The organism is Candidatus Pelagibacter sp., assembly GCF_052049935.1.
Classification (GTDB): Bacteria; Pseudomonadota; Alphaproteobacteria; order Pelagibacterales; family Pelagibacteraceae; genus Pelagibacter.
Window position 1 is genome coordinate 1 of the sequence record NZ_JBNGZA010000002.1, and the last position, 111,401, is coordinate 111,401.

General features: G+C 29.4%; 134 protein-coding genes, 5 tRNA genes and 1 riboswitch (1 of these 140 running past the window's edge). Of the genes, 32 read left to right on the plus strand and 107 right to left on the minus strand.

The window, feature by feature from the left end; all coding sequences use genetic code 11:
* Positions 1-36: 36 nt before the first annotated feature.
* Genes ACTT90_RS01080 through rplM form a run of 7 tightly spaced genes read right to left on the minus strand, consistent with a single transcriptional unit; the run spans position 37 to position 5,227 of the window.
* Positions 37-894 carry a DMT family transporter gene (locus ACTT90_RS01080; RefSeq protein ID WP_440937045.1) on the minus strand — a complete coding sequence of 286 codons (858 nt, stop codon included), beginning with the start codon at positions 892-894 and terminating at the stop codon, positions 37-39.
* Between the two features lie 17 nt (positions 895-911).
* Positions 912-1,814, minus strand: a complete 903-nt coding sequence (locus tag ACTT90_RS01085; protein WP_440937046.1) for an AEC family transporter — start codon at positions 1,812-1,814, stop codon at positions 912-914.
* Entirely contained in the window at positions 1,814-3,106 is a 1,293-nt protein-coding gene (locus tag ACTT90_RS01090; RefSeq protein WP_440937047.1) for a homoserine dehydrogenase, read from the minus strand. Before ACTT90_RS01090 ends, ACTT90_RS01085 begins: the two co-directional genes overlap by 1 nt.
* 2 nt (positions 3,107-3,108) lie before the next feature.
* Entirely contained in the window at positions 3,109-3,282 is a 174-nt protein-coding gene (locus ACTT90_RS01095; RefSeq protein WP_440937048.1) for a hypothetical protein, read from the minus strand.
* Positions 3,279-4,304, minus strand: a complete 1,026-nt coding sequence (gene argC, locus ACTT90_RS01100; RefSeq protein ID WP_440937049.1) for an N-acetyl-gamma-glutamyl-phosphate reductase — start codon at positions 4,302-4,304, stop codon at positions 3,279-3,281. The genes ACTT90_RS01095 and argC overlap by 4 nt, the downstream gene beginning before the upstream one ends.
* A 25-nt stretch (positions 4,305-4,329) precedes the next feature.
* Entirely contained in the window at positions 4,330-4,767 is a 438-nt protein-coding gene (gene rpsI / locus ACTT90_RS01105; RefSeq protein ID WP_440937050.1) for a 30S ribosomal protein S9, read from the minus strand.
* Between the two features lies 1 nt (position 4,768).
* Positions 4,769-5,227: a 50S ribosomal protein L13 gene (gene rplM, locus ACTT90_RS01110; protein ID WP_440937051.1), complete on the minus strand. Its 459-nt coding sequence runs from the start codon at positions 5,225-5,227 to the stop codon at positions 4,769-4,771.
* Between the two features lie 137 nt (positions 5,228-5,364).
* Positions 5,365-5,431: riboswitch (SAM riboswitch) on the plus strand.
* A 2-nt stretch (positions 5,432-5,433) separates the two neighbouring features.
* On the opposite strand from rplM, the gene ACTT90_RS01115 reads away from it, so the two are divergent.
* On the plus strand, positions 5,434-6,762 hold the full coding sequence (locus ACTT90_RS01115) for an O-acetylhomoserine aminocarboxypropyltransferase/cysteine synthase family protein (protein ID WP_440937052.1): 1,329 nt from the start codon (positions 5,434-5,436) through the stop codon (positions 6,760-6,762).
* Here ACTT90_RS01115 and ACTT90_RS01120 read toward each other — a convergent pair.
* Entirely contained in the window at positions 6,755-7,765 is a 1,011-nt protein-coding gene (locus ACTT90_RS01120) for a COX15/CtaA family protein (protein ID WP_440937053.1), read from the minus strand. The genes ACTT90_RS01115 and ACTT90_RS01120 overlap by 8 nt on opposite strands.
* 42 nt (positions 7,766-7,807) lie before the next feature.
* Between ACTT90_RS01120 and ACTT90_RS01125 the strand changes: the two genes are divergently transcribed.
* A complete protein-coding gene (locus ACTT90_RS01125; protein WP_440937054.1) occupies positions 7,808-8,098 on the plus strand; it encodes a chorismate mutase in 291 nt (96 codons plus the stop codon).
* On the opposite strand, the gene ACTT90_RS01130 is transcribed toward ACTT90_RS01125, so the two are convergent.
* The 6 genes from ACTT90_RS01130 to ACTT90_RS01155 are packed head-to-tail and all read right to left on the minus strand — an operon-like array spanning position 8,099 to position 10,627.
* Positions 8,099-8,290: a 50S ribosomal protein L33 gene (locus tag ACTT90_RS01130; RefSeq protein ID WP_014953281.1), complete on the minus strand. Its 192-nt coding sequence runs from the start codon at positions 8,288-8,290 to the stop codon at positions 8,099-8,101.
* Between the two features lies 1 nt (position 8,291).
* On the minus strand, positions 8,292-8,669 hold the full coding sequence (locus ACTT90_RS01135; protein WP_440937055.1) for a MerR family transcriptional regulator: 378 nt from the start codon (positions 8,667-8,669) through the stop codon (positions 8,292-8,294).
* On the minus strand, positions 8,659-8,958 hold the full coding sequence (locus ACTT90_RS01140; protein WP_440937056.1) for an integration host factor subunit alpha: 300 nt from the start codon (positions 8,956-8,958) through the stop codon (positions 8,659-8,661). Before ACTT90_RS01140 ends, ACTT90_RS01135 begins: the two co-directional genes overlap by 11 nt.
* Before the next feature lies 1 nt (position 8,959).
* On the minus strand, positions 8,960-9,964 hold the full coding sequence (plsX, locus tag ACTT90_RS01145; protein ID WP_440937057.1) for a phosphate acyltransferase PlsX: 1,005 nt from the start codon (positions 9,962-9,964) through the stop codon (positions 8,960-8,962).
* Positions 9,965-9,974: 10 nt separating this feature from the next.
* Positions 9,975-10,157, minus strand: a complete 183-nt coding sequence (gene rpmF / locus ACTT90_RS01150; protein ID WP_440937058.1) for a 50S ribosomal protein L32 — start codon at positions 10,155-10,157, stop codon at positions 9,975-9,977.
* Between the two features lie 2 nt (positions 10,158-10,159).
* Positions 10,160-10,627, minus strand: a complete 468-nt coding sequence (locus ACTT90_RS01155; RefSeq protein WP_440937059.1) for a ubiquinol-cytochrome C chaperone family protein — start codon at positions 10,625-10,627, stop codon at positions 10,160-10,162.
* Between ACTT90_RS01155 and bamE the strand changes: the two genes are divergently transcribed.
* On the plus strand, positions 10,626-11,090 hold the full coding sequence (bamE, locus tag ACTT90_RS01160) for an outer membrane protein assembly factor BamE domain-containing protein (protein ID WP_440937060.1): 465 nt from the start codon (positions 10,626-10,628) through the stop codon (positions 11,088-11,090). The genes ACTT90_RS01155 and bamE overlap by 2 nt on opposite strands.
* A gap of 5 nt (positions 11,091-11,095) precedes the next feature.
* Here the strand turns inward: bamE and ACTT90_RS01165 are convergent, their stop codons facing one another.
* The 11 genes from ACTT90_RS01165 to ACTT90_RS01215 all read right to left on the minus strand — a co-directional run bounded on the left by ACTT90_RS01165 (position 11,096) and on the right by ACTT90_RS01215 (position 20,588).
* Complete coding sequence (locus ACTT90_RS01165; RefSeq protein WP_440937061.1) at positions 11,096-13,201, minus strand: sodium-translocating pyrophosphatase; 2,106 nt, start codon at positions 13,199-13,201, stop codon at positions 11,096-11,098.
* A gap of 74 nt (positions 13,202-13,275) precedes the next feature.
* Positions 13,276-14,235 carry a thiamine-phosphate kinase gene (thiL, locus tag ACTT90_RS01170; RefSeq protein ID WP_440937062.1) on the minus strand — a complete coding sequence of 320 codons (960 nt, stop codon included), beginning with the start codon at positions 14,233-14,235 and terminating at the stop codon, positions 13,276-13,278.
* Positions 14,222-14,632 (minus strand): transcription antitermination factor NusB, encoded by a 411-nt coding sequence (locus ACTT90_RS01175; protein ID WP_440937063.1) that lies wholly within the window; start codon positions 14,630-14,632, stop codon positions 14,222-14,224. Before ACTT90_RS01175 ends, thiL begins: the two co-directional genes overlap by 14 nt.
* Positions 14,632-15,018, minus strand: a complete 387-nt coding sequence (ribH, locus tag ACTT90_RS01180) for a 6,7-dimethyl-8-ribityllumazine synthase (RefSeq protein WP_440937064.1) — start codon at positions 15,016-15,018, stop codon at positions 14,632-14,634. Before ribH ends, ACTT90_RS01175 begins: the two co-directional genes overlap by 1 nt.
* Positions 15,015-16,118, minus strand: a complete 1,104-nt coding sequence (gene ribB, locus ACTT90_RS01185) for a 3,4-dihydroxy-2-butanone-4-phosphate synthase (RefSeq protein ID WP_440937065.1) — start codon at positions 16,116-16,118, stop codon at positions 15,015-15,017. Before ribB ends, ribH begins: the two co-directional genes overlap by 4 nt.
* Complete coding sequence (locus tag ACTT90_RS01190) at positions 16,105-16,698, minus strand: riboflavin synthase (RefSeq protein WP_440937066.1); 594 nt, start codon at positions 16,696-16,698, stop codon at positions 16,105-16,107. The genes ribB and ACTT90_RS01190 overlap by 14 nt, the downstream gene beginning before the upstream one ends.
* A gap of 2 nt (positions 16,699-16,700) precedes the next feature.
* Positions 16,701-17,807, minus strand: coding sequence for a bifunctional diaminohydroxyphosphoribosylaminopyrimidine deaminase/5-amino-6-(5-phosphoribosylamino)uracil reductase RibD (gene ribD, locus ACTT90_RS01195; protein ID WP_440937067.1), 1,107 nt, complete (start codon positions 17,805-17,807; stop codon positions 16,701-16,703).
* Positions 17,788-18,246 (minus strand): transcriptional regulator NrdR, encoded by a 459-nt coding sequence (gene nrdR, locus ACTT90_RS01200; RefSeq protein WP_014953295.1) that lies wholly within the window; start codon positions 18,244-18,246, stop codon positions 17,788-17,790. The genes ribD and nrdR overlap by 20 nt, the downstream gene beginning before the upstream one ends.
* Complete coding sequence (gene glyA, locus ACTT90_RS01205) at positions 18,243-19,556, minus strand: serine hydroxymethyltransferase (RefSeq protein WP_440937068.1); 1,314 nt, start codon at positions 19,554-19,556, stop codon at positions 18,243-18,245. Before glyA ends, nrdR begins: the two co-directional genes overlap by 4 nt.
* Positions 19,557-19,570: 14 nt before the next feature.
* On the minus strand, positions 19,571-19,996 hold the full coding sequence (gene rpiB / locus ACTT90_RS01210; RefSeq protein WP_440937069.1) for a ribose 5-phosphate isomerase B: 426 nt from the start codon (positions 19,994-19,996) through the stop codon (positions 19,571-19,573).
* A gap of 1 nt (position 19,997) precedes the next feature.
* The gene (locus ACTT90_RS01215; protein ID WP_440937070.1) at positions 19,998-20,588 is read right to left on the minus strand and encodes an aspartyl/asparaginyl beta-hydroxylase domain-containing protein; all 591 of its coding nucleotides are present in this window, start codon (positions 20,586-20,588) and stop codon (positions 19,998-20,000) included.
* A 68-nt stretch (positions 20,589-20,656) separates the two neighbouring features.
* Between ACTT90_RS01215 and hemB the strand changes: the two genes are divergently transcribed.
* Positions 20,657-21,646, plus strand: a complete 990-nt coding sequence (gene hemB / locus ACTT90_RS01220) for a porphobilinogen synthase (RefSeq protein ID WP_440937071.1) — start codon at positions 20,657-20,659, stop codon at positions 21,644-21,646.
* Here hemB and recO read toward each other — a convergent pair whose 3' ends face one another.
* From recO to dapA, 10 genes are read right to left on the minus strand one after another with little or no spacing between them, the layout of a single operon-like run.
* Complete coding sequence (gene recO / locus ACTT90_RS01225; RefSeq protein WP_440937072.1) at positions 21,647-22,324, minus strand: DNA repair protein RecO; 678 nt, start codon at positions 22,322-22,324, stop codon at positions 21,647-21,649. It abuts the gene before it with no gap.
* On the minus strand, positions 22,321-22,986 hold the full coding sequence (rnc, locus tag ACTT90_RS01230; protein ID WP_440937073.1) for a ribonuclease III: 666 nt from the start codon (positions 22,984-22,986) through the stop codon (positions 22,321-22,323). The genes recO and rnc overlap by 4 nt, the downstream gene beginning before the upstream one ends.
* A complete protein-coding gene (gene lepB / locus ACTT90_RS01235) occupies positions 22,983-23,720 on the minus strand; it encodes a signal peptidase I (RefSeq protein WP_440937074.1) in 738 nt (245 codons plus the stop codon). Before lepB ends, rnc begins: the two co-directional genes overlap by 4 nt.
* Positions 23,717-24,103, minus strand: a complete 387-nt coding sequence (gene acpS / locus ACTT90_RS01240; RefSeq protein ID WP_440937075.1) for a holo-ACP synthase — start codon at positions 24,101-24,103, stop codon at positions 23,717-23,719. The genes lepB and acpS overlap by 4 nt, the downstream gene beginning before the upstream one ends.
* The gene (locus tag ACTT90_RS01245) at positions 24,103-24,825 is read right to left on the minus strand and encodes a pyridoxine 5'-phosphate synthase (RefSeq protein WP_440937076.1); all 723 of its coding nucleotides are present in this window, start codon (positions 24,823-24,825) and stop codon (positions 24,103-24,105) included. Before ACTT90_RS01245 ends, acpS begins: the two co-directional genes overlap by 1 nt.
* A complete protein-coding gene (gene pyrE, locus ACTT90_RS01250) occupies positions 24,822-25,409 on the minus strand; it encodes an orotate phosphoribosyltransferase (protein ID WP_440937077.1) in 588 nt (195 codons plus the stop codon). Before pyrE ends, ACTT90_RS01245 begins: the two co-directional genes overlap by 4 nt.
* Entirely contained in the window at positions 25,366-27,111 is a 1,746-nt protein-coding gene (locus tag ACTT90_RS01255; protein WP_440937078.1) for a bifunctional (p)ppGpp synthetase/guanosine-3',5'-bis(diphosphate) 3'-pyrophosphohydrolase, read from the minus strand. The genes pyrE and ACTT90_RS01255 overlap by 44 nt, the downstream gene beginning before the upstream one ends.
* Positions 27,112-27,131: 20 nt before the next feature.
* The gene (gene folK / locus ACTT90_RS01260; protein WP_440937079.1) at positions 27,132-27,644 is read right to left on the minus strand and encodes a 2-amino-4-hydroxy-6-hydroxymethyldihydropteridine diphosphokinase; all 513 of its coding nucleotides are present in this window, start codon (positions 27,642-27,644) and stop codon (positions 27,132-27,134) included.
* Positions 27,610-28,080, minus strand: coding sequence for an SsrA-binding protein SmpB (gene smpB / locus ACTT90_RS01265; protein WP_014953308.1), 471 nt, complete (start codon positions 28,078-28,080; stop codon positions 27,610-27,612). Before smpB ends, folK begins: the two co-directional genes overlap by 35 nt.
* Positions 28,080-28,964: a 4-hydroxy-tetrahydrodipicolinate synthase gene (dapA, locus tag ACTT90_RS01270; RefSeq protein WP_440937080.1), complete on the minus strand. Its 885-nt coding sequence runs from the start codon at positions 28,962-28,964 to the stop codon at positions 28,080-28,082. The genes smpB and dapA overlap by 1 nt, the downstream gene beginning before the upstream one ends.
* A gap of 42 nt (positions 28,965-29,006) precedes the next feature.
* On the opposite strand from dapA, the gene ACTT90_RS01275 reads away from it, so the two are divergent.
* Positions 29,007-31,271, plus strand: coding sequence for a lytic transglycosylase domain-containing protein (locus tag ACTT90_RS01275; protein ID WP_440937081.1), 2,265 nt, complete (start codon positions 29,007-29,009; stop codon positions 31,269-31,271).
* On the opposite strand, the gene ACTT90_RS01280 is transcribed toward ACTT90_RS01275, so the two are convergent.
* Positions 31,272-31,363 (minus strand) — tRNA-Ser (locus ACTT90_RS01280). It lies immediately after the preceding gene.
* 68 nt (positions 31,364-31,431) lie between these two features.
* Here ACTT90_RS01280 and ACTT90_RS01285 point away from each other — a divergent pair.
* From ACTT90_RS01285 to ACTT90_RS01310, 6 genes are read left to right on the plus strand one after another with little or no spacing between them, the layout of a single operon-like run.
* Entirely contained in the window at positions 31,432-32,685 is a 1,254-nt protein-coding gene (locus ACTT90_RS01285) for a sarcosine oxidase subunit beta family protein (RefSeq protein WP_014953311.1), read from the plus strand.
* The gene (locus ACTT90_RS01290) at positions 32,685-32,960 is read left to right on the plus strand and encodes a sarcosine oxidase subunit delta (RefSeq protein ID WP_440937082.1); all 276 of its coding nucleotides are present in this window, start codon (positions 32,685-32,687) and stop codon (positions 32,958-32,960) included. The genes ACTT90_RS01285 and ACTT90_RS01290 overlap by 1 nt, the downstream gene beginning before the upstream one ends.
* Before the next feature lie 9 nt (positions 32,961-32,969).
* A complete protein-coding gene (locus tag ACTT90_RS01295) occupies positions 32,970-35,975 on the plus strand; it encodes a sarcosine oxidase subunit alpha family protein (protein WP_440937083.1) in 3,006 nt (1,001 codons plus the stop codon).
* Positions 35,968-36,531, plus strand: coding sequence for a sarcosine oxidase subunit gamma (locus ACTT90_RS01300; RefSeq protein WP_440937084.1), 564 nt, complete (start codon positions 35,968-35,970; stop codon positions 36,529-36,531). The genes ACTT90_RS01295 and ACTT90_RS01300 overlap by 8 nt, the downstream gene beginning before the upstream one ends.
* Positions 36,532-36,591: 60 nt before the next feature.
* Positions 36,592-37,359, plus strand: coding sequence for a transporter substrate-binding domain-containing protein (locus ACTT90_RS01305; protein WP_440937085.1), 768 nt, complete (start codon positions 36,592-36,594; stop codon positions 37,357-37,359).
* Between the two features lie 40 nt (positions 37,360-37,399).
* Positions 37,400-38,131 carry an amino acid ABC transporter permease gene (locus ACTT90_RS01310; protein ID WP_440937086.1) on the plus strand — a complete coding sequence of 244 codons (732 nt, stop codon included), beginning with the start codon at positions 37,400-37,402 and terminating at the stop codon, positions 38,129-38,131.
* Here ACTT90_RS01310 and ACTT90_RS01315 read toward each other — a convergent pair.
* From ACTT90_RS01315 to gatC, 7 genes are read right to left on the minus strand one after another with little or no spacing between them, the layout of a single operon-like run.
* On the minus strand, positions 38,128-38,646 hold the full coding sequence (locus ACTT90_RS01315) for a thermonuclease family protein (protein WP_440937087.1): 519 nt from the start codon (positions 38,644-38,646) through the stop codon (positions 38,128-38,130). The genes ACTT90_RS01310 and ACTT90_RS01315 overlap by 4 nt on opposite strands.
* The gene (locus ACTT90_RS01320) at positions 38,609-39,979 is read right to left on the minus strand and encodes an MATE family efflux transporter (protein WP_440937088.1); all 1,371 of its coding nucleotides are present in this window, start codon (positions 39,977-39,979) and stop codon (positions 38,609-38,611) included. The genes ACTT90_RS01315 and ACTT90_RS01320 overlap by 38 nt, the downstream gene beginning before the upstream one ends.
* Before the next feature lie 8 nt (positions 39,980-39,987).
* On the minus strand, positions 39,988-40,896 hold the full coding sequence (trhO, locus tag ACTT90_RS01325; protein ID WP_440937089.1) for an oxygen-dependent tRNA uridine(34) hydroxylase TrhO: 909 nt from the start codon (positions 40,894-40,896) through the stop codon (positions 39,988-39,990).
* Complete coding sequence (locus tag ACTT90_RS01330) at positions 40,896-41,546, minus strand: O-methyltransferase (RefSeq protein ID WP_440937090.1); 651 nt, start codon at positions 41,544-41,546, stop codon at positions 40,896-40,898. The genes trhO and ACTT90_RS01330 overlap by 1 nt, the downstream gene beginning before the upstream one ends.
* Before the next feature lie 4 nt (positions 41,547-41,550).
* Positions 41,551-43,026: an Asp-tRNA(Asn)/Glu-tRNA(Gln) amidotransferase subunit GatB gene (gene gatB, locus ACTT90_RS01335; RefSeq protein WP_440937091.1), complete on the minus strand. Its 1,476-nt coding sequence runs from the start codon at positions 43,024-43,026 to the stop codon at positions 41,551-41,553.
* Positions 43,023-44,480, minus strand: a complete 1,458-nt coding sequence (gene gatA / locus ACTT90_RS01340) for an Asp-tRNA(Asn)/Glu-tRNA(Gln) amidotransferase subunit GatA (RefSeq protein ID WP_440937092.1) — start codon at positions 44,478-44,480, stop codon at positions 43,023-43,025. Before gatA ends, gatB begins: the two co-directional genes overlap by 4 nt.
* Positions 44,480-44,767 carry an Asp-tRNA(Asn)/Glu-tRNA(Gln) amidotransferase subunit GatC gene (gene gatC / locus ACTT90_RS01345; RefSeq protein ID WP_440937093.1) on the minus strand — a complete coding sequence of 96 codons (288 nt, stop codon included), beginning with the start codon at positions 44,765-44,767 and terminating at the stop codon, positions 44,480-44,482. Before gatC ends, gatA begins: the two co-directional genes overlap by 1 nt.
* Before the next feature lie 50 nt (positions 44,768-44,817).
* Between gatC and ruvX the strand changes: the two genes are divergently transcribed.
* Genes ruvX through ACTT90_RS01375 form a run of 6 tightly spaced genes read left to right on the plus strand, consistent with a single transcriptional unit; the run spans position 44,818 to position 51,198 of the window.
* Positions 44,818-45,273, plus strand: a complete 456-nt coding sequence (ruvX, locus tag ACTT90_RS01350; protein WP_440937094.1) for a Holliday junction resolvase RuvX — start codon at positions 44,818-44,820, stop codon at positions 45,271-45,273.
* A 42-nt stretch (positions 45,274-45,315) separates the two neighbouring features.
* Entirely contained in the window at positions 45,316-46,257 is a 942-nt protein-coding gene (locus ACTT90_RS01355; protein WP_014953325.1) for an aspartate carbamoyltransferase catalytic subunit, read from the plus strand.
* Positions 46,258-47,544 carry a dihydroorotase gene (gene pyrC / locus ACTT90_RS01360; protein WP_440937095.1) on the plus strand — a complete coding sequence of 429 codons (1,287 nt, stop codon included), beginning with the start codon at positions 46,258-46,260 and terminating at the stop codon, positions 47,542-47,544.
* A gap of 3 nt (positions 47,545-47,547) precedes the next feature.
* Positions 47,548-48,126 (plus strand): glycerol-3-phosphate 1-O-acyltransferase PlsY, encoded by a 579-nt coding sequence (plsY, locus tag ACTT90_RS01365; RefSeq protein WP_014953327.1) that lies wholly within the window; start codon positions 47,548-47,550, stop codon positions 48,124-48,126.
* Positions 48,127-48,163: 37 nt separating this feature from the next.
* Positions 48,164-50,740, plus strand: a complete 2,577-nt coding sequence (gene topA, locus ACTT90_RS01370) for a type I DNA topoisomerase (protein WP_440937096.1) — start codon at positions 48,164-48,166, stop codon at positions 50,738-50,740.
* A complete protein-coding gene (locus ACTT90_RS01375) occupies positions 50,737-51,198 on the plus strand; it encodes a RidA family protein (RefSeq protein ID WP_440937097.1) in 462 nt (153 codons plus the stop codon). The genes topA and ACTT90_RS01375 overlap by 4 nt, the downstream gene beginning before the upstream one ends.
* Here ACTT90_RS01375 and ACTT90_RS01380 read toward each other — a convergent pair.
* A complete protein-coding gene (locus ACTT90_RS01380) occupies positions 51,195-52,493 on the minus strand; it encodes a UDP-glucose dehydrogenase family protein (RefSeq protein WP_440937169.1) in 1,299 nt (432 codons plus the stop codon). The genes ACTT90_RS01375 and ACTT90_RS01380 overlap by 4 nt on opposite strands.
* Positions 52,490-53,305, minus strand: coding sequence for a sugar phosphate nucleotidyltransferase (locus ACTT90_RS01385; protein ID WP_440937098.1), 816 nt, complete (start codon positions 53,303-53,305; stop codon positions 52,490-52,492). The genes ACTT90_RS01380 and ACTT90_RS01385 overlap by 4 nt, the downstream gene beginning before the upstream one ends.
* Positions 53,306-53,339: 34 nt before the next feature.
* Here ACTT90_RS01385 and panC point away from each other — a divergent pair, with 34 nt between their 5' ends.
* Positions 53,340-54,152, plus strand: coding sequence for a pantoate--beta-alanine ligase (gene panC, locus ACTT90_RS01390; RefSeq protein ID WP_440937099.1), 813 nt, complete (start codon positions 53,340-53,342; stop codon positions 54,150-54,152).
* A 2-nt stretch (positions 54,153-54,154) separates the two neighbouring features.
* Here panC and mgtE read toward each other — a convergent pair whose 3' ends face one another.
* Positions 54,155-55,528, minus strand: coding sequence for a magnesium transporter (gene mgtE / locus ACTT90_RS01395; RefSeq protein WP_440937100.1), 1,374 nt, complete (start codon positions 55,526-55,528; stop codon positions 54,155-54,157).
* A 61-nt stretch (positions 55,529-55,589) separates the two neighbouring features.
* Between mgtE and lipB the strand changes: the two genes are divergently transcribed.
* Positions 55,590-56,219, plus strand: coding sequence for a lipoyl(octanoyl) transferase LipB (lipB, locus tag ACTT90_RS01400; RefSeq protein WP_440937101.1), 630 nt, complete (start codon positions 55,590-55,592; stop codon positions 56,217-56,219).
* Here lipB and ACTT90_RS01405 read toward each other — a convergent pair.
* The 42 genes from ACTT90_RS01405 to ACTT90_RS01610 form a co-directional block, all read right to left on the minus strand.
* On the minus strand, positions 56,194-57,105 hold the full coding sequence (locus ACTT90_RS01405; RefSeq protein ID WP_440937102.1) for a pseudouridine synthase family protein: 912 nt from the start codon (positions 57,103-57,105) through the stop codon (positions 56,194-56,196). The two genes, lipB and ACTT90_RS01405, sit on opposite strands and share 26 nt — an antisense overlap.
* A 21-nt stretch (positions 57,106-57,126) precedes the next feature.
* Positions 57,127-57,570 carry a 50S ribosomal protein L17 gene (gene rplQ / locus ACTT90_RS01410; RefSeq protein WP_014953336.1) on the minus strand — a complete coding sequence of 148 codons (444 nt, stop codon included), beginning with the start codon at positions 57,568-57,570 and terminating at the stop codon, positions 57,127-57,129.
* Positions 57,571-57,572: 2 nt separating this feature from the next.
* Positions 57,573-58,601, minus strand: a complete 1,029-nt coding sequence (locus ACTT90_RS01415) for a DNA-directed RNA polymerase subunit alpha (RefSeq protein WP_440937103.1) — start codon at positions 58,599-58,601, stop codon at positions 57,573-57,575.
* A complete protein-coding gene (gene rpsK / locus ACTT90_RS01420) occupies positions 58,601-59,050 on the minus strand; it encodes a 30S ribosomal protein S11 (protein WP_014953338.1) in 450 nt (149 codons plus the stop codon). Before rpsK ends, ACTT90_RS01415 begins: the two co-directional genes overlap by 1 nt.
* 2 nt (positions 59,051-59,052) lie before the next feature.
* The gene (rpsM, locus tag ACTT90_RS01425) at positions 59,053-59,436 is read right to left on the minus strand and encodes a 30S ribosomal protein S13 (RefSeq protein WP_440930012.1); all 384 of its coding nucleotides are present in this window, start codon (positions 59,434-59,436) and stop codon (positions 59,053-59,055) included.
* Between the two features lie 54 nt (positions 59,437-59,490).
* Positions 59,491-60,132 (minus strand): adenylate kinase, encoded by a 642-nt coding sequence (locus ACTT90_RS01430; RefSeq protein WP_440937104.1) that lies wholly within the window; start codon positions 60,130-60,132, stop codon positions 59,491-59,493.
* An 11-nt stretch (positions 60,133-60,143) separates the two neighbouring features.
* On the minus strand, positions 60,144-61,427 hold the full coding sequence (secY, locus tag ACTT90_RS01435; protein WP_440937105.1) for a preprotein translocase subunit SecY: 1,284 nt from the start codon (positions 61,425-61,427) through the stop codon (positions 60,144-60,146).
* Between the two features lie 10 nt (positions 61,428-61,437).
* On the minus strand, positions 61,438-61,890 hold the full coding sequence (rplO, locus tag ACTT90_RS01440; protein WP_440937106.1) for a 50S ribosomal protein L15: 453 nt from the start codon (positions 61,888-61,890) through the stop codon (positions 61,438-61,440).
* On the minus strand, positions 61,890-62,405 hold the full coding sequence (rpsE, locus tag ACTT90_RS01445; protein ID WP_014953343.1) for a 30S ribosomal protein S5: 516 nt from the start codon (positions 62,403-62,405) through the stop codon (positions 61,890-61,892). Before rpsE ends, rplO begins: the two co-directional genes overlap by 1 nt.
* Before the next feature lie 2 nt (positions 62,406-62,407).
* Positions 62,408-62,764, minus strand: coding sequence for a 50S ribosomal protein L18 (gene rplR, locus ACTT90_RS01450; protein WP_440937107.1), 357 nt, complete (start codon positions 62,762-62,764; stop codon positions 62,408-62,410).
* Positions 62,764-63,303: a 50S ribosomal protein L6 gene (gene rplF, locus ACTT90_RS01455; protein WP_440937108.1), complete on the minus strand. Its 540-nt coding sequence runs from the start codon at positions 63,301-63,303 to the stop codon at positions 62,764-62,766. Before rplF ends, rplR begins: the two co-directional genes overlap by 1 nt.
* Positions 63,303-63,698 (minus strand): 30S ribosomal protein S8, encoded by a 396-nt coding sequence (gene rpsH, locus ACTT90_RS01460; RefSeq protein WP_440937109.1) that lies wholly within the window; start codon positions 63,696-63,698, stop codon positions 63,303-63,305. The genes rplF and rpsH overlap by 1 nt, the downstream gene beginning before the upstream one ends.
* Positions 63,699-63,708: 10 nt before the next feature.
* Positions 63,709-64,014, minus strand: coding sequence for a 30S ribosomal protein S14 (gene rpsN, locus ACTT90_RS01465; RefSeq protein ID WP_440937110.1), 306 nt, complete (start codon positions 64,012-64,014; stop codon positions 63,709-63,711).
* Between the two features lies 1 nt (position 64,015).
* Positions 64,016-64,570: a 50S ribosomal protein L5 gene (gene rplE / locus ACTT90_RS01470; protein ID WP_440937111.1), complete on the minus strand. Its 555-nt coding sequence runs from the start codon at positions 64,568-64,570 to the stop codon at positions 64,016-64,018.
* Positions 64,571-64,572: 2 nt separating this feature from the next.
* The gene (gene rplX / locus ACTT90_RS01475; RefSeq protein WP_014953349.1) at positions 64,573-64,821 is read right to left on the minus strand and encodes a 50S ribosomal protein L24; all 249 of its coding nucleotides are present in this window, start codon (positions 64,819-64,821) and stop codon (positions 64,573-64,575) included.
* A 2-nt stretch (positions 64,822-64,823) separates the two neighbouring features.
* Positions 64,824-65,192: a 50S ribosomal protein L14 gene (gene rplN / locus ACTT90_RS01480; protein ID WP_014953350.1), complete on the minus strand. Its 369-nt coding sequence runs from the start codon at positions 65,190-65,192 to the stop codon at positions 64,824-64,826.
* Positions 65,192-65,428 (minus strand): 30S ribosomal protein S17, encoded by a 237-nt coding sequence (rpsQ, locus tag ACTT90_RS01485; protein WP_014953351.1) that lies wholly within the window; start codon positions 65,426-65,428, stop codon positions 65,192-65,194. Before rpsQ ends, rplN begins: the two co-directional genes overlap by 1 nt.
* Complete coding sequence (gene rpmC, locus ACTT90_RS01490; protein WP_014953352.1) at positions 65,421-65,612, minus strand: 50S ribosomal protein L29; 192 nt, start codon at positions 65,610-65,612, stop codon at positions 65,421-65,423. The genes rpsQ and rpmC overlap by 8 nt, the downstream gene beginning before the upstream one ends.
* Positions 65,613-66,023, minus strand: coding sequence for a 50S ribosomal protein L16 (rplP, locus tag ACTT90_RS01495; RefSeq protein ID WP_014953353.1), 411 nt, complete (start codon positions 66,021-66,023; stop codon positions 65,613-65,615).
* On the minus strand, positions 66,023-66,703 hold the full coding sequence (rpsC, locus tag ACTT90_RS01500) for a 30S ribosomal protein S3 (protein WP_014953354.1): 681 nt from the start codon (positions 66,701-66,703) through the stop codon (positions 66,023-66,025). Before rpsC ends, rplP begins: the two co-directional genes overlap by 1 nt.
* The gene (rplV, locus tag ACTT90_RS01505; RefSeq protein ID WP_440937112.1) at positions 66,687-67,085 is read right to left on the minus strand and encodes a 50S ribosomal protein L22; all 399 of its coding nucleotides are present in this window, start codon (positions 67,083-67,085) and stop codon (positions 66,687-66,689) included. Before rplV ends, rpsC begins: the two co-directional genes overlap by 17 nt.
* A 2-nt stretch (positions 67,086-67,087) precedes the next feature.
* Positions 67,088-67,381 carry a 30S ribosomal protein S19 gene (gene rpsS / locus ACTT90_RS01510; protein ID WP_440937113.1) on the minus strand — a complete coding sequence of 98 codons (294 nt, stop codon included), beginning with the start codon at positions 67,379-67,381 and terminating at the stop codon, positions 67,088-67,090.
* A 6-nt stretch (positions 67,382-67,387) separates the two neighbouring features.
* On the minus strand, positions 67,388-68,221 hold the full coding sequence (gene rplB / locus ACTT90_RS01515) for a 50S ribosomal protein L2 (RefSeq protein WP_440937114.1): 834 nt from the start codon (positions 68,219-68,221) through the stop codon (positions 67,388-67,390).
* Between the two features lies 1 nt (position 68,222).
* Complete coding sequence (rplW, locus tag ACTT90_RS01520; protein ID WP_440937115.1) at positions 68,223-68,516, minus strand: 50S ribosomal protein L23; 294 nt, start codon at positions 68,514-68,516, stop codon at positions 68,223-68,225.
* On the minus strand, positions 68,516-69,139 hold the full coding sequence (rplD, locus tag ACTT90_RS01525; RefSeq protein ID WP_440937116.1) for a 50S ribosomal protein L4: 624 nt from the start codon (positions 69,137-69,139) through the stop codon (positions 68,516-68,518). Before rplD ends, rplW begins: the two co-directional genes overlap by 1 nt.
* Entirely contained in the window at positions 69,139-69,849 is a 711-nt protein-coding gene (rplC, locus tag ACTT90_RS01530) for a 50S ribosomal protein L3 (RefSeq protein WP_440937117.1), read from the minus strand. The genes rplD and rplC overlap by 1 nt, the downstream gene beginning before the upstream one ends.
* Complete coding sequence (rpsJ, locus tag ACTT90_RS01535) at positions 69,849-70,157, minus strand: 30S ribosomal protein S10 (protein WP_008546080.1); 309 nt, start codon at positions 70,155-70,157, stop codon at positions 69,849-69,851. Before rpsJ ends, rplC begins: the two co-directional genes overlap by 1 nt.
* Position 70,158: 1 nt before the next feature.
* Positions 70,159-72,237 (minus strand): elongation factor G, encoded by a 2,079-nt coding sequence (gene fusA / locus ACTT90_RS01540; RefSeq protein ID WP_440937118.1) that lies wholly within the window; start codon positions 72,235-72,237, stop codon positions 70,159-70,161.
* Between the two features lie 4 nt (positions 72,238-72,241).
* Positions 72,242-72,712, minus strand: coding sequence for a 30S ribosomal protein S7 (gene rpsG / locus ACTT90_RS01545; RefSeq protein ID WP_440929998.1), 471 nt, complete (start codon positions 72,710-72,712; stop codon positions 72,242-72,244).
* 2 nt (positions 72,713-72,714) lie between these two features.
* Complete coding sequence (gene rpsL / locus ACTT90_RS01550; protein ID WP_440937119.1) at positions 72,715-73,086, minus strand: 30S ribosomal protein S12; 372 nt, start codon at positions 73,084-73,086, stop codon at positions 72,715-72,717.
* A gap of 158 nt (positions 73,087-73,244) precedes the next feature.
* Positions 73,245-77,417 (minus strand): DNA-directed RNA polymerase subunit beta', encoded by a 4,173-nt coding sequence (gene rpoC / locus ACTT90_RS01555; protein WP_440937120.1) that lies wholly within the window; start codon positions 77,415-77,417, stop codon positions 73,245-73,247.
* Positions 77,418-81,506, minus strand: coding sequence for a DNA-directed RNA polymerase subunit beta (rpoB, locus tag ACTT90_RS01560; protein WP_440937121.1), 4,089 nt, complete (start codon positions 81,504-81,506; stop codon positions 77,418-77,420).
* Positions 81,507-81,562: 56 nt separating this feature from the next.
* On the minus strand, positions 81,563-81,928 hold the full coding sequence (rplL, locus tag ACTT90_RS01565; RefSeq protein ID WP_014953366.1) for a 50S ribosomal protein L7/L12: 366 nt from the start codon (positions 81,926-81,928) through the stop codon (positions 81,563-81,565).
* A 14-nt stretch (positions 81,929-81,942) separates the two neighbouring features.
* On the minus strand, positions 81,943-82,449 hold the full coding sequence (gene rplJ, locus ACTT90_RS01570; RefSeq protein ID WP_440937170.1) for a 50S ribosomal protein L10: 507 nt from the start codon (positions 82,447-82,449) through the stop codon (positions 81,943-81,945).
* A gap of 7 nt (positions 82,450-82,456) precedes the next feature.
* Complete coding sequence (gene rplA / locus ACTT90_RS01575) at positions 82,457-83,146, minus strand: 50S ribosomal protein L1 (protein WP_440937122.1); 690 nt, start codon at positions 83,144-83,146, stop codon at positions 82,457-82,459.
* On the minus strand, positions 83,146-83,571 hold the full coding sequence (rplK, locus tag ACTT90_RS01580) for a 50S ribosomal protein L11 (protein WP_440909640.1): 426 nt from the start codon (positions 83,569-83,571) through the stop codon (positions 83,146-83,148). Before rplK ends, rplA begins: the two co-directional genes overlap by 1 nt.
* The gene (gene nusG / locus ACTT90_RS01585; RefSeq protein ID WP_440937123.1) at positions 83,571-84,101 is read right to left on the minus strand and encodes a transcription termination/antitermination protein NusG; all 531 of its coding nucleotides are present in this window, start codon (positions 84,099-84,101) and stop codon (positions 83,571-83,573) included. Before nusG ends, rplK begins: the two co-directional genes overlap by 1 nt.
* Positions 84,101-84,292 (minus strand): preprotein translocase subunit SecE, encoded by a 192-nt coding sequence (gene secE, locus ACTT90_RS01590; RefSeq protein ID WP_440937124.1) that lies wholly within the window; start codon positions 84,290-84,292, stop codon positions 84,101-84,103. The genes nusG and secE overlap by 1 nt, the downstream gene beginning before the upstream one ends.
* Before the next feature lie 19 nt (positions 84,293-84,311).
* Positions 84,312-84,387, minus strand: a tRNA-Trp gene (locus ACTT90_RS01595).
* Between the two features lie 11 nt (positions 84,388-84,398).
* Entirely contained in the window at positions 84,399-85,589 is a 1,191-nt protein-coding gene (gene tuf, locus ACTT90_RS01600; RefSeq protein ID WP_440937125.1) for an elongation factor Tu, read from the minus strand.
* Positions 85,590-85,628: 39 nt separating this feature from the next.
* Positions 85,629-85,702: transfer RNA gene (locus ACTT90_RS01605), tRNA-Gly, on the minus strand.
* Between the two features lie 44 nt (positions 85,703-85,746).
* Positions 85,747-85,832, minus strand: a tRNA-Tyr gene (locus ACTT90_RS01610).
* Between the two features lie 132 nt (positions 85,833-85,964).
* Between ACTT90_RS01610 and rlmB the strand changes: the two genes are divergently transcribed.
* Both rlmB and ACTT90_RS01620 read left to right on the plus strand, forming a co-directional pair.
* Entirely contained in the window at positions 85,965-86,711 is a 747-nt protein-coding gene (gene rlmB / locus ACTT90_RS01615; RefSeq protein WP_440937126.1) for a 23S rRNA (guanosine(2251)-2'-O)-methyltransferase RlmB, read from the plus strand.
* 28 nt (positions 86,712-86,739) lie between these two features.
* Positions 86,740-86,815: transfer RNA gene (locus tag ACTT90_RS01620), tRNA-Thr, on the plus strand.
* Here the strand turns inward: ACTT90_RS01620 and ACTT90_RS01625 are convergent.
* Entirely contained in the window at positions 86,816-88,120 is a 1,305-nt protein-coding gene (locus ACTT90_RS01625) for an NAD(P)/FAD-dependent oxidoreductase (RefSeq protein WP_440937127.1), read from the minus strand.
* A 38-nt stretch (positions 88,121-88,158) separates the two neighbouring features.
* The gene (gene xsc, locus ACTT90_RS01630; RefSeq protein WP_440937128.1) at positions 88,159-89,943 is read right to left on the minus strand and encodes a sulfoacetaldehyde acetyltransferase; all 1,785 of its coding nucleotides are present in this window, start codon (positions 89,941-89,943) and stop codon (positions 88,159-88,161) included.
* A 115-nt stretch (positions 89,944-90,058) separates the two neighbouring features.
* Here xsc and ACTT90_RS01635 point away from each other — a divergent pair, with 115 nt between their 5' ends.
* Genes ACTT90_RS01635 through ACTT90_RS01645 form a run of 3 tightly spaced genes read left to right on the plus strand, consistent with a single transcriptional unit; the run spans position 90,059 to position 92,607 of the window.
* A complete protein-coding gene (locus ACTT90_RS01635) occupies positions 90,059-90,343 on the plus strand; it encodes a UxaA family hydrolase (RefSeq protein ID WP_440937129.1) in 285 nt (94 codons plus the stop codon).
* A 4-nt stretch (positions 90,344-90,347) separates the two neighbouring features.
* Positions 90,348-91,514, plus strand: a complete 1,167-nt coding sequence (locus ACTT90_RS01640) for a UxaA family hydrolase (RefSeq protein ID WP_440937171.1) — start codon at positions 90,348-90,350, stop codon at positions 91,512-91,514.
* Positions 91,515-91,530: 16 nt separating this feature from the next.
* The gene (locus ACTT90_RS01645) at positions 91,531-92,607 is read left to right on the plus strand and encodes a YeiH family protein (RefSeq protein WP_440937130.1); all 1,077 of its coding nucleotides are present in this window, start codon (positions 91,531-91,533) and stop codon (positions 92,605-92,607) included.
* Here ACTT90_RS01645 and ACTT90_RS01650 read toward each other — a convergent pair.
* The 11 genes from ACTT90_RS01650 to ACTT90_RS01700 form a co-directional block, all read right to left on the minus strand.
* Entirely contained in the window at positions 92,597-93,682 is a 1,086-nt protein-coding gene (locus ACTT90_RS01650) for a sulfite exporter TauE/SafE family protein (protein ID WP_440937131.1), read from the minus strand. The genes ACTT90_RS01645 and ACTT90_RS01650 overlap by 11 nt on opposite strands.
* 227 nt (positions 93,683-93,909) lie before the next feature.
* A complete protein-coding gene (locus ACTT90_RS01655; protein ID WP_440937132.1) occupies positions 93,910-94,263 on the minus strand; it encodes a hypothetical protein in 354 nt (117 codons plus the stop codon).
* A 23-nt stretch (positions 94,264-94,286) separates the two neighbouring features.
* Complete coding sequence (gene aprA, locus ACTT90_RS01660) at positions 94,287-96,146, minus strand: adenylyl-sulfate reductase subunit alpha (protein ID WP_014953098.1); 1,860 nt, start codon at positions 96,144-96,146, stop codon at positions 94,287-94,289.
* Complete coding sequence (gene aprB, locus ACTT90_RS01665) at positions 96,146-96,616, minus strand: adenylyl-sulfate reductase subunit beta (RefSeq protein ID WP_440909383.1); 471 nt, start codon at positions 96,614-96,616, stop codon at positions 96,146-96,148. Before aprB ends, aprA begins: the two co-directional genes overlap by 1 nt.
* Positions 96,617-96,648: 32 nt before the next feature.
* Entirely contained in the window at positions 96,649-97,440 is a 792-nt protein-coding gene (locus ACTT90_RS01670; RefSeq protein WP_440937133.1) for an adenylyl-sulfate reductase, read from the minus strand.
* 92 nt (positions 97,441-97,532) lie between these two features.
* Positions 97,533-97,934: an HIT family protein gene (locus ACTT90_RS01675; protein WP_440937134.1), complete on the minus strand. Its 402-nt coding sequence runs from the start codon at positions 97,932-97,934 to the stop codon at positions 97,533-97,535.
* Positions 97,931-98,701, minus strand: coding sequence for an aminotransferase class IV (locus ACTT90_RS01680; RefSeq protein WP_440937135.1), 771 nt, complete (start codon positions 98,699-98,701; stop codon positions 97,931-97,933). Before ACTT90_RS01680 ends, ACTT90_RS01675 begins: the two co-directional genes overlap by 4 nt.
* On the minus strand, positions 98,664-99,221 hold the full coding sequence (locus tag ACTT90_RS01685; RefSeq protein ID WP_440937136.1) for an aminodeoxychorismate/anthranilate synthase component II: 558 nt from the start codon (positions 99,219-99,221) through the stop codon (positions 98,664-98,666). Before ACTT90_RS01685 ends, ACTT90_RS01680 begins: the two co-directional genes overlap by 38 nt.
* Positions 99,218-100,369, minus strand: coding sequence for a chorismate-binding protein (locus tag ACTT90_RS01690; RefSeq protein WP_440937137.1), 1,152 nt, complete (start codon positions 100,367-100,369; stop codon positions 99,218-99,220). Before ACTT90_RS01690 ends, ACTT90_RS01685 begins: the two co-directional genes overlap by 4 nt.
* Position 100,370: 1 nt before the next feature.
* The gene (locus ACTT90_RS01695) at positions 100,371-101,591 is read right to left on the minus strand and encodes an MFS transporter (protein WP_440937138.1); all 1,221 of its coding nucleotides are present in this window, start codon (positions 101,589-101,591) and stop codon (positions 100,371-100,373) included.
* On the minus strand, positions 101,588-102,763 hold the full coding sequence (locus tag ACTT90_RS01700) for a trans-sulfuration enzyme family protein (protein WP_440937139.1): 1,176 nt from the start codon (positions 102,761-102,763) through the stop codon (positions 101,588-101,590). Before ACTT90_RS01700 ends, ACTT90_RS01695 begins: the two co-directional genes overlap by 4 nt.
* Positions 102,764-102,934: 171 nt before the next feature.
* Here ACTT90_RS01700 and ACTT90_RS01705 point away from each other — a divergent pair, with 171 nt between their 5' ends.
* Positions 102,935-103,639, plus strand: a complete 705-nt coding sequence (locus ACTT90_RS01705) for a hypothetical protein (RefSeq protein WP_440937140.1) — start codon at positions 102,935-102,937, stop codon at positions 103,637-103,639.
* Here the strand turns inward: ACTT90_RS01705 and mnmA are convergent.
* Positions 103,629-104,744, minus strand: a complete 1,116-nt coding sequence (mnmA, locus tag ACTT90_RS01710) for a tRNA 2-thiouridine(34) synthase MnmA (protein WP_440937141.1) — start codon at positions 104,742-104,744, stop codon at positions 103,629-103,631. The genes ACTT90_RS01705 and mnmA overlap by 11 nt on opposite strands.
* Before the next feature lie 43 nt (positions 104,745-104,787).
* Here mnmA and ACTT90_RS01715 point away from each other — a divergent pair, with 43 nt between their 5' ends.
* Genes ACTT90_RS01715 through ACTT90_RS01725 form a run of 3 tightly spaced genes read left to right on the plus strand, consistent with a single transcriptional unit; the run spans position 104,788 to position 105,867 of the window.
* Positions 104,788-104,958 carry a DUF3553 domain-containing protein gene (locus ACTT90_RS01715; protein ID WP_014953086.1) on the plus strand — a complete coding sequence of 57 codons (171 nt, stop codon included), beginning with the start codon at positions 104,788-104,790 and terminating at the stop codon, positions 104,956-104,958.
* A complete protein-coding gene (locus tag ACTT90_RS01720) occupies positions 104,955-105,731 on the plus strand; it encodes a 3'(2'),5'-bisphosphate nucleotidase CysQ family protein (protein WP_440937142.1) in 777 nt (258 codons plus the stop codon). Before ACTT90_RS01715 ends, ACTT90_RS01720 begins: the two co-directional genes overlap by 4 nt.
* Positions 105,724-105,867, plus strand: a complete 144-nt coding sequence (locus ACTT90_RS01725) for a hypothetical protein (RefSeq protein ID WP_440937143.1) — start codon at positions 105,724-105,726, stop codon at positions 105,865-105,867. Before ACTT90_RS01720 ends, ACTT90_RS01725 begins: the two co-directional genes overlap by 8 nt.
* Here ACTT90_RS01725 and ACTT90_RS01730 read toward each other — a convergent pair.
* Positions 105,859-106,422, minus strand: coding sequence for a regulatory protein RecX (locus ACTT90_RS01730; protein ID WP_440937144.1), 564 nt, complete (start codon positions 106,420-106,422; stop codon positions 105,859-105,861). The two genes, ACTT90_RS01725 and ACTT90_RS01730, sit on opposite strands and share 9 nt — an antisense overlap.
* A gap of 28 nt (positions 106,423-106,450) precedes the next feature.
* On the opposite strand from ACTT90_RS01730, the gene ACTT90_RS01735 reads away from it, so the two are divergent.
* Both ACTT90_RS01735 and ACTT90_RS01740 read left to right on the plus strand, forming a co-directional pair.
* Entirely contained in the window at positions 106,451-106,924 is a 474-nt protein-coding gene (locus ACTT90_RS01735; protein WP_440937145.1) for an ABA4-like family protein, read from the plus strand.
* Positions 106,917-107,495 (plus strand): 2-hydroxychromene-2-carboxylate isomerase, encoded by a 579-nt coding sequence (locus ACTT90_RS01740; protein WP_440937146.1) that lies wholly within the window; start codon positions 106,917-106,919, stop codon positions 107,493-107,495. Before ACTT90_RS01735 ends, ACTT90_RS01740 begins: the two co-directional genes overlap by 8 nt.
* Here the strand turns inward: ACTT90_RS01740 and ACTT90_RS01745 are convergent.
* On the minus strand, positions 107,492-107,875 hold the full coding sequence (locus ACTT90_RS01745; RefSeq protein WP_014953080.1) for a rhodanese-like domain-containing protein: 384 nt from the start codon (positions 107,873-107,875) through the stop codon (positions 107,492-107,494). The two genes, ACTT90_RS01740 and ACTT90_RS01745, sit on opposite strands and share 4 nt — an antisense overlap.
* 40 nt (positions 107,876-107,915) lie before the next feature.
* Here ACTT90_RS01745 and ACTT90_RS01750 point away from each other — a divergent pair, with 40 nt between their 5' ends.
* Both ACTT90_RS01750 and bcp read left to right on the plus strand, forming a co-directional pair.
* The gene (locus ACTT90_RS01750; protein ID WP_440937147.1) at positions 107,916-108,884 is read left to right on the plus strand and encodes a glycosyltransferase family A protein; all 969 of its coding nucleotides are present in this window, start codon (positions 107,916-107,918) and stop codon (positions 108,882-108,884) included.
* Positions 108,884-109,348 (plus strand): thioredoxin-dependent thiol peroxidase, encoded by a 465-nt coding sequence (gene bcp / locus ACTT90_RS01755; protein WP_440937148.1) that lies wholly within the window; start codon positions 108,884-108,886, stop codon positions 109,346-109,348. Before ACTT90_RS01750 ends, bcp begins: the two co-directional genes overlap by 1 nt.
* 119 nt (positions 109,349-109,467) lie before the next feature.
* Here bcp and ACTT90_RS01760 read toward each other — a convergent pair whose 3' ends face one another.
* The 3 genes from ACTT90_RS01760 to rseP all read right to left on the minus strand — a co-directional run.
* Positions 109,468-110,769, minus strand: a complete 1,302-nt coding sequence (locus ACTT90_RS01760) for an ammonium transporter (RefSeq protein ID WP_440937149.1) — start codon at positions 110,767-110,769, stop codon at positions 109,468-109,470.
* A gap of 138 nt (positions 110,770-110,907) precedes the next feature.
* Positions 110,908-111,183: an HU family DNA-binding protein gene (locus ACTT90_RS01765; protein ID WP_440930953.1), complete on the minus strand. Its 276-nt coding sequence runs from the start codon at positions 111,181-111,183 to the stop codon at positions 110,908-110,910.
* Positions 111,184-111,341: 158 nt separating this feature from the next.
* Positions 111,342-111,401, minus strand: the end of a protein-coding gene (gene rseP / locus ACTT90_RS01770; RefSeq protein ID WP_440937150.1) for an RIP metalloprotease RseP. It continues 1,056 nt past the right edge of the window; 60 of the gene's 1,116 nt are visible here — the last part of the coding sequence; the start codon falls outside the window, past its right edge; the stop codon is at positions 111,342-111,344.

Genomic DNA, 111,401 nt, shown 5'->3' on the forward strand with positions numbered 1-111,401 from the left:
AATTAAAGTAATACTTTATATATTAGTAAATAAATATTACCTATTTTTTAGAGATTTAACAATAACCTCTCTTCGAGAAATGTAGACACCGCTCAAAATTATTATAAATAAACCTACTAACGTCCAATTATCAGGAAATTCATTAAAAATATAAAAGCCAATTATGACGTTATTTACTATCTCAAAGTAAGCTAATGGGGCTAATTTAGAAGCATCAGCTAATCTCAATGAAAGTATCAAGAATAAATGACCTAATGTTGCAAATAATCCAATACTAAACATCATTAACCATTGCTCTTTACTTGGGAAGATCCATACAAAAGGAATTATAATAGTTGTAAGTAGAGCTCCTATTATTCCAGTTAACAACAATGTTAATAAAGGACTATCGCTTGTACTTAATTTGCGAGTTGCAATTAAATAAAAAGCATACATTATTCCGGTGCCGAGTGCAGCAATACTGGCAAGATTAAACTCAATAAAACCAGGTTTAATTACAATTAGTGATCCTAGAAAACCAATTATAACAGCTGACCATCTTCTAAACCCTACTCTTTCATTTAATAAAAATGGTGAAAACGCTGTAACTACCAAAGGACATACAAATGCTAAGGTAAGTGCTTTTGCCATTGATATTTTTGAAAGAGCATAAAAGAAAAAAAGAGTAGCAAAAAGTAATAACAATCCTCTAATGAATTGGAGTTGCGGTTTATCTGTCCATTTAAATTGTTTTTTAAAAAAAAAGAGTATTATTGGTAAAACAATTACTACTGTAAAAAAATATCTAGCCCAAACTACTTGTAGAACGTGCATATCTTGACTCAAGTATTTTGCAAAAGCATCCATAATTGGAAGTATAGACCAAGCGCACAGATTAAGAATAATCGCCTTCATTAAAATAAAGTTATACTTTAATTAAAGTATTTTAAAGCAAAGAATATAACAATTGGTATTGTTATAAATGAAATAAAGGTTGATACAACTATGGTACTAGCAACACTGTCAACAATTTTTTTAGAAGAATACATAGTTGCAATCAAATAATTTAAAACTGCACTTGGCATTGAACATTGAATTAATAAAACACCGGCAGCAAAACCATTTAGATTGAAAATTTTTATTACTCCAAAACCAATAATAGGTCCTAAAATGACTCTTCCAACAGAACAAACTAAAGCTTTATTAAAAGAAAAAACTTTAAGTCTTGTTAAAGCTATACCTAAAGACATCAAAATTAAAAAGATAGTAGCATATGTCAGTAAAGAGCTTGTATTTTCAACAAAAGTTGGAAGTTTAATATTATAATATAAAAGTATTACTGAAATTATGATTGCGTAAAAAGGAGGACTTTTAATAACTACATCAAAATTAAATTTTCTATCTGCTAAAAAAACTCCAACAGTGAAATGAAAAAGAATAATTAATGCTGATATTGCGCCAGCCACTCCTAAGCCTGATTGTCCATATGCAAATAAACTAAGTGGAAGTCCTAAATTTCCTGTATTTGGCATTAATAAGGGTGGTAATTCCCTAATTATATCTTTTACTTTCAACAGATATAATAAAGAAACTCCAACAATAAAAAAGCATAATATCGCAATTAAATAATACCAGAAATAACTTTTAAATACTTCAAATGATATAAACTCCGCATTCAAAGAATATATGATCATAGCTGGGGATCCTATATTAGCTGCAAAAGTTGTTATGAATGTTGTGTCTATTTTAGGATTCTTTTTTCCTAGATAGTATCCAATACCTACAACAAAAAAAACTGGAAATAATACTTCAAATAACTTTATGTAAATTTCCATTAATTATATAGTCTAATTAATGTAGGTTGTTTTAGGAGAATTTTTTCTTTACTAAGTTTTTTTAAACAATTGTTTATACTTTGCTCAGTAGTCTTATGAGTAATAATAACAATTGTTGCTTTGTTAGCATTGTTATCAGGTGTTTGAATTAATCTTTTAACTGAAATTTTATATCTAGCCATTTGATTTGTAATTTTTGATAAAACACCAGGTATATCTTTAACTTCAAACCTCAAATATAAAGAATTTGTGTAATTAAGTATATTGTAGGGTTTAAGTTGTTTCCTTTTAGATGTCGGTAATCCAAATGGATATTTGATATTTCCTCTTAAAATAGATAATAGATCTGATAATAATGATGATGATGTAGGACCTGGTCCTGCCCCCTCTCCTTGCATAATACTCTCACCAACAGGTTTACCATTAGTAATAACAGCATTCATTACACCATTCACATTACCAATATAACTATTTTTACTGACTAAACACGGATGTACTCTTTCGAATAATTGGTTATTTATAATTTCAGAAATACCAAGAAGTTTGATTCTCATATTTAATTGATTTGCAATTGAAATATCTTTTAATTCAATTTTTTCTATTCCTTCCATTAGACAATTGTTTTGTGCTACCTTGGAATTAAAACATAAAGCTGAAAGAATTCTGACTTTTGCAAAAGCATCATAGCCATTCAAATCCAATTTTGGATTCCCAGGTTCTGCATAACCGAGAGTTTGAGCTTTTTTTAATACATTCTCAAAATTTTGTTTGGAATTTTCCATTTCAGATAGAATGTAATTACAAGTACCATTTAATATTCCAAAAACCTTTGAAATTTTATTTGTTGCTATCCCCTCTTTAATACTTCTTAATATTGGTATTCCCCCTGCAACCGCGGCTTCAAATTCTAAGTTGACATTATTTTTTTCTGCTAATGAAGATAGGTAATCACCATGTTTTGCTATAAGTGCTTTATTAGGAGTGATAACGTGTATTTTGTTTTTTAAAGCAGTTTCTACAATTTTTTTTGAAATACCATCAGATAAACCAATAGACTCAAACAATATATCAACATTAGTTTTTTTTATTATATCTAGTGGATTTGAGAAAAAAATTTTTTTATCAATTGTAAATCTTCTTTTTTTATTCTTATTTCTTGCTGAAATTCCAACAATTTTAATTTTTTTTCCAGTTTTAAGTTCTATTAATTTTTTCTTTTTTTGTAACTCACTGTAAAGATAAATACCAATTTGTCCTAATCCAATAACAGCAATGTTAATATATTTTTTCATAACTAATTATTAATATTAGGATATGGACTGTTGTTTGAATATTCTTCAAGTTTTATTTTAAATTCTTCAAAAGTCATTTTCTCATTAAAGTTCAAATCTAATTGTTTATTAAAAGCTTTATTCTTTTTTATAACGCATGAATTCAATAATAGTAATAAAATTAACATATATTTCATTTCAAGCCTTCTGTTTCATTAAAATTATATTTTAAGTTCATATTTTGAATGGCTTGTCCAGACCCACCTTTTATCAAATTATCAATGGTTGATAAAATTATCAGTTTATTTTTATATTTAGTTTTACAAACAGATATTAAACAATCATTTGTATTTATAACATCATTAGTACTTAACAATGTATCTTGTTCATGAATTTTTATGAATGGTGAATTTTTGTATGTTTTTTTCAGTTCATTAATGATTTTAGAAATATTAGATTTATTTTTTATAGTGATATAAATTGTACTAAGAATACCTCTAAACATTGGAGTTAAATGAGGTGTAAATGTAAAATTAATTTTTTTCTTATGTGTATGTTTAATCAATTCTTGTTGAATTTCAGAGTTGTGTCTATGAAAACCAACGCCATAAGCACTTAGTGATTCATATAAATTTTTATCCTTATATTTTAGATGAACACCTCTGCCAGCACCTGAATATCCTGATTTTGAGTCGATAATTATATTTTCTAAATCTATTAGATCTTTTCTTATTATTGGTATTAATGGTAAAAGTATTGATGTTGGATAACATCCAGGATTACCAATAATTTGTTTATCTTTAATTTTATTCTTTGTTATTTCTGGTAATGAATAAATACTTTTTATAATATTTTTTGGAAAAGAGTGTTTCTGTTTATACCATTTTAAATAATCCGATGCTTTATCTAATCTAAAATCTGCTGCAAGATCAATTAATGTATTATGTTTATTTAAGTATTTTGAAATTTTTTGAGCTTCGCCATTAGGAAGAGCGGTAAAAATTAAATCTACATCTTTTAATAATTTATTTTGAAACTTAATTATTTTTGGTAGTTTTTTTTTACTAAGAGATTTGTCGTAATAGGAAATTTTTTTACCTACAGAAGAACTTCCACATAAATATTTTATATTAACTTTTTTATGATTAGATAAAAGTTTTAATAATTGAACTCCAATATAACCAGTGGATCCAGCAACTAATACATTTAGTTTAGGCATAAATTAATTAAAATAGTATTTTAGATTATCTTTTAGAGAACTGGAAGCTTCTTCTAGCTTTTCTTCTACCAGGTTTTTTTCTTTCAACAGCTCTTGAATCTCTAGTTGTAAGTTTTTCAGTCTTAAGTGTTGATTTTAAAGTTTCATCAAAAAGAACTAAAGCTTTTGAAATACCATGAACCATTGCACCAGCTTGACCTGTTGGACCACCACCTTTTACATTACATCTAACATCATATGATGTTGATTGATTTATAATTTCAAAAGGTCTCACAATTTGCATCTTATGATTTTCACTTGAAAAATAGTCATCCATGGTTTTGCCATTAACATATATTTTGCCAGTTCCTTTTTTTACCCACACTCTAGCAATTGAAGTTTTTCTTCTTCCTGTAGCATATTTGCTGTCTTTAAAATCTAATTTCAATTTTGGTGATTTAGTTGAAGTCTGTGTGCTTACCATATTAATTTCTTACAATATTTTTATTATTCAATTTTGAAATTTCAATTACTTGTGGGTTTTGTGCAGTATGTGGATGTTCATTACCTGCATAAATTTTAAGTTTAGTTAATTGTTTCTTTCCTAATACACCACCTGGTAACATTCTCTTAACTGCTAATTTTAAAGTTTCTCCTGGTTTTTTATCTTGAAGTTTTTCAGGTGTAGTTTCTTTTATTCCACCTGGGTGACCAGTATGTCTATAGTATTTTTTATTTTGAAATTTATTTCCAGTAAATTTTGCTAATTCAATATTTTTAACAACTACAAAATCTCCATCATCCATATGTGGGGTAAAAGTAGTTTTATTTTTTCCTCTAATAATTTTTGAAATGACAGTAGCTAATCTCCCTATCACTGCATTTTTCGCGTCAATTTCGTACCAAGATGATGATAATTGGTCTTTTTTAAGAAATTTAGTCATTGTGCGTGGATTAATACTATTAATAATTTCAAAGTCAAATTGATAATTCTATTGATTTATTAAATATAAGTGCTACAAAACTCTTGCCGATTTGATCCTATTGCGGGCTTTAAAACAGCTAAAATGGAATTTCTCAATAAATCGGTAGGTATTTGAACTATATTGTGCACCTTGCATAATGCAGAAGCACTAAAAAAGGAGTTAAAATGAGCACAAAAAGAAGCAATCCAGAAACAATAGCAATACATGGTGGAGATTATAGAAGTGACCCATCTACAAATGCCGTAGCTGTACCTATCTACAGAACTACATCATATAAATTTAATAGCACAGAGCACGCTGCCAATCTTTTTGCATTAAAAGAATTTGGAAATATTTATACAAGAATAATGAATCCAACAAATGATGTTCTTGAGAAAAGAATCGCAAATTTGGAATCAGGTCTTGCATGTTTAACAGTGTCTTCTGGTCAAACTGCATCTACTTTTGCAATACTTAATGTTGCTCAAGCTGGAGACAATATAGTTAGTTCAACTGACTTATATGGTGGAACTGTTTCTTTATTTACCCACACTTTGAGTAAACTTGGTATTGAAGTGAGATATGCTGATCCTTCTGACCCAAAAAATTTTGAAAAAGCTATAGACGATAAGACAAGAGCTTTTTATGGTGAAACATTACCAAATCCATATTTAAGAGTTTTTCCAATTAAAGAAGTTTCAGATATAGGAAGAAAATATAACATTCCACTAATAATGGATAACACAGCTTCTCCTGTTATTTGTAAACCGATCGAGCACGGTGCAGCTGTAGTTGTTTATTCATTAACAAAATATATTGGTGGTCATGGAACTTCAGTGGCAGGTGCAATTGTTGATAGTGGTAATTTTGATTGGACTGCAGATCCAAAAAGACAACCTTTATTCAATGAACCAGACGCAAGTTACGGAGGTGTAGTTTGGGGAAAAGCGGTTCCAGAATTAACTGGTGCTAATGTTCCTTTTGCTGTCAGAGCGAGAGTCTGTTTATTAAGAGATTTAGGATCAGCGCTTGCACCTGATAATGCATTTGCTATCATTCAAGGTCTAGAAACAGTTGCTTTAAGAATGAAACAACACTGTGAAAACGCTGAAAAAGTTGTAGATTTTTTATCAAAACACAAGGAAGTTTCAAAAGTGATTTATTCTACAAAACATGACGATCACATTTCAGAAAGAGCAAAGAAATATTTAAAAGGTGGAAATGGTCCTATCGTTGGTATTGAGCTTAATGGTGGAATAGAAGCTGGAAAGAAATTTATTGAGTCTTTAAAAATGTTCTATCATGTTGCTAATATTGGAGATGTAAGAAGTCTTGCAATTCATCCAGCAAGTACTACGCATAGTCAGCTGAATGAAAAAGAATTAGCAGACTCAGGTGTAACGCAAGGTTATGTCAGACTTTGTATTGGTATAGAACATATAGATGACATTATCGAAGATTTAGACCAAGCTTTAAATAAATCATCAAAAGGTAAACTTAAGGCAGTTAGTTAGTATTTTTATAATATATAAAAAGAAAACTTAACAAAACAAATATTGACCCTAACTGGTGTACAGATGCATATTTAATCTCTACACCAGTTAGTAAAGTAATTATTCCTAAAAGAACTTGAATAAATATAGCTAGATTTAATATATTAATATTATTCATCGGAATTTTTTTATAATAATAGATATAATTTAGAATAATTAATAAAAAAATGATCAGATAAGCTACTAATCTATGGTAAAATTGTATCACAGTAGGATTACTTGATGAAGATATCTTAAGTAAATCTATTTTGTCTATATCGGTTGGAATAAATTTTCCATTCATATCAGGCCAAGTGTTATAAATTAAACCACCATCTAAACCTGCCAAAAAAGCACCTAGAATTATCTGCAATAGTAAAAAGAACAAAAAAATTGATAAAAAACTAATACTAATTTTATCTTTATTTTTTTTAATTTGTAAGTTTTCTAATAAAAACCAAAAAACAATTGATAATATAAAGAAAGCAATTGATAAATGAAGAGCTAACCTGTAATGACTAACATCTGTGTTATCAACTAATCCACTTGATACCATAAACCACCCAATCAAACCTTGAAAACAAATTAATAAAAAAATTGAATAATATTTTTTTTCATAAAAAAAATCCCTTTTAATACTTAAAAAAATAAAAATTAAAGGAATAATGGAAAATAGTCCTATAAATCTTGCTAAAATTCTATGTCCCCACTCCCAATAAAATATCACCTTAAATTCATCTAATGTCATATCAAAATTTAAAATCTTAAATTCTGGTATTTGTTTATATTCATTAAAATAAAAATTCCATTTTTCTGATGTAAAAGGTGGTAAAATTCCTGAGAACAATTCCCAAGCTGTAATAGATAGACCAGAGTCTGTTAATCGCGTTAATCCTCCAACGGCAACAATTGACACGATTAGTATAATCATAAATATTAGCCATAAACGAATATACTTTGAGTATTGATCTGTATTTACAAACATAATTTATACATATAATAGTATGTTTATTAACCAATAGATTTAATGTCGCCAATAAGAAAAAAAAAATTAGAAGTCATCAGAAAAAAGTTAGACAAACTTGATAATAGTTTACTTTCAATAATTAAAAAAAGAACTCTATTAGTGAATGAGGTTGTAAAACTAAAAAAGTTTAAAAAGGAAATTGTCGATAAACAAAGAATAAGAGTGATTCTTACAAAAATAAGAAAAAAATCAATTCAAAATAAAATTGATCCAAATATTACAAATAGAATTTGGAAAAATATGATTTGGTCTTACATTAATTACGAAAGAAAGAATTTTAATAAAAAGTAATTATTTGCTATGAGGCGGCAATTTTTTTTCAACAAAAACTTCGTGTTTTCTAGTTGCTGGATTGTATTTTTTTGCTTTTAATTTAACTTTTGCTTTTTCACCACCCGCAGGTTTTTTTACATAATAAAAAAAAGGACTGTCAGGTTTTTCTTCTGGAACCATTCTAACTTTTACATGTGTTTTCTTAGCCATATTATTTTATATTTTTAATATTTTTAATATTTTTTATTAAATCAGAAATTTTAAGTAATTTTTGCTTTAATTTGTCAGTCTTTATAGAATTATTCGCTAATTCGTCAAGAGGTAAAGATTCCTTAGAATTAAGTATTTTCTTTACGCCATTTATTGTCATACCTTGATCTTTCAATAGAAATTTAATTTTTTTTAATAAATCAATAGTATCGTTATCAAAATAGCGCCTATTTCCATTAAGAATTCTTGGTTTAATTTGTTTAAATTCCTTTTCCCAAAATCTAATTGTGTGTGTTGATAAAGTGCCTTTTTTATCATCTGTAAGCCCTAAAATTTTTGCAACTTCCCCTATTGTTTTATATGCATTATCAGATTTCATCTTGATTATTTATAAACTCTTTAAATTCCCTTGATGGTTTAAATAAGATAACTTTCCTGGCTGAAATAGTTTTTTCCTCTTTCGTTTTGGGATTTCTTCCAACTCTGGATTTTTTATATCTTATTGAAAAAGTTCCAAAGTTTGAAATTTTAAGTTTTTCATTATTTTTAACATTATCAAAAATAATTTGAAAGAAATCATCAATTAAACTCTCAGAAATTTGTTTCGAAAAACCTAATTGCATATAAACACTATTAACTAATTCTTTTTTAGTTAAATTAATACGCATATTAAGTTATATTATTTTTAATCTTGTTTATCAAATCACCTTTTATTATTCTTTTACAAACATCCAGTGAATTTGAAAAACCTAAATAATCTGTTCCACCGTGACTTTTAACAACTGGGGAGTCTAGCCCAATAAATATTGCACCATTATATAATCTTGGATCAAGCCTCTTTTTAAAATTATTTAAATTCTTAATATTTAATAGAGATGAAATTTTTCCAATCAAATTATTAGTCAAAGCTTTTTTTAGTTCTTGAGTAATAAAGTTAGCAGTGCCTTCAGCTGTTTTAAGAGCTACATTGCCGGTAAAACCATCTGTTACTATGACATTAACATCACCGTCCATAAGATGATTTCCCTCAATATATCCTTTAAATTCAAAATCTAAATTTTTTTTATTATTTAATATTTGAAAAGTTTCTTTAATAATTTCGTTACCTTTTATTTCCTCTGAACCGATATTAAGTAATGCAACCTTAGAAGTATCATTAGGAAATAAAGCTTTATACAATGAAGATCCCATAATTGAAAAATCAACTAAGTTTTTTGAACTGCATTCAATATTTGCACCTAAATCTAGGACTACGTTCATACCTATTTTATTTGGCCATAAAGCCGATAAAGCTGGTTTATCTATATTTTCAATCATCTTTATATTTAATTTTGATATTACTAAAAGTGCACCTGTATTTCCTGCTGATATCACAATATCGGATTCCTTTGATTTAACGCTTTCAATAGATTTCCACATACTTGTATCTTTACCTCTTTTAGCGGCTTCTAAAGGAGAGTCAGTGCTTTTAACTGAATTATCTGTATGGAATATTTCATAGTTATCTTTTAAAATCTTATCTTCAATCAATGGAGTAATTTCGTTTTTGTTCCCAAAGATTTTATAAAAAACATCTTTATTTTCTTTGTGATGATGTGCAATACCATCAATAGTTTTTTTTGGTGATCCATCACCACCCATTGCATCAACTGCAATTTTTACTAAATCAGTCATTTATTAATTATTATTCTTTAGGGTCTAAAACTTGACGACCTTTGTACATACCTGTTTTTAAGTCTAAGTGATGAGACAATCTGTATTCACCAGATTTTTTATCTTCAACAACATTCTTGGATGAAAATCTCATATTTTGAGATCTTCTCATTCCAGTTCTTGACGGTGTTTGTTTTCGTTTAGGTACAGCCATAATCAGCGATTACTTACACTTTTTATGTAATTATTTAAAGTGTTTTTTTTTAGTGTTTTTGAATAATTTTCAAAATAATTCAACAATAATTCACTATTATTTGAGTTTAGAGCGTAATTTTTCAATATTTGTGTTTTTTTTTCATTTGAGTAATCATCCCAAAAGTGAATCTTATCTATAATATCGTGAAATAAATTCAGATAATCTTTCATTTTTTTATTAATTGATTGGTCACCATATCCAATTTCTCTAATACTTAATTCTAGTTGCCTGAATGTGAAATCATAAATTTCTTGAAGCGTTTTCTTGTTTTCATCATTTTTAAAAATTTTAAAGAAAAAAGCAAAATGAAGCAAAAAATAGATTAATCTATCAGAAAATATATCTTGATTTTTGAAATCTTTATAAAGTTCTTTATTTCTAGTCAATTCAATTAAATTATTATAAATGTATATGTATTTATTTTTCATGAATAAAATATTTTTAATATTATCAATTTTATTATTAACATCAAATTGCACATTTAACAAAGTTGTAAAAAAACATGGTGTCAGAAATTTAGATATTAAACATCAAAAACTTGAACTTAATGTTTCAAATAAAAATGATATTAGACAAATACTAGGACCTCCTTCAACAACAAGTAATTTTGATAATGATCTATGGATATATATCGAAAGAGAAATTTCAAGAGAACCTCTTAAAAAACTTGGTAAAGAAATTTTAATTACAAATAATGTGCTTATAATTGAAATTAATTCTAAAGGGTTACTGGTTAAAAAAGATTTTTATAATCTAAATAATATGAATGAAATATCTTTTGATAAAGATACAACTACACAAAAATATACTAAAAGAACTTTCGTTTATGATTTCCTGTCTAGTCTTAGACAGAAAATCAACGATCCTTTAGGTAAAAGGAAGAAGCCTTAAATTATTTAACCAGCGATAACAGCTAAAAGTAATAATGCAACTATGTTAGTAATTTTAATCATAGGGTTAACTGCTGGTCCAGCTGTATCTTTGTAAGGATCTCCAACAGTATCACCTGTAACTGCAGCTTTATGTGCTTCTGATCCTTTTCCACCATGATTTCCATCTTCAATATATTTTTTTGCATTGTCCCAAGCACCACCACCAGCGGTCATTGAAACTGCAACAAATAATCCAGTTATAATTACTCCGAGTAACATTGCTCCAACAGATGCTAAAGCAGCTACTTGTCCTCCAATAGCAAAAATTACATAGTAAAGAACGATTGGTGACAACACGGGCAACAAAGATGGTATGATCATTTCTTTGATTGCTGCGACTGTTAACAAATCAACTAATTTTGCATAATCAGGCTTCTGTTTTCTTTTCATAATGCCTGGAAATTTTTTAAATTGTCTTCTTACCTCTATAACAACTGCTCCACCTGCTCTACCTACAGCTTGCATTCCCATTGAGCCAAATAAATAAGGTAACATCCCACCTATTAACAAACCAACAACAACATATGGATTTGATAAGTCAAATGTAACTACGATACCTTCTAATTTCGAACCAACTTCTTTTGAGAAATGTTTGATATCTTCAGTGTATGCTGCAAATAAAACTAGAGCACCTAAACCCGCTGAACCAATTGCATAACCTTTTGTCACAGCTTTTGTAGTATTACCAACCGCATCCAATGCATCGGTTGTCTTTCTAACGTTGTTAGGAAGTTTAGACATTTCAGCAATACCTCCTGCATTATCAGTTACAGGACCGTAAGCGTCCAATGCAACAACCATACCAGCAAGAGCTAACATTGTTGTTACAGCAATAGCAATTCCATATAAACCAGCAATATGATTAGTTAATAAAATACCAGCAACGATAATTAAAGCCGGTATTGCAGTTGCTTCAAGAGAAATAGCTAAACCTTGTATTACATTTGTGCCATGACCGGTTGTAGAAGATTTTGCTACACTTTTAACTGGTCTGTAACTTGTGCCTGTATAATATTCAGTAACCCAAATTAATAAACCTGTAATTACTAAACCTATAATACCGCAATAATATAAATCTTTACCTGTGAAGGTTACATCATTAAATTTATAAACATTTTCTAAACCTAAAACATAATCAGTTACAGGATATAAAATAGCTAAAGAGGTTACAGCAGAAACAACAAATCCTTTATATAAAGCATTCATTACATTTTTACTATTACCTAATTTGACAAAGAAAGTTCCAACAATTGAAGTAAGTATACATGCGCCGCCAATTGTTAGAGGATAAAGCATCATATTAAGATCACCTACAAAAAATATAGAAGCTAACACCATTGTAGCAACTATTGTAACAGCATAAGTTTCAAATAAATCAGCTGCCATTCCAGCACAATCTCCAACATTATCACCAACATTATCGGCTATTACGGCTGGGTTTCTTGGATCGTCTTCTGGAATTCCCGCTTCAACTTTACCAACAAGATCAGCACCAACATCAGCACCTTTAGTAAATATACCACCACCTAGTCTTGCAAAAATAGAAATCAAAGAAGCTCCAAATCCTAATGCAACAAGAGCGTTAACAATTTCTCTGTCATCTACTCCTGCTTTTAATAAGCAATAATAATAAACGGCTATCGCTAATAGAGCCAAACCAGCAACTAACATTCCAGTAACAGCACCAGATTTAAATGCAACAGCTAAACCACTTGATAAACCTTTTCTAGAAGCTTCGGCTGTTCTTACATTGGCTTCTACTGAGACAAGCATTCCTACATAACCAGCTACTCCTGAGAATGCTGCACCAATTAAATATCCAACACCAACAAGTGGACTAAAGGCATAACTAACAATTACAAGCACTACAACTCCAACAATTGCAATTGTTTTATATTGTCTAGCTAAATAGGCTTTTGCACCAATTTGAATCGCTGATGCAATTTCTTGCATCTTTGAATTTCCTGCGCTTGAGTTTAAAATGTTTTTTCCAGTGAAAAAACCATAAACAATAGATAATAAACCTGCGATTATTGTATAAATTAAAATATTTTCTTCTGTGTTGCTCATTTTTACCTTGATAATGTTGTTAGTTTAATAATGCCCGGACAATACAAAAAAAGCTATAAAAGGCAATAAAAACTTCAGAATTTGTGTTCAAAACCTTTGTAAAATTGCTCGATTTTATCACCTTTTTCATCAATAATTGTATGACTTTTTTTACCTTTAATAATATTTCCAATTTTAGTAATTCTTAAATTTAATTTTTTTGAGACATTTTGAATGATTCTTGCCTTTGTTTTATTAGCAGTGAACAAAATTTGATAATCATCTCCTCTAGATACAACATTTTTAAAGGAAATTTTGTTATTAATAATTAGTTTTTTTAGAGATTTAGAAACAGGAATGTCTTGAAAGTTTATTTTAAAAGATAAGTTTTGATTATTTAACATCTTTTCTAGATCAGAAATCAATCCATCAGAAACATCTATCGATGTGTTTGCATGTTTTGAAATAAGATTAATTAAATCAATTTTAAGATCTGGTAAAAAGTATTTTTTAGTAAAATATTTTCTTTCAAATGGTTTTAAAATAATTTTATTTCTTAAAACATTTAAACCAATAAAACTATCTCCCAATTCACCAGTAACATAAATATCATCGTTAATTTTTGCGTTATTTCTTTTGATAATTGTTGATGAAAAGCCTAAAGAAACGAAAGTGAAACTCAATTTAGATGAATTTGTAGTATCACCACCGCAGAGTTTTATATTAAATTTATTTTGTTCTGATTTTAAAGCTTTAGATATCAATTCTAAATTCTTATTTGAAAAAAATTTTTTATTTCCTGAGCCAGAAATAAAATAATATTGTGGTTTAACACCTTTACAGATTAAATCAGAAATCGAAGATCTTAGAATTTTCTTAATAACTAAATCTGGATTTTTAAAATTTAAAAAATGATTACCTTCAACATAAGTATCTATTGAAATAACTAGTTTTTTTGATTTATCAAAAAATACATCATCATTTAAATATAATGACGCTGGATTATTCCTTGATAAACTTGAAAAATATTTTTTTATTATCTCAAACTCTTTCATCAAGTTTTCTTAAATTTTTGCCAACCGTATCAAGGAGGGCATTCAAATATTTAGTTTGAGAGACTTCAATAAAAAAATTAGAAGCATTTAAATATTCTTTAATAATTATTTTAATTGAAAGATTTGGTTTGTATAAAAATTCAAAAGTTGCTGCTTTTAATATAATCTCAAAAACTTTATCAAAAGATTTTGAATTAAAATCTATAGATAAAAATTTTTTTAATTCCTCCTCAAGTAAATCATTTCTTTCTATTGAACCATTTACAACTTCTTTAATAAATTTCTTAAAACGGTGTTTTGGAAAGTCAATCGATGCTTCATTATTAATCAAAAAACCATAAAGTTTTTGTATTATAATTACTCTTGGATTATTTTTGGGGCTATAATTTATTTTCATTAAATTGATAAAATTGAAATAACAGCTTCAGCTGCCTCAGAACCTTTATTTTTTCTCTTAATTGCTTGTTTCATATTTAAACAAGTAATTATACCATTTCCAATTGGTTTTTTATTTTCAATTGATAAACTCATTATAGCGTTTGTTGAAGCTTGAGAAATAAAATCAAAATGAGGTGTCTGACCTTTAATTACACATCCTAAAGCTAAGAAACCGTCGTATTTTTTAATTTTTTTTGAAATTGCAACAGGTATCTCAAAAACACCAGGCACTAATATTTCATCACACAAAAAATTATTTTTTAATTTTTGTTTTGCGCTTCTTAATAAACCAGAATAAATATTACTATAATAATTGGAGCCAACGATAAGTATTTTCTTTTTCATTTAATAATTTCTTGTTTTACTATTTTTATATCATACCCATCTAAACCAATAACTTTTTTTGGTGATTTTGTAATTAATATCATGTCTCTTATTTTTAAATCCTTTATTATTTGAGCTCCTATACCATAGTTTCTGATTAATTTATCATTACCTTGTTTATAAAATGTTTTATTTTCATAATCTTTAAGAGTTTGTGTTACAGATTTCAAATTACTATCTTTAATAAATACTAAAACACAATTTTTGAATTTCTTAAAATAATTCAATGTTTTATTGAATGAATTTGGAAGTTGTTGGTTTATTAAATAATTCTGAACTACATTTGATGATATTACTCTAACCCGAGGTATAGTTTTTCTATTAAGTTTGCCTTTAATTAAAGCAAAATGTTCAGAACCATCTAAAGTATTCTCATAAATTCTTATATCATAATTGTTATTTTTAAATTTAATTGATGATTTATCCTTAAGCTTAATTAATTTTTCTTTTTTTAATCTATATGAAATTAAATCCTCTATTTTTCCTATTTTTAAATTATGTTTTTTGGCAAAATCATGTAAATCTTTGCCTTTGGACATCGAACCATCGTCATTCATGATTTCACATATAACTGCTGAATTGTTTTTTTTTGCAAGTTTAGATATATCAACAGAAGCTTCAGTGTGACCTGCTCTTACTAAAACGCCCCCATCTCTGGCAATGATTGGAAATATATGACCTGGAGACACAATATCTTTTTTAGTAGCAGATTTTTTTGTAGCAACTTTTATTGTTCTTGCTCTGTCTTTAGCTGATATGCCTGTAGTTATTCCTTTTCTAGCTTCTATGGAAACAGTGAAAGCAGTTTTGTTTCTAGACTCATTTTTTGGTGACATCAAACTTAAGTTAAGTTTTTTTGCTTGAATGTTATCCATTGCTAAACAAATTAAGCCTCTTCCATTTTTAGCCATGAAGTTAATATTTTTTGTATTAGCACATGATGAAGGTATAATTAAATCTCCTTCGTTTTCTCTTTTTTCATCATCAACCAAAATAAACATCTTATTTTGTTTTGCATCTTTGATTATAGACTCGATTGAAGAAAAATTATTTTTTTTCATTAAAATAATTTCTTACATATTTTGATAAAATATCAATTTCAATATTAACAATACTTCCTTTGGATAAAGTAGATAAATTTGTTAGTTTAAAAGTATGAGGTATTACCCATATCTCAAAACCATCTTTTGTTAATTTCGAAATAGTTAAAGATATCCCGTTAATACTTATAGAGGCTTTTTCAATTAACTGTTTTCTAAATTTTTTATCTAGACTAAATCTAAATAAATAAGATTTATCAACTTTTGAAATTAATAATACTTTTCCTACAGTGTCCACATGACCTTGACAAATATGTCCCGATATTGGTTGTTTGTATTTTAAGGGAAGTTCTAAATTTAAGATAGATCCTAATTTTATATTTTTAAAATTCGAACGTTTAATAGTTTCGTTTGATAGATAAAATTCAGATAAGTCTTTTTTTACAGAAACTAGGGTTAAACATACTCCATCACAAGCAACAGAAATACCTAGATCTTTATTTTTTAATTTAAGATTTGTTTTGAGAAAAACATTTAAACCTTTGGGTCTTTTAACAATTTTCTTTAAAATACCTTTATTAAAAATAATACCATTAAACATAATTAATTTTTATATAAGATTATTTTGTCTTTATCACCTTGATTTGTTAAATCAAATTTATACTTAAAGTTCTTAAGTTTGGTTGAAAAATTTTTTAGTAAAACATAATTGTCTTTAATTTTAATGTTTTTTTGATTATCAATTAAATAAAATTTATGAAAAAGTCTTCCTTTTAAAAAACTATTTGTCAGCTTATTTCCCCCTTCCACTAATAAATTTCTGCATCCATTTTTATATAATTTTTGAAGAATTAGCTTTAAATCTAAATTTTTATTTTTATTGAGTTTAATTTTGATCAAATGAAATTTGTTTCTTTTTAAAATATCAATTTTTTTTTTGTCGTTTGAATTAAAAAAAATAAAAGTTTTATTTTTTTTTGCACTTTTAAAAATATAAGAATTTTGATTTATATCTAAGTTTTTATCCAAAATTGCTCTTGAGGGAGAATAATTTTCATAACCTTTCAGTCTACAATTTAATTTTGGATTATCAGTATTTAGAGTTTTTGATGATATAAGAATTGTATCATTCTTATATCTTAAATAATGCATTAATTTGTCAGTTTTTAATTTTGTGATTTTTTTATAATGATCACTATAAATTAAATTATTTTTAGTTTTAGCAATTTTTCCTGTTACGTAAGGGATTTTTTTAGATCTGTTGATAAAATATGGTTTATAGAAATCCTTAATATTTTCTGATAACAAATTATTTTTTACTACTATATTTGATTTATTGAGTATTTTTTTTGTTTTACCCTTTACTTTCTTGTCGATATCTTCAATGCCATAAATCACCTCTTTAATTTTCTTTTTAATAATAATATTTGTACATGGAGGTGTTTTTCCATAATGAGAACATGGTTCAAGTGTTACATACAGTTTAGAATTTTTTAATGATTCTGTAGAATTATTAATAGCTGATCTTTCTGCATGTGGTTTTCCATTTAACCCAGTAGATCCAATTGATATAATTTTATCGTTTTTTACTATTACACAACCAACGGCAGGATTTATTCCTGTTAATCCATGTTTAGACATTGCTAATCTAAGAGCAATGTTCATATAATTTTTATCTGACTGACTAAATCTATCTTTTTTTGTAGACATCTAATTTGTCAACAAATTGTACGAAATCTTTTTCTTCTCTGAAATTTCTATAAACAGATGCAAATCTTACATATGCTACTGGATCTAATTCTTTCAATCCTTCCATAACAAGAGTTCCAATTGTGTTAGTTGAAATTTCATTTTGCCCTAACTCCTCTAAAGATCGTGAAACTTTGCTTATAAATTTTTCAACTGTTTCTGTATCTAATGGTCTCTTCTTTAAAGCAATATAAATTGATTTTGCTAATTTATCTCTATCAAAAGCTGACTTGCGACCATTCTTTTTTACAACCATTAGCTCTCTGTATTGTATACGCTCAAACGTGGTAAATCTTTCTCCGCATACACAGAGTCTTCTTCTTCTTATAGCGGTGCCATCTTCAGTGGGTCTTGAGTCAACTACTGAAGTTTCTCCTTTTTTTTTACAAGGACAAATCATTTTCTCAAATGTTTATATATAGGAAATGATGAACATAGATTAACTACTTCATCTCTTACTTCAGTCTCTATTTTAGAATTATCATCAGGATTTTTTGACAACCCCTCAATAACCTTTGTTATTAATTCACCAACTTTTTGAAACTCATTTAATCCAAAGCCTCTAGTGGTTGCAGCCTGAGATCCCAAACGAATACCTGAAGTAACCATTGGACTTTCAGAGTCAAAAGGAATTCCATTCTTATTACATGTAATGTTTGCTCTAGATAAACTGTCAGCAGCCATATTGCCTTTTACATTGAATGGTCTTAAATCAACTAACATTAGATGTGTATCTGTGCCTCCAGAATAAATTTTGAAACCATTATTTTTCAAAGTCTCTGCTAACATTTTGGCATTTGCTAATACATTTGAAATGTAAGTTTGAAATTCAGGTTTTAGTGCCTCTAAAAAACCAGCTGCCTTACCAGCAATAACATGCATTAGTGGTCCACCTTGGTATCCTGGGAACACAGCCGTGTTAAATTTTTTTGCTAAGTCTTCATGGTTTGTAAGTATTATTCCACCTCTAGCACTTCTAAAAACTTTATGAGTAGTTGAAGTTACCACATGAGCATGATCGCAGGGATTTGGATAACCTTTGCCTGCAACCAAACCTGAGAAGTGAGCCATGTCAACCATCAGATAAGCTCCAACTTTATCAGCAATGTCTCTAAATCTTTTAAAATCTATTACTCTAGAATATGCACTGCCCCCAGCAATAATTACTTTTGGTTTGTTTTCTAAAGCTAATCTTTCAACTTCGTCATAATCAATCAAACCAGTTTCCTTATCAACATCATATCCTATTGGATTAAACCATTTTCCAGACATTGATATTTTTAAACCATGAGTAATATGGCCACCAGAATTTAAACTCATTCCCATAAATGTGTCACCTGGTTTTAAAAGAGCTAAAAAAACTGCGCCATTAGCTTGTGCACCAGAGTGTGGTTGAACATTTGCAAACTTACAATTAAATAATTTCTTCAATCTTTCTATTGCTAATTCTTCCGCAACATCTACGTGCTCACAACCATTATAATATCTTTTTCCTGAATAACCTTCTGCATATTTATTTGTTAAAACTGAGCCTTGTGCTTCCAACACTGCCTGAGATACTATATTTTCAGAAGCTATTAGCTCTATATGATTTTGTTGTCTAATAAGTTCATCATTGATAGCTTTAAATAATTCAGGATCACTTTCAGATAATCTTTTCTCGAAAAAATTCTGATAGTCATTATTTAGATATTTAGCTTCACTTGACATAACTTTTCTCCAATTTATATTTTTTTTACTCTTTTTAGGTGTCTACCACCTTCAAATTTTGTCTTTAAAAATGTGTTTATACATTTCATGACTGTATTTTTATTAATCAACCTAGCTCCTAATGTAATAACATTTGCGTTGTTATGCAATCTAGATAATTTAGTATTTTTAACCGAATAACATAATGCCGCTCTTATTTTTTTATGACGATTTGCAGCCATAGCCATCCCCATGCCAGATCCACAAATTAGTATTCCAATATTTGAAGAGTTTTTTGAAACTTTTTTACAAAGTTTATGTGCAAAATCAGGATAATTTACTGAAATCTCATCACTATGTGGGCCTTGATCGTCGAATTTGATTTTTTTAGAAAGTTTTTTTTTTACAAATTCTTTTAAATTAAAACCAGCGTGATCTGAAGCTATATAAAGTTTTTTCAAGTTAGTTAAATTTATGATTAAGAACACATGCAACTATATGAATTCTGTCTTCTTCCCCACCATTGAAAAAATTATGATACTTAGTGTTGTTTGTAATCCACGCATGACCATCAGCAGGCATGTGTTTAGCAACATTATCAATAACCATAATGCAGCCTGGGTTAGTAATAATTGGAATGTGTAATCTGGGTTCTGGATCTCTATGCCAGCTAAGTGTAGATCTTGGTTGTTTAAGTAAAATCCTTACTCGTCCAAGTTTATATTTTTTTGATAACGCTTCATAAACATCCTTAAAGTATGTATCTTTATAATCATCAATAAATTCTGAATATTTTTCTTCATCAACAGTTACATCTCTAGTCACCTCTTTACCCGAAGAATCTGGTTTTGTCCAAAACACACCTCTAGCTTTATGACCTTTGATAGAATCTGGATCACCAGGTATTTGAGTTAATGAAATTGCTCCAAAATTTGTTATTTCCCCTGGAGACTCAAAATTTTTAATTTTGATTACCTCTTTATAAGCTGTTTGAAGTTTTTCTACGTCAAATTTGATATCAAGCTTTAAAAAATCATTAAAATTTAAACTCATGGTTTTTGTAATACAATTTTTGAAATTTAATTGTATAATACATTTGTCGCATTATACAATTACATTATATGATAACTGGAAATTATCCAAATCTTAGACTTAGAAGAAACAGAAAACAACCCTGGATTAGGAGATTAGTTCAAGAAAATACTCTAAGTCCAAATGACTTTATTTTACCGATATTTTTAATCGACGGTAAAAACAAAAAAGAAAAAGTAAAATCGATGCCAGATGTTTATAGATATTCAATAAACAGATTAAATCAGATTATAGATAAAGCCCTTAAACTTAAGGTTCCAATGGTTGCTCTTTTTCCTAAAACAAATGAAAAACTTAAAAATGAAATTGGTACAGAAGCTTTAAATGAAAATAATTTAGTTTGTAAAGCAATAGTTGAAATAAAAAAAAGGTACAAAAACCAAATTGGAATAATGTGCGATGTAGCTCTTGATCCTTATACTTCACATGGACATGATGGATTAATCAGATCTAATCAAATAATCAATGACGAAACAATAGAAGTTTTGGTTAATCAATCCCTATTACAAGCTGAAATGGGATGTGATGTCCTCGCTCCTTCAGATATGATGGACGGCCGTATTAGAAAAATAAGAAATGCATTAGACAAAAATAATTTTAAAGATGTCCAATTGCTTTCATATGCAGCAAAATATGCTTCAAGTTTTTATGGACCATTCAGAGATGCTGTTGGATCAAATAAGTTTTTAAAAGGAGATAAAAAAACCTACCAAATGGATTTTCGAAACACTGATGAATCTTTAAGAGAAATAGCTTTAGATATAAAAGAAGGTGCAGATATGGTTATGGTAAAACCAGGTTTGCCTTATCTTGACATCATTAAAGGAATTAAAGAAAAATTTAGGATACCAGTTTTTGCATACCAAGTGTCAGGAGAATACAGTTTGATAGCGCATGCAATTAAATCAAAAATATTAAAAGAAGATGTAATTTTTGAATCTTTAATGGCATTTAAAAGAGCGGGTGCAAACGCAATTGTAAGCTACTATGCTGATAGACTTGATAAAATTTTAAAATAATTATTGAATAGAGTTAATAAAAGAAACTCTATTTTTTGGGAATGATAAATTATTAGGTCTGAGTATAGATTTTTCCAAAAAGTCTCCAACTAACTTTAGTCCAGCCAATAATTCTTTAGTTTCTGCTATAATATTTTTTTCAATTAAAAAATTTGGTACTTTTCTTTTTTCAAATGATGACTGTGTAGAATATTCAATATTGTTATTATTAATTTCTTTTTTTACAAATTTTTCTAATTCTAAATCATATCCAAGAAGACTAAATAGTTCTAATTCCCAGTAAATATAATTTTGTATCCAGTTTTCTGATTTTAATAATTTAAAAAAATTATCAATCAAATCGTAAATTTTTAAATTTTTTTGAGCCTCAGCATTAAGAATTTTTATTAATTGCATTGCTGAAATTAAACAATTTAGTTTTTCTTTATTATCAAAAAAAAAGGGTGAAGAAGCTTCAATAATTTCAAACTTAAAGTAACCTATTCTATTCTCATTTTTAGAATTATAATTTGCAAATAATTTATTACCGATTTGTAAATAATTTTTAATCTTCTTGGAAGAACCCCCATAAACAACTCCAGATACTTTGCCGTGATTTTTAGTAAACAATTCAACAATTAAAGAATTTTCACTATATTTATTTTTTGAAATTAAATAGCCTGTGTCATCCCAAATCATAAATCTAAACTATTGAGACATTTAATTGCAGCATTTTGTTCTGCAATTTTTTTTGAACTTCCTTCAGCAATAAAATTTTTTGAATTATGAATTTTAACACTAACTTTAATGATTGGTTTATGTCTTGGGCCAGTATTAGAAATCATTTTGTATTCAGGAAGTTTTTTATATTTCTTTAATGAAAATTCTTGAAGTTGAGTTTTTGCATCTATCAATGTTACTTTACTTTGAGAAATTTCTTCTTCCCATAGATCTAAAATAAATTTTTCTACAACATTAAAACCTCTATCCAAATAAATTGCACCAATTAGAGCCTCGCAACTATCTGAAATTACTTTATCTTGAGGTGGAGTTTTTGCTTTATCAGAGTTTAATGTAAGAATGAATTTATCTAAATTTATTTTTTTTGCTATTTGTAAACATGTATTTTTATTTACTAATGATGCAAATTTTTTATCTAGCACACCCTCTTTTTCTTTAGGGTACAGGTCTAATAATTTTTTTGAAATAACCAATCCAAGAACTCTGTCTCCTAAAAATTCAAGTTTTTCATTATTTTCTTTAGAGTTAAAACTTTTATGAGTTAAAGATTTAACAAGTTTATTTTTATCTTTAAATTCAATATTGATTTTTTTTTCTAGAAGATTGTGATTAATTTTCATTTTATCTTTTTAAAGAATCTATCAAACCTGATTGATTGAGGCCATTTCCAAAATTCAAAAAAATAACCAATATTTTTATCTGATGAAAAAAATATAAATTGAGCTTTCCCGATAAGATTATCTTTATGAACGTACCCAACACTTGATAAAAATCTGCTATCTTTAGAACAGTCTCTGTTATCTCCTAAAAAAAAATAATGATCATCAGGGACAGAGAATAAATCTGAATTTTGAAAACTATAGTTTTTTAAATAAACTGTTTTGTGGTTTTTGTTATTAGGTAAATTTTCTTCAAATGTAAAAACTTCAATTGCATTATTACCACAATAAATGACATCATTTTTGGAAATCCTAGACTTAAATATTTCATTATTATTTAAATATAAATTTGAATTAATAAATTGAATTTTATCTCCAGGTAAACCAATTAGTCTCTTTATATAATCTGTTCTATTATCAGCTGGTGTTTTAAACACAATTACATCCCCTCTTTTAGGTTCACTAAACATTACTCTGCCTTTAAAGATAGGTGGGCTAAAAGGAAATGAATGTTTACTGTATCCATATGAATATTTAGTTACAAATAATCGATCACCAACTAGTAATGTGGGTTCCATAGAAGATGAAGGAATATAAAATGGTTGTAAAAAAATTGACCTTATAAAAACAGCTATAACAAGTGCATAAAATAATGTTTTTATATTTTCACTAAAAAAGTATTTATCTAATTTCATTTTTTTTGTATAGTTGCGAAAGCTATTGAATAAGACTTCTCATCTGATAATGAAAGAAATAAATCTAAAGATTTTGAATTTGAAATTTTTTTTAAGATTTTCTTTATTTTATTATTCATATTGTAATAAGGTTTACCTAAATTATCGTTTAATATTTCAATATCTTTAAAGTTTAAATTTTTCCTAAAACCAGTTCCTAAAGCTTTAACAAATGCTTCTTTAGCAGCAAATCTTTTGGCATAAAAATTAACTCTATTTTTTACCGTTTTAGAAGTATTAATTTCTTTAGCCGTATAAACTCTTTTAATAAAGTTTTGATTTCTTATAGATTTTTTAATTCTATTATTATCGATTATATCAACACCGATACCAATTATTTTCATTAATTATTTCTAATTATCTTTTTAAATTTCTTTATTACTTTTGGTAGACCATCAAAAACGGATTCCCCAATAATAAAATGTCCAATATTAAATTCTTTTATTTCTTTAATTTTACAAAGTAATTTTGTAACTTTATAATCTAATCCATGTCCAGCATGCACCTCTATACCTAATTCTTTAGCCAATCGAGCACATTTTTTTATTCTTAAAAATTCTTTTTGGTATTTTTTCTTTGCTTTAACTAAATTTGCTAATTTACCAGTATGTATTTCAATGCAATGAACATCTAGTTTTTTTGACAAATAGATATCACTTATATTTGCATCAATGAACAAGCTCGTTCTTATATTTTTTTGTTTAAAGCGTTTTATAATAGAGCTTAATTTATTTTTATTTCTTTTGAGATTTAAACCACCTTCAGTGGTAACTTCTTTTCTGTTTTCTGGAACAATGCAAATATAATTTGGAGAAATTTTTATTGCTTTCTTAACAATTTCAGGGTTCATAGATATTTCTAAATTAACTAGAATATTTTTTTGATTACAAATATCTAAAGCGTCATTATCATTTATGTGTCTTCTATCTTCTCTCAAATGAATAGTGACTGAGTCTGCACCATATTTCGTAACAAATTTAGAAGCAAAAAGTGGATCAGGATGTTTTTCACCCCTAGCATTTCTAATTGTTGCTATATGATCTATATTTACACCCAATCTTTTCATTTAAGAAATCTACTTCCAGGCTTAGTTATTTTAATGTTTCGAAGTTCATCAGGTAGTTCATTTTTTTTATATGTTGGTACTTCAATTTTTAAATGTGAAATTATTTTTGATTTTATCTTTAATGATTTTTTTGAAGATCTATTAATTATTGATGCAAAACCTAAATGTTTTGCTTTAGATTTTTTTATCAATTTTACGCATTCTAAACTTGATTTTCCAGTTGTTATTACATCTTCTATTATTAGAACTCTAGAATTCTTCTTGATATTAAAACCTCTTCTAAGTTTGAATTTACCATCTACTCTTTCACAAAAAATTGTTTCCTTTTTTAGAAGTCGTCCAATTTCATATCCAATGATCACTCCACCCATAGCTGGTGCAAGTATTAAATCTATTTTTTTAAAATTCTTTTTAATTTTCTTTGCTAATGACTCACATATATCTTTTGATAAGTGTGGATAACTTAATAACTTTGCACATTGAATATATTTTGGAGAATGTAAGCCAGATGATAAAACGAAATGTCCTTCTAATAATGCATTAGTCTTTTTTAAAATACTTAAGGATTTTTTGTGTGAAAGCATTTCTTTTTTCTTCGTGTCTAATTATTTTAAATTTTATATTCTTTTGTTTTAGTTCTGCAATAAAATTAGTAAAATTTTTCAGATCTCTGATTATTAATTGAAATTTAAAATTGATATAATTAGGGTTTTTACCGACCATCTCAACTTTTGAAATATTTAACTTATGGTCACCTATTAGAGTTGTAATGTCACCTAATTGACCAGGTTTATCTGGGAGTGATATCCATAGAGTTGTGTTATATTTTTTAATTCTTTCTTCTTTTTGTTCACCTTTATCGTGCCAATAACGTCTTATAGCAGCTCTTGCTTTTCCAGTTTTTGTAATTGGTATCCAATGTAAAGAAGGAGAATGGTTTTTTGATGTAATAATATTTACTCTATCACCATTTCTTAAAATCGACTGAAGTTCACTTTTATTTCCATTTATTTCACATCCAATCGTACTATTACCAATAGTAGTATGAACCGCATATGCAAAATCAATTGGGGTCGCGTCTTTCGGTAACTTAATTACAGATCCTTTAGGTGTAAAGCAGAACACGTTTTCTTGGAACATTTGTAATTTAGTGTATTCATAAGAATGTTCTGGATTTTCATTTTTTTCTATAATCTCAACTAAATCTTTCAACCAATCGTATTCTTTCCAACTAACAGAATTAAATTTTTCTGATGATTTGTACTGCCAATGAGAAGCAATTCCTCTTTCAGCAAATTCATGCATAGACATAGTTCTTATTTGAATTTCAATTGGTTTTTGATTGGGTCCAATAACTGATGTATGTATCGATTTATACCCATTTATTTTTGGAGAAGAAATGTAATCTTTAAATTTTCCTGGAACACAATTCCATTTTTTATGGAATATTCCTAAAGTTTTGTAACAATCATCAACCGTATTTAAAATTATTCTAAACCCAATGATATCGGTTATTTGTTCTAACGAGACTCTTTTTTTTTGAACTTTTCTCCAAATAGAAAATGGAGTTTTTTCTCGTCCATAAATTTCGGCGTAAATTTTATGATCATTTAATAATTCGGTTAACTCTACTGATAGCGTTTCAAATGTATCTTTTTTGTCTTCTTTAATTTCATCTAATTTATTTTTTATTAATGTTCTTGCCTGATTGTTAAGAATTTTAAAGGACAGGTCTTCAAGTTCATCTCGAATTCGATGCATACCCATTCTATCTGCAAGAGGTGCATAAATTTCCATTGTCTCTTGTGCTATACGTTTTCTTTTTTCTTCCTTGGTAATTGCATCAATAGTTCTCATATTATGAAGTCTGTCAGCAATTTTGACGAGTAATACCCTAATATCTTTAGATGTAGCTAAAATTAACTTTCTAAAATTTTCAGCTTTTGAACTTGAAGCTGCAGTATTTTCAAACACAGAAATTTTTGTAACTCCCTCTACTAAATCTGCCACTTCTTCTCCAAATTCATTTTTAATAGTTTCATATGTTGCATAAGTGTCTTCAATAGTATCGTGAAGTAAGCCAGTCGCTATAGTAGCACTATCTAATTTCAATTCAGTAAGTATATTGGCTACGGCGATTGGGTGAACTGAATATGGATCACCGGAAGCACGTTTTTGATCTTTGTGAGCTTTCACTGCAAAATTGTATGCTTTATCCAATTTTTCAGGATTAAGAAATTTATTGTAGATTTTAATTTTATTAATTAACTCTTCGGAATTAATCATTTAAACATTATAGCACCAATTTAAATTTGTTTAATACTTCTTATGTCTTTATTTGGAAGTTGATTGATCAAATCTTTAATATTTCTCTTTAATTTTGGGTGTTTCCAATCTTTTTGGATTTCATACAAAGGAATTAAAACAAAACTTCTTTGATGCATCAATGTATGAGGGAGAAGAATATCTTTATTGAGAATTAAACCATCATAATCAATAATATCTATATCGCATTCTCTTGGATCATTTTTTTTTCTTTTTTTTCTTCCTAATTCTCTCTCAATTTTCTTACATAATTCTAATAATTTTTGAGGTGATAAATATGTTTTTATCTTTAAAACTATATTAATAAATTTTGGTTTTTTAGGATTTGGCCAAGATGGTGTTTCATAATTACTTGAGCATTTTATTATTTCTATATTTTCTAAATGAAGTTTAAATTTTGATAATTCTATATTTCTATTTCTGTTACCTAAGTTTGAACCAATCCCTAAAAAAACAGTCTTAACTTGATTTTCTGATATATCTTGCTTTATCACGATTCCAATCTCTTGTTTTTTTAGTTGCTCTTTTATCGTATTGTTTTTTCCCTTTTGCCACTGCAATCTCTATTTTAGCTTTACCTTTTTTAAAATACATTTTTGTAGGCACTAAAGTAAAGCCATCTCTTTGCATTTTGCCAATTAATTTATTTATTTCTTTTTTATTAAGTAATAATTTTCTTTCATCCAAAGGTTTATGGTTTGAGTAACTTGCTTGTTTATATGTAGCAATATGAGAATTGATTAATATTATCTCACCATTTTTTTCGACAGCATAAGAGTCAGCAATATTAACTTTTCCGTCTCTAACAGATTTTATTTCTGAACCTTTTAAAACAATTCCTGCTTCAAAAAGATCTTCAAAAAAATAATTAAAACTTGCTTTTCTATTTAAGCATATAATTTTTAAACCAGAATTGGTTTTTTTGTTCATTACAACAATTTAGCTGAAACTAATGCTTTTTTGACTTTGTCTTGAGTATTTGATGTTACTTTTACTAATGGCAATCTTACACTATCATCGCAAAGACCTAAAAGTTTTGCTGCATATTTAACTGGGCTAGGATTACTCTCAACAAACATTGAATGATGTATTGGTTGCAAAATCTTATCTAACTTTGCAGCCTCATTTTGAGACTCTTTATTATCTCTTTCATTTGAAAATTTTTGAAACTGTGAACAAATTTTTGGTGCAATATTTGCTGTTACACTTATAGCCCCAACTCCTCCTCTTTTGTTAAATTCTAAAGCATTGTCATCATTGCCAGTTAATTGAATAAAATCTTTTCCCATTTTTTTTAATTGTTGATCAACTCTATTTAGATCTCCTGTAGCGTCTTTAACACCAACAATATTTTTTAATTCATAGAGACTTGCCATAGTGTCCACTGACATATCTATTACTGACCTACCAGGAATGTTATAAATTATAATCGGCAAACCAGAGCTATCATTAATAGCTTTATAATGTTGATAAAGTCCTTCTTGAGTTGGTTTATTATAATATGGAGTAACAATTAATGCACCGTCTGCACCTGCTTTCTCAGCATGTTTAGTGAGAGATATTGCTTCTTCAGTTGAATTAGAGCCGGTTCCGGCTATGACGGGTATTTTACCTTTGCTTTCTTGAATACACAAATCGATCACTTTTTGATGCTCTTCATGATTTAATGTTGGTGACTCGCCAGTTGTTCCAGCAGGAACTAAACCATTTGTTCCATTTTTTATATGAAAATGAATTAATTTTACATACGCTTCTTCATCTAATTTATTGTTAATGAAGGGCGTAATTAATGCAACATTTGATCCTTTGAACATAAATACTTATAACATAGTTTAAAGATTCATTTAGTAAAAAACATGAAGAAATTAACATTTTTTGTAATATTCATAATCTTAGGTGCAACCACAATATCTCTTGCAGAATTTCTTAATATTAAGATTATTCCTCTAAAAAAACCTCTCTTAGAACAAGCTGAAATAGAAAAAAGATTAGCTAAAGAGGAAATAAAACCTATTCCAAAACCTGGCACGAAAAAAAATATTGACCAAGTTAAAACTGAAGTCAAAGTTAAAGAAAAGAAAAAAATTGAAAAAGTTAAAACTGAAAAAAAACAAGAAAAAAAGTCTAAAGTAGCAGAATTAATTCTTCCTAAGAAAAAACCAATTACAATAAATACTGAAAAAATAAAAACTGTAAACAAATCTAAATATTACAATAAAAAAGATTTTGAGTTAGCAAAAAAAGCAATTTCTAAAATGGAAAAAAGAGAGTGGAAATTGGCTTTATCAACTGCAAAAAGAGCAAAAGACAAATCTATATATAACTTTGTACAATGGAGACATTTGCTAACTAAAGGTAATCAGGCATCTTTTTTTGATTACAAATCGTTTATAGAACAAAATGAAAGATATCCAAGAATTGGTAGAGTTAAATATCTTGCTGAACATAAGCTTTCAGTAAAAGAAGTTTCTCCAAAAAAAGTAATTCAATATTTTGGGGATGATGAACCTTTAAGTGGTTATGGTAAACTAATTTTAGGGGAAAGTTTAATTGAAATTGGAGAAAAAGAAAAAGGTATAAAATATATCAAAGATGGATGGATAGAAGCTGAACTTTCAAAATCTGAATTAAGATTTTTTAGAAAAAAATATAAAAAATATTTAAATGCAAATGATTACATTAAAAGAGCAGACTATTTAGCATGGAATAGCAAACATTGGGATTTAAAAAGATTACTTAGATATTTGCCTAAGGATTATGAGCTTCTTTATAATGCTAGACAAATTTTGATTTCAAAATCATACGGTGTTGATCAGGCAATTAAAAACGTGCCCACTAAGTTAAAAAATGATCCTGGATTAAATTATGATCGATTAAAATGGAGAAGAAAAAGAGGAAGAGTTGATAGTTCTTTAGAAATTTTATTAAAAATTAAAAACACTAAAGATTATATGAAGTATCCTGAAAAGTGGTGGAAAGAAAGAGAGATAATAGCAAGATCATTAATATACAAAAAAAAATATGAAACCGCATATCGTTTAAGTAGTAACCATGCAATGACTGAAGGTCCAGATTATGCTGCAGCTGAATGGATGAGTGGATGGATTGCATTAAGTTTTTTAGATGATCCAATATTAGCAATAGATCATTTTAGAAATTTTTATAATAACGTAAGTTATCCAATTAGTTTATCAAGAGGTGCTTATTGGCTTGGTAGATCATATGATAAAATTGGTGATAAAGATTCATCATTAAAATGGTTTGAAGAAGCAACAAAGTATATGACTACTTATTACGGTCAATTAGCATCAAGAAAAATTGATCCTAGTAGAAAATTTGAACTAAGTTTAGAAAGTTTAATTGATGATAAATATAGAAAAAAATTCTATGATAAAGATCTTGTTAGAATAGTTTATTTATTAGATGAATTAAATAAAGATAAATACACAAAACATATTTTAAGATTTTTAGCTTTAGACAACATTCAGAATGGTAGCGAACCTCTTGCTGCAGAACTTGCAACTAAAATTGAAAGGTATGATTTTGCAATTCAAGTTTCTAAAATTGCATCATATGAAAAAAGATTTCACAATAAATTTAACTATCCAGTCATAAGTACACCAATCTATGTGAATGGGAGAAAAATTCCTGAAAATGCATTTATATTATCTTTAATAAGACAAGAAAGTGAGTTTGATTTAAGTGCTAATAGTCATGCTGGAGCAAAAGGTTTAATGCAGTTGATGCCATACACGGCAAAAGTTGTAGCTAAACAAGCCAAGCTTCCATACTCAAAGTCTAGATTAACAAGAGATCCAGAATATAATATTAACTTAGGCTCACATTATATTGCAGGATTAATTTTAGAGTATGATGGTGCTTATCCATTTGCAATCGCTGCTTACAATGCTGGACCTAAAAGAGTAAAATATTGGAAAAAATTAAATAAAAATCCTCAAAAAAAACAAATTGATTACGTTGATTGGATAGAGCTAATTAAATTTAGAGAAACAAGAAATTATGTTCAGCGTGTTTTAGAAAATTACAACGTTTATAGATATATACTAGAGCGAAAACCAATAACTGTTAAAGATTTTTTTAGAGATGATCCACTTTATTAATGGCGGAGAGAGAGGGATTCGAACCCTCGGTACAAGTTTCCTCGCACGGTCATTTAGCAAACGACTGGTTTCAGCCTCTCACCCATCTCTCCACAAGAAAAATCAATACTTTTGATTGTATTGAATATTCAATATTAATAAAGTAATTATTCTAAAAATTATGAAAAACAAGTACTCAATATTTTCACTAGTAAAAAATGCTTTTTCCTATCATGAAAATTGGGAGAAAGCTTGGAAAGATCCAGAGCCTAAAAAAGAATATGACGCTGTTATTGTAGGTGGTGGTGGTCATGGTCTAGCTACTGCTTATTACTTAGCGAAAAAACACGATATGAAAAATATTGCAGTTGTAGAAAAAGGTTGGATTGGAGGTGGTAATACTGGAAGAAATACTACCATTATTAGATCTAACTATCTTTGGGATGCTAGTGCTGGCTTGTATGATCATGCTTTAAAAATTTGGGAAGGTTTGTCTCAAGAACTAAACTATAATGTAATGTTTAGTCAACGAGGAGTAATGAATCTAGCTCATAATCTTCAAGATGTGAGAGATTTAAAAAGAAGAACTCATGCTAATAGACTAAATGGTATTGATGCAGTTTACTTAAGTACAGAAGAAGTTAAAAAGTTTTGTCCAATAATTAATACCTCTCCTGATATAAGATATCCGGTACTTGGTGGAACACTACAAAGGAGAGCTGGTACAGCTAGACACGATGCTGTTGCTTGGGGATATGCGAGAGGTGCAGATGAAATGGGAGTGGACATTATTCAAAATTGTGAAGTGAAAGGTATAAAAAGAGATGGAGATACTGTTGAAGGTTTAGAAACAACAAAAGGTTTTATAAAAACAAAAAAAATTGGAGTAGTAGCCGCAGGTCATTCCAGTGTTATTGCAAATATGGCTGGTCTTAGATTGCCCTTAGAAAGTAAACCATTACAAGCTTTAGTTTCTGAACCTGTTAAACCAATAATAGATACTGTAGTTATGTCTAATGCAGTTCATGCTTATGTAAGTCAATCAGACAAAGGTGAATTAGTTATCGGTGCTGGTACTGATGATTATGTTTCTTATTCACAAAAAGGTAGTCACGATATTGTGGAAGGAACTTTAAATGCAATCCTAGAGCTTTACCCTATATTTAGTAGAATGAGAATGTTAAGACAATGGGGTGGAATTGTAGATATTTGTCCTGATGCAAGCCCTATAATTAGTAAAACTTCAATTAAAGGATTATACTTTAACTGTGGATGGGGAACTGGTGGATTTAAAGCTACACCCGGTTCAGGTGATTTATTTGCTCATACAATCGCAAATGATGAGCCCCATAAATTAAATGCTGCATTTAATATCAATAGATTTGTTAGTGGTGATCTTGTTGATGAACACGGAGCAGCTGCAGTAGCACACTAATGTTTATAATTAATTGTCCGTTCTGTGGTGAAAGAGAACAAAGTGAATTTAAAGCTGGCGGGGAAGCTCACATAGTAAGACCCAAACAACCTACTGAACTAAGTGATGATGAATGGGCAGAATATTTATTCATGAGAAAAAATATTAAAGGTGTTCAGTTTGAAAGATGGAACCATGCTCATGGATGTAGAAAATGGTTTAATATGGTTAGAGATACATCGAATGATCAGATAAAAGCTGTTTATAAAATGGGTGAAAAACCCCCTATCGAATAAATAATATTTATGTCAAAAAATCTAAGAGTTAAATCTAGTTCGTATATTGATGAAACAACAAGAATTTCATTTAAGTTTAATGGTAAAAAATTATTTGGTTTCAAAGGTGATACACTCGCATCAGCGTTACTTGCAAATGATATACATTTAGTTGCAAGAAGTTTTAAATATCATAGACCAAGAGGAATAATGACGTCAGGTTCAGAAGAGCCTAATGCAATAGTCCAATTACATGATAATTCTTCAAGAACTGAACCTAATGTAAGAGCAACTGAGATTGAGCTTTACGAGGGGTTGGAAGCTTCTAGTCAAAATTGTTGGCCTAGTGTTAATTTTGACATAGGTGGTATTAATAATTTTTTATCCCCTCTTCTTCCAGCTGGTTTTTATTACAAAACTTTTATGTGGCCTGCTAGCTTTTGGGAAAAATATGAATATTTTATTCGTAAATCAGCTGGTCTTGGCAAGTCTCCAACTGAAGCAGATCCTGACATTTATGATCATAAATATATCCACTGTGATGTTCTTGTAATTGGCGGAGGTATTTCAGGAATAATTGCTGCAAAGTCCGCTGCAAAAAATGGTTTAAAAACTTTAATTGTTGATGAAAAGCCAAATTTAGGTGGAACAACAATTTATCAAAATAATGATCATTTTAAAATAAATGATGAAAATTCTTCAAAGTGGTTACAGAACGAAATTGATAGTTTAAAAAATTTCGAAAATTTAGAAGTAAAAACAAGAACTAGTGTTGCTGCATATCATGGTTACAATTTTGTTTTAGCAAGAGAAAATTTAACTGATCATATTGAAATCTCAAAAAGAGAAAACAAAGTAAGACAAAGATTACTAAAAATTAGAGCAAAGAAAGTTATTACAGCAACTGGTTCTATTGAAAGACCACTTATATTTAATAATAATGACAGACCTGGAATATTGCTTTCATCAGCAATTAAAAAATATGCTGATTTTTATGGAGTGAAAAGTGGTGAGGAAATTGTTTTATTCACTAACAATGATACTGCTTATGAAACTGCTCTTTCATTAAGTGATAAGGGTATCAAGGTTAAAGCAATTGTAGATATAAGAGATGCTAATGAAAATAGATTAATAAAATCAATAAAAGATTTAAACATTAAAATTTATAATAACCATACTGTTGTAGATACAAAAGGTCATAAAAGAATTAATAAAGTTTCTATAATGGAACTGTCTAAGGATGGCACTTCAGTTGTTGGAAATAAAATAGATATAAATTGTGATTGTCTTGGAATGGCTGGTGGATGGACACCTGCGGTACATTTGTTTACACAATCTGGTGGAAAATTAAAATTTAGAGATAGCGAAAATATATTTGTTCCTAACCAATATAGTTCTGACCAAATCAGTGTGGGAGCTTGTAATGGTGATTTTGAATTGAACGATATACTTTCTATATTACCTGATCAAATAAATAAGTATCTTGGTATTGATGAGGAAAGTTTTAAAAGTGTTCAAGTTATTTCTTCGAAAGATAATAACTATAGAAATATATGGTTGCTACCATCTGATAAAATTTTAGGAAAAACGAAACCTTTTGTGGACTATCAAAATGATGCTACAGCAAAAGATATAAAATTAGCTTTAAGAGAAGGATTTAGATCTATTGAACATGTAAAAAGATATACAACAACTGGTATGGGTACTGATCAGGGTAAACTTGGAAATATGCATGCGCTTGGAATAATTGCAGAAACAGCAAAAGTTCAAATGGGAGAATTAGGAACAACTACTTTTAGACCACCCTATACTCCATTAACATTTGGAACAATTGTTGGAAGAAATGTTGGTGAATATTTTGATATTTTTAGAAAAACACCAATGCATGATTGGCATGTTAAACACAAAGCTGAATTTGAAAATGTAGGACAATGGAAAAGAGCTTGGTATTACCCTAAGAACAATGAAGATATGCATCAAGCTGTCCAAAGAGAAAGTAAAGCTGCAAGAGAAAGTGCTGGTATTTTAGATGCATCCACATTAGGTAAAATTGATATACAAGGAACAGACGCTTCAGAATTTTTAAATCGTGTCTATACAAATGCATGGTCTAAACTTGGAATTGGAAAATGTAGATATGGCTTAATGCTAAATGAAGATGGTATGGTATATGACGATGGAGTTACAACTCGTCTAGGAGAAAATCATTATATAATGACTACAACAACGGGTGGCGCTGCAACTGTTCTTGGTAAGTTAGAAGATTATCTACAAACTGAATGGCCTGAACTTGATGTTTACCTTACTTCAGTTACTGATCATTATGCAACAGCAAGTGTTTGTGGACCAAACAGTAAAAAAATTCTTTCAAAATTAATTCCAGATTTAGATTTGTCAGATGAAAATTTCCCGCACATGTCATTTAAAGATACAACTATTGGAAAGATAAAATGTAGAGTTATGAGAATTAGTTTTACTGGTGAACATAGTTATGAAATCAATGTTCAGGCAAATTATGGAAAGTCTATTTGGAAAAAATGCATGGAAGCTGGGAAAGAATTTAATATTACTCCTTATGGAACAGAAACTATGCATTTATTAAGAGCTGAAAAGGGATTTATAATTGTTGGTCAAGACACAGATGCAACGATGACACCTATCGATTTACAAATGGATTGGATAGTCAGTAAGAAAAAATATGATTTTATTGGAAAAAGATCGTTATACAGATCAGATACAATAAGAGAAGATAGAAAACAATTAGTTGGTCTTTTAACAGAAAATCCTAACGAAATTTTAGAAGAAGGTGCTCAAATTGTTGCTGAAACTAACAAACAACCTGTAGAAATGTTAGGACATGTTACTTCAAGTTATTTCAGTCCTAATCTTAATAAATCAATAGCACTTGGAGTTGTTAGAGGCGGAAAAAACATGTTAGGTCAAAAATTATTTGTGCCAATGGAAAATAAAATAATTAATGTGACTGTTGCTGATCCAGTTTTTTTAGATAAAGAAAATAAAAGATTAAATGCTTAGTTATAATAATCCCATAAAAGAAACAAAAGAATATTCTGGTTTAAAAATTCAAGAATTAAAACCAATAATGAAACTTAATTTAAGAGGAAAAAAAAGAGAATTTTTGTCTGCAGTTGGAAAATCTCTCAATATGCTTTTGCCTACAGAAAGCAATACATCAACCTCGAGTGAAAATTATACAGCACTTTGGCTAAGTCCAGATGAGTGGATGCTATATTCAAATAATGAAATGAATGAAAATGATAATAGTTATGAAGTTGAAAATGAACTCATCAATAATGTAAGTAAAGTTAATTTAGGAGCTATAATTGATGTAACAGATCATTTTGTGCTTCTTAAATTAAGTGGAGAGAAAATTTATGAATTATTTTCAACAGGTTCACCATTTAATTTTAATGACTTTCAAAACAAGAACGGTGCTGTAACACAAACATTATTAGCTAAAATAGATGTTATTATTCACAATATAGACAAAAAAAATGTAAATCTATTTGTGCGAAGATCTTTCTCTGAACATCTCTTCTCTTGGATTAATGATAGTGCGTCAAGATTGTAAGCTTTAGCGGCAAGTTGGCAATAATAATTATAATTTAAATGGTTATATCTTCTATTTATTATGAAAAAAATATTATCTGTTGTACTTTTTGTACTTATCTCTTTATCTGCAAATGCGGAATCAAATTTAAATAAAATTCTTTCTTCAGGAGAATTAAGAGTTGGAACTACAGGAGATTGGGACCCAATGACTGTAAAAGATCCAGCAACTAATAAGTACAAAGGTTTTGATATTGATGTAATGAACGAATTAGCAAAAGATATGGGTGTTAAAGTAAAATTTGTTCCAGCTGAGTGGAAAACTATAGTTTCTGGAATAACATCAAACAGATATGATATTTCAACAAGTGTAACAAAAACTCCCAAAAGAGCTGAAGTTGCAGGTTTTACAGAAACTTATTATAAGTATGGAACTGTACCTCTAGTTCTTAAAAAAAATCTAAACAAATTTTCAACTTGGGATTCACTAAATAATGAAAGTGTTACAATAGCTACAACTCTAGGAACATCCCAAGAAGAAAAAGCAAAAGAGTTTTTTCCAAAATCTAAACTGAATTCTGTAGAAGCTCCTGCAAGAGATTTTCAAGAAGTTTTAGCTGGCAGAGCTGATGGTAACATAACAAGTTCAACAGAAGCAAATAAGCTTGTTATCAAATATCCACAATTAGCAATAGTTCCTGATGGAGAAAAAAATCCAGCATTTTTAGCTATGATGGTTTCTAAAGGTGACGATGAATGGAGAAACTATGTAAACAACTGGATTAATAAAAAAAAATCATCTGGTTTTTTTACAAAGTTATTAGCTAAATATAATTTGAAAAGTTTATAATCAATTAGTAATTAATTATTAATACTTTATAACTCTAAGAGTGAAAAATTTATTTTTTTTACTTTTAGGTTTATTCTTAACTTCATGTAGTAAGAGTGAGCTGAATTGGTTAGTTCTATCACCAAATAATTTAGAAGGATTAACAAATTTAAAATTTTTATTAAGTGGTTTAACTACAACTATTTTTATTTCTGTAGTTTCAATAATCATTTCAATTATTCTAGGATTAATTATTGCAATACCTTCATTAGCAAAAAATAAATTTCTTACTTATATTAATATTGGTTATGTTGAGATTGTAAGAGCTATTCCACTTTTGGTTTTAATTTTATGGATATATTATGGATTGCCAATAATGACCGGGATAAGTTTTAGTCCATTTGTTTCTGGAATTATTGCTTTATCAATAAGTGAAAGTGCTTTTCAAGCTGAGATATTTAGAGCTGGTATAAATTCAATTAAAAAAGCACAGTGGGAAGCTGGTAGTTCTCTTGGGTTGAATTTTTTTAGAAAATTAAGATTAGTTATTCTACCACAAGCCATTAAAAATATTTTACCCGCAATTGGAAATCAATTCGTCTATGTGTTGAAGATGTCATCATTAGTTTCAATTATTGGAATTGGAGATTTAACAAGAAAAGCAAATGAACTAGTGGTTACTACTTATAGACCACTAGAAATTTACACTTTCTTAATCTTTGAATACCTAATTTTAATACTAATTGTTTCTTATTTTGTCAGAAAATTAGAAAAAAAATTAAAAACTGATTAATTTTTATTTTTTTTTCTCCACTCCCATGGATTTATAAAAGGTCCTTGCCAAACACCTAATTTATTTTCTTTAGCTTGTTTTTCTTGAGCTACAAACTTTTTTGAATATTTTAAATAAGCTACTGCATATCCATTTTTTACCATCCATGAATTTACATTTAAATTTTTATAAAAACATTCACCAATAAGTCTTCCATATCTATCTTTATTTGAAATTAAGCATGAAATTTTTTTGTTGGAAACTTTATCTCTTAGTTTCTCTGTTGAAATAACACCGCAGTTATATTTTTTATATAAATTGTAAAAAGAAAAAGAAATGAATGGTTTTTTGCAATTTTGCTTGACTTCTGGTGCATCGATCCCAAATAATCTTATTTTATTTCCATTTATCTTTATAGTATCTCCATCAGTAACTGATGGTACTCCTTCAATTTTTTCTATTGAACTTGCTTTTGTTGAAAGCAAAAAAATAAAGAAACTAAAAACTAAAAAGTTTTTTATTTTGTTTAAAAACATTGTTCAAAAAATATCCAATAAAGATTAATACAGCAAAACCCATTATCCAATTAGTAGCCATAATAGTATAAAAAATATCTTCATAGTTTCCGCCTCTAATATTAATAACATACCACAAACATAAAAAGGGAAATGCTGTTAATCGTAAAATACTCAAATATAAACTGTAAATCGGTTTTTTGACTGCTTGAAAGACTGCTGTAGTTATAAAAAATACCGGATAAATTGGACCAATTAATGCAGCCACTTGTAAATAAATAATACCATGTTTAATCGCTTCTTCATTGTCAGTAAATAAAGAAACTAAATATTCTGCACCAAAAAAAATAATTAAACCTGCACAAATCATAAAAGATGATCCAAAAAATAAGGCTTTTTTATATAATTCTCGTATACGTTCAAATTTTTTTGCACCAAAATTTTGTCCACCTATTGATAGGACAGCTGTATTCAGTCCAATAACTGGTAATAAAAAAACTTGTTCAATTCTTAAAGCTGCTCCATAACCAGCAGCTGCAAGTTCGCCAAATTGTCCAATAAAATATAATACGTTAAAAATACCAACACCAATAAACAACATGCTAAACATAATTGGCAGTGATTGTTCTAACAATTCTTTAAGAAGTTTTAAATTAGGAACAAAACATTCAATTTTAAGAAATTCTCTTAATTTACAAGAATTAACTTTATAAGCTAAATATAAAGTTCCAATTGTTTGAGAAATTACTGTTGCGATTGCTAAACCTGAAATACCAAAACCTGGAATAAAAGCATATCCCCAAATAAATAGAGGATTTAAAAATATATTAAGAAAGAAACTAAATATTAAAACATTTCTATAACTCTTTGTATCACCTTGAGCATTAAGAGTTCCATTGAGAGATATTTGTATCAAAACAATAAATGTTCCATAAAAAATTATATCCAAATATTCTCTAGTAAGAATTATACTTTGTTGATCTGAACCCATTACAGATAACAAAAAATTTGAGGAATTTAGACCAAACAAAGTTACTATCACTGATACGATAACAGCGAAAATTACTGATTGTGCAACTAATAAAGAAGCCTTCCTAATTTTTTTTTCTCCTAAAAGATTTCCAATGCAAGCATTCGTTGCAGCGCCTATACCAACGCCAACTGCAATAATCACAAAATAAATAGGAAATGATTTTGCTATTGCACCAATTGCTTCAGCTGATATTTTTCCTGCAAACCAAGTATCAACAAGATTATAAAAAGTTTGAAATAAAGATCCTGTACTTGCTGGTATAGTAACTTTTCTAAGTAATTCCCATATAGGGTCCTTAGTAAGTTTGATTGATTTAGACAAATAATCCCCTATTTAAATTCTTTCTGAAATAAATAATTTTTTCCTGATTTTTTTGCTCTATATATCTGACTTTGTCTCATTCTAAAACGTGATTTTTGAGAAGTTGTTAATTTATCAAAACAATTTGGGCAAGATACTCCCTCTTCATATTTCTTTGATTTTTTATCCTTATTTGATATAGGCATTCTACATCCACTACACATTGAGTGTGTGCCTATCTTTAAACCATGTTTTAAACTTATTCTGTTATCGAAAACAAAACATTCGCCTTTCCATAAACTTTGATCCTTTTTAATTTTTTTAAGGTAATTCAAAATTCCACCATTTAATTGAAAAATGTTCTTAAATCCTTTTTTTTGTAAATAAACAGAAGTTTTTTCACATCTAATACCACCAGTACAAAACATTGCGACTGGTTTATCTTTTTTAAGTTTATTAAGATACTTAGGAAAATCTCTAAAATTAGTTACGTCGGGATTTACTGCTTTTTTAAAAGTTCCAACTTTATATTCAAATGGTTTTCTAGTATCAATTATATGAGTATCTTTATTTTTAATCAGCTTATTCCAATCCTTTGGCTCTAAATGCGTTTTCAAATTTCTTTCTTTCGAATTTAATTTTAAATTCATAGGAACAATTTCATCTTTTATTTTAACTTTTGGTTTATGAAACGGTTGAAAATCTGAATTAGACTCATTGAAATTATCAAATTTTTTAAAAGAGAATAAAGATTTGATTTTTTTTTTTGTTTTTTCAATGTTTGATACTCTGCCAGATATAGTGCCATTAAGACCTTCTTTGGCTATAATAATAGTTCCTCTAATATTATTATTATTGAAAAATGTGGTTAAAATCTCTTTATTCTTTTTTAAAGATTTAACTTTAATAAATTTATAAAATCCAAAAACTTTAAACATTATAATACTCTACAAACAGTCATTCCATCACCTAATGGAAAAATTATTTGCTCTACTCTATGATCATCTAAAACAAACTTATTAAATTCTCTTATATTTAATGTGAATTTGTCATTATTTTTTTTATCTACTACTTCTCCGTGCCACAAAACATTATCAATAATTATTAATCCACCTTTTCTTGTTAGATGTAATGAATTTTCATAATATCTTTTATAATTCATTTTATCTGCATCAATAAATACCATATCAAATTTTTCATTCTTTAATTCTTCAAGACTATCAATCGCAGGTTTTATGATAGTCTTAATTTTATGATCTTGATTAGCTTTTTTAAAAAAATTAACAGCAACTTTGTTTGTCTCCTCATTTTTATCAAGAGCAATTAACTTACCATCGTTAGGTAATGCAAGAGAAATTGAGAGAGCACTTAGACCAGTAAACGTTCCAATTTCAAGAACACTTTTAATATTTGCAATTTTGATTATCAAATGAAGAAAATTACACTGCGTAGGATCAATCTGCATCCTTTTTATTTCTCCTAAAGTTTTATTATAATCAATTATCTCTTGTTGGATTGGATTTAATTCAAAACTAAAATCTTTAATATAGCTTTGTAATTTTTCTGTAATTTCTAGGTTTGCACCCATTTTATTAAAGTTTTTTCTTTAATATTTCATTTATCAATTGAGGATTAGCTTTGCCACCTGAAGCTTTCATTGCTTGACCAACAAAAAAACCAAATAATTTTTCTTTACCGTTTTTATATTCAATTGCCTTTTCTCTGTTGTCATTAATTATTTTATCAATCAATGCTTCTAATGCTTTTGGATCACTTTGTTGTTTCAAACCTTTTTCTTCAACAATTTTTTGAGGATCTTGGTCACCATCAATCATAAATTCAAAAATTGTCTTTGCAATTTTACCTGAAATTGTTCCATTTTTTATTAAGTTTACCAAAATAGCTAAATTTTTTGCACTAACAGGACTTTGTGAAATCTCTAAATTTTTATCGTTTAAGACTGCAAATAATTCACCAGTAATCCAATTGACTGCTAATTTAATATCTTTATTTTTACCCATCTTCGCTACAACTTCTTCAAAATATTTTGAAGTTTCTATATCAGAAACAAGAATAGTTGCTTCGTACGGAGAAAGTTTAAATTCATCAATAAACCTTTTCTTTTTATCATCCGGTAACTCTGGAATATCTTTTTTAATATCATCGATAAATTCCTCAGAAACTTCCAATGGTAGTAAATCAGGATCAGGAAAATATCTATAATCATGAGCATCTTCTTTCGATCTCATAGATCTTGTTTCATTTTTTTTTGTATCAAACAATCTAGTTTCTTGGTCAATTGTTTGACCTTCTTCGATTAAATCAACTTGTCTATTTGCTTCATATTCAATAGCCATCTGCATAAATTTAATTGAATTTACATTTTTAATTTCACACCTAGTACCAAATTCTTTTGCACCTTTTGGTCTAACTGAAACATTTACATCAGCTCTCAAAGAGCCCTCTTGCATGTTACCATCACAAGTGCCTAGATATCTCATAATTGATCTTAATTTTTTAATATAAGCATTAACTTCATCAGGTGATCTTAAATCAGGTTTACTTACAATTTCCATTAAGGCTACTCCAGATCTATTTAAATCTACGAACGTATTTTGAGGATCAAGATCGTGTATACTTTTTCCAGCATCTTGCTCTAGATGTAATCTTTCAATACCAATTTCTTTTTGTCCCTCAGGCAAATCTAAAATTACTTTTCCTTCACCTACAATTGGATCTTTAAATTGGGAGATTTGATATCCTTGAGGTAAATCAGCGTAAAAATAATTTTTTCTGTCAAAGACTGAACGTTTATTAATTTTTGCGTTTAATCCAATTCCAGTTTTTATTGCTTGCTTTACACAAAATTCATTTATCACTGGCAACATTCCAGGAAAAGCTGCATCAACTAAACTTACTTGAGTATTAGGTTCGGCTCCAAATTTAGTTGCAGAAGAAGAAAAAAGTTTTGATTCTGAAGTTACTTGTGCGTGGACTTCTAGTCCTATTATAACTTCATACTGATTATCCTTTCTGTTGATTAAATATTCACCTTTGTTTTTACTCATTTAATCCACCAATCAGTTATATTATTTTTAAAACCAATTTTTTCTTCCATGGCATATGCAATGTTTAATATATTTTGTTCATCAAATGCTTTACCAATGATTTGTAATCCTAATGGATAACCTTTTGCATCATGGCCAGCTGGAATAGATATTCCAGGTAAACCAGCTAAATTAACTGGTACAGTAAATATGTCATTTAAATACATAGAAACTGGATCGTCTTTTTTTTCACCAATTTTAAAAGCTGAACTTGGTGTAGATGGAGTTAATATTGCATCTACCTGATTATAAGCTTCGTCAAAATCATTTTTAATTAATTTTCTTACCTTTTGAGCTTTGAGATAATAAGCATCATAATACCCTGAAGATAAAACATATGTTCCAATCATAATACGTCTTTGAACCTCTGGTCCAAAACCTTCAGATCTAGTTTTTTCATACATATCAATTAAATTTTTACCTTCGGCTCTAAAACCGTATTTAACTCCATCATATCTAGCTAAATTTGATGAGGCTTCTGCAGGTGCAACAATGTAATAAGTTGGTAAAGCATAACTTGTATGTGGTAAAGAAATATCAACGACCTCTGCCCCACATTCTTTAATATAATCAATTCCTTTTTGCCATAAATCCTCTATTTCTTTTGGCATTCCTTCAACCCTGTATTCTTTAGGTATTCCTATTTTTTTTCCTTTGATATTTTTACTAAGTTCTTGGAGATAATTATTTCTTTTAAAATTAATAGAAGTTGAATCTTTATTATCAAAAGTACTAATAACCTCATGTAACAAAGCACAGTCCTCAACATTTTGAGACATTGGACCTGCTTGATCTAAAGATGATGCGAAGGCAACAATTCCATATCGAGAACAACTGCCATAAGTAGGTTTAAGACCAACGGTTCCTGTAAATGACGCTGGTTGTCTAATAGATCCACCGGTATCTGTACCTATAGTAATGGGAGTTAATTGTGCAGCTACAGCAGATGCCGAACCACCCGAAGAACCTCCAGGCACTAAATTTTCATCAATTGGATTCTGTACATTGCCGTAATAACTTGTTTCATTTGATGAACCCATCGCAAACTCATCACAATTTAACTTGCCTAATAATATCCCTCCAGCATTCCATAAATTATCTGTAACTGTAGACTCATATGTTGGAGTAAAACTTTGTAATATTTTACTTCCAGCGGTTGTTTTGACATTTTTTGTACAAAATAAATCTTTAACAGCTATTGGGATGCCTGGTAACTTTAAATCTAGATTTGGTTTTTCATCAAATTGTTTAGCTTTTGTTAAAGCATTTTCAAAATCAGTAGTTATATAAGCATTAAGTGTTTTTGATTTTTCAGATCTTTCTATGAAAGCTTTTGTTACTTCTGTTGAAGAAACTTTTTTTTCTTTAATATTTTTACATAATTTTACTAATGTTTGTGTTGTTAAATCAGACATTATTCAACCACCTTAGGTACTACAAAAAAATCTTTATTCTCTTTTGGTGAATTTTTAATTATTTCCTCTTTTATGTTTTTACTTTTAACTTCATCACCCCTTAATCGGAGAGTTGTCTCAGCAACAGATGTCAAAGGTTCAACATTATCAGTCTTTAATTCATTTAATTTTTCTATAAACTTAAATATAGAATTTAAATCACCAGCTAGTTTTTCTGCTTTTGCTTCATCTACAGATATTCTTGATAATTTAGATATATGCTTTATTGTTTTAAGGTCTATTGTCATATGAAAATAAAATACGTCGCAAACTATCATCTAACATTAAAATTTACAACATGATCACACTAGAAGAGTTTAAAAAAAATAACCCGAAAAAATGTAGATTAATTGGATTAGATTTAGGGTCTAAAAGAATTGGGGTCGCAATTTGTGATGAAAATTGGTCTATTGCAACTCCATTTAAAACAATACAAAAAACGACGAAAGAAAATCTTATTAAGGATTTAAATGAGATAATTTTAGAAAATAATATTGCGGGAATCGTAGTAGGAAATCCTATAAATATGGATGGTTCGTTGGGTAGATCTACTCAATCAGTTAAAGATGTATCTTCAAATATCAGTGAATTAATAAAAATCCCTGTCTGTTTATGGGATGAAAGATTATCTACTGTAGGTGCTTTTAATCTATCTAGTCAATTAGATATTAATGTCTCTAAAAGAGAGAAAAATATAGATCAAAATGCAGCTGCTTTTATTTTACAGGGAGCAATTGATTATTTAAATAATTAAGACTTGCTTTATTAATTATTAATAGTTATAGAGTTGGTTTTAATGGCAGTTAAATTAAATAAAGCTATTAAAATTTCCCAAAAACATTTGTTAGGAATCCAAGATTTATCTATAAACGATGTATTACTTATTTTAGATGAAGCTCAGGCATTCATAAAATTAAATAGAAGTAAAAATAAAAAAATTGATATCCTAAGAGGAAAAACTCAAATTAACCTATTTTTTGAACCATCTACGAGAACACAAAGTTCATTTGAACTTGCAGGAAAGAGATTAGGTGCAGATGTAATGTCAATGAACATTGGAAACTCTGCAATTAAAAAAGGTGAAACACTTATAGATACTGCAATGACATTAAATGCAATGCATCCTGATTTAATTGTTATTAGACATCAAGACTCAGGTGCATGCAATCTGCTTTCTCAAAAAGTGAATTGTGCTGTACTGAATGCTGGTGATGGTAGAAGAGAACATCCTACTCAGGCTTTGCTAGATGCTTTAACAATAATCGATAGAAAGAAAAAAATAGAAGGTTTAAAAATAGCCATTTGTGGAGACATACTTCATTCTAGAGTAGCAAGATCAAATATTTATTTATTAAACATGTTGGGAGCCGAGGTAAATATAATTGCTCCAACAAATTTAATGCCAAAATCAATAGATAAATTTGGTGTTAACACTTTCACAGATATGAAAAAAGGTGTGAAAGATTGTGATATAGTGATGATGCTTAGATTGCAAAATGAGAGAATGTCTAGTTCGTTTCTAGCTTCAAATAGAGAATACTATGAATATTATGGTTTAACTCCAGATAAATTGGAATATGCAAAAGATGATGCTCTAATTATGCATCCTGGTCCTATGAACAGAGGAATTGAGATCGACACTAAGTTAGCAGATGACATTAATAAAAGCGTTATCAAAGAACAAGTAGAATTAGGAGTGGCTGTAAGGATGGCTTGCTTAAAATTATTTTGTGAATAAATGAAGAAAAAATATTTTATAAATGCAAATATAATTGACCCTAAAAATTCAATTAATGAGAATGGAGGTTTAATTATAAATGAAGAAGGCAAAATTGAAGCAATTGGAAAAAAAGTAAATACAAATAATTTACCTTCAAGAGAAAAACCTATTGATTTAAAAGGTAAGCACATTCTTCCTGGCTTAGTTGATATGCGAGTTTTTGTTGGAGAGCCTGGTTATGAATATAAAGAGAATTTCAGAACTCTAAGTGAAGCTGCATTAGCAGGCGGTGTTACATCGGTGGTAACCATGCCAAATACTAACCCTGTAATAGATGATGTTTCAATTGTTGATTTTTTAAAAAGAAGAGGAAGAGACAAATCAAAAATTAATATTTTCCCATGTGCATCCTTAACTGAAAATCTTGAAGGAAAAAATATGACTGAATTTGGTTTATTACAAAGTAAGGGAATTATAGCATTTACAGATGGATTAAAAACCATTCAAAATACAAGATTGATGACAAGAATTATGAATTCTGCTTTTGATCTTGATAGTTTGATTATGCAACATGCAGAAGATTATGAGTTATCAAAAAATGGAATGATGAATTCAGGTATAATAGCTACTAAATTAGGGTTATCAGGAATACCCGCGGTAGCTGAAAAAATCATTATTGAAAGAGATCTTACATTGCTGGAGACAATAAAATGCAGATATCATATCTCACAATTATCATCCTCAAGATCAGTTCAAACAATTAGAGAAAGGAAAAATAAAGTTAAATTTACCTCAGGAGTATCAATTAATAATTTATCATTAAACGAAAATGATATTGGAGATTTTAGAACTTTTTTAAAATTATCACCTCCCCTGAGAACTGAAGAAGATAGATTATCTCTAGTTCAAGCAGTTAAAGATGAAATAGTTGATGTTATAGTTTCAGATCATAAACCAGAAGATGAAGAGTCAAAAAGACTTACATTCAGTCAAGCGGCGACGGGTGCATCAGGCATTGAAACTTTATTATCTCTTTGCTTAGAACTTTATCATAATGGGTCTGTAAAATTAGAAACCATTGTAAAAACATTAACATCAAATCCAGCTAAAATTTTGAAAATTAATAAAGGAAATTTATCAATCGGCAATGACGCAGATTTTTGTATAGTCGATATTGATAAACCGTGGATTGTAAAAAAAGAAAATTTAATATCTAAATCAAAAAATACTGCAATTGAAGGTAAAAAACTTCAAGGTAAAGTCACTAATACATTTGTAAATGGAGTAGAATTATTTAAGTTATAAGAAATGGATTATCTTATAATTGGAATTTTATCTTATCTTTTAGGATCAATACCTTTTGGGTATTTATTAACTAAATTTTTTTTAAAAAAAGATATTAGAGATGTTGGTTCAGGAAATATTGGAGCTACCAATGCTTTAAGATCTGGCAATAAGTTGATTGGATACCTAACTCTAGTCTTTGATATTGGAAAAGCTGTAATTCCAGTTTTATTTGTAAAAATAAATTATCCTGAATTAATTTTTCTTTCATCATTATGTGCTTTTTTAGGTCATGTTTTTCCTTTATGGCTTAAGTTTAAAGGTGGAAAAGGTGTAGCAACTTATTTGGGCATCTTATTTGTAATAAATATATCTTATGGAATAATATTTATAACAATATGGTTGTTTATTTATTTCTTATCAAAATATTCTTCATTATCATCTATTTTAGCTACTTTATCTATTCCAATATTTTTAGTAATTAGTAAGAATTTTTCTGAAGTATCTTTTTTTGTAATTATGTTTGTATTAATTTTTTTCACTCACAGAGAAAATATAAAACGCCTTAAAAACAAAGAAGAAAAAGAGACAAAAATTTATTAAATTGACTAAAAAAACCTTTTATGTAGTTTGTTAGATTATGAATCTGGTTATCGTAGAAAGTCCAGCAAAAGCTAAAACAATTAATAAATATTTAGGAGATAATTATACTGTTTTAGCTAGTTATGGTCATATAAGAGATCTTCCTTCAAAAAATGGATCTGTGGACCCTGAACAAAATTTTAGAATGGAATGGGAAGTTGATAGCTTTTCAAAAAAATACTTAAAAGAAATTACAGATGTTGCAAAAGAGTCATCAAAAATTATTCTTGCAACTGACCCTGACCGTGAAGGAGAAGCTATAGCTTGGCATGTAAAAGAATATTTAAATGATAAGAAATTATTAAAAGATAAAGAAATTGAAAGAGTTGTATTCAATGAAATTACAAAAAAAGCTGTAATTCATGGAATTGAGAATCCAAGACAAATAGAACCATTACTTGTTGATGCATACATGGCTAGAAGGGCTTTAGATTATTTAGTTGGGTTCAACATATCACCTATTCTATGGACAAAATTACCAGGGTCTAAATCTGCTGGACGTGTACAATCTGTTGCACTCAAACTTATAACTGAAAGAGAACACGAAATTGAGTCATTCAATCCTGAAGAATTTTGGACACTGAGTATTAAATTTAACGATAAAAATAACAATTTAATAACATCTAGTATTTCTCAATTAGATGGAGAAAAAATTGAAAAATTTTCTTTTAGAAATAAAGATGAAATTAACAAAGCCATAGAAAATATCAAAAATAAAAAATTTTCAATAACTGATATTTCAAGCAAGGTAGTAAGTAGAAATCCTTCTGGACCTTTTACAACATCAACATTACAACAGACAGCCTCTAGTAGACTTGGTTTTGGGGCTTCAAGAACAATGCAAATTGCTCAAAAGTTATACCAAGGAATTGAGATTGAGGGTGAGACAGTAGGTTTAATCACTTATATGAGAACAGATGGAACGAATTTATCTGTGGATGCAGTTAAATCATTTAGAGATTATATAAAAAGTGATTTGGGTAAAGAATATTTACCAGAAAATCCATTAAACTATTCAGGTAAGAAAGCAAAAAATGCCCAGGAAGCACATGAAGCTATAAGACCAACTGCAATTAACAGAACACCTTCTTCAATTAAAAAATATTTAAGTGCTGACCAAATAAAATTATATGATTTAATTTGGAGTAGAGCTTTATCATCTCAAATGGAGTCTGCAAAATTTGATAGAAATACAATAACAATAAATTCTGACGATGATAGAACTATCTGTAAATCTAGTGGATCAGTACTCAAATTTGATGGCTTTTTAAAAATATATTCATCTCAGTCAAAAGATGATGACGAAGATGTTTTGCCTCAAATGTCAAAGGGACCAATTAATATTGAAGCATTAATCGATGAACAACATTATACACAGCCACCACCTAGATATTCAGAAGCTAGTTTAGTTAAAAAATTAGAGGAGTTAGGCATAGGTAGACCATCAACTTATGCTAGTATAATTTCGACTATTGCAAATAGAGGATATGCAGAAATAACTAATAAAAGATTTTTTCCAACAGATAGAGGTAAATTGATCTCAGCTTTTTTAGAAAAATTGTTTTCAAAATATGTTGATTATAATTTTACTGCAGGATTAGAGGATCAATTAGATGAAATAACTTCAGGTAAAGAAAGTTGGATTAAAGTTTTGGAAATGTTTTGGAAAGATTTTAATAATAATGTGTCTGAAGTTAAAGAAAAAAGAACTAGAGAAGTCTTAGACCTTCTCAATGATAGTTTGGGTGAATTAATTTTTGAAAAAAATAATGATGGAAAAATAGATAGAAATTGTAAATTATGCAACGAAGGAACTCTTAGTTTAAAAAATAGCTTTAGAGGTGGTGCTTTTATTGGTTGTTCAAATTATCCTGATTGTAAATATACGAGACCATTATCAAAAGCAAAAGCAGCTGCACAAGCACAACTCGCAGAGCCTAAGTTTATTGGAAAACATGATAATGGAAATGATATTTATCTTAAAAATGGAAGATTTGGTCCCTACTTGCAGTATGAAATCAATCCTGAAGATATAGAAGAAAAAACTTCAAAAAAAAGAAAGACAAAAAAAAAGAAAGATGAAAACGAAAATTTAAAAAATGTTTCAATACCTAAGGGTATTGATTTAAAAGATGTAGATTTAGATAAAGCAAAGTTTTTATGTTCATTACCAAAAAATTTAGGAGTAAATCCAGATAATCAAAAGGATATTTTGTTAAATACTGGTCGTTATGGTCCTTATTTAAAATGCGATAATAAATCTGCAAGAATTGAAAATATTGACGAGATTTTTTCAATTGGATTAAATAGAGCAATAACATTAATTGCTGAAGCTAAACCTGGAAGAATGTCTTCATCTATAATTAAAGATTTAGGAGAACATCCGGAAGATAAAAAACCTGTAAGAATAATGAAAGGTCAATATGGACCTTACATAAAATATAAATCATTAAATGCAACTATTCCTGAGGAAAAAGATCCTGCTGAACTAACAATGGAAGAGGCATTAATATTAATTGAGAAAAGAAAAGAATACGATAAAAATAAGAAATCAAAAAAAAGGAAATCAAAATGAGTTATGAAGAAAACATAAAGAAATTAGATTTAAAATTACCTAATGCAGCAGATCCAGTTGGTTCTTACATAGCTGCAAAAATAGTAAACAAATTACTTTACATATCGGGACAAATATCAATGTCAGAAAATGGTGAGTTAATTAAAGGCAAATTAGGATCTGATTTAAAAGTAGACGATGGTTATAAAGCTGCAGAAAGATGTGCTTTAAGTATAATCGCACAAGCCAAAAAAGCATGCAATGATGACTTATCTAAAATCAAATCTTGTGTAAAGCTCACAGGATTTGTTAATTCAACGGACGATTTTACTGATCAACCTAAGGTTATTAACGGTGCTTCTGATTTAATTGCTAAAGTTTTTGGTGAAGCAGGTATGCATACAAGAGCAGCAGTTAGCACAAATAGCTTACCTTTAGGTGTTGCTGTTGAGGTTGATGCAATATTTGAGATAAATTAACGTCCAATACCAAAATATTTTACACCTTGTTTCTTCATCTTATCAGGTGAATAGATATTTCTCATATCATAGACTGTTAATTTCTTTCTATTTGATAATGATTTAAAATTAATTGATTTAAAATCATTCCATTCAGTATGAATAATTGTTAGGTCTGATTTTTTAATTGCTGACTTAAAGTCTTTTTCAAATTTAACATTCTTAACTTTTTTAAACTCTCTTTTTTCTCCAGTTGGATCAAAATAAGTTATTATGGCGCCTTTTTTTGATAAAGCAGGTATCATAGAAAGACTAGAAGAATCTCTCATATCATCTGTATTAGCTTTAAAAGTAACACCTAAAAATAAAATTTTTTTATTTTTAATTTGTTTATTTAAAATTTTGTTTACACGATTAAGTAATAAAATTGATCTTTTTTCATTCGATTTGATAACAGATTTAATTACAGATAAATTTGTTTTAAATTTATCAGCAGTAGATGTTATTGCCTTAGTATCTTTAGGAAAACAAGAACCTCCGTATGCTGGACCAGCTCTTAAAAATCGCCCACCTATTCTCTTATCTAAACCTATTCCTATTGATATATCTTCAACATTTATACCAGTTTGTTCACAAAGATTTGCAATTTCATTTATAAAGGTTATTTTTGTAGCCAAAAAAGCATTAGCTGCGTACTTAATTAGTTCAGCAGCTCTACGAGATGTGTGAACATAACTTGTACCTTTTGAAATTAGAGGTGCATAAAGATTTTTCATAATTTGATTAGATTTTTTGTCATCAGTCCCAATCACAACTCTATCAGGGTATATAAAATCTCTAATAGCCTCTCCTTCTCTCAAAAATTCTGGATTTGAAACAACTGAAAATTTATTTTTTGAAATTTTTTTAGATATAATTTTTTCTATTTCGTCACCTGTTGTAACTGGAACAGTTGATTTAGTGATAATTATTTTAAATTTATTTATTGAAGAAGCAATTTCTTTAGCAGCATTATATATTTGAGTTAAGTCTGCACTACTACCACCTTTTTTTGTTGGTGTGCCGACGCAAATAAATATTATATCAGATCTTTTTATAGATTCTTTTAAATTAGTTGAAAATGAAAGTCTTTTATTTTTATAATTTTTAATTACAAGTTCCTCTAATCCTGGTTCATAAATTGGAATTATTCCTTTTTTTAAATTTTCTATTTTCTTTTGATCTTTGTCTACGCAGATAACATCATTTCCTAAATCGGAAAAACATACACCACTTACTAAGCCAACATAGCCAGTTCCTATCATACAAAGTTTCATAGTTTTGATATTTCTAAAGTTGAATTGATATAACCATGTAAAGTACCACAATCAAGATACTTTCCTTTAAAATTGTGTGCAACAAATAGATTATTTTTTTTTATTAAGTTTTGAATTGCATCAGTGATATGAATTTCTCCTCCCTTGCCAGGTTTTAAATCTTTAATTTCACTAAAAATTTTTTTTGGGAGAATGTATCTGCCTATTACTGCTTTATTGGAAGGAGCATCTTTTATTTTAGGTTTTTCAATCACATCTTCAATTTTATAATTATTTTTAGAAAGTTTTTTTGATAGTTTATAAATACCCCATCTTGATACAGTCTTTTTATTTACAGTCATACTAGCCATGACTGAAGATTTATGTTTTTTGTGAACATTTATCATTTCTTTTGAACAATTATTCTTAACAATTAGATCATCAGGTAATAGCATCAAAAAATGATTTGATTTGATATGTTTTTTTGTTTTCATAACAGCATCACCTGTTCCAAGAGGTTTGTTTTGATAAACAAATTTTATCATTTTCTTATATTTTAAAATTTTCTTATATTCTTTCAATATCCTTATATCTTTCTTTTTTTTCAAAATTTTTTTATAAAAGGTATCATTGTAGAAATAATCCTTAATCATCTTTTTTTTATCTGAGATAATAAAAATTATCTCTTTTATACCTGCCTCAAAACATTCATCTAATATATATTCAAGTCCAGGCTTTCCGTTAATTGGTAAAAGTTCTTTAGCAAAAACACTTGTTAATGGAAGGAGTCTGGTTCCTAATCCTGCTAGTGGAATAATTGCTTGTTTAATCATTTAAATGTTTTACTTATAAAATATTTTATTAAAAATGAAAGTTATAATAAATAACACTCAATTAGAAAAAATCATTAAACTAAATCAAAATATTGGTTTTGTTCCTACAATGGGGAGTCTCCATAAAGGTCATATATCACTTATTAAAGAAAGTAAAAAAAAATCAAAAAAAACCTTAGTGAGTATTTTTGTAAATCCTAAACAATTTAATGATAAAAAAGACTTCATAAATTACCCTAGAAATATTAATAAAGATAAATCTATATTAAAAAATCTTAAAGTAGATTTTCTGTATTTACCTTCTGCAAAAGAAATTTTTCCTAAATCAAGTAAATTAATTAAAAAGATTAGTAAAAAAAATCAAATTTTATGTGCAAAATTTCGTAAAGGTCATTTTGAAGGAGTTTTAAATGTTATGGATAGATTAACATATCTAATTAATCCAAGAAATATTTTTATGGGAGAAAAGGATTATCAACAATTTTATATTGTAAAAAAATATTTAGAAAAGAAATACAAAACAAATGTTATCTTGTGTAAAACGATTAGAGATAAAAATGGGTTGGCTTTATCAAGTAGAAATAAATTGCTTAAAAAATCTGAAATTTTAAAAGCACAAATAATTGCTAAAGATTTAAGAAAAATTAAATCAAATATAAAAAAAATTTCAAATATTAAAACAGAATTAGAAAATAAAAAAAAAGAATTAGAAGAAAAATTTAGTATTCAAATTCAATATTTAGAATTAAGAAATAAAATCAACTTAGATTTATCTATAAAAAAACAAAATTCTAAATTATTTGTTGCATACTATTTAAATCGTGTAAGACTTATTGATAATTTTTAATTTTATAAAAAATAAGCACCTACACCTAAAAATGAAACAAAACCAATTACATCAGTTATTGTAGTAACAAAAACACTAGATGCTATTGCAGGATCTATATTCATACGTTTTAAAGTGACTGGTATTAATATCCCAAATAATCCAGCTATAATCATAGTCAACACCATAGATAAAGAAATTATAAGAGATAGTTGATTGTCCTGAAACCACAATTGAACAATTAATGAACTTATTATTGCAAAAATTATCCCATTCAACACCCCAATATTAAATTCTTTTAGAATATTTTGAGTAAAATTGTTTTTTGTAAGATCATTTGTTGCTAATGATCTGACAGTTACAGCTAGTGTTTGCATCCCAGCATTACCACCCATAGAAGCGACAATAGGCATTAGAAAAGCTAAAACTACCATTTGTTCAATAGTAGCTCCAAAAAGACTAATGCACCAAGTTGCTAAAAAAGCAGTAAATAAATTTAACAACAGCCAATTAAATCTTCGTTTAGTTTTAGTTATTACTCCATCTGTTATTTCTTCATCACCAACACCAGCTAACCTTAACGCGTCCTCTTCAGCTTCTTCTTTTAATACTGTAAGAACATCATCTGAAGTTATCATTCCAACAAGTTTATCAGTTTTATCAACCACGCATGCAGAATTTAAACTATAATTTTCAAATAAATTACCCACCTCTTCTCTATCCATATCAACTGGAACTAAAAAAGGAGAACCAATCATTATAGATGACATTTTAGTATCTCTCGGTGTTCTTAATACTTTTGAAGATGGAACTGTTCCAATTGGTTTAAAATTTTCGTCAACAATAAATATTTCTAAAAATTCCTCAGGTAAATCTTTATTTTCTCTTAAATAGTCAATAGTTTGTCCTACAGACCAATTACTTGGTATTGCAGTAAATTCTCTTTGCATTATTCTTGCAGCACTATCTTCTGGATAGCTTAAGCCTTCTAACAACGCAAAACGATCTTTAGGAGGTAAAGCAGATAAAATTGTGTTTTTATCTTTTTCATCAACATTCTCTAAAACCATGATAGCATCATCAGAATCAAGATTTTTTAAAATACTTACAATCGAATCTGAAGATAAATATTTAATTATTTCTGATTGAACAGACTCATTTAATTCAATAAATACATCAGGATCAATCTTGAAATTGTTGAGTTTAATTAAGCTTTCTCTATCATTAAGACTTAAATGTTCAATTATATCTGCAGCATCTGCAGGGTGCATCTCTTTAAATGAATTTGTAATAAATAAAGCATCATTATTAACAATTTTGTCAGTAACAACTTTTATGTATTCCTTGTTAAACTCAAAATTGACTTTTTTATCTTTTATTTTTTTATTCAAAGTCATAATTAAACCTTTTATATTGCATCGATCTTTTAATATAAATTAAGAAGATTACAATTTTTAAATGAAAATAGAGATTAAAAAGTCAATAAAACCAATAGATTATAATTTTGCTTTATCAGAATTAGAGAAAAGATTAAGCAATGTTATTAATAGCAAATCAAATGAATTGATTTGGATATTAGAGCATAATGAAATTTATACTGCTGGAACTAGCTCTAAAAATGAAGAAATACTAAACAAAGACATAAAAGTTATTAATACAAATCGAGGTGGAAAAATTACATATCATGGCCCAGGTCAATTAATGTTTTATTTTGTAATAGATTTAAATAGAAGAAAAAAAGATATTAGAAAATTTATTTCTATAATTGAAAATACAATTATAGAAACTTTAAGTGAATATGAAATCAATGTTTTTGCTGATAAAGAGAATGTTGGTATTTGGTTTAATCAAAATAGTGAAATAACTAAAGTAGCTGCAATCGGAGTGAGAGTTAGTAAATGGATTGCATACCATGGTTTTTCACTGAATATTAATTGCGATTTAAAAAATTATAATAATATTATCCCATGTGGAATTTCTGATCGAGGTGTTACAAATTTAGTTAGAATTAAAGATATTAATTATAAAGGTATTGAAGAAAAATTAATAAAGAATTTTATTACTAATTTAGAAATTTTAAGCGCTTAACTTTTAGTAATTCATTAAAGTAATTTGGTAAAGAAGCTCTATAAGTATATTTTTTATCATTAATAATAAATTTTATTTGATAAGAATGTAACATTAAATTTTTATTTTTAGATTGTTTAAAAAATTTATTTGAATACTTGCTGTCCCCATAAATTGAATTACCGATTGCATAAAGTTGTTTTCTAAGCTGATGCTTTCTTCCAGTTATAGGTTTAAGCTCAATAAGAGAACAAATTGAATTTTTATCAAGAACTTTATAAGTTGTTTTCGCTTCTTCTATAATTTTTTTTCCATTATCGTATCTAATTAGCATATCATTAAATTGGCCAGAGTTTTTTTCTATTTCACCATGACATATAGCTAAATAAGTTTTGTGAACTTTACGCATTCTAAATAATGATGTTAAGAGTTGTGCTGTTTCTCTATTTTTAGCAATTATAAATACTCCTGAAGTTTCTTTATCTAATCTATGAACTGAAAATGGTTTTGTGTCTTGAAAAATTTCACTTTTAGAAAATATATCTATTAAATTTTTTTTAGATTTTGTTCCACCTTGTACAGAAATACCTGCACTTTTATTCATCACTACAAAGTTTTCGTTATTATCTATAATTAAATTTTCATTTTCTTTAATTATCTTATTTGATGGTTTAAATTTAATTTTTTTTTCTAAAAGATTTTCTTTAAATTCAAAATTGTGCAAATCGATCTTGTCACCTAGGTTTAATTTAAAATTACTTTTAACTTTTTTATTATTGACTTTAACTTTTCCATTTCTTAAAGATTTCTCAATTAATGATTGGGGAAACTTGCCAATATTAAATCTCAAATATTTATCAATACGCATACTAGCAAACGTTTTATCAACGATAAAAGATTTGATCATTAAGTGTATTTTATATCAAAATTAGCTTGTAGCTAATTTCTTTTCTTCTGTTTTCTCAGCTTCTTTTGAAGGTTCTTTTTTCTTTTTATCTACTCTTTTCGCCTCAACGTCTCTGTCAACAAATTCAATTATTGCCATTGGAGCGTTATCACCATATCTAAAACCTGCTTTAATTATTCTAGTGTAACCACCACTTCTTTTTTCATATCTTTTTGATAAGGTCTTTTTTACTTTATTTGCAGATTTAATATCTTGTAACTGTGAAACTAGCATCTTAGTATTATGTAAAGTATCTTTTTTTCCTAACGTAATTATTTTATCAGCTTGAGGCTTAAGAAATTTGGCTTTTGGTAAAGTGGTTTTAATCTGTTCATATTTTATTAGGGAATTAAGCATGTTTTTTAACAAAGCTTTCCTGTGTTCAGATGTTCTATTTAATTTTTTATTAGCTAAGCCGTGTCTCATTATTAAATTGCTTCCTCAAGTTTTTTTGACATCTCAGCTATATTATCTGGTGGCCAATTTGGAATTTCCATACCTAAATATAAAGACATACCAGTTAAGACTTCTTTAATTTCATTTAAAGATTTTCTACCAAAATTTGGTGTTCTAAGCATCTCACCTTCAGATTTTTGAACCAAATCCCCAATGTAAATAATGTTATCATTTTTTAAACAATTCATTGATCTTACCGAAAGTTCTAATTCATCTACTTTTCTTAATAAATTTTTATTAAATTCAGGTTCTGTAGAAACTTCTTTTACTGGTGCCTCAACAGGTTCGTCAAAATTAATAAACATTTTAAGTTGATCTTGGAAAATTCTTGCTGAATAAGCTACTGCATCTTCTGCTGATATGGATCCGTTAGTTTCAACTTGCATAGTAAGTTTATCATAATCAAGTGCTTTTCCTTCTCTTGCAGTGCTTACAGAGTATGAAACTTTCTTTACTGGACTATATAATGAATCAATTGCAATTAATCCTAATGGTGGTTCTTCTGGTTTATTTAATTCTGCAGGTACATAACCTTTTCCTGTATTTACATTCATTTCCATATGAAAATTAGTATTTTCATCTAAATTACATATGACTAAGTCAGGATTTAAAATTTCAACATCTGCGACTGGAGCAATATCAGATGCTTTAATTTCACCTGGACCCTTAGCATCTAAAATTAACTTTTTTGTTCCTTCAGAAGCACTTTTAAGTGCTAATGATTTAACATTTAAAACAATATCAGTTACATCTTCTCTAACTCCTTTAATAGATGTAAATTCATGTAACACACCATCAATCTGGATTGATGTTACAGCAGTACCTCTTATTGAAGATAAAAGTATTCTTCTTAAAGAGTTACCTAAAGTTAATCCATAACCTTTTTCAAGTGGTTCTGCAACTATTGTTGCTTGTGTTAAATCTTCACTCATTTTAACGTCAAGCTTTGTAGGCTTAATTAATGATTTCCAATTTTTAACGTTTACATTTTCAGTTTCCATTAAACTCTCCTTTTCTTAGGTGGTCTTGTTCCGTTATGTGGCATTGGTGTTGTATCTTTAATAGATAAAATTTTAAAACCTCTTGCCTGTAATGCTCTAAGAGCTGTTTCTCTACCTGAACCTGGTCCTTTAACTTCTACAGACAAAGTTTTCATTCCATATTCAAGAGCTTTAGAAGCTGCTGTATCTGCTGCTATTTGAGCTGCATATGGTGTCGATTTTCTTGAACCTTTAAATCCTTTAGAGCCTGCGGATGACCAAGAAATAACATTTCCATTCGTATCAGCGATTGAAACTATTGTGTTATTAAATGTAGATTGAACATACGCAATTCCATTAAGTATGTTTTTTTTTGATTTTTTCTTTTTTGAGTACGAACTTTTGTTAGACTTTTTTGAAGATTTTTCTACCTTCTGATCTTTGTTATCAGTTTTTTCTGTTTTAGCCATTTTTATTTTTTAGTTGGTGTTAATTTTTTTCCAGCAATAGCTATAGCTTTACCTTTTCTTGTTCTTGCATTGCATCTAGTTCTTTGACCCCTAACAGGTAATTTTTTTCTATGCCTTGAGCCTCTGTAACAAGCTAAATCAATTAAACGTTTAATGCTTAAAGAATAATCTCTTCTTAAATCACCTTCGACTTTGAAATTTTGGTCTATATATTCTCTTATTTTTAAAATTTCTTCGTCAGTTAATTCATTAACTCTTTTTTCTCTTGGAATTTCCAGAGAAGAACAAATTTGATTTGAGAACTTGTCACCTATACCATAAATATATGTAAGTCCAATGTGGACAAGCTTATTTTGTGGAATGTTAATACCTGCAATACGTGCCATAAATCTGTGATAAATTGTAGCCTTTATATAAGAAGATCTTCTAAAGTCAACTTCTTATCCCTTTATAATATGCTCAATTTTATCAGTAATTTCCTCTATTTTTAGGGTTCCATCAACCTCATGTATGGTTGTTTTTTTCGATAGAAAATCTAATACTGGTTTAGTGGTCTCAATATATTTGTCATACCTGTTTAAAATAGTTTCTAAGTTATCATCTTTTCTTTTTACCAAATATTTTCCACTACAACTTAGTTTTTTTATTTTTTCTTGATCAAAATATTCATTTAATGTGATATTACATTTTTCACAAGTAACTCTACCCATTATTCTTTTTTGAATTATATCTCTAGAAACGTTTAGAGAGATTACAAAATCTATCTTTCGTTTAAGATTATTTAAAATATGTTCTAAATTTGATGCTTGAGATACTGATCGTGGGTATCCATCGAAAATTATTGGATCATGAGAATTTAATTTAGAAAGTGTTTGTTTTAATAAATCGTTCACAATTTCATCAGAAACAAATTCTCCTTTTGATATTAATTTCTCAATTTCAACTCCAATATTAGACTTTTTTTTTGCTTCGTTTCTTAAAAGATCACCAGTTGAAATTTGATAATATTTATGATTTTCAACTAACCTTTGTGCTTGAGTGCCTTTACCTGCTCCGGGAGGACCAAATAAAATGATATTCACTAAACTAATCCTTATCTATTTCCAAATTTTGTTCTTTTGATTAATTGTTCATATTGTGAACTCATTAATCTAGTTTGAATTTGAGTTACAGTATCAATGGCTACAACCACAACAATTAAAACTGATGTACCTCCAAGATAAAAAGGAATTGGATAGTTTGCAATTAAAAATTCAGGCATTAGACAAACTATAGTTAAATAAAGTGCCCCAATTGTTGTCAACTTAGTTAAAATATTTTCAATGTAAATTGCAGTGCTTTCACCTGGTCTAATTCCTGGAACAAAGCCACCATATTTTCTTAAATTCTCTGCAGTTTCAACTGGATTGAATGTAATTGATGTGTAAAAAAAAGTAAAAAAGATAATTCCAGATGCATAAAGTAGCATGTACAAAGGTTGGCCTTGAGTAAAGAAAGAACTTATATTTAAAAAGGTTTCATTTTCTGAAAAATTAAAATTTGAAAACGTTACTGGTAATAATAACAGTGCGGAAGCGAAAATTGCAGGTATCACTCCTGCTTGATTAATCTTTAACGGTAAATGTGATGACTCTCCACCATATAATTTATTACCCATTTGTCGTTTTGGGTAATTAATTAAGATTTTTCTTAAAGCTCTCTCCATAAATACAATAAAAAGAATTGTTAATATTAATAAAATAAATATTGCTAAAATCATAAAAGTAGAAACGGCACCAGTTCGACCTAATTCAAAAGTTGTTACTAGTGCTCTAGGTATTTCAGCAACAATACCAGCAAAAATAATTAAAGAAATACCGTTCCCAATACCTCTTTGTGTTATCTGCTCACCTAACCACATTAAGAAAATTGTTCCAGCAACAATTGTTGTGACTGTTGAAATTTTAAAGAATACACCAGGGTTTATTACTAAATTTGCGGAAGACTCCAATCCAACAGCTAAACCATATCCTTGAACTGTGGCTAACAATACAGTTCCGTATCTTGTTATTTGAGTAATTTTAGCTCTACCCATTTCTCCTTGGGCTTTTAAATTTTTAAAGTAATCTGAAACTCCTGTCAAAAGTTGAACTATAATCGAAGATGAAATATATGGCATTATACCTAAAGCAAATATTGCCATTCTACTTACAGCACCACCTGCAAAAACATTAAACATTCCAAGCAAACCTTTTTGGTTACCATCCATCATAATTTTAAGCTGCTCTGGATCGATTCCAGGTAATGGAACAAATGTTCCAAATCTATAAACAGTCAAAATAAATATGGTAAATATAATTCTATTCTTAAGATCTGTTGTTGAAGAAGTTGAGCTCATTGATCTCTAGCTATTTTTTTAATTGGATAGAGCCGCCAATTTTTTCTAATTTAGATAGAGCTGATTTTGACGCAAGGTCTGCTTCGATATTTATTTTGTCTTTAATATCGCCTGTACCCAAAATTTTTAGTTTTTTTGAATTTTTGTTTATTAATTTTAATTTTTTTAATACATCCGCATTTAAAACATCTGACGTTTTAATACTTTTTTTATCAATATAGAACTGAATTTTTTCCAAATTTAATATTGCAACATCTTCTTTTGAAATTGGATTAAATCCTCTCTTAGGTAATCTTCTGTATAATGGCATCTGACCACCCTCAAAACTTTTTATAGCAACACCTGATCTTGATTTTTGACCTTTGACGCCTCTTCCTGAGGTTTTGCCCTTACCAGAGCCAATACCTCTTCCAACTCTAATTTTACTTTTATTGATTTTTAACTTTGTATTTAATGTAGTCATTATCCTCTTTTTTCAATTATTTCTGAAATTTTTTTATTTCTGATTGCTGAAATTTGTTTAGGTGAATTTTGTTTCATTAGCGCTTTCATTGTTGCTCTTATTACATTGTGCGCATTTGAAGTTCCCATCGATTTCGCAACTATATCTTTAACTCCTAAAACTTCACATACTGCTCTAACTGGTCCACCAGCAATGATTCCAGTTCCTTTAGATGCAGCTCTTAATACTATTCTACCAGAGCCATCTTTAGCTTTAACATCATGATGAATTGTCCTACCTTCTCTTAGTGGGATTTGTATCAATTTTCTTCTTGCCATTTCATTCGCTTTTTTTATAGCGTCGGGTACCTGTTTAGCTTTCGCATGGGCAATTCCAATTCTGCCAGCTTGGTTGCCAACTACAACTAATGCTGAAAATCCAAACCTTCTACCACCTTTAACAACTTTAGTTATTCTGTTGATATGGACTAGTTTTTCTAAAATATCGTCAGTTTTTTTATCTTTATTATTTTCCATTATTAAAATTCCATTCCATTTTTACGTAAGGTTTCAGCAAAAATTTTTACTCTTCCGTGATATTTATAAATCCCTCTATCAAAAAATATTTTTGTTATTTTCTTTTCTTGAGCTTTTTTTGCTAATCTTTCTGCAACAACTTCTGATAATTTAGATTTATTCATTTTTTCACTGGTTTTAATATCTTTTTCAACTGAAGAGGCAGATAACAAAGTTATATTTTTAGTATCATCAATAATTTGTGCCGAAATATTTCTTGCAGATCTTGATATACTTAATCTGAATCTATCTTTTGAAGCAACTTTTTTAACCTTGTTGCTTACTCTGAATTTTTTTCTAATACTTGTGTTTATTTTCATTACTTTTTCTTTCCTTCTTTTTTCAATACATACTGCCCTTTTTCTCTTATTCCTTTGCCCTTATAAGGTTCAATTTTTCTTAGTGTCTTTATTTTAGAGGCAACTAGCCCAACTTGTTGTTTGTCAGATCCAGTTATCTTTAATGTTGTTTGTTTTTCTACAGCTATCTTTATTCCCTCAGGAATATCAAAGTTTATATCATGACTATAACCTAATTGCAGGTTTAATTGATTGCCTTTTAATGCTGCCCTATAACCTACACCAACAAGCTCAAGAGTTTTTTCATAACCTGTGCTTGATCCTATTACTGCATTATTAATCAAACTTCTATTCATTCCCCAAAGTCTTTTTGTGTTCTGATCAATTTTTTTTGGTTTTATTGAAATTTCTTTTCCATTTTTAATGTCCAAATTAAAAATATCTAAATCAATATCAATTGATTTTTTTCCAAGAGGGCCTTCAATATTTAAATTATTGCCTGCCAAAGCTACTTTGACTTTTTCTGGTACCGCTATATTAATTTTTCCTATTTTAGACATTAAAATACCTTACAAATTATTTCTCCACCGACACGTTGTTTTCTTGCGTCTAAGTCTGTCATAACACCTTTTGGCGTTGATACTATAGCTATACCTAAGCCATTATTGATTTTTGGTAAGCCGTCAGCGCTAGAAAAAATTCTTCTTCCTGGTTTTGATACTCTTTCAAAAGTACTTATTACTGGGTTTCCAGAGTGATATTTAAGTTCTAACGATAAAACAGCTTTATTATTGTCGTTGTTAACTTTAAAGTCTTTGATGAAACCCTCATTTTTTAAAATATCTGCTATTTTACTTTTAAAGTTTGAAGATGGTAATTCTACCTTTTTATGATTTCTTGCTTGAGCATTCTTTACTCTGGCTATCATATCTCCAATTGGGTCACTTAAACTCATAATTTCCTTTCTACCAACTTGATTTCACTAATCCAGGAATTTTGCCTTGTAATCCTAACTGTCTTAAAGCAATCCTAGAAATCTTTAATTTTCTATAAACACCATGAGGTCTGCCAGTTATTTGACATCTATTCATAACTCTAATCTTTGCAGAATTTCTTGGTAAATTTGATAATTTTTGTTGTGCCTTGAATCTTTCTTCAAAAGGCAATTTTTTATCCATTATTATTTTTTTAAGTTTTTCTCTTTTTTTATAAAACTTATCGGAAAGTTTAATTCTCTTATTGTTTTTATTAATTGAGCTCATTTTAGCCATATTAATTGTCTCCTTTCTTAACAAATGGAAAGTTAAGTTTTTCTAGTAATGCATAACTATGTTCTGGACTGTTTGAAGAAATAGCTATTGTAATATCCAATCCTCTTACTTTGTCTGCACGATCAAAGCTTACCTCAGGGAAAATTATGTGTTCTTTAATTCCAAAAGTGTAATTACCAAACTTATCAAAACCTTTTGGAGATAACCCTCTGAAATCTTTAATTCTTGGTAAAGCAATATTTACTAATCTGTCTAAAAATTCATACATTTTGTTCTTTCTTAGAGTGACTTTCAAACCCGCGTTAGAACCTTTTCTTGTTTTAAAATTTGCTACAGATTTTTTGAATTTTGTGATTACAGGTTTTTGTCCTGTTATTTTACCCATATCTTCTTCACATGATTTTAAAATTTTGCTATCATTTCCATCTAAACCAAGACCCATATTTAAGACAATCTTCTCAATTTTTGGACCCATATAAATGTTTTTCAAACCAAATTGGTCTTTAAGTGCTGGTTGAATCTCTTTTAAATATATTTCTTTTAATCTTGGTGACATGATTATTTTTTAGCCTCTTTTTTTGATGTTTTAGCTTTCTCATCAATTAATTTTAAATTTGAAATATGGATAAAACTTTCTTTTGATACAATTCCACCTTTTTTTTCTTTTGTAGTTTTAACATGTTTCTTAACCATATTAATATCTTTAACTTTTGCTCTATTCATTGATCTATCAATCTCTATAACTTCACCTTCTTTTTTTTTGTCTTTTCCAGCTAATACTAAAACTTTTAAACCTTTTTTTATCATCTTTATAAAACCTCTGGTGCTAAAGAAATAATTTTCATTTGCCCTCTTGTTCTTAACTCCCTCGTTACTGGACCAAATATTCTAGTCCCAACCGGTTCTCCTTTGTCATCAACCAGTACCGCAGCGTTATTGTCAAATCTAACTTTAGATCCATCATCTCTATGAATGCCCTTTTTTACTCTTACAACCACAGCCTTATGAACAGAACCTTTTTTAACTTTTCCTTTAGGTATTGCTTCTTTTACGGCAATTACAATTGTATCACCTATGCTAGCGTATCTTCTTTTTGAACCACCCAAAACTTTAATACACTCTATTCTTTTAGCACCTGTGTTATCAGCAACTTGTAATTCAGTTTGTACTTGTATCATTACTTAGTATTCTCCATTACTTGAAATTTTTTATTTTTTGAAAATGGTTTACTTTCAATAATTGAAACTTTATCTCCATTTTTAAACTTATTATTTTCGTCATGAGCGTTGTATTTTTTTCTTACTTTAACAACCTTTTTAAGAACTGGATGTGAGTATTTTCTCTCTACCATTACAGTTACAGTTTTATTAGGTTTATCGCTGACAACTATTCCTGTTAATATTTTTTTAGGCATTTGTTTTTCCTTTTAAAAATGTTTTTAATCTTGCTATAGTTTTTTTTGTTTCTCCAATTTTAGCTGGATTTGTTACTTGTGAATTCATTTTTTGAAATCTAAAATTGAAAAGATCTTTTTTAAATTTGTCAATATTCTTAACAATTTCATCTTTAGACATTTTTTTTATTTCAGTTCTTTTCATTTATGCAAACCTTTTAATTGTTTTAGTTTTTATAGGTAATTTTGCTGAAGCCTTATACAAAGCTTCTTTAGCAATTTGTTCTGAGACACCATCTACCTCAAATAAAATTCTACCTGGTTTTACACGACATGCATAATATTCTGGTGAACCTTTACCTTTACCCATCCTAACTTCTATTGGTTTCTTTGAAACAGGTATATTAGGGAAAACTCTAGTCCAAACTCTTCCTTGTCTTTTCATATGTCTTGTAAGTGCTACTCTAGCAGCTTCAATTTGCTTACCTGTAATTCTTTCTGGCGACAAAGCTTTAAGAGCGAAGGCACCATAATTAATAAAATTAGCTCTAGAGGCATTTCCATGGATTCTACCTTTGTGCGCTTTTCTCCATTTAGTTCTTACTGGTTGTAACATTATTTGTTTGCCTCTTTTGGTGTTTCTTTGTTTGTTTCTTGACTAAATTCTTTCGCAAAGACTTCACCTTTGTATATCCATACTTTAATACCAATTATTCCATAAGTAGTTAAAGCTTCTGCTTCTGCATAATCAATATCAGCTCTTAAAGTGTGTGAAGGAATACTTCCATCTCTCAACCATTCAGTTCTTGCAATTTCATTTCCTCCTAGTCTTCCGCTAATCGAAACTTTAATACCTTTAGCTCCTAATCTTAGACATGATTGCATAGCTCTCTTCATTGCTCTTCTGTAAGATATTCTTTTTACAAGCTGTTGAGCAATATTTTCTGCTACAAGATATGCGTTAGTTTCAGGTTTTTTTACTTCTTTTATGTTTAATGCTACTTCATTTGAAGTTATTTTTGCTAAATTATTTTTAATCTTATCTATATCACTGCCTTTTTTACCAATAACAAACCCTGGTCTTGAAGTGTAAATAGTTACATAACATTTATTAGATGTTCTTTCTATCATTACCTTTGAAACACCTGAATTAATAACGTTTTTTTTAATGTATTCTCTAATCTTAAAATCTTCGATAAGATAATTTCCAAAGTCTTTTTTCTTAGCATACCAAACAGAGTCCCAACCTCTGTTTACTCCAAGTCTAAAACCTACAGGATTAACCTTTTGACCCATGACTCTCCATTTGTTTAGCTTCAGTTAATATTATTGTGACACTAGAATAAGGTTTCAAAATTGGCGCAGCTCTACCTTTTGCTCTAGGTCTAAATCTTTTCATTGTAATTTTTTTTCCACAATAAGCTTCTTTGACAATTAGATTGTCAATGTCATATTGAAAATTATTTTCAGCATTTGCAACTGCTGAACTTATAGTTTTTCTAATATCTCTAGTAATTCTTTTTTCAGAAAACTCTAAATCTCTGATAGCAACATCAACTTTTTTTCCAACAATTCCTTTAAGTATTGGATTCAGCTTTCTTACACTTGATCTAATGTTGTTGTTAATTGATTTAACAACTTTATCAGTTTTATTTTGTATTTTCTTTTTTTTACTCATCTTTATTTTTTAGCCTCTGCTGGTTTTGCTTTTTTATCTGCAGGTGTATGACCAAAGAAGGTTCTGGTTGGTGCAAATTCACCAAGTTTATGTCCAACCATATCTTCAGAAACAGTAATTGGGATAAATTTTTTACCGTTATAAATCAAAAAACTTACTCCTACAAAATCTGGAATAATAGTTGATTTTCTTGACCATGTTTTGATAGGAATTTTTTTAGGATCAGACTTATACTTATCAACCTTTTTCATAAGGCTTTCTTCAACAAATGGACCCTTCCAAACTGCTCTTGCCATAAAATGTTAATCCTTTCTTTTCTTCCTTCTTCTGACTATAAATTTATCAGTTCTTTTATTATCTCTAGTTTTTAATCCTTTAGCTGACTGTCCTGTTGGTGAAACTGGATGTCTTCCTCCAGCAGTCTTACCTTCTCCACCACCATGTGGGTGATCAACAGGGTTTTTAACAACACCTCTTGTGTGTGGTCTTCTACCTAGCCATCTTGATCTTCCAGCTTTTCCAATTTTTATATTTTTTTGATCCGGGTTGCTTAAAATTCCTATTGTAGCAAGAGCTCTTGAATCTATCTTTCTAACTTCACCAGAGGCAAGTTTAATCAAGCTATAATTTCCATCTATACCACTAATAGTCACCGATGTTCCAGCTGATCTTGCTAATTTACCTCCAGCACCTGGTTGGATTTCAACATTATGAATATTTATTCCAACTGGTATATCTTGAAGCGGCATACAGTTTCCAATTTTAATTTCTTTGTTCGAACCATTTTCAATTACATCACCAGTTTTAATTTTTTGAGGAGCTAAATAATAAGCATGAGTATTATCTTGGAACTTAACAAGCATTATGTAGCAAGATCTATTTGGATCATATTCAATTCTCTCAACTGTAGCAGGCATATCAAATTTTTTTCTGTAAAAATCTACATGTCTGTACATTTTTTTATGTCCACCAGCTCTATTTATAGAAGTAATTCTTCCGTTATTGTTTCTACCTTTCATAGCATTTTTAGGTGAAACTAATGATTTAAATGGTTTTCCTTTCCATAGTTCTGATCTATCAACTAAGATTGTTCCTCTTGTAGATTTTGTATATGGTTTAAATGTTTTTAATGCCATTTTAAATTCCTGTTGTTAGATCTATGCTCTGACCTTTTTTAAGAGTTATGATTGCTTTTTTAAACCCAGAGACTTTTACTTTTCTACCTCTAGTAAGTTTAGTTCTATTTTGTTTATTTATAATGTTAATTTTAGTTACATTAACTTTAAATATTTTTTCTATATTCTTTTTTAAATTAATCTTGTTGGCACTAGAAGGCACTTTGAATACAATTTTATTATGTTCAGATAAGTTTGTAGATTTTTCTGTGACAACTGGAGATAAAATTTTATCGTATAAATGTAATCTACTCATTAGCTATATCTCTTTTCTAATTCTTTTACAGAACTTTCCGTAAAAACAATTTTTTTAAATTTAACAACATCAAATGCACTAAAGTGATTTACATCTGTTACCTTAATATTTGGAATATTTCTAACTGATCTTTCAATTTTATCTTTTGAAGATTTATCTAAAATTATCAAAGAATTTGTAATATCAAATTTTTTAACAATATGATTCATTTCTTTTGTTTTTTTTATTTCAGAACTAAAATCATTAAAAATCATTAAATTTTTATCTTTATTTTTTTCACTCAACAATGATGCGATACTAAGTTTTTTCTCACTTTTATTTAGTTTTCTTTTTTTATAAGCTAGCTCACCTTTTGGTCCATGAGCCACACCACCACCAACAAATATTGGTGCTTTTCTAGAGGCATGTCTAGCATTACCAGTACCCTTTTGTGCATAAATTTTTGATGTTGGACCAGAAACTTCATTTTGCTGTTTTGTTTTTGCATGACGTCCTTTATAATTTGCATTAGTTTTGTATAAAACAGCACTTACCAATCTTTTGTTAATTTTTGCAGAAAAAACTTTATCTAAAACTTCGATAGAGTCTTTTTTTCCATCTAAACTATGTTTATCTATTTTCATTATTTTTTCTTTTTATCCGGTGTTTTTTTTGCTTCTTCTGCAGCAGCTATTTTTTCTGTAACAGTTAATTTTTTAATATTTTTAACTGATTTTTTAACAAGAACTTCGGTATTTTTTGATCCAGGGATTGAACCTTTTAAATAAAGTAGCTCATTTTCCAAATCAGCCTTTATTATTTCAATGTTTTGCATAGTTCTTAATTTATCACCCATGTGACCAGCCATTTTTTTTCCTTTAAATACTTTACCTGGATCTTGTCTTTGACCAGTAGACCCATGAGATCTATGTGAAATTGAAACACCGTGAGTAGCTCTCAAACCACCAAAATTATGCCTTTTCATTGCACCTGCAAAACCTTTACCGATAGTTTTTGATTTTGTATCAACAAACTTAATGTCTTTAAAAATTTCTAAACCAAATTCATTACCTTCTTTGTAATCTTCAGTTTTATAGACTCTATATTCTTTTAACTTTTTCTTAGCTTCTGTATTTTTTTTTGCAAAAAAACCTTTCATTGCTTTTGTTAATTTTGAACTTTTAATTTTTCCGTAACCAAGTTGTATGGCTTTGTAACCTCTTTTTTCTTCTTCAATTACTTGTATCACTCTAGCTTTTTCCATTTTTAAAACTGTAACAGGAACGAGTTGACCCGTTTTATAAAATTCTCTAGTCATCCCAATTTTTTTTCCAATTAAAGCTATTTCTGACATTAAATTTTTATCTCCACATCAACACCAGAAGCTAAATCTAATTTCATCAAAGCTTCAACAGTTTGTGGCGTTGGTTCAATTATATCAATTAATCTTTTATGTGTTCTGCTCTCAAATTGTTCTCTACTTTTTTTGTCTATATGAGGTGATCTTAAAACTGTGTATCTTTCTATTCTTGTTGGTAATGGAATAGGACCTTTAATTGTAGCTCCAGTTCTTTTAACCGTGTTTACAATTTCTTCTGTAGAAGCATCTAAAATTTTATTATCATATGCTCTAAGTTTAATTCTGATGTTTTGTTTTTCCATATTAACCAGCTACCTTTTTAGTTACCTCATCTTGAACATTCTGAGGAACTTTTGAATAATGATCGAAGAACATAGAATATTGTGCTCTTCCTTGAGACATGGATCTTAAATTATTAATATAACCAAACATATTAGCTAAAGGAACCATAGCTGTTATGACAGTTGCATTTCCTCTTTGCTCTTGAGTGCTAATTTGGCCTCTTCTACTATTCAAATCACCTATTACATCACCCATATAATCTTCAGGGGTAACAACCTCAACTCTCATTATTGGTTCCAACAGTTTTAATCCACCTTGAGTACAAGCCTCCTTGAAACATGATCTGCTAGCTAATTCAAAAGCTAAAACGCTTGAATCAACATCATGATGTAGTCCGTCAACAATAGTTACTTTGTAATCAATCATTGGAAACCCAGCTAATATCCCTGAGTCAGAAACTGTTTCTATACCTTTTTCTACACCAGGAATAAATTCTTTTGGAATTGCTCCACCTTTAATTGCACTTTCTACTAATCTTCCATTGCCTGGTTCTTGAGGTTCAACTAAAAGCTTAACTTTTGCAAACTGACCTGCGCCACCACTTTGTTTTTTATGAATGTATTCAAATTCTGCTGAACTCTCAATTGTTTCTCTATAAGCAACTTGCGGAGCACCAACATTCGCTTCAACTTTAAATTCTCTTTTCATTCTATCAACTATGATATCTAAGTGAAGTTCGCCCATACCTTTAATAATTGTTTGTCCAGACTCCTCGTCTGATGAAACTCTAAAAGATGGGTCTTCTTTAGCTAATCTCGCTAAAGCTTCGCCCATTTTTTCTTGATCTCCTTTAGTCTTTGGCTCAACAGCAATTTCAATAACTGGTTCAGGAAACTCCATTGGTTCAAGTAAAACTTGGTTGTCCTTGTTACATAAAGTATGTCCTGTCATTGTGTTTTTAAGACCTGCAAGTGAAACTATATCACCAGCATTTGCTTCCTTTATATCTTCTCTAGAATTTGCGTGCATTAAAAGCATTCTTCCAACTCTTTCTTCCTTTTCAGAAGATGAATTATAAACTGCTGTTCCTGATTTAATTGTACCAGAGTAAATTCTGATAAATGTTAATGATCCAACAAAAGGATCGTTTGCAACTTTAAATGCTAAAGCAGAAAATGGCGCATTATCATCAAACTTCATTTCAACTTCATCGTCTGAACCTACTTTAGTTCCTTTTATTGATCCAATATCAACTGGACTTGGAAGATAATTTATTACAGCATCCAATAAAGGCTGAACTCCTTTATTTTTAAAAGCAGATCCAGTTAATACAGGTACAAAACTAAAGTTCAAAGTACCTTTTCTAATACATTTAACTAAATCTTCTTCTTTAATTTCATCACCATTTAAATAGCTTTCCATTAATTTTTCATCTTGTTCCACAGCCATTTCAACTAATTCAGTTCTGTATTTATTTGCAATTTCTTTCAAATCATCTGGAATTTCTTTATATTCCCATTCTGCACCTAGGGCTTCATTTTTCCAAACCTGCGCCTTCATTTTAACTAAATCAACAATACCTGTTAAAGAAGCTTCAATACCAATTGGTACTTGTAGAACTAATGGTTTAGCTCCTAGTCTATCTTTTATCATGTCAACACATCTAAAAAAATCTGCACCGGTTCTATCTAATTTATTTACAAAACATATTCTTGGAACTTTATATTTGTCTGCTTGTCTCCAAACAGTCTCTGATTGCGGCTCAACACCAGCAACACCATCGAAAACAGCTACAGCGCCATCTAGAACTTTTAATGATCTTTCAACTTCAATTGTAAAATCAACGTGGCCTGGAGTATCAATGATATTAATTCTGTGATCTTGCCAAAAACAAGTAGTGGCTGCTGAGGTAATTGTAATTCCTCTTTCTTGCTCTTGTTCCATCCAGTCCATTGTTGCAGCACCGTCATGAACTTCACCAATCTTGTGACTTTTTCCTGTGTAATATAAAATTCTTTCTGTAGTAGTTGTCTTACCAGCATCAATGTGTGCCATGATACCAATATTTCTATATTTATCTAATATATGCGTTCTAGCCATTTAATTACCATCTAAAATGAGCAAAAGCCTTATTTGACTCTGCCATCTTATGAACATCCTCTCTTTTTTTAACTGCTGCACCTTTTTTTTCGTATGCATCAAATAACTCATTAAAAATTTTATCAGACATATGTTTGTCTTTTCTTTTTCTCGCAGAATCTACTAACCATCTTATAGCCAAAGCTTGTGCTCTTTTACTTTTTACTTCTACTGGTACTTGGTAAGTTGCACCTCCTACTCTTCTAGATCTTACTTCTACAGTTGGTTTTATATTATTAATAGCTTCATTAAAAACGTTGATGGGTTCATCTTTTGATTTAGTCTTAATTTTATCAATTGCGTCGTAAACAATTTTTTCTGCAACACCTCTTTTGCCATCATACATAATATTATTGATTAATTTTGGAATTACAGTTGAATTAAATTTAGGGTCTGGAACAATATTTTTTTTAGGTTGTGTTTTTTTTCTAGACATTTCTATTTACCTTTTTTTGTTCCGTACAATGATCTTCTTTGTTTTCTATTTGCAACACCTTGTGTATCCAGATTACCTCTTAAAATATGATATCTAACTCCTGGTAAATCTTTAACTCTACCACCTCTAATTAAAACAACTGAGTGCTCTTGAAGATTATGACCTTCTCCAGGAATATAAGCTGTTACTTCAAAACCATTTGAAAGTCTTACTCTGGCAACTTTTCTTAAAGCAGAGTTCGGTTTTTTTGGAGTTGTTGTGTAAACTTTTACGCAAACACCCCTCTTCAAAGGTTGTTTTTGTAATGCAGGAACTTTGTTCCTGTTTATTTGTTTAATTCTTTTTTTTCTTAACAACTGGTTTATTGTTGGCATAATTTTATATATAAATTTATTTTTGATGAAATAACTGACAGGTTATTTGTGGCAGCGTTTAGTGCCTAACTTAGCACTACATTCCAACCAAAAACATCGCCAAAATACTTATTAATTGCATTTTGTCAAACTAAAACTAGTTAAATACTCTGTTTTTTTTATTGATTTGCTTGTGTTTCTGAAGCTTCAGATGGTTCTAATTTTTCTTGCTCAGATAAAAACTTATTATCGTCATTCAGAGCCTTATTATTCCATCTATTTTTGATATTACCGGTCCCAGCGGGCACTAATCTTCCAACAATTACGTTTTCTTTTAATCCATTGAGTGGATCAATTTTGCCTTTAATAGCTGCATCAGTTAAAACTCTAGTTGTTTCTTGGAATGAAGCGGCTGATATAAATGACTCAGTTTGTAATGAAGCTTTAGTAATTCCCATTAAAACTCTTTCGCCAATAGCTGGTGTTTTGCCTTCAGCTACTAATTTTTCATTTGCGTTGTCAAACTTAATTCTATCTACAACTTCACCTGGCAGGTAAGATGAGTCTCCAGAAGATTTTACCTCAACTTTTTTTAACATTTGTCTTAAAATTGTTTCAATGTGTTTGTCGTTAATTACAACACCTTGTAATCTATAAACTTCTTGAACTTGGTTTACAAAATATTCAGTTAAATCTTTTATTCCTTTAATTCTTAAAATATCATGTGGTAATGGTACACCATCTAATAAGTGTTCACCTTTTTGAATTTTTTCACCTTGGTTAAAATTAATATGTTTGCCTTTAGGAATTAAATAATTTGATGGTTCAGAACCATCTTCAGGAACAATAGAAACTCTTTGTTTACCTCTTACTTCTTTACCAAAAACAACTTGTCCGTCATTTTCTGCTATAATAGCACTATCTTTTGCTTTTCTAGCTTCAAATAACTCTGCTACTCTAGGCAAACCTCCTGTAATGTCTTTTGTTTTTGTTGTCTCTTTTGGTAACCTTGCAATTACATCACCTGCAGAAACTTTTTGACCATCTTTCACAGATAAAATTGAGTCTGGTACTAAATAATATCTAGCTTCATTATCGTCAGCTTTTTTAATTATATTTCCTTTTTCATCTCTTAAAGTAATTCTAGGTTTAAGATCTGTACTTTTTGATTGTGATCTCCAATCAATTACAGATTTAGATGAAATTCCAGTTGCATCATCAGTTGTTTCTTGAATAGAAACACCATCAATTAAATCAACAAATGTGGCATTACCACTTTTCTCAGCAATTACCGGAGTTGTATACGGGTCCCATTCACAAATTTTTGTATTCGCTTTTATTTTGTCACCATTTTTGAAGAATAATTTCGAACCATACGCAACTTTATAAACTGCAATTTGAACACCATTATCATCTTCGATAGAAAGCTGTGTATTTCTTCCCATAACAATTAAATTCTTTTTAGAATCTTCTAAAATATTTGAATTAATTATTTTTAAAGTTCCTTCATTTTTAGAAATTATTTGGGAGTCTTGTTTTACTGATGCAGTTCCACCGACGTGGAAAGTTCTCATAGTTAACTGAGTTCCAGGTTCACCAATTGATTGAGCTGAAATCATACCAATAGCTTCTCCAACATGAACAATTTTACCTCTAGATAGATCTCTACCATAACATGTTGCGCAAACTCCCTCTTTAGAGCTACATGTCATTACAGAATAAACTTTTATTGCTTTTATACCAGCCGCATCTATTTGATCACAAGCTGCTTCATCAATCATAGAAGATTTCTTGAATAGTATATCTCCTGTTAACGGATGCTTTACATCTTGAGCAGTTACTCTTCCAAGGGCTCTTTCAGATAAGCTCACAACAACATTGCCACCCTCTAATATCTCAGAAATCTCTATAAAACCTGGATTGTCACATTTAACTTTTGTAATTGTTAGGTCTTGAGCAACATCACAAAGTCTTCTAGTTAAATAACCAGAACTAGCTGTTTTTAAAGCTGTATCAGCTAATCCTTTTCTAGCACCGTGAGTAGAGTTAAAATATTCTAATGCTGTTAAACCTTCTTTAAAATTAGAGGTAATTGGACTTTCTATAATTTCACCTGATGGTTTGGCAATTAATCCTCTCATTCCGGCTAATTGTTTCATTTGTGCCGCTGAACCTCTTGCGCCACTATCAGCCATCATAAATACTGAATTTATTTTTAATCCTTCATCAGTTTTTTCTGTTGCTGAAATACCCTTCATCATTTCTGCTGCAACACTGTCAGTACATTTAGACCATGCATCAACAACTTTATTATATTTTTCACCTCTAGTAATTAATCCTTCAGAATACTGTGTTTCATATTCTGCAATTAATTTTTTAGTATCATCAATTAATTTTGTTTTACTTTCTGGTATTACTAAATCGTCCTTACCAAAGGATATTCCAGCCTTAAATGCATGCTTAAAGCCTAAATCTTTTAACTTATCGCAGAAGATAACTGTTGTTTTTTGCCCACAAAATCTAAATACAACATCGATAATTTCTGAAACAACTTTTTTTGGTAATAGCCTATCAACCAATGAAAATTTAATGTTGTGATTTTTTGGTAATAAATTTGCTAACAAAAATCTACCCGCTGTTGATGTATATTTCTCGTATTTCTTATTCCCTTTTTCGTCAACAGTTTCAAATCTTGATATGATTGTACTATGAACTTTGATTTGACCAGATGATAAAGCAAATTCTATCTGATCTGAGTCAGTAAAGTATCCAGTCGGTTTTTCAGTGATAGGTTCTTGAGACAAATAGTAAATTCCTAAAATCATATCCTGACTTGGTACAATAATTGGTTTTCCATTTGAGGGTGATAAAATGTTATTTGTTGATAACATTAGAATTCTAGCTTCAAGTTGAGCCTCTAAACTTAAAGGCACATGAACTGCCATTTGGTCACCATCAAAATCAGCATTGAATGCTGCACATGTTAAAGGATGTAATTCTATAGCATCACCTTCTATTAATTTTGGTTCAAAAGCTTGAACGCCGAGTCTATGAAGTGTTGGTGCTCTATTTAATAATACAGGATGTTCTCTTACAATTAATTCTAAAGCATCCCAAACTGCATTGGTTTCTTTTTCTACAATTTTTTTTGCTTGTTTAATAGTTGAAGCTAAACCTAATTTATTTAATCTTGCGTATAAAAAAGGTTTAAATAGTTCTAAAGCCATTTTTTTTGGTAAACCGCATTCATGTAGTTTTAAATCTGGCCCAACAACGATTACAGATCTGCCTGAATAATCAACTCTTTTACCTAATAAGTTCTGTCTAAATCTTCCTTGTTTACCTTTAAGCATTTCAGCAAGAGATTTGAGTGGTCTTTTGCCAGTTCCAGTGATAACTCTACCTCTTCTTCCATTATCAAATAATGCATCAACAGATTCTTGAAGCATTCTCTTTTCATTTCTAACAATGATATCTGGTGCTTTAAGATCCATTAATCTTTTTAATCGATTATTTCTATTGATAACTCTTCTATAAAGATCATTAAGATCAGATGTTGCAAATCTTCCACCATCTAATGGAACTAATGGTCTTAACTCAGGCGGAATAACTGGAACTACAGTCATAATCATCCATTCAGGTTTTTGACCTGTTTCAATAAATGACTCAATTAACTTTAATCTTTTGATTGCTCTTTCTTCGTTAACTTTTGATTTTGTTTCCTTGATATAGCTAACTAAATTTTTCCTCTCTAATTCTAAATCTAAATTTTTGAGCATCTCTAAAACTGCCTCTGCACCAATACCAGCAGTAAATGCTTCCTCACCAAATTCATCTTGGTACTTAGCTAATTCTTCCTCATTTAGTAATTGATTTTTCTGTAAACCTGTTAAACCTGGTTCAATAACAATAAAATTTTCAAAATATAAAACTCTTTCTATTTCTTTAAGTTTCATATCAACAGCTAATGCAATTCTGCTAGGTAAAGATTTTAAAAACCAAATATGTGCCACAGGAGTTGCTAAATTGATGTGACCCATTCTCTCTCTTCTTACATTAGATTTAGTTACTTCAACTCCACATTTTTCACATATAATTCCTCTAAATTTCATCCTTTTATATTTCCCACACAAACACTCATAATCTCTGATAGGGCCAAAAATACGTGCACAAAATAAACCATCTTTTTCTGGTCTAAAAGTTCTGTAATTTATTGTTTCAGGTTTTTTAATTTCTCCGTATGTCCAAGATTTTATTTTCTCTGGACTAGCTAATGAAATTTTTATGCTATTAAAGTTTTGGGCTTCTGAAATTTCTGAATTTTTAAATAAATCTGTTAATTCATTTTTCATCTAATTTAACTCCACATTTAATGCTAAAGATTTAATTTCTTTTACTAATACGTTGAATGATTCTGGAATACCCGATTCAAAATTTTCTTCACCTTTAACAATCGTTTCGTAAACTTTCACCCTTCCTGCTACGTCATCAGATTTAACAGTTAGTATTTCTTGTAAAGTATATGAGGCTCCATAAGCTTCTAAAGCCCAAACCTCCATTTCACCAAATCTTTGACCACCTAATTGTGCCTTTCCACCTAGAGGTTGTTGTGTAACTAAACTATAAGGGCCTGTCGATCTAGCGTGTATCTTATCTTCAACTAAATGATGAAGTTTCAACATATAAATAATTCCAACTGTTACAGGTCTATCAAATTTTTCACCAGTTCTTCCATCCCACAAATAAGTTTGACCTGATCCTGGTAATTTAGCAAGTTCTAACATTTCAGTAACGTTTTGTTCTTTTGCTCCATCAAAAACTGGTGTTGATATAGCTATTCCATTTTGAAGATTTTCACAAAGATCTTTAAATTCTGTTTTGCTCAATTTTTCAACTTTTTCAGAATATGCTTCATCACCATATACAGATTTTAAAAATTTAGAAATTTTTTCAGTTTTCTCAATTTTCTTTTGATTTTCATTAATTAATTTTTTAATTTCTTCACCAAATTCTTTACAAGCCCATCCCAAGTGCGTTTCTAAAATTTGGCCGACATTCATTCTACTAGGGACCCCAAGAGGATTTAATACTATATCAACTGGTCTTCCATCTTCTCTATATGGCATATCTTCAACAGGAACAATTTTACTAACTACTCCTTTGTTTCCATGTCTTCCAGACATTTTATCTCCCGGTCTCAATCTTCTCTTGATAGCAACAAAAACTTTAACCATTTTCATCACGCTAGGTAATAAATCATCACCACTTCTAATCTTTAAAACTTTATCTTCAAATCTTTCTGTAATATCTTGTTTTGCAGATGTGTATTGATCTTTCAATTGAGCTAAAGTTGCTTCATCCTGAACATTTCCGACACTTATCTTGAATATATCATTAATATTTAATCCGTTAATTAAATCTGCATTAAGTTCCGTACCTTCGTTTATGTCTTTAACTTTTTTACTTAATTTAGAACCTGATAAAATTTGAGCAGCTCTTTGTTTAATACTTCTTTCTAAGATTTCTTCCTCAACAATTTTATCTTGTTGTACCTGCTCAATTTCTGCTCTTTCAATTGTTATTGATCTTTCATCTTTTTCAATACCATGTCTGTTAAATACTCTAACATCAACAACTGTTCCACTGCTTCCTCTAGACATTCTTAAAGAAGTATCAGTTACATCAATTGCTTTTTCACCAAATATAGACCTTAAAAGTTTTTCTTCTGGGCCAGATGCTGAGTCGCCTTTTGGAGTTACTTTTCCCACTAATATATCACCTGCGTTTACTTCTGCACCTATATAAACTATTCCAGATTCATCTAGGTTTTTAAGTGCATCTTCATTAACGTTAGGAATATCTCTTGTAATTTCTTCTTCACCAAGTTTTGTATCTCTTGCCATAATTTCATATTCAACAATGTGAACTGAAGTGAAAACATCATCTGTTACGCATCTTTCAGAAATCAAAATAGAGTCTTCAAAGTTGTAACCTTGCCATGGCATGAAAGCTACTGTTACATTCTTACCAAGAGCTAATTCACCTAATCTAGTTGAAGGTCCATCTGCAATAATATCTCCTGATTTAACTTTATCTCCAACTCTAACTAAAGGTCTTTGATTAATACATGTATTTTGATTTGATCTTTTAAATTTTTGAAGATTATAAATATCTACTCCAGATTTACTAAAATCAGTTTCCTCTGTTGCTTTAATTACAATTCTTTTACCATCAATCTTATCTACAATTCCATCTCTTCTAGCAACGATAGTCACACCAGAATCTAAAGCAACATCACTTTCAATACCTGTTCCAACTAAAGGGGACTCAGGTTTTAATAGAGGAACTGCTTGTCTCATCATGTTTGAACCCATAAGAGCTCTATTAGCATCATCATTTTCTAAAAATGGGATTAACGAAGCTGCAACTGAAACTAATTGTTTAGGTGAGACATCGATATAATCAATAGTATCTGGTTTAGCCAATAGAAAATTTAAGTTTTGTCTGCAAGACACAAGTTCTTCAATAATTTTTCCATTTTTGTCTAATTTTGTATTTGCTTGAGCGATTGTATATTTAGTTTCCTCCATTGCAGATAAGTATTCCACTTTACCTTGCACCACGCCGTCTTTAACTCTTTTGTAAGGGCTTTCTATAAAACCATACTTATTAATTTTGGCGTAAGTAGATAAGCTATTAATTAATCCAATATTAGGTCCTTCTGGAGTTTCGATCGGACAGATTCTTCCATAATGAGTTGGGTGAACGTCTCTAACCTCAAAACCAGCTCTTTCTCTTGTAAGACCACCTGGTCCTAAAGCAGAAACTCTTCTTTTGTGTGTAATTTCTGACAGTGGATTAGTTTGATCCATAAACTGAGATAATTGAGAGCTTGCAAAAAAATCTTTTAAAGAAACAGTTAATGGTTTAGCATTTATTAAGTCTTGAGGCATTGCAGACTCAACATCAAGAGTAGTCATTTTTTCTTTAATAGCTCTTTCCATTCTGTAAACACCAATTCTCGCCTGATTCTCAACTAATTCACCAACTGATCTAACTCTTCTATTGCCTAAGTGATCAATATCATCAACATCATCTTTACCGTCTCTTAAATCTAACATTTTATGAATTATCGCAATGATATCGTCATTTCTTAAAATAGTTATTTTATCAGAGCAATCTAAGTTTAATCTTGAATTCATTTTTACTCTCCCAACGTCAGATAAATCATACCTATCTGAACTAAAGAATAGATTGTTAAAAATTTGAGTAGCAATTTCAATTGTAGGTGGCTCACCTGGTCTTAACATTTTATAGATTTCGGTAATGGCTTCATCTTTAGTGTTATTTTTATCGTTTAAGATTGTTGTTAATAGATATGGACCTTTATTGATTGCATTTGTTGTAGATATGTTGATTGTATGGATATTTGCTTCTAAGATTTTTTCGATAATAGTATCGTTTAACTCAGTACCGATTTTAAAAGTACCCTCTTCTTCATCACTTACTTTAATATCGGTGTGTAAAAATTTTCCATACAAAGATTCTTTAGAAACAAATATATCTTTTAAGCCTTCATTAGCTAATTTTTTTGCATTCAAAAAATTAATTTTATCACCAGGTTTAATGATTATCTTTCCAGTTTTTGCGTCAATGACTTCTTCTGAAAAATTTTTAGCTTTATAATTTTCTGGATTAAACTTAGTTTTCCATTTAGATGTTTTTACATCATAAACATAATTTTCGCTCTCATAAAACTCATTAGCTATCTCTGATTTTGCATAACCAAGAGCTAATAACAATGTAGAGGCTAGAATTTTCTTTTTTCTATCTATCTTAAAATATAGGAAATCTTTTACATCAAACTCGAAGTCTAACCAAGAACCTCTATTAGGAATAACTCTACAGTTAAATAACAATTTACCACTAGCATGAGTTTTTCCTTTATCGTGATCAAAAAATACACCTGGACTTCTGTGCATTTGGTTAACAACAACTCTTTGAACTCCATTTGTGATAAATGTTCCGCTATTAGTCATCATTGGAACATCACCCATATAAACTTCTTGTTCTTTTGCAGACAAAATATCTTTAGTGTTATTTTCTTGATCAATTTCATAAACAACTAGTCTAAGAGTACATTTTAAAGCAGATGAATAAGTTAGGCCTCTAGCTATACATTCCTCAACATCAAATTTTGGTTTCTCTAATCTATAAGAAACATACTCTAAAGTTGCTTTGTCGTTTAAATCTTCAATTGGAAAAATACTTTTAAATACTCTATCAAAACCTTTTGTTAAATCACCAGCATCTTCATTAAAGTCTGTTAATTCTTTGTAAGAATTTTTTTGAACTTCAATAAGGTTAGGTATTGATAATCCTTCTTTTAATTTTCCAAAACTTTTTCTAATGTTTTTCTTTTCAGTAAATGATAATTGCATTTATATCCTATGATGCTGATTATAAATAAACAGCACCTAAATAATTCCTTGTTAATTTACTTAAGTTCTACTTTAGCGCCTGCTGCTTCTAACTTAGCTTTAATTTCTTCAGCTTCTTTTTTTGGAACGCCCGATTTTACTTCTTTTGGTGCGCCTTCAACCAAGTCTTTAGCTTCTTTTAATCCTAAAGAAGTTGCTGCTCTTACTTCTTTAATAACATTAATTTTTTTATCACCTGCTGAAACTAACATGATAGTAAAGTCATCTTTATCTTCAGCTGGAGCTGCTCCACCGGCTGCGGCTGGTGCAGCTGCTGCCATAGGTGTTACGCCCCATTTTTCTTCAAGTTGTTTTGATAACTCAGCTGCTTCAGCAACAGTCAAGTTTGATAAATCTTCAATAATTTTGTTAAGGTCTGGCATAGTTCACTCTTTGGTTATTTTTCAGAATTTTCTGCCGACAAACTACTCATTTTTTCTGATCTTGCAAGCAAAATACTTACTAATTTTGATGCCGGAGCATTTAAAATACCTACAATATTTGCTCTTGCTTCATCTAAAGTAGGTAAAGTAGCTACATTTTGAACGCCTGCTTGGTCCAAAACCTCATTTTCCATTATGCCACCAATTAACTTTAGATTCTCATTATCTTTTGCGAATTTTGACAAAATTCTCGCTGAAATTATAGCGTCCTCACCAAATGCAACCGCTGTTGGGCCAGTAAATAAATCAGCTATATCTTTACATCTTGTTTTTTCAAGCGCTAATTTTGTAATTCTATTTTTTGTAATTTTAAAAATTATTCCATGTTCTCTCATTTTTGATCTTAGCTCATCTATTTGAGGCATTGTTAATCCTTGATAATGAGTAACCAATACAGCTTTACTGTTTTCAAACTGTTTGGACATTTCATCAATATAAACTTTCTTTTGTTCTTTGGTCATCATAATCTTAAATTACCTTGTTTAATTTTAATTTATAAGAAACACCCATTGAAGATGTTATAAATGCTGATTTTATTAAATCACCTTTTAAAGTGTTATTAGATTTTTCTTTTTCTAAAGCATCTAAGATAGCATTATAATTTTTGATCAATTTGTCATCTTCAAATGATTTTTTTCCAATGCTAACGCCTATGTTACCATCTTTGTCATTTCTTATTTCAGCTTGACCAGATTTTGCATCTTTAATTGCATTTTTTAAATCTTCAGTTACTGAACCTAACTTAGGATTAGGCATTAAACCTTTTGGTCCTAAAACTTTTCCAAGTTTAGATAATTTTATCATCATTGCTGGAGTGCAAATTAATTTTTCAAAATTAATTTCACCAGCCTTAATCTTATCTATAAATTCATCACCGCCAACTATATCAGCACCAGCATCTTTTGCATCTTTAGATTTCACATCTTCACAAACGACTGCAACCTTTACATCTTTACCTGTTCCGCCTGGTAAATTTACAATTGTTCTAATATTTACTTCACTTTTTTTCTGTTTATTGTTTATTTGAAAACTTAGATCAACTGATTCATCAAACTTTGTAGTACAATTCTTTTTAACTTCTGGTAAAAGTTTTTCAATTAAATCTGCGCTTAACTCAGAATTATTGTTTGGTAATTTTTTATATCTTTTAGATGGCATTACTCTTTAACCTCAATTCCCATCGACCTAGCAGAACCAGCAATAATTTTAACAGCTTGTTCTAAATCTAATGCATTTAAATCTTTCATTTTTTGATTTGCAATTTCCTCTACCTGTTTTTTTGTAAGCGTCGCGACTACATTTCTACCAGGTTCTTTGGAACCACTTTTAAGCTTAGCTGCTTCTCTAATAAAAAAAGAGGCTGGAGGTGATTTAATTTTAAAATCAAATTTTTTGTCTTTATAAACCGTAATCTCAACAGGAATAGGCTTACCTGCCATAGATTTTGTTTTGTCATTAAACGCTTTACAAAATTCCATAATGTTAACACCACGCTGACCTAACGCAGGACCAACAGGGGGAGCTGGATTAGCTTGACCGCCTTTAATTTGTAATTTTATAAATCCACTAATTTCTTTTGCCATTAACTTACCTTTTCCACTTGGTTATATTCTAAATCAACCGGTGTAGGACGACCAAATATAGAAACTGAGACCTTAAGTCTAGACTTTTCTTCATCAATTTCTTCAACCATTCCACTGAATGAAGCAAATGGTCCATCTACTACCTGAACTTTTTCACCAACGCTGTACTCTATACCAGATTTTGGTTGAGCTACACCATCTTTTATTTGGCCTAAAATCTTCTCAATTTCTTTGTCTGAAACTGGGACTGGCATGCCTTTTGAGCCTAAAAAACCACTTACTCTCTTTATATTCTTTATCATATGATAAATATTATTATCCATCTCACTCTTTATTAGAACATAACCAGGAAAATACTTCTTTTTTCTTTGTATTCTTTTTCCTCTTTTAACTTCCGTTACATCATGAGTAGGAACAACAATTTCATCAAATTTATCTGAAATTTTAGCTTTTTCAGCTTCTTCTTTAATTAAACCTGCAACTTTATTTTCGAAACTAGAGTGTGATTGAACAATGTACCAATTTTTCATTAAATGCTCACTTTCAATAACAATTCTAAGAAAAATTTAAGAACTTGATCAATTAGTAAAAAAAACAAAGACATTACAACAGCCATAGCAAACACCATAAGTGCGCCTTGTACTGTTTCTTTTCCAGTAGGCCAAGATACTTTGAATGCTTCCTGCTTTACTTCCTGTAAAAATCTAATTGGGTTCTTCATTTTTTAATTTAGCTCAAATTGGCAGGAGCGGAGGGACTCGAACCCTCAGCCTCCGGTTTTGGAGACCGGCGCTCTACCAATTGAGCTACACTCCTATTTATAGAGCTTACTCTATAATTTTTGTTACTACACCAGCTCCAACAGTTCTTCCACCTTCTCTAATTGCAAAGTTTAGTTTTTCTGCCATTGCAATCGGTGTAATCAATTTAACTGTGAACTTAGCATCGTCACCAGGCATAACCATTTCCGTACCTGCTGGTAATTCTACTTCACCAGTTACGTCAGTAGTTCTGAAATAGAACTGCGGTCTGTACTTAGTAAAAAAAGGAGTGTGTCTTCCACCCTCTTCTTTTTTAAGTACATAAGCCTGAGCTTCAAATTTAGTATGTGGAGTAATCGATCCTGGTTTACAAAGAACTTGACCTCTTTCAACGTCTGTTCTTTCAACACCTCTTAATAACACTCCAATGTTATCACCAGCTTCACCTGAGTCTAAAAGTTTTCTAAACATTTCTACTCCAGTACAAACTGATTTTTTAGTCTCTCTTATTCCAACTATTTCAATTTCTTCACCAGTTTTAATTACACCAGACTCAACTCTTCCAGTTACAACTGTTCCTCTTCCAGAAATTGAGAATACATCTTCAACCGGCATCAAGAAATCTTTATCTTTTGGTCTGTCAGGTTGTGGAATAAACTCATCAACATTTTTCATCAATTCTAAAATTGAATTTTTTCCAATTTCATCATCTCTTCCTTCAACTGCTGCAAGCGCTGAACCTTTAGCAATTGGTGTTTTTTCTCCAGGAAATTTATATGAAGTTAATAATTCTTTTATTTCTTCCTCAACAAGTTCGATCATTTCCTTATCATCAACTTGATCAACTTTGTTTAGGTAAACACAAATTGCAGGTACACCAACTTGTCTTGCTAAAAGAATGTGTTCTCTAGTTTGAGGCATTGGACCGTCTGCAGCGTTAACTACTAAAATTGCTCCGTCCATTTGTGCAGCACCAGTAATCATGTTTTTTACATAGTCAGCGTGACCTGGACAGTCTACGTGTGCATAGTGTCTTTTTTCTGTTTCATATTCAACGTGAGCAGTTGAAATTGTAATTCCTCTTTCTTTTTCCTCAGGTGCTTTATCAATTTCATCATAAGCAACTGATTTTGCTCCACCCTGTTCTGCTAATACTTTTGTGATCGCAGCTGTTAAAGTTGTTTTACCATGGTCGACATGTCCAATAGTACCAATATTACAGTGGGGTTTATTTCTTACAAACTTTTCCTTTGACATTACTTTATTACCTCAGTTTATTTTTTAATATTATTTTCTTGGAGCGGGTAAAGGGAATCGAACCCTTACATCCAGCTTGGAAGGCTAGCGTTCTACCATTGAACTACACCCGCACAACCCCAAGAGTAACACTCCATGTTATTTAAATATAATTGAATGGTGGAGGGGGAAAGATTCGAACTTTCGAAGACCGAAGTCAACGGGTTTACAGCCCGCCCCATTTGACCGCTCTGGAACCCCTCCTTTATATTGGGGAAGTGTCCCCTTGTTCAATAAGCTTCAAATAACAGGCGTTTTATATATTTTATTTGTATAATTGCAACACGAGATTTGATATTTAATATAATCAAAAGACGCTAAAAAACCTTATAAAATATGAATAAATCAACCTTTTTTATTGTTGGACAGCATCCTGTAATTGAGGCTTTAAAAAATCCGAAAAGAAAGGTACTCAAACTGTTTCTTACAGAGGAAAGTAAGAAAAACATACATAGAAAAAGTCCAAGAAAAAACTTGTTAGAGGATGTTAAAGTTTATTTTAAAACTAAAAAAGAACTAGACAAATATTCAACAAAAGAAAATATTCAACATCAAGGTTATGTTGCTGAAATTGAAAAGTTAGATCAACCTATTTTAAAAGAATACATTAAAAATAAGCAAAATTTAACATTAGCTTGTTTAGATGGTGTTACTGATCCAAGAAATATTGGGTCAATTATAAGAAGCGCAGCTGCATTTAAAATAGATGGACTTATAGTTAAAGAAAGACATTTTCCAAGCGAAAGTAAATTAATGTTTAAAGCTGCAAGTGGATGTATTGAATATCTAAATATATTTGAAGTATCTAATATAAATTCAACTTTAAAAAATTTAAAAGATAAAAATTTTTGGATTTATGGATTTGATAGTGAAGCTAAGAAAAATTTTTCAGACATTAAATGGGAAGGAAACAGCATTTTAGTTTTTGGATCTGAAGGCGAAGGTATGCATAAACACACATCTAAATATGCTGATTTTCATGTAAAGATTGAGATGAATGATCAAATAGAAAGCTTAAATATATCAAATAGTGCAGCAATCGTCTTTCACCACTTAAGTTATTTAAAAAAAAATCTTGATTAATTTAGAAAATAGTTAATATTGCGCCTATGCCCTTGTAGCTCAGTTGGTAGAGCAATTGATTTGTAATCAATAGGTCCGCGGTTCGAATCCGTGCGGGGGCACCACTAAATTTCAGAAAAAGCTCTCATTCTTTCATAAGTCAATCTTACTTTTACACCTAAGCTTAAAAAAGGTTCAGGTGGTAACCATGTTGGTTTATTTCTTAATTCGATAGTTTCAATTTCCTTGGTGTTTTTTCCAACTGCTTTAAGGGCAATTTGTTCTCCAAATAACGTTCCAACACCTATTCCAGAACCATTGTAACAACCGCCTACAAAAATATTATCATCTATTTTTTCAAATATTTGAGAACTATTTCTTGTTCTAGAAACTATACCTGACCAGGAAGATTGGATGATATCATCAGGGAGTTGAGGAAATCTTTTTTTAATCCCAAGTTTTTGTTTTAAATATCTTTGATTTAAAATTGATTGAGACATTTTCATTGGATTGTGTAACTCAGCTGTATTTCTAATTAAAATTCGTCTGTCTTTTGTCATTCTAATTGTAGCACCCATGGGTCTAACAGGGAGAACTCCCCATTCTTTTGGCCTTCCTATACTTTCATATTCGTTATCAGTTAATGGTCTTGTCATGCTTGCTGTAAGAGTAATTGGAAAATTATAGTTTTTTTTAATACCTAACGATCTTAAAAAACCATTAGTCGCAAAAATTATTTTTTTTGTTTTAATTGTATTATTTTTAAACTTGCAATTAATAAAATTTTTTTCTTTAGACCATTCAGATAAGGAAGAGTTTTCATATAACTCAACATTTTTTGGTAATGTATCAACCATTGCTCTTACAAGCTTTCCAGGATGTAATAATATACCACCCTTTGTATGCAAACCTACATTATAAAAATTTGTCCCTAATCTATTAGTTAATTGTTCATTGTTGAGAATATCATGTTCATATCCTAGTTTTTCTAAAGTATTTGAAAAATTATTTAATATTGTTAGATCTTCTTTTCTTGAAGAGGCAAAAAATTTTCCACATTCATTCCAATCACAATCAACTTGATATTCTTTGATAAAATTTTTGACAGCTTTAATTCCTAAATCATATATGTTTGCTTTTTTTTTATAACTTTCTAGCTCTTTATTAGACGTGAAACCGTCATTTAAAGTTGTATCAACTAGATAACCTGAGTTTCTCCCGCTTGCTCCATCTCCTGCTAATTGAGCATCAACGATAATAATTTTTTCCTTTGGGAATATTTCACCCAACTTTCTAGCAGCAGATAAACCTGTGAAACCAGCTCCTATGATAAGCCAGTTGGTTGATAAATTATCACTTAAAATTTTGATATTTTGTCTAAGATTAAGATCTTTGATCCAACTACAACCATTATCGTTAGTCACTTCCATGAAGTGACTTTACGATAATTGATAAATTTTTTAAAGAATTAAGAATTTAATGAAGGTTGTTTCTTCATATCTGCTATGTTGATACCAGCAACTCTTACTGGCTTCTTCATCGCATCTCTTCTAAATGGTTCACCTAACTCTTGGTTTAAAACTACTTCTATAAAAGTAGTAATTCCTTTTTTTTGATCTTCACATGATTGCTTGATCGCGTTAGTAGTCTCTTCCATTGTTTTTACAGTTACACCTTTAAGACCACAAGCATCAGCTACTTTTGCATAACTTAATTCTGGATCAAGCTCAGTTCCAACAAAGTTATTATCAAACCAAAGAGTAGTATTTCTTTTTTCTGCTCCCCATTGATAGTTTCTAAAAATTACCATTGTTATAGCTGGCCATTCTTCTCTAGCACATGAACTCATTTCATTCATGCTAATACCAAAAGCTCCATCTCCAGCAAAACCAATAACTGGTGTATCTGGGCAACCAATTTTTGCTCCTAAAATAGATGGAAAGCCATAACCACATGGACCAAATAAACCTGGTGCTAAATACTTTCTTCCTTTTTCAAAAGTTGGATAAGCATTTCCAATCGCACAATTGTTTCCAATATCACTTGAAATAATAACATCATCAGGCATACCAGCTTGTATTGCTCTCCAAGCTTGTCTAGGTGACATTCTATCAGCATCTCTTTCTCTTGCTTCTTTATTCCAAACTGTACCTTCATCATCCTCTTCATGGTCTAAACTTGAAAGTTTTTGTAACCATGCAGATTTTGTTTGATGAATTAAATCTTTTCTTGTTTGTCTGTCAGCATCACCAGCACTTGATGAAAGTTTAGCTAAAATTTGTTCTGCAACTAATTTTGCATCACCACTGATACCTACAGTCACCTTTTTAGTTAAACCAATTCTATCTGGATTAATATCTACCTGAATAATGTTTGCATTTTTTGGCCAATAATCAATTCCATAACCTGGTAAAGTTGAAAAAGGATTTAGTCTTGTTCCTAAAGCTAATACAACATCAGCTTTTGAAATTAATTCCATAGCAGCTTTTGAACCATTATATCCTAAAGGACCTACTGCTAATGGATGGCTTCCTGGAAAACTGTCGTTATGCTGATAACCAGAACAAACTGGCGCGTCTAATTTTTCAGCTAGATTTTTAGTAGCCTCAATTGCTCCTCCAATTACAACACCAGCACCTGAAAGGATTACTGGAAACTTTGCATTTGAAAGTAAGTTAGCAGCTTTATCAATAGCTTCAGATCCACCACCTTGTCTTTCTAATCTTACGATTGGTGGAAGATCAATATCAATAACTTGTGTCCAATAATCTCTTGGAACATTAATCTGAGCAGGTGCAGATCCTCTAATAGCTTTCTCGATTACTCTGTTTAACACTTCTGCCATTCTAGATGGGTCTCTTACCTCTTCCTGATAACAAACCATATCTTTGAATAAATTCATTTGCTCAACTTCTTGGAAACCACCTTGACCCATAGTTTTGTTTGCAGCTTGTGGTGTAACTAATAAAAGTGGTGTATGATTCCAATAAGCAGTTTTTATTGGAGTTACTAAACCAGTAATCCCAGGACCATTTTGTGCAATGACCATTGACATTTTTCCTGTAGCTCTTGTGTAACCATCAGCAATTAATCCACCATTTGTTTCATGAGCAACATCCCAAAATGTTATACCTGCATCAGGGAATATATCTGAAATTGGCATGAATGCTGATCCAATAATACCAAAAGCATGTTCAATACCATGCATTTGTAAAACTTTTACAAAAGCTTCTTCAGTTGTCATTTTAGTCATAATTTAGTGTAACCTCTCTTTGAATTTAGTCTCTTTTTTAAAAACTATTTGTTAATTTTTGCGATTAATATATAAGAATTTAGAAAATTCAAACAAACAATTCGACACAATATATATGGCCACAGATATCATAATTCACGACGAAAAAGACAACGTAGGAGTAGTTGTTATTGAAAAAATAACTCCAAAACAAGATTGTTCTTGCTGGGTAATGGAAAACGACAGCACAATAAATATACAATCAGTAGACGAAATACCTTTAGGGCACAAAATTGCAATGACTGACCTAAACGAAGGTGATACGATTCTAAAATACGGTCATGATATTGGTAAAGTAGTTAAATCAATCAAAAAAGGTGAACACGTTCATGTTCACAATGTTAAAACAAAGAAGTGGTAGTAATATGGAAATTCCAAAGAGTTTTTTAGGTTATAAAAGAGAAAATGGCAGAGTCGGAACAAGAAATCACGTGATCATCTTGCCAGTAGACGATATTTCAAATGCATGTGCAGAAGCTGTAGCAAATAACATTAAAGGAACAATTGCATTACCACACTCTTACGGTAGATTGCAATTTGGTGCTGATTTAGAACTACATTTTAGAACAATAATAGGAACTGGAAGCAACCCAAATGTTGCTGCGGTGATTGTAGTAGGTATTGAGCCTAAATGGACAAAAAAAATTGTTGATGGAATTGCAAAGACTGGCAAGCCAGTTGAAGGTTTTCATATAGAACGTACAGGTGACATTGGCACTGTGATGAAAGCTTCAAAAAAAGCTCAGGAATTTGTGATGTGGGCATCTGAAAAACAGAGAGAAGAATGTCCAATAAGTGATTTATGGATTTCAGTAAAATGTGGAGAGTCTGATACAACATCAGGATTAGCAGCTAATCCTACTGTAGGAAACTTAATGGATAAACTTGAGCCATTAGGAGTTCATTTATGTTTTGGTGAAACATCAGAGTTAACTGGCGCAGAAAAGGTTTGTGCAACTAGAGGAGCAACAAAAGAGGCTTCGGACAAGTTCATGAAAACTTGGAGTGCATATAATGATTTCATTTTAAAGGAAGCAACAGATGATCTTTCTGAAAGTCAACCGACAGCTGGAAATATTGCTGGAGGTTTAACTACAATTGAAGAAAAAGCTTTTGGAAATTTTCAAAAAATTGGATCAAGAAAATTTGTTGATGTTTTAGAACCAGCGGAAGAACCAAAAAAAGGTAAAGGACTTTATTTTATGGATACTTCTTCAGCAGCAGCAGAATGTGTAACACTTCAAGCTGCAGCTGGATTTAATATCCATTTATTTCCAACAGGACAAGGTAACATTGTGGGTAATCCAATTGAACCAGTTGTAAAATTAACAGCTAATCCATTAACCGTTAAAGGTATGGGTGAACATATAGATTGTGATGTTTCAAAAATTCTATCTAGGGAAATGAATATGTCAGAAGCGGGAGATAAATTAATAGAGACAACTCTAAGAGTTGCAAATGGAAGACTAACTTGTGCAGAAGCTTTAGGTCATAGAGAGTTTGTAATGACTAAACTTTATAGAAGTGCATAATTATCAATAAGGTATAATGTCTATAAAAAAAAAGTTGGTAGTAATACCAGGGATTATACTGGCTTTCATTTTATACTCTCTTTCTCAAGGAATAAATAATGTAATTGGAATTGAGCTATTAGGTTACGACAAAAGCCCAATATCAACCGCAATGTTCGCTATTCTAATTGGAATGATACTTGGAAATATTTTCAAAATCAGAAAATTGTTTTTAATTGGATCAGATTTTACTCAGAAAAATATTTTAAAACTTGGAATTATCTGTTTAGGAATACAATTAAAACCTTTTGAATTCTTAAAATTTGGAACTATAGCAATTCCACTTATCATCATCTGCATTATAAGCGTTTTAGTGGTAATAAAACTTGTTATTAAAAAATTAAAGATACCTACTAGAATGGCTTATCTAATTTCAATTGGGTCAACAGTATGTGGTACGACTGCGATTATGGCAACTGCCCCAGTTATAAAAGCTAGTAAAGGTGAAGTATCGTATGCAATCGCAAATATGACTTTGTTTGGTATTTTTTCAATGCTTGTTTATCCTTATTTTGCAAATTTTTATTTTGATGCAGAGCCTCTTTTAGTTGGGCTTTTTCTTGGTACTTCTATTCATGAAACATCTCAAGTAGCTGCAGCAGGATTAATTTATGAGCAACAATTTAATAGTCCAGATACATTAAATATAGCAACTGTAACAAAATTAATAAGAAATACTTTTTTAGTAATAATGATACCTCTCTTTGCATTTTTATATAACAGAGGAAATGTTGTAAAAAAAAATTATTCAATAATAAGCATTTTTCCTTATTTTGTTCTTGGGTTTGTGGGAATGATAATAATAAGAAACATAGGTGATTATTATTTATTAGATAGCGCTAATCAAATTTGGACTAACACTATTGATATAATTAAATCCTCATCTAAAGTATTTCTTACAATGGCAATGGCTGCAATTGGACTATCAACAAATTTTAGAGATATAAAATCGATGGGCTATAAACCTTTCGTTGTAGGTTTGATTGGTATGACTACTGTTGGGGTTGTAAGTATTTTTTGTATAGAGTTTTTTACCGATATATTTATTTATTAGTAGGTACTGCTAATTTTTTTCTTAAATTTGAAAAAAATCTTCTAATGAATGCTGCTGCTACTCCTAAGAATATTGCAAACATAATAGTAAACAAACTATAAAAAAGTGGCATCTCTTGGGAAAACTTTTGAATGAAAACTGAAAAAAAGTTTAGATCATTGTCTAACACTTTTGCAAATTCATTCTCAACTTTTTCAGCAAAAAAAGTATCATAAGCCATTGCTATTCCAACCAACAAAAGTAAGATTGCTAATAAAGCTCTTAATCCACTGCTATTTATTTTTTCTCCAAGCTTTTGACCAATTTGAACGCCAATAATTGAACCTGTAACTAACATTAAAACTAAAAGCAAATCAATTGACCCATAATTAAAAGCATGCAAAAAAGTTACTATCACACTTACAAATATTGTTACAAATAATGAAGTGCCAGGAACTAATTTTGTTGGCATACCGATAATATAAATCATTGCAGGAACTAAAATAAACGCTCCGCCAATTCCCATTATTGCTGCAATAAACCCAACAAATAAACCGATTATAATTGGAGTAAAAGCGCTTTCATATAATTTTGATTTTGGAAATCTTAATCTAAATGGGAGACCATGTATCCAGTAATGAACATGTAATTTTTTTTTAACTACAACATTTCTTCTTTGTTTATCGATCTCACCTAGGCTCTCCACTAACATTAAAGAACCAATTATTGCTAAAATGTACATGTAAGCTAAGGCAATAACTACATCGATTTTACCCATATTTTGAAAATAAGAAAAAGTATAAATTCCTAATAAAGTACCAACAGCTCCTCCAGCTACTATCATTAAACCCATTTTATAATCCAATGTATTTTTTAAATAATGTGTTGTTGAGCCTGACACGGAAGTTGCCAAAATATTATTTGCTTCATTAGCAACGGCGTAAGCAGGGGGAACTCCTAAAAAAATTAAGAAAGGTGTCATCAAAAATCCTCCACCCACACCAAACAATCCTGACAGTACACCAACTATTGCGCTGAGAAGAAGTATTTCAATAGCATTAATGTTAACTTCCGCTATCGGTAAATATACTTCCATAGATAATGATTATTTAATATTTTAGTTAATTAAAAGCAAGAAAAGTTCCAACTAAAATAACACTCCAATAAGCTGTTAAACTGACTACTATTCCAAATTTAACTAGGCTCAGTTTTAAAAACTTTAATTTATTCGATAATTTTGAGTATAGGAAATTCATATATTTCCTGCTCAATAACACTGGTTAGAGATTTGTCAATTTATTTGTTTAATAGAGTAAATTTTTTTTAATATATAGTTGCGCCGAAAATTTTAACTTCTTCATCTTCTACACCTAAAACCAATCTCCCCAAAAACTCACCTGGGAGCTCTTTATTAGTCTGTTTAATTAATACAGTAATATGATCTCCTCTTCTAAGTGTTCCAAAAGGATTATAAGTTTCATGAAGATTGGTAATTACCTTATTATTTGCCCATTGCTTACCGAGTTCTACTTCATTAGCTCCAAATAACATCTGGGTAGAAAAATCTCTTGTAAATCCGCCGTAATCTTTAAGATTTGAAGATTTGACTAAATTTTCCCAAAAAGGTTTTGCGATAGCAAATATTTCTTCATCAGATTTATTAAGTAAATCTTTCAACTAATTCCCTTTAATGTACTTGTTTAAGAAGCTTTCTTTTCCTCTTTTTCATCTACAATGTGATAAACGGGTACTTTTTCCATTGTAAACTTACCAGTTTTTGGATCTCTTCTTGAAACTGTTAGGCAATGCCAATTCTCATCATCTAGTTTCATATGATCACCTCTGTAATAGTAGCCTGGCCAACGAGTTTCTTCCCTAAATAAAGTATGTTCTGTAACACACTGAGAAGTTAATGCTCTATGTTTAAGCTCCCATGCTCTCATTAACTGGTGATAATCCTCAGCACCAACGTTTTCTAGATCCTCTTGAAGCCATTCAAGTAATTCAAGTCCTCTCTTCAGCATATTTCCGTTAGTCATGTAGTTTGAAGTTATTCCTCCAACATACTCATCCATGATCTTTTGGAGTCTTTGTAAACCTTGAATTGGTGAAATATAGCTAGGAGAAACAGTTCCTCCTGTAATTTCGTTTCTTCCAATTGTGTAATTATCTAAAGGTTTATAAACTTTAGTTTTAAACTCTTCACATTGTTTGTCTGAAACTTTAATACCATCAGCTTTCTTATCTTCAATGTATTTCACAGCTGCTTTTGCCGCTAATCTACCTTCAGTAAATGATCCTGATGAGAATTTGTGTGCACTTCCACCAACAGTATCACCGGCACCAAATAAGCCATCAATAGTTAGCATTCTGTTGTATCCCCAGAAATATTCAGGTGGCGACAAATCTTCTGGTCCACTTACCCAAGCTCCAGAACATGTTGCGTGTGAACCCATTACATATGGCTCAGATGTCGTTAATTCTGGATTAGTATATTTTGGATCAATATTTTGTGAAGCCCATACAACTGCTTGACCAACTGTCATTCCTAAGAAATTTTCCCATCCAACAGTTTCTAAATGTGGATCTTGAAAAGCTTCTTTTGTTACCATGTGGATTGGTCCACCGCCAGCTGCAACTTCTTGAATGAATGCATGATTTCTCAAACAAGTAGGAGTCGGATGGTGATCGATATACTCTCCAACTAGCTCTTTAGTTTGATCATACCATTTCTTCTCATAATTCTCACCATTAGCGTTTTGTGTATATGTTTTTAAATGTAAGAAATAAGCGCCAACTGGTCCATAACCATCTTTGAATCTACAAAGAACAATTCTATTTTCCATTTGAGTCATTTTTGCACCAGCTGCAATTGGTAATGCATATGCAGAACCATTACTCCAAGGTGCATACCAAGTTCTACCCATTCCTTCACCAACGGCTCTAGGTTTAAAGATATGTGAAGCTCCACCTGCTGCAACAATTACAGCTTTAGCTCTAAATACATGAAAATCACCTGTTCTCATGTTAAAGCCAACTGCTCCACCAATTCTATTTTCTTGAGACTCATCCATTAACAAATGAGTAATCATTATTCTGTTATAAATTTTATCTGCAGATTTCTTTGCCGCTTCAGCTACAATTGGTTTGTAACTTTCACCGTGGATCATTATCTGCCACTTACCTTCTCTTAGATATCTACCTGTCTTTTCATTTTTCATCATAGGTAAACCCCATTCATCAAACATATGAACTGTTGAGTCTACGTGACGAGCCATGTCATAACCTAAATCTTCTCTAACCATTCCCATCAAATCATTTCTTGCGTATCTAACATGGTCTTCAGGTTGGTTTTCACCCCACTGCATTCCCATATAGCAGTTAATAGCATAAAGACCTTGCGCTACAGCTCCACTTCTATCAATGTTTGCTTTTTCAACACAAACAATTTTCATATCTCTTCCCCAGTGTCTTGCTTCAAAAGTAGCACCAGTTCCGGCCATACCTCCACCGACAACTAAAATATCACATTCTTCGTAATGAGTTTTATGTTTAGCCATTAGTAATAAACTCCTTTTTTGAAAGATTCTTTTGGAACTGATGGAAGTTCACCATCAATATTTAAACCTTCAGGTTCTCTATAAAGTCTTTGTGAATTTATTTCTCCTTGATTAGGTTTGTCGCCATCAGCAAGTTTTGGAATAAACTCACCCCAAGGTTTTGTTGTAATTGGGGAAACAAAATTTTTCTCTGTACCATTTCTAAATTTTATTTTCCAAGAGATAGTTCCTTTTTCTTCTTCTCTTCTTACTCTGACACTGTGACCCATTGGAGCAAAATCAGCATAACCTCTTACATCAATTGCATGGTTTGGACATGCCTTAACACATGAATAACATTCCCAACAAAAATTTGGCTCAATATTTTTTGCTCTTCTTATATTTTCATCGATATGCATGATATCAGATGGGCAAATATCTACGCAATGACCACAGCCATCACATCTAGTCATGTATACAAAAGTTGACATTTATTTTTTCTCCTTTTTAAATAATCTCATGGTTAATAATGTTTTGGTTCTTCTCTTTTAATTCCTAAACCAAATTGTTCAGGCGCATCAGCTGGTGGAGGAAGATTATCTCTTGAACCATCTGCTTCAGCTAGATTTTTTTGAATAGCTGCTCCTGGCTTGTAAAACATGTGAGCAAACTTAGACCAGTAAACTCCACCGAATAACACGATGTTAGCAACTACAAATAAAGCTAAAAATAAGTAGCTTAAACCCATTTGACTTGAATATTGAAAATATGACCATGCTAAACCAAATGTTGAACAAGCTAAAAGAGCTAATACGAATAAATCCGCTTTAATAATTCTATACCAAGGAAAAGCTTCTGCAGATACATCTACTCTTAAAAAAAACCAAAACCAAAATCCACCTAAACACGTAAGTATCGCTCCAACATGCCATAAAGTCGACCAAACAGTTGTTGATGAACCTTCGCTAGTATAACAAAAAACCAATACAGCAGATGAAACCCAAAATAAAATAGTTCCATACATGCCTAATACGTGCGCTAGTCTTCTTTTACCCATTCCTAATTCTGATGTAGTGCCAATATCTACAACTGTAGTTTTAGCTATAATTGCTGCTTTCTCTCCTGCACTTAATTCTTTTGTAGCAGATAATTTTGCTTTTTTTGCATTGTTTAAAAAATAAGTAACGTTCTTATGATGTATCATTTGAATTATAGTTCCAGCAGCTATTAAAACCATCATTGCTATAATGAATGATTGCATGGCATAGGGTGAAACAAATTCAGCTAAATTTAGAAAAGGATTATTTTGTAACATATATATAAATTTTGATTAATTTGAGACTTTGTAGATTAGTTTGAATAGGACTTCAATATGTAAGAATTGGTCAATTTGTCTTTATTAATAGTCTAATTTTCTCTTTTATAGTGCTGTTTTTTGGGAATAACCGATCTTACTCCTCCTTGGGGATTTTCAACATCTCCTTCTCTTCTTGGAATCAGGTGAATATGGCAATGCATAATTGATTGACCAGAAATTTTTCCAGCATTAGTTCCAATATTAAATGCTTTAACAGTTTTATCTTTAACTAGGATTTCATTTTTAATTTTTATAATTAAATCATTACAAGCCAACAATTCATCATCAGTCATTTCAAAATAATCTTTTACATGTCTCTTTGGAATAATAAGGCAATGAAAATCTGAAACAGGATAAGAGTCATAACTTGCGTATGCTAACTCATTTTCTGCAGCAATGCCGCTCTCTTTTGCATTACAAAATAAGCAAGGATTATTTGGATCTCTTATCATGAATATTTTTTACATTGTTGAATTGCTTTTGAATATTTAGATGAAAATAATTTGTAATACTTCATGCTTTTTCTTGACCAGGTATAATTCTTAATCTTTTTAACTGACGCAACCCCTTTTCCAGAGCCTATTAATAATATTTCATCGAATTCGGATAATGTATTAATTCTAATATCTTTATAATAAAATTTTTTAAATTTATTTTTAAAAAATTTGAATGTTATTCCTTTGTAATAATTATTTTTTGGAAAAAATATTTTGTCATTCTTTATAAAAACTAAATTTGAAGTTCCGGTCTCAAAAACTTTATTGTTTACACATAAGCCTATATCATTTTTTGAGTTATCTAATTTTGAAAGATGTTTTAAAATTTGTTTATATTTTAAATTTTTATATTCAGGTCTAACTCTTTTAAGATTTACCAGATTTAAAGAAAAATCTAATTTTGGTTTTATTCTTTTTCTTATAGAAACTGATAATGTCTTTTTGTTTATTGCTACTCTTAACAAATGATTATATTTGATTTTAGGATTGATTATTTTCTTTAAAATTTTTAAAATATTCAATTTTAAATTTGCTTTATAAACTTTAAAGACTTTTGTAGATTTTATTAAATTATTTATATGTTGATCAAAAAATAAAATTTTTTGCGGTTTATCAAATAACCACATCGTTGTGAAAACACCATGGTCGCCCCAAAGATCATTAAATTCAATTTCTTTATAATCTTTAAGTCGATAAGATTTTTTTAATAAGTAAGTTACCATTTATTGTTAAAAAAGATTCTGGATGAAATTGAAAACCATAGATTTTCTCTTTGTTATTTTCAATTGCCATCGCAACATTTGAATTAGCACATCTCATTGTGATGTCAAAATTTTTTGCTCTAAAAGGTTCTTTTAATTTCAATGAATGATACCTGCCAACTACAAAATTAGTATTTTTCTTGAATAAAGAATTTTTAGATACAACTTTAATTTTTGATTGATAACCATGATATATCTTATTTTGTTCAATAATTTTTCCACCTTCACAATAAAGTATCTGCTGAAAACCTAAGCAAATTCCAATAATTTTTTTTTTATTTTTAAATCTTTTATAAATTTTTGAAGTTGTTTTATAATCTTTCGGAGAACCTGGACCTGGAGAAAAAATAATAGTCGAAGCTTTATTTAACTTATCTTCTTTAATTTCTGAATAGTCATCACATTCTACGTTGTCAAATAAAGAAAATTGATGAACAACATTGAATGTAAAAGAGTCTTTATGATCAATTATATAAATCATTTAAACAAATCTAATAGAGCTTTAGCTTTAATAAAGTTTTCATTAAACTCATTTTTAGCTTTACTGTCCACAACAACACCGGATGCAACTGAAATTTCTGATGTACTCTTATAATATAATAATGATCTAATTATTATATTAAATCTCATATCTCCATTAAACTTCATAAAACCAAAACTGCCTGTATAAATATTTCTATTTTCTCTTTCTTGATTGTTTAATAAATTTAAGGTGCTAATTTTTGGACAACCAATTACAGATCCTCCTGGCATCATTGATTTAATTATATCAATAATTTTAATATTTTTTCTTAATCTGCCAGCAATCAAAGTTACGTAGTGAAATAGATCTTTATATTCTTCAATTTTTTTTTCTTTTTTGATTTTGACTGTTCCTGGCACACAAATTCTTGATAAATCATTTCTTTCCATATCAACAATCATATTGTGCTCTTTAGATTCTTTAATATTTTTTCTAAAATATTTGAGAGCTTTTGATTTATTCAATTTCTTGTTCTTTTTCAGTGTACCAGCTATAGGTTTAGTTGAAATAAAATCTCCTTTTCTGTCTATCAAGTTTTCAGGAGAACAGCTTATTATTGAGTAATCTTTATCTTTAATAAAAAAAGATTCTGGTGCTAGATTAGTTTTGCATAATTTAGAAAATAAATCTAATGGATCAATAATTGATTTATTTTTATACTTTGTGCAAATTTTAATTTGATAAGTGTCACCACTTTTGATTTTCTTCTTAAATTTTTCAAATATTTTTGTGTAACGATTGAGTGATAAATTTATTCTAAATTTTGAATATATTTTTTTTATCCTTTCATTTTTATAATCAATATTTTTTAAATTTTGTACCTTTTCTGGTTTATAAAAAATTCCTTTTGGAAAATTAATACTTTTTTGTTTTGGAAGTTTAATGCCGATTAAATCATTTAATATTTCATAACCAAAAAAACCTATAAACAAATCTGTTTCTTTAAAATTTGATTTCTTCTTTTTTATATTATTTAAAAAACCTTTTATATTTTTATTATTTAAAATAATTTTTTTTGAAAATTGAGTATATAATTTAAAACCTGTATTGGTCTTATAAAGTATAAATGGTTGCTCAGATTTGATTAGATTTTTAAGTATTTTCAATTTATTCTGTTCTTAATCTTAAAACTGCTTGTTCCTTAATTGGTAAATGAATTATTGCAGCAAAAACAGATAGTGCAATTGCTAAATACCACGCATAGTCATAGGAACCATAAGTATCATAAAATAATCCACCTAAGTATGCTCCAAAAAAAGATCCGATTTGATGACTTAAAAACACTAAACCATAAAGCAATCCTAAATATCTAGTTCCAAAAATATGGGCAACAATTCCACTAGTTGCTGGCACAGTTGAAAGCCATAGAAATCCAAAGCTAGCTCCAAATATAAAAGCATTTAGGTTGCTAGGTGGTAAAAATATAAAGAAAATTATGGAAATTCCTCTTAAGAAGTAAATTGCACTTAGAATAATTTTTTTACTCATTTTTGTAGATAAGTATCCACTTAATAAAGATCCAAAAATATTAAATAAACCAATTAAAGATAAAATTGCTGCAGCCGTCCAATCTTCCAACCCTCTATCAATAACATATTTTGGAACATGAGTTCCAACTAAAGTTATATGAAAACCACAAACAAAAAATCCTGAAACTAATAAAATATAACTCTTAGTACCAAAAGCTTCTTTTAAAGCTTCAATAACTGTTTGGTCACTTGTCTTCTCAGGTGACTCATTTAAAGATGGCGACCTTACAAAATAAGACACAATCAATCCAAAAATTAAAAAAAACATAAAAACGCTCAAGGTTTGTTCCCATCCATTAGCGTTTAAGGAATAGTTTGTATATAAAGGTGAAGCAAAATAACCTAAAGAACCAACTGCTGTTACAAAACTCATTGCAATAGTTCTATTTGATAGAGGAAAATGTTTTCCAACTATTGCCATCGGGATACTAATTGCTGTTCCCCCAAGACCTATTCCAACTAATAATCCTAAATCTAATTGAAAAAATAATCCTGTATTAGGACCACTATAGAGAAAATAAATTCCTAAAATATAAAAAATAAAAGCCAAGCTAATTGCTTTGTGGCCACCATATTTGTCAGCAATCGCTCCAAAGATAGGACCTGTTAAACCCCACATTAACATTTGTATTCCAACAGCTAATCCAGAATTTGTAATGGAAATTCCAAGGTCTTTCTTGAAATCCATAAAAAATAATCCAAATGTTTGTCTAACTCCAAGTGAAATGAAAACAACTGCGCAAGCAGCGATTAAAGTGATTATTGCTGTACGTGATTGAAAAAATTTATTTTGTGTCATTTTAAATGCTTGAGTGCTTGTTTTAAATCTGCAATCAAGTCATTTGGATCTTCTAAACCGATATGTAATCTTACAAGGTGTTCGTTTTTAGCTAATTTAAGAAAATTTCTTTTGCCCTGCTCTCTTACATCTTGATATAAAGCTAAACTTTCAAAACCACCCCAGCTATATCCATAACCAAATAATTTTAATGAGTTTACAAATTTGACGACTGAGTTTTTACTTTTTGCTTTTATTCGAAGTCCCATTAATCCAGATGCTCCTGAATAATATTTCTTCCACATCCTAAAATTTACAGAGTCTTTTTTATAAGGATAAAGTAATTTGAATTTTTTATATTTAGATAAAAACTCAGAAACTTTTTTAGCATTTTCTCTATGTCTGTCTAATCTAACATCTAAAGTTCTAAGTCCTCTTGTTATTAAATAAGCATCATCAGGACTCATTCTCATCCCACAAACTTTATCTGTTTTTTGAATTTGTTTAAAAACTTTTTTATTAACTGCTAATGATCCTCCCATAACATCAGAGTGACCTGAATAATATTTGGTAGCTGATACAATTGCCATATCAAATCCAAGTTTGATTGGTTTTAAAAAATATGGAGTTCCCCATGTATTATCTATTGCTGTTAAAATTTTGTTTTTTTTAGCAATTGAAATAATTTTTCCAAGATCTTGAAAATCAAAAGTGTTACTCCCAGGATTTTCTACAAAAATTAATTTTGTTTTTTTTGTAATGTTTTTTTCTAAAGTTTTTAAATCACTAGGATTATAAAATGTTGATTTAATATTAAATTCTTTTAAAAAATCTTGTGTAAGAAGTCTTGTAGGACTGTAAACAGGATCTGCTACTAATATCTCATCTCCTGGTCTTACCACACTAAATATTGACAAAAAAACTGCGCCGAATCCTGTTGGTGTTAGAAAAACATGATAACTTTCCTCAAGCTTTGATAATATTTTTTGCAAAATATGAGTAGTAGATGTTCCTTGTCTTCCGTAATCAAAATGTCCTCCAGTTGGATTTTTAGTAGCTTTTGATTGGGTTTTTCTAATATCTTGCATTGATTTAAAGATAATAGTTGATGCTCTTATTACTGGTGGGTTAACAGATTGATTATGAAAATCTTTAGCTGTATGCTTTAAGAAAGTCTTGAAAGTATTACTCATAAAAAAATTGATAAGTTTAAGGGACAATGCTATATCCCGCGAATAATTTCAATTAAATTATAAAATTAAAGGAAAAAATGGGTTACCCAAAAAAACATAGAGGCCGAAGAAAAATGGGCTCTAAAAAAAGAAGAGCTAGAAAAAAAAATAAGAAAAAATAGCCTTCAGTTAATGGATCAAGTAAATACTGTTAAATCAATATCTATTTGGATATTTATTATTCCTTTTATAGCTGTGAATTCATGTTTAATAATTGTGACCAGCTATAGCGGTATTGTTCCTCATCCTTTTTTGGAACCAGGTGTAGCAATTAGATCAACTTTTCCTTATTTAGATGGTGGTGTCTCAATTAGCAGAACAGTAAGGTATTACCCATTAAGCTTAATATTCAAGCCTGCAATGTTTGTAACAGCATTCCTCTTGATAAAATATTGGATCAATATGGGAAAAATTGTAAATAATTTTGATCAAAATAATAAATACTTAAAAAGAATTTTATTTTTTGGTATTGGATCAGCAATTTTACTGGCAATTCACTCAATTTTTTTAGGAATTAAATTTGAATATGATTTATACAAACTTTTTAGAAGAGTAATTATGTTATCATTTATAATTTTTGAACTAGTGGCACAATATTATTTAATTAAAATTCTTTTTAAGATGAAGGATAAAATAAATAATTATATCATTTTAAAGTATTTAAAAATTAAGAAAGTTTTAATACATATATTAATAATTGTTTCAATTATTGTTTTGCCATTTTTACCATTTGATAATTTTAAATTCCTCAAACATGCTCTTGAATGGAATGTTTTTCTTGGTGTGATTATATTTTATTTGCTAACTCACTTAATGTGGAAAAAAATTAGTTCTTAATCCAACCACCACCTAAAATTTTATCTCCTAAACTATCTTTTGAATAAAATACGCAAGCTTGACCAGGCGCAATACCATACTCATCTTCTAATAAATTTACTTTAGCCTCGCTGTTATTTATATCTACTTTTGCTTTAAGTAATTTTCCTGTTGATCTGACTTTAACAAATATTTCTTTATCAAAATCTTTATCATTATTTGTTAATAAATTTACCTCTTTTAAATTAATTTCTTTTTTAATAAGATTTTCTTTAGTCCCAACAATTATTTCATTTTTATCGGCATCAATTTTAATTACATATAATGGATCTTTATCAGCAATTTTAATTCCTTTACGCTGACCAATAGTGTAGTTGATAACTCCATCATGAACTCCAATTACTTCTCCATTTAAATTTTTAATGTTTCCTTTTTTAAATGAGTCTGGTTTAAATTTTTGTATTACAGATGCATAATCTCCATTAGGCACAAAGCAAATATCTTGACTATCTGGTTTATCAGCCACATTTAGATCTAAATCTTTAGCAATTTTTCTTGTTTCATCTTTTAACATTCCTCCTAAAGGAAACCTTAGGTAATCAAGTTGTTCTCTAGTTGTATTAAATAAAAAATAACTCTGATCTCGATTACTATCTTTACCCCTATACATTTGATTAATGCCATTTTCTGTGACGCTCTTTACATAATGACCTGTTATTAAAGCATCTGCCTTTAAATTTTTAGCTTCTTCAAATAAGTCAGTAAACTTCACTGTTTGATTACATTGAACACACGGTATTGGTGTTTCTCCATTTAGATAGCTTTCCACAAAGTTATCTATAACACCCTCTTTAAATTTATTTTGATAATATAAAATTCTATGTTCTATTTTTAATTTATCAGCAACTCTTTTTGCATCCATTATATCTTGACCAGCACAACATTGTTTTGATTGGGTAGTTTGTTGAGTGTCATTATATAATTTTAAAGTAATACCAATAACTTTATAACCTTCATTTTTCATCATAGCGGCAACCGTTGAAGAATCTACACCTCCTGACATTGCAACAACTACAAGGGTATCTTCTGGTTTTTTATTAAAACCTAATGAGTTTAATTTGGTCATAATTTAATGTTATTTATTTACATATTGAATATAAGTAAATCAAATGATTTTAGATTATGAGCCAGGAGATAGAGTAATAAATCCCAATAAAAAAGACTGGGGTATAGGCCAAGTGCAATCAATTATTGATTTTAAAGTTACAATAAATTTTGAAAACGCTGGAAAAAAAGTAATTAATGCAAAAGAGATTAAAATAGAAAAGCTAAAAAAATGAATATTGAAGAAGCAAAAAAAATTACAAAATCGTTAATTGATACTTTTCTGTCTGCTGGTGATCTTTCATTATCAATAAGGGAAAAAGGTCTTAAAAAAGAAATTAAATCTGACAACACACCTGTTACTAATGGAGATATTGAGGTTAACAAAGTTTTAATAAAAAAGATTAAAGAAATAACACCAAATATCCCTGTAGTATCTGAGGAAAATTCTGAAAATAAAGAAAACCAAAGTTTAAAAGATTTTTGGTTAATTGATCCAATAGACGGAACAAGAGATTATCTAAATAATAGAGATGAATTTACTTTGAATGCAAGTCTAATAATTAATAACAAGCCTTTAATAGGCTTAATCAATGCACCTGCAAAAAAAAGAATGTTTTATGCTTATGCAAAATCTCATTCTTACGAATTAATCAATGGGCAAGAAATTTCATTATCTTCAAATTTAAAATCTAATAATGAAATTACTGCTGTAAGTTATTCCAACGACCTTAAACCAGAAATTTTGGAAATTCACAAAAAATATAAAGTTTCTTCTCATCAAAAAATGAAAAGTTCTTTAAAGTTTTGTGTAATTGCTGCTGGTGAGTTTGATTTATATGTAGCAGAACCAAGAGCTTGCGAATGGGATATTGCAGCAGGTCATGCTCTCATAATTCATTCAGGAGGATCAATCACTGATTTTGCTAACAATGAAATAATTTATGGTAAAAAAGATTTCAAAAATACAAGCATAATTGTAAAAAATAAAAACTTAAATAATGGATGAGCAATTAAGAATTATATTAATTATTATCGTCTCAGTATCAATATTTGGCTTATTGGTTTTTGTTTTTGTTAGAAATTATATTAAAAACAAGATTGATTATTTAGTTGAGGAAGAAAAAAAAGGTAAATCAAAGTAAATTAATAATTTTTTTGTATTCTTCTTCGGTCATATCCATTACTTTTTTTGAAGTTTCAAAATCAAAACCATTTCTTGCTAATAAAGAAATATCCTTTTTATAAAATAAAGGCCTATTATCCTCTATTCTTGCTGGTCCAATTCTTTTTTTCTTACAAATTTTTATTGCAGAGAAAAAATCTTGATCTGAATTTTGATCATTTATTTGCTCTACGGTGTTATTGATGTAGTTTTCATCGATACCTTTTCCTAACAAATAACTTCTAATTTTGTTTATTGAGCTTCCTCTATTAATCATACTTCTTGCTTTGCTTTCTGAATAAAATTTATCGTTAATAAATTTACTTTTTTCTAAATCTGATAAAACAATCTCAATTAACTTATTTACGTCTTGTTTTTTGACATTGGGCACTGATGTCTTTAAATATTTCTTTAAAAGATAAGTTTTTAATTGTTGTTTAGAAGGTGCGTACTTTTCAATGTAGGCAAAAGCAAAATTTCGCATTTCCTCTACCGTTACTTTAAGAGTTTTTTTTCTATTTCTTATAGGAATCATTGATAGATTTAATATAATATAATTTCAAATGATCGAGCAAATTTATAATTTTTTTACAATTGAAATGCTTTATTTGTGGGTTAATTGTGGAGTATTACCTTTTTGGTTAATTCTAATATTTTTTCCACAATCCCATTTATGTAAATATTTTGTAACCTCTATTTTTCCAATTATCCTTTTGGGAGGAGCATATATTTTTATGCTCTATCAATCATATATCGATGTATATAATTTTGATAAAAATTTTACGTTATATCTTGGCATTGCTGAGTTATCTGAATTATTTTCTGATACCACTTTTTTAATGATGTTTTGGATTCATTTTGTTGCAATTAATTTATTTGTTGGAGGATGGATTTTAAAAGACTCTCAAAAATTTGGAGTAAATAGATATCTTATAGCAGTTCCATTAATTATTACTTATTTAATTGGTCCATTAGGTCTATTTATATATTGGTTTATCAGATTATTTTACGCCAAAAGAATAAGTCTATATGACTAAAAAAATAGATTTTTATTTTGATTTTGTAAGTCCTTATACTTATTTAGCTCACAAAAAAATCATCAATTTAAATCAAAGAAATGACTTTATTTATAAACCCATTTTACTTGGAGGGTTGCATAATTTAGGTGGAATTACAGCTCCTGCTTTTAATGAAAGAAAAATGAAAAATATGAGAGAGGATTGCATTTTAATTGCAAAAAAAAATGAAATTCCTTTCATTTGGAATGAGAAGTTCCCAATTAATTCTTTGTATTTAATGAGGGGTTATCTTTGTATTGAAGAAGAGAAAAAAGATAAATTTATTGATATTTGTTTTGATGCTTACTGGAGAAATAATTTAGATATATCAGAAGAAGAAATCCTAAAACAAATTTTAACTAATTGCGAAATAGATGAAAATTTATTTAAACAAAATATAAAAGATCAAAAAATAAAAGATGAGCTTAAAAATTTAACTAGTCATGCTTTTGATAATGATGTTTTTGGAGCTCCTACTTTTGTGATCAATGATAAGCTATTTTGGGGCCAAGATAGACTTGATTATGCTCTAGATGAATTAAATAGTTAAACGATTTTAAATTTACTTTGTTTAAGAGCAGCAAATCCACCATCAATATGTGAAACTTTTTCAAAACCCATTTCTTGCAAAGTTTTAGCTGCTAATGCTGATCTTAATCCACCTGCACAAAATAAAACCATTTCTTTATTCATATCAAGTTTGCCATCTTTAAAATAAACGCTATCAGGATCTAACCAAAACTCTAACATCCCTCTTGGAATATGATTTGAATTTTCAACTCTTCCTTCTTTATCAAGTTCTCTAATATCTCTTATATCAATTAGGTTGCATTCATTTTTAGATGATTTTTCAAAAGCTTCATCTGTTGAAATAGTTTTAATTTGATCTAATGCTTCTGTAACTAGTGTTGTAGATGATTTAATTGCCATAATATTGTAAATATATCTATATAATATTTAAAAAAAATCTATGAAAAAATTATTCATAAAACTATGTAAATTATTAGGATATGAAATAATTGATCAAAATAACTTTTTTTCTCCTACACTTGATAAAGAATTAAATGAAAACTTATCCTCTATAAACGAAAAATCAATTATCCTTCCATTAGGTGAGGTGAAAATTACAAGATCTGTAAAATCTTTATTAATAGTTTTTAGAACAAATACTGAAATAGAAATATGGGATCAAAATAAAAAAAGATTGTTTGAAAAGCCAAAAATTGAATATTCACTTAGATCCTTAAATTCATTAATTAGATCAATTAATTATTGTAAATCAAAATATCCAAATATTGAGATCAAGCTTCTTATCGTTGATGATAATTCAAAAAATGAAAATTTAAATAAACTAGAAAAATTAATAAATAATCGTGCTGAGATTATAAATCTTAGTAGAGAAGATTATAAAAATAAAATAAGACCTCAAACAAATGAAGAAACTATTGGAAATTTAGCAAGTTTATATCAAAGTTTTGAATTAGGAAAAGAACAAGGAGAAGATTTAATATTTTTTGTAGAAGATGATTATTTACACTTTGAACCAATGCTTGAAGAAATGATTGCTTCTTATGAAAGAATATCATCACAATTAAATAAAGATATTTTTATGTGCCCAGCAGATTACCCTTATCTTTATATGGATAATGTTAAAACTAATATTTTGATTGGTAATAAAAGACATTGGAGAACAATAGACAAAACCTTGTGCACATTTTTAACTTCTAAAAGTTTATTAAATCGGTACTGGGATAATTTTAAGAAAACATGCGAAGATAGGCATGATCCTTTTGAAAAATATTTGAATGAAATTTATAATCAAGAAATTTGTATTTCACCTTTAAAAAGTCTGTCACTTCATTTAACAAATGTTAATTCAAGTTATGGTCTTTCGCCATTTATTGATTACAAGAAACTATGGTATGAAAGCAAAGTTTAATGATTAAAGAAAATACAAAAGCACCTGATTTTACTTTGCCATCAACTAATGGTGAAAATCAAAAATTAAAAGATTTATTAGGAAAATACGTTGTTATTTACTTTTATCCTAAAGATGACACTCCTGGATGCACGATAGAGACAAATGATTTTAATAAACTATTACCTAAATTTAAGAAACTTAACTGTGAAATTTTTGGCATCTCAAAAGATACTATCAAGAGCCATGATAAATTCAGAGAAAAATTCAAAATAAAATTTGATCTTTTGTCTGATGAGGAAATAAAAGTTTTAAAAAAATATAAAGTTTGGGGTAAGAAAAAATTTATGGGAAGAGAGTTTATGGGAATTATTCGCTCAACTATTTTAATAGATAAAAAAGGAAAAGTTATTAAAGTTTGGGACAACGTTAAAGTTAAAGATCACGCAAAAGAAGTTTTAGAAACTTTAAAATCATTAAGATAAAAAAAGGCCCCGAAGGGCCTTTTCATCATTAACTAAAAGAGAGAGATGTTAATTCTTTTTAAAAGGAGCTCTTCGATGAGTAGATCTAGAGAGCCGAAGAGCTCCATTATTACATGTAATTAGTCACGTATAGCGTAAGCAATTACACCTGTTTCAGTAACGTCTGTACCTTTTGTTTCACCTTCTTTACTTAATCTTAGACCAATTGTTCCTTTCATGATTGACCAGATTATATAAGCAACGATGAATACAAATGCATTCACTGATACAACTCCAATTAATTGTGCACTGAAATTTGCATCAGCATTTGTAGCTGGAACAATTAATGTTCCCCAGATACCTGCAAACAAGTGTGCTGGTACAGCACCTACTACATCATCAATCTTCATTTGTAATAAGAACTTAGTACCGTAAACAACTATGATACCACCAACTGCTCCAATTAAAATTGCTGCTAATGGTGATGGTGCTAAAGGTTCTGCAGTAATTGCAACTAATCCACCAATACATCCATTTAACATTTGGATTACATCTGTTTTACCAATAAACAATCTTGTAACAACAGCTGCTGCCATTACACCACCAGCTCCTGCTAAAAAAGTATTGATAAAGATTGTTGATACTGCGATTGCATCGTCGGCTGTTCCCATAGCTAATTGTGAACCACCGTTGAAACCAAACCAACCTAACCATAGTACAAATACACCAAGTGTTACTAATGGAATAGATGAAGCTGCAAATGGTTTAATAGGTGTTGCTTCACCAGACTTAGTAAATCTTCCAAGTCTTGGTCCAATAATTATTGCACCTGCTAAAGCTGCTGCACCACCAGTTGAGTGTACAAGAGTTGATCCAGCAAAATCAGAGAAGCCAAGTTCTGCTAACCAGCCTCCACCCCACTGCCAACCCATTACGATTGGGTATAAAATTCCAGATAAGATTGCTGCAAAAAAGAAGAAAGGCCATAGTTTAATTCTTTCAGCCATTGCCCCTGATACAATTGAAACTGTAGTTGCACAGAATACCATTTGGAAATACCAATCGGATCCATCTGAGTAACCTGTGTCTATAGCACTTGAATCTGACCATGGTATAAATTTACCAATGTAACCACCTTCTGGTATTCCATATGCTAAGTTGTATCCAAAAAGCCAGAACATTATTCCAGCAATTGAAAACAATCCAATGTTTTTTGCACAAATCACCGAGACACTTTTTGAAGTTACCATTCCAGATTCTAACATTGCAAAACCTGCTGCCATGAACATGACTAGGAAACCACAAATTAAAAATAGTAGAGTATTAAATATAAACCCAACTTCAGCAGACACTGTTGTTTCTGCCATTCCTGCACTACTCATGTTTAATAACAAAATTAAACTAATAAGCGGTGCGCTTATTTTTTTTATTAATTTAGTCATAAGACCTCCCTTGTTTAAAAAGTAGTCTTATATTTTGATTAATTATTTTAACTAACGTTTATACTGTAAAAGGGGTATGCAGTTTTTGCATATAGAAACAGCCTTAACACGTTTTTCGTACTAAGGCTGTTTAATAATTTATCTGTTAAAAGCTTCTTTTAACGATTTAGCAGGTAAGAACTTAACCTTTTGTGATGCAGCAATTTGAATTTGCTCACCAGTTCTAGGATTTCTACCAACTCTAGCTTTTCTTTTAGCTACTTTATAAGTACCAAAACCAGCAATTTTAACGCTATCGTCGTTTTTAAGAGCGTCTAAAATAGTGTTGGTAATTGTATCAAAAGTTCTTTCAGCATCTGCTTTGCTTAGATTTAGCGAGCCTGAAAGCTTTGCTACTAGTTGTTTTTTATTCATTTTAGCTCCGGTTTTATTAGGTTAATTACCATCATTGTTAAAAGCATTGATAAATCAAGGCTTTTTTTAGTAGCTGTTAACAAGTGATATACTATATATTGTTAAAACTTAAATAAGTGTTGATTTTATTGAACTTTTTAACTTTTAATGAGATTAATTTATCCAAATAAACCAAGGTCTTTTAGATCATTGAAGGTTGTAAAAAACATTAAAGATAA

What these genes read in the sequence shown, in the direction of transcription:
- lipB (WP_440937101.1), top strand. Translation starts at nt 55,590, where the DNA reads ATGAAAATAGAGATTAAAAAGTCAATAAAACCAATAGATTATAATTTT.
- bamE (WP_440937060.1), top strand. Translation starts at nt 10,626, where the DNA reads ATGAATAAAATATTTTTAATATTATCAATTTTATTATTAACATCAAAT.
- gatB (WP_440937091.1), bottom strand. Translation starts at nt 43,026, where the DNA reads ATGAGTAAAAACAAAGGTGAATATTTAATCAACAGAAAGGATAATCAG.
- nusG (WP_440937123.1), bottom strand. Translation starts at nt 84,101, where the DNA reads ATGAAAAATTGGTACATTGTTCAATCACACTCTAGTTTCGAAAATAAA.
- xsc (WP_440937128.1), bottom strand. Translation starts at nt 89,943, where the DNA reads ATGACTAAAATGACAACTGAAGAAGCTTTTGTAAAAGTTTTACAAATG.
- glyA (WP_440937068.1), bottom strand. Translation starts at nt 19,556, where the DNA reads ATGTCAAGTGAAGCTAAATATCTAAATAATGACTATCAGAATTTTTTC.
- lepB (WP_440937074.1), bottom strand. Translation starts at nt 23,720, where the DNA reads ATGAAATTAGATAAATACTTTTTTAGTGAAAATATAAAAACATTATTT.
- ACTT90_RS01090 (WP_440937047.1), bottom strand. Translation starts at nt 3,106, where the DNA reads ATGAAAAAATATATTAACATTGCTGTTATTGGATTAGGACAAATTGGT.
- trhO (WP_440937089.1), bottom strand. Translation starts at nt 40,896, where the DNA reads ATGTTTAAAGTTTTTGGATTTTATAAATTTATTAAAGTTAAATCTTTA.
- acpS (WP_440937075.1), bottom strand. Translation starts at nt 24,103, where the DNA reads ATGAAAATAATTGGTATCGGTGTTGATATAATCGATAATAATAGAATT.
- ACTT90_RS01300 (WP_440937084.1), top strand. Translation starts at nt 35,968, where the DNA reads ATGCTTAGTTATAATAATCCCATAAAAGAAACAAAAGAATATTCTGGT.
- ACTT90_RS01330 (WP_440937090.1), bottom strand. Translation starts at nt 41,546, where the DNA reads ATGGGTGCAAACCTAGAAATTACAGAAAAATTACAAAGCTATATTAAA.
- ACTT90_RS01275 (WP_440937081.1), top strand. Translation starts at nt 29,007, where the DNA reads ATGAAGAAATTAACATTTTTTGTAATATTCATAATCTTAGGTGCAACC.
- ACTT90_RS01695 (WP_440937138.1), bottom strand. Translation starts at nt 101,591, where the DNA reads ATGACACAAAATAAATTTTTTCAATCACGTACAGCAATAATCACTTTA.
- rpsM (WP_440930012.1), bottom strand. Translation starts at nt 59,436, where the DNA reads ATGGCACGTATTGCAGGTATTAACATTCCACAAAATAAGCTTGTCCAC.
- rpsS (WP_440937113.1), bottom strand. Translation starts at nt 67,381, where the DNA reads ATGGCAAGAGCAGTTTGGAAGGGTCCATTTGTTGAAGAAAGCCTTATG.
- rlmB (WP_440937126.1), top strand. Translation starts at nt 85,965, where the DNA reads ATGAATAAATCAACCTTTTTTATTGTTGGACAGCATCCTGTAATTGAG.
- rplM (WP_440937051.1), bottom strand. Translation starts at nt 5,227, where the DNA reads ATGACTAAATTTCTTAAAAAAGACCAATTATCATCATCTTGGTACGAA.
- ACTT90_RS01735 (WP_440937145.1), top strand. Translation starts at nt 106,451, where the DNA reads ATGATCGAGCAAATTTATAATTTTTTTACAATTGAAATGCTTTATTTG.
- ACTT90_RS01315 (WP_440937087.1), bottom strand. Translation starts at nt 38,646, where the DNA reads ATGTTTTTAAACAAAATAAAAAACTTTTTAGTTTTTAGTTTCTTTATT.
- rplE (WP_440937111.1), bottom strand. Translation starts at nt 64,570, where the DNA reads ATGTCACCAAGATTAAAAGAAATATATTTAAAAGAGATTCAACCAGCA.
- ACTT90_RS01385 (WP_440937098.1), bottom strand. Translation starts at nt 53,305, where the DNA reads ATGATTAAACAAGCAATTATTCCACTAGCAGGATTAGGAACCAGACTC.
- ACTT90_RS01625 (WP_440937127.1), bottom strand. Translation starts at nt 88,120, where the DNA reads ATGGAAGTGACTAACGATAATGGTTGTAGTTGGATCAAAGATCTTAAT.
- rplF (WP_440937108.1), bottom strand. Translation starts at nt 63,303, where the DNA reads ATGTCTAAAATAGGAAAAATTAATATAGCGGTACCAGAAAAAGTCAAA.
- aprA (WP_014953098.1), bottom strand. Translation starts at nt 96,146, where the DNA reads ATGGCTAAACATAAAACTCATTACGAAGAATGTGATATTTTAGTTGTC.
- rplD (WP_440937116.1), bottom strand. Translation starts at nt 69,139, where the DNA reads ATGAAAATAGATAAACATAGTTTAGATGGAAAAAAAGACTCTATCGAA.
- rplW (WP_440937115.1), bottom strand. Translation starts at nt 68,516, where the DNA reads ATGAGTAGATTACATTTATACGATAAAATTTTATCTCCAGTTGTCACA.
- ACTT90_RS01380 (WP_440937169.1), bottom strand. Translation starts at nt 52,493, where the DNA reads ATGAAACTTTGTATGATAGGAACTGGCTATGTTGGCTTAGTAAGTGGT.
- ACTT90_RS01685 (WP_440937136.1), bottom strand. Translation starts at nt 99,221, where the DNA reads ATGATTTATATAATTGATCATAAAGACTCTTTTACATTCAATGTTGTT.
- ACTT90_RS01635 (WP_440937129.1), top strand. Translation starts at nt 90,059, where the DNA reads ATGGCCACAGATATCATAATTCACGACGAAAAAGACAACGTAGGAGTA.
- ACTT90_RS01115 (WP_440937052.1), top strand. Translation starts at nt 5,434, where the DNA reads ATGAGCACAAAAAGAAGCAATCCAGAAACAATAGCAATACATGGTGGA.
- rplC (WP_440937117.1), bottom strand. Translation starts at nt 69,849, where the DNA reads ATGTCAGAAATAGCTTTAATTGGAAAAAAAATTGGGATGACTAGAGAA.
- ACTT90_RS01730 (WP_440937144.1), bottom strand. Translation starts at nt 106,422, where the DNA reads ATGATTCCTATAAGAAATAGAAAAAAAACTCTTAAAGTAACGGTAGAG.
- rpoC (WP_440937120.1), bottom strand. Translation starts at nt 77,417, where the DNA reads ATGAAAAATGAATTAACAGATTTATTTAAAAATTCAGAAATTTCAGAA.
- recO (WP_440937072.1), bottom strand. Translation starts at nt 22,324, where the DNA reads ATGATTTGGGATGACACAGGCTATTTAATTTCAAAAAATAAATATAGT.
- ACTT90_RS01355 (WP_014953325.1), top strand. Translation starts at nt 45,316, where the DNA reads ATGGCAGTTAAATTAAATAAAGCTATTAAAATTTCCCAAAAACATTTG.
- ACTT90_RS01415 (WP_440937103.1), bottom strand. Translation starts at nt 58,601, where the DNA reads ATGGAAACTGAAAATGTAAACGTTAAAAATTGGAAATCATTAATTAAG.
- ACTT90_RS01095 (WP_440937048.1), bottom strand. Translation starts at nt 3,282, where the DNA reads ATGAAATATATGTTAATTTTATTACTATTATTGAATTCATGCGTTATA.
- ACTT90_RS01130 (WP_014953281.1), bottom strand. Translation starts at nt 8,290, where the DNA reads ATGGCTAAGAAAACACATGTAAAAGTTAGAATGGTTCCAGAAGAAAAA.
- ACTT90_RS01705 (WP_440937140.1), top strand. Translation starts at nt 102,935, where the DNA reads ATGGATCAAGTAAATACTGTTAAATCAATATCTATTTGGATATTTATT.
- rplQ (WP_014953336.1), bottom strand. Translation starts at nt 57,570, where the DNA reads ATGAGACACGGCTTAGCTAATAAAAAATTAAATAGAACATCTGAACAC.
- rpsN (WP_440937110.1), bottom strand. Translation starts at nt 64,014, where the DNA reads ATGGCTAAAATGAGCTCAATTAATAAAAACAATAAGAGAATTAAACTT.
- ACTT90_RS01740 (WP_440937146.1), top strand. Translation starts at nt 106,917, where the DNA reads ATGACTAAAAAAATAGATTTTTATTTTGATTTTGTAAGTCCTTATACT.
- ribD (WP_440937067.1), bottom strand. Translation starts at nt 17,807, where the DNA reads ATGTCTACAAAAAAAGATAGATTTAGTCAGTCAGATAAAAATTATATG.
- ACTT90_RS01175 (WP_440937063.1), bottom strand. Translation starts at nt 14,632, where the DNA reads ATGAAAATAAATTATAGCCCCAAAAATAATCCAAGAGTAATTATAATA.
- ACTT90_RS01295 (WP_440937083.1), top strand. Translation starts at nt 32,970, where the DNA reads ATGTCAAAAAATCTAAGAGTTAAATCTAGTTCGTATATTGATGAAACA.
- ACTT90_RS01720 (WP_440937142.1), top strand. Translation starts at nt 104,955, where the DNA reads ATGAATATTGAAGAAGCAAAAAAAATTACAAAATCGTTAATTGATACT.
- ACTT90_RS01675 (WP_440937134.1), bottom strand. Translation starts at nt 97,934, where the DNA reads ATGATAAGAGATCCAAATAATCCTTGCTTATTTTGTAATGCAAAAGAG.
- ACTT90_RS01085 (WP_440937046.1), bottom strand. Translation starts at nt 1,814, where the DNA reads ATGGAAATTTACATAAAGTTATTTGAAGTATTATTTCCAGTTTTTTTT.
- nrdR (WP_014953295.1), bottom strand. Translation starts at nt 18,246, where the DNA reads ATGATTTGTCCTTGTAAAAAAAAAGGAGAAACTTCAGTAGTTGACTCA.
- rplL (WP_014953366.1), bottom strand. Translation starts at nt 81,928, where the DNA reads ATGCCAGACCTTAACAAAATTATTGAAGATTTATCAAACTTGACTGTT.
- ruvX (WP_440937094.1), top strand. Translation starts at nt 44,818, where the DNA reads ATGATCACACTAGAAGAGTTTAAAAAAAATAACCCGAAAAAATGTAGA.
- rplX (WP_014953349.1), bottom strand. Translation starts at nt 64,821, where the DNA reads ATGATAAAAAAAGGTTTAAAAGTTTTAGTATTAGCTGGAAAAGACAAA.
- ACTT90_RS01290 (WP_440937082.1), top strand. Translation starts at nt 32,685, where the DNA reads ATGTTTATAATTAATTGTCCGTTCTGTGGTGAAAGAGAACAAAGTGAA.
- ACTT90_RS01255 (WP_440937078.1), bottom strand. Translation starts at nt 27,111, where the DNA reads ATGATTAATTCCGAAGAGTTAATTAATAAAATTAAAATCTACAATAAA.
- ACTT90_RS01125 (WP_440937054.1), top strand. Translation starts at nt 7,808, where the DNA reads ATGTCGCCAATAAGAAAAAAAAAATTAGAAGTCATCAGAAAAAAGTTA.
- ACTT90_RS01140 (WP_440937056.1), bottom strand. Translation starts at nt 8,958, where the DNA reads ATGCGTATTAATTTAACTAAAAAAGAATTAGTTAATAGTGTTTATATG.
- secY (WP_440937105.1), bottom strand. Translation starts at nt 61,427, where the DNA reads ATGAGCTCAACTTCTTCAACAACAGATCTTAAGAATAGAATTATATTT.
- rpsH (WP_440937109.1), bottom strand. Translation starts at nt 63,698, where the DNA reads ATGAGTTTAAGTGACCCAATTGGAGATATGATAGCCAGAGTAAAGAAT.
- gatA (WP_440937092.1), bottom strand. Translation starts at nt 44,480, where the DNA reads ATGTCTGATTTAACAACACAAACATTAGTAAAATTATGTAAAAATATT.
- ACTT90_RS01165 (WP_440937061.1), bottom strand. Translation starts at nt 13,201, where the DNA reads ATGAGCAACACAGAAGAAAATATTTTAATTTATACAATAATCGCAGGT.
- ACTT90_RS01245 (WP_440937076.1), bottom strand. Translation starts at nt 24,825, where the DNA reads ATGAAAAGATTGGGTGTAAATATAGATCATATAGCAACAATTAGAAAT.
- rpsI (WP_440937050.1), bottom strand. Translation starts at nt 4,767, where the DNA reads ATGGTAAGCACACAGACTTCAACTAAATCACCAAAATTGAAATTAGAT.
- ACTT90_RS01135 (WP_440937055.1), bottom strand. Translation starts at nt 8,669, where the DNA reads ATGAAATCTGATAATGCATATAAAACAATAGGGGAAGTTGCAAAAATT.
- gatC (WP_440937093.1), bottom strand. Translation starts at nt 44,767, where the DNA reads ATGACAATAGACCTTAAAACAATAAAGCATATATCTAAATTATCAAGA.
- rpsE (WP_014953343.1), bottom strand. Translation starts at nt 62,405, where the DNA reads ATGGAAAATAATAAAGATAAAAAAACTGACGATATTTTAGAAAAACTA.
- plsX (WP_440937057.1), bottom strand. Translation starts at nt 9,964, where the DNA reads ATGACTGATTTAGTAAAAATTGCAGTTGATGCAATGGGTGGTGATGGA.
- rplP (WP_014953353.1), bottom strand. Translation starts at nt 66,023, where the DNA reads ATGTTACAACCAGTAAGAACTAAATGGAGAAAAGCGCACAAAGGTAGA.
- argC (WP_440937049.1), bottom strand. Translation starts at nt 4,304, where the DNA reads ATGCCTAAACTAAATGTATTAGTTGCTGGATCCACTGGTTATATTGGA.
- ACTT90_RS01155 (WP_440937059.1), bottom strand. Translation starts at nt 10,627, where the DNA reads ATGAAAAATAAATACATATACATTTATAATAATTTAATTGAATTGACT.
- mnmA (WP_440937141.1), bottom strand. Translation starts at nt 104,744, where the DNA reads ATGACCAAATTAAACTCATTAGGTTTTAATAAAAAACCAGAAGATACC.
- mgtE (WP_440937100.1), bottom strand. Translation starts at nt 55,528, where the DNA reads ATGACTTTGAATAAAAAAATAAAAGATAAAAAAGTCAATTTTGAGTTT.
- ACTT90_RS01680 (WP_440937135.1), bottom strand. Translation starts at nt 98,701, where the DNA reads ATGGTAACTTACTTATTAAAAAAATCTTATCGACTTAAAGATTATAAA.
- ACTT90_RS01670 (WP_440937133.1), bottom strand. Translation starts at nt 97,440, where the DNA reads ATGTTACAAAATAATCCTTTTCTAAATTTAGCTGAATTTGTTTCACCC.
- thiL (WP_440937062.1), bottom strand. Translation starts at nt 14,235, where the DNA reads ATGAAAGAGTTTGAGATAATAAAAAAATATTTTTCAAGTTTATCAAGG.
- ACTT90_RS01650 (WP_440937131.1), bottom strand. Translation starts at nt 93,682, where the DNA reads ATGGAAGTATATTTACCGATAGCGGAAGTTAACATTAATGCTATTGAA.
- smpB (WP_014953308.1), bottom strand. Translation starts at nt 28,080, where the DNA reads ATGAACAAAAAAACCAATTCTGGTTTAAAAATTATATGCTTAAATAGA.
- ACTT90_RS01640 (WP_440937171.1), top strand. Translation starts at nt 90,348, where the DNA reads ATGGAAATTCCAAAGAGTTTTTTAGGTTATAAAAGAGAAAATGGCAGA.
- panC (WP_440937099.1), top strand. Translation starts at nt 53,340, where the DNA reads ATGAAAGTTATAATAAATAACACTCAATTAGAAAAAATCATTAAACTA.
- rpsQ (WP_014953351.1), bottom strand. Translation starts at nt 65,428, where the DNA reads ATGCCTAAAAAAATATTAACAGGAATAGTTGTCAGCGATAAACCTAAT.
- rpsG (WP_440929998.1), bottom strand. Translation starts at nt 72,712, where the DNA reads ATGTCTAGAAAAAAAACACAACCTAAAAAAAATATTGTTCCAGACCCT.
- rplK (WP_440909640.1), bottom strand. Translation starts at nt 83,571, where the DNA reads ATGGCAAAAGAAATTAGTGGATTTATAAAATTACAAATTAAAGGCGGT.
- rplO (WP_440937106.1), bottom strand. Translation starts at nt 61,890, where the DNA reads ATGACTACATTAAATACAAAGTTAAAAATCAATAAAAGTAAAATTAGA.
- topA (WP_440937096.1), top strand. Translation starts at nt 48,164, where the DNA reads ATGAATCTGGTTATCGTAGAAAGTCCAGCAAAAGCTAAAACAATTAAT.
- rpsC (WP_014953354.1), bottom strand. Translation starts at nt 66,703, where the DNA reads ATGGGTCAAAAGGTTAATCCTGTAGGTTTTAGACTTGGAGTAAACAGA.
- ACTT90_RS01375 (WP_440937097.1), top strand. Translation starts at nt 50,737, where the DNA reads ATGAGTTATGAAGAAAACATAAAGAAATTAGATTTAAAATTACCTAAT.
- ACTT90_RS01725 (WP_440937143.1), top strand. Translation starts at nt 105,724, where the DNA reads ATGGATGAGCAATTAAGAATTATATTAATTATTATCGTCTCAGTATCA.
- ACTT90_RS01750 (WP_440937147.1), top strand. Translation starts at nt 107,916, where the DNA reads ATGAAAAAATTATTCATAAAACTATGTAAATTATTAGGATATGAAATA.
- ACTT90_RS01190 (WP_440937066.1), bottom strand. Translation starts at nt 16,698, where the DNA reads ATGTTTAATGGTATTATTTTTAATAAAGGTATTTTAAAGAAAATTGTT.
- rplV (WP_440937112.1), bottom strand. Translation starts at nt 67,085, where the DNA reads ATGAGTAAAAAAAAGAAAATACAAAATAAAACTGATAAAGTTGTTAAA.
- secE (WP_440937124.1), bottom strand. Translation starts at nt 84,292, where the DNA reads ATGAAGAACCCAATTAGATTTTTACAGGAAGTAAAGCAGGAAGCATTC.
- ACTT90_RS01765 (WP_440930953.1), bottom strand. Translation starts at nt 111,183, where the DNA reads ATGAATAAAAAACAACTAGTAGCAAAGCTTTCAGGCTCGCTAAATCTA.
- plsY (WP_014953327.1), top strand. Translation starts at nt 47,548, where the DNA reads ATGGATTATCTTATAATTGGAATTTTATCTTATCTTTTAGGATCAATA.
- rpmF (WP_440937058.1), bottom strand. Translation starts at nt 10,157, where the DNA reads ATGGCTGTACCTAAACGAAAACAAACACCGTCAAGAACTGGAATGAGA.
- ACTT90_RS01745 (WP_014953080.1), bottom strand. Translation starts at nt 107,875, where the DNA reads ATGGCAATTAAATCATCTACAACACTAGTTACAGAAGCATTAGATCAA.
- fusA (WP_440937118.1), bottom strand. Translation starts at nt 72,237, where the DNA reads ATGGCTAGAACGCATATATTAGATAAATATAGAAATATTGGTATCATG.
- pyrC (WP_440937095.1), top strand. Translation starts at nt 46,258, where the DNA reads ATGAAGAAAAAATATTTTATAAATGCAAATATAATTGACCCTAAAAAT.
- hemB (WP_440937071.1), top strand. Translation starts at nt 20,657, where the DNA reads ATGATAACTGGAAATTATCCAAATCTTAGACTTAGAAGAAACAGAAAA.
- rpsK (WP_014953338.1), bottom strand. Translation starts at nt 59,050, where the DNA reads ATGGCTAAAACAGAAAAAACTGATAACAAAGATCAGAAGGTAGAAAAA.
- dapA (WP_440937080.1), bottom strand. Translation starts at nt 28,964, where the DNA reads ATGTTCAAAGGATCAAATGTTGCATTAATTACGCCCTTCATTAACAAT.
- ACTT90_RS01305 (WP_440937085.1), top strand. Translation starts at nt 36,592, where the DNA reads ATGAAAAAAATATTATCTGTTGTACTTTTTGTACTTATCTCTTTATCT.
- rplJ (WP_440937170.1), bottom strand. Translation starts at nt 82,449, where the DNA reads ATGACCAAAGAACAAAAGAAAGTTTATATTGATGAAATGTCCAAACAG.
- pyrE (WP_440937077.1), bottom strand. Translation starts at nt 25,409, where the DNA reads ATGCTTTCACACAAAAAATCCTTAAGTATTTTAAAAAAGACTAATGCA.
- tuf (WP_440937125.1), bottom strand. Translation starts at nt 85,589, where the DNA reads ATGTCAAAGGAAAAGTTTGTAAGAAATAAACCCCACTGTAATATTGGT.
- ACTT90_RS01120 (WP_440937053.1), bottom strand. Translation starts at nt 7,765, where the DNA reads ATGTTTGTAAATACAGATCAATACTCAAAGTATATTCGTTTATGGCTA.
- rpsL (WP_440937119.1), bottom strand. Translation starts at nt 73,086, where the DNA reads ATGCCAACAATAAACCAGTTGTTAAGAAAAAAAAGAATTAAACAAATA.
- ACTT90_RS01215 (WP_440937070.1), bottom strand. Translation starts at nt 20,588, where the DNA reads ATGAGTTTAAATTTTAATGATTTTTTAAAGCTTGATATCAAATTTGAC.
- rpsJ (WP_008546080.1), bottom strand. Translation starts at nt 70,157, where the DNA reads ATGGAAAAACAAAACATCAGAATTAAACTTAGAGCATATGATAATAAA.
- ACTT90_RS01760 (WP_440937149.1), bottom strand. Translation starts at nt 110,769, where the DNA reads ATGACTAAATTAATAAAAAAAATAAGCGCACCGCTTATTAGTTTAATT.
- rpmC (WP_014953352.1), bottom strand. Translation starts at nt 65,612, where the DNA reads ATGAAAAGAACTGAAATAAAAAAAATGTCTAAAGATGAAATTGTTAAG.
- aprB (WP_440909383.1), bottom strand. Translation starts at nt 96,616, where the DNA reads ATGTCAACTTTTGTATACATGACTAGATGTGATGGCTGTGGTCATTGC.
- ACTT90_RS01285 (WP_014953311.1), top strand. Translation starts at nt 31,432, where the DNA reads ATGAAAAACAAGTACTCAATATTTTCACTAGTAAAAAATGCTTTTTCC.
- bcp (WP_440937148.1), top strand. Translation starts at nt 108,884, where the DNA reads ATGATTAAAGAAAATACAAAAGCACCTGATTTTACTTTGCCATCAACT.
- rnc (WP_440937073.1), bottom strand. Translation starts at nt 22,986, where the DNA reads ATGAAAATTAATCACAATCTTCTAGAAAAAAAAATCAATATTGAATTT.
- rplR (WP_440937107.1), bottom strand. Translation starts at nt 62,764, where the DNA reads ATGAAAATAAACACAAGTATTAGAAAAAAATTCAGAGTAAGCAACAAG.
- ACTT90_RS01405 (WP_440937102.1), bottom strand. Translation starts at nt 57,105, where the DNA reads ATGATCAAATCTTTTATCGTTGATAAAACGTTTGCTAGTATGCGTATT.
- ribH (WP_440937064.1), bottom strand. Translation starts at nt 15,018, where the DNA reads ATGAAAAAGAAAATACTTATCGTTGGCTCCAATTATTATAGTAATATT.
- rpoB (WP_440937121.1), bottom strand. Translation starts at nt 81,506, where the DNA reads ATGCAATTATCATTTACTGAAAAGAAAAACATTAGAAAAAGTTTTGGA.
- ACTT90_RS01700 (WP_440937139.1), bottom strand. Translation starts at nt 102,763, where the DNA reads ATGAGTAATACTTTCAAGACTTTCTTAAAGCATACAGCTAAAGATTTT.
- ACTT90_RS01645 (WP_440937130.1), top strand. Translation starts at nt 91,531, where the DNA reads ATGTCTATAAAAAAAAAGTTGGTAGTAATACCAGGGATTATACTGGCT.
- rplN (WP_014953350.1), bottom strand. Translation starts at nt 65,192, where the DNA reads ATGATACAAGTACAAACTGAATTACAAGTTGCTGATAACACAGGTGCT.
- rplA (WP_440937122.1), bottom strand. Translation starts at nt 83,146, where the DNA reads ATGCCATCTAAAAGATATAAAAAATTACCAAACAATAATTCTGAGTTA.
- ACTT90_RS01715 (WP_014953086.1), top strand. Translation starts at nt 104,788, where the DNA reads ATGATTTTAGATTATGAGCCAGGAGATAGAGTAATAAATCCCAATAAA.
- rplB (WP_440937114.1), bottom strand. Translation starts at nt 68,221, where the DNA reads ATGGCATTAAAAACATTTAAACCATATACAAAATCTACAAGAGGAACA.
- ribB (WP_440937065.1), bottom strand. Translation starts at nt 16,118, where the DNA reads ATGAAAAAAAATAATTTTTCTTCAATCGAGTCTATAATCAAAGATGCA.
- ACTT90_RS01080 (WP_440937045.1), bottom strand. Translation starts at nt 894, where the DNA reads ATGAAGGCGATTATTCTTAATCTGTGCGCTTGGTCTATACTTCCAATT.